This window comes from Gracilibacillus sp. HCP3S3_G5_2, assembly GCF_052063305.1.
In the GTDB taxonomy this organism is placed as follows: Bacteria; Bacillota; Bacilli; order Bacillales; family Amphibacillaceae; genus Gracilibacillus.
In genome coordinates, this window is the sequence record NZ_JBQHXU010000010.1 from 1 (window position 1) to 115343 (window position 115343).

At 37.0% G+C, this 115343-nt stretch carries 103 protein-coding genes and 1 pseudogene (1 of these 104 running past the window's edge); 24 read left to right on the top strand and 80 right to left on the bottom strand.

The window, feature by feature from the left end:
- Positions 1 to 82 (top strand): IS3 family transposase (locus tag ACTNEP_RS14910; RefSeq protein ID WP_441160601.1); only part of this gene is annotated, 82 nt, incomplete at its 5' end.
- 40 nt (positions 83 to 122) lie between these two features.
- Here ACTNEP_RS14910 and ACTNEP_RS14915 read toward each other — a convergent pair.
- From ACTNEP_RS14915 to ACTNEP_RS14925, 3 genes are read right to left on the bottom strand one after another with little or no spacing between them, the layout of a single operon-like run.
- Positions 123 to 1436: a hypothetical protein gene (locus ACTNEP_RS14915; protein WP_441162815.1), complete on the bottom strand. Its 1314-nt coding sequence runs from the start codon at positions 1434 to 1436 to the stop codon at positions 123 to 125.
- Positions 1426 to 2550 carry a DUF58 domain-containing protein gene (locus tag ACTNEP_RS14920; protein WP_441162816.1) on the bottom strand — a complete coding sequence of 375 codons (1125 nt, stop codon included), beginning with the start codon at positions 2548 to 2550 and terminating at the stop codon, positions 1426 to 1428. The genes ACTNEP_RS14915 and ACTNEP_RS14920 overlap by 11 nt, the downstream gene beginning before the upstream one ends.
- Positions 2547 to 3515, bottom strand: coding sequence for an AAA family ATPase (locus tag ACTNEP_RS14925; protein ID WP_441162817.1), 969 nt, complete (start codon positions 3513 to 3515; stop codon positions 2547 to 2549). The genes ACTNEP_RS14920 and ACTNEP_RS14925 overlap by 4 nt, the downstream gene beginning before the upstream one ends.
- A gap of 245 nt (positions 3516 to 3760) precedes the next feature.
- On the opposite strand from ACTNEP_RS14925, the gene ACTNEP_RS14930 reads away from it, so the two are divergent.
- The 6 genes from ACTNEP_RS14930 to ACTNEP_RS14955 all read left to right on the top strand — a co-directional run bounded on the left by ACTNEP_RS14930 (position 3761) and on the right by ACTNEP_RS14955 (position 8880).
- Entirely contained in the window at positions 3761 to 4822 is a 1062-nt protein-coding gene (locus ACTNEP_RS14930) for an NAD(P)/FAD-dependent oxidoreductase (protein WP_441162818.1), read from the top strand.
- A 254-nt stretch (positions 4823 to 5076) separates the two neighbouring features.
- Positions 5077 to 5688 (top strand): TasA family protein, encoded by a 612-nt coding sequence (locus ACTNEP_RS14935; RefSeq protein WP_441162819.1) that lies wholly within the window; start codon positions 5077 to 5079, stop codon positions 5686 to 5688.
- 106 nt (positions 5689 to 5794) lie between these two features.
- Positions 5795 to 6646 carry an amyloid fiber anchoring/assembly protein TapA gene (tapA, locus tag ACTNEP_RS14940; protein WP_441162820.1) on the top strand — a complete coding sequence of 284 codons (852 nt, stop codon included), beginning with the start codon at positions 5795 to 5797 and terminating at the stop codon, positions 6644 to 6646.
- Positions 6585 to 7193 carry a signal peptidase I SipW gene (gene sipW, locus ACTNEP_RS14945; RefSeq protein ID WP_441162821.1) on the top strand — a complete coding sequence of 203 codons (609 nt, stop codon included), beginning with the start codon at positions 6585 to 6587 and terminating at the stop codon, positions 7191 to 7193. The genes tapA and sipW overlap by 62 nt, the downstream gene beginning before the upstream one ends.
- 48 nt (positions 7194 to 7241) lie before the next feature.
- Positions 7242 to 7877, top strand: a complete 636-nt coding sequence (locus ACTNEP_RS14950; RefSeq protein ID WP_441162822.1) for a hypothetical protein — start codon at positions 7242 to 7244, stop codon at positions 7875 to 7877.
- A 229-nt stretch (positions 7878 to 8106) separates the two neighbouring features.
- Complete coding sequence (locus tag ACTNEP_RS14955; RefSeq protein WP_441162823.1) at positions 8107 to 8880, top strand: EAL domain-containing protein; 774 nt, start codon at positions 8107 to 8109, stop codon at positions 8878 to 8880.
- 141 nt (positions 8881 to 9021) lie between these two features.
- Here the strand turns inward: ACTNEP_RS14955 and ACTNEP_RS14960 are convergent, their stop codons facing one another.
- The 17 genes and pseudogenes from ACTNEP_RS14960 to ACTNEP_RS15040 form a co-directional block, all read right to left on the bottom strand.
- The gene (locus tag ACTNEP_RS14960; RefSeq protein WP_441162824.1) at positions 9022 to 10077 is read right to left on the bottom strand and encodes a D-alanine--D-alanine ligase family protein; all 1056 of its coding nucleotides are present in this window, start codon (positions 10075 to 10077) and stop codon (positions 9022 to 9024) included.
- A 111-nt stretch (positions 10078 to 10188) separates the two neighbouring features.
- On the bottom strand, positions 10189 to 12690 hold the full coding sequence (locus ACTNEP_RS14965) for a YheC/YheD family protein (RefSeq protein WP_441162825.1): 2502 nt from the start codon (positions 12688 to 12690) through the stop codon (positions 10189 to 10191).
- Between the two features lie 179 nt (positions 12691 to 12869).
- Entirely contained in the window at positions 12870 to 13688 is an 819-nt protein-coding gene (locus ACTNEP_RS14970) for a flagellin N-terminal helical domain-containing protein (protein ID WP_441162826.1), read from the bottom strand.
- Between the two features lie 127 nt (positions 13689 to 13815).
- Entirely contained in the window at positions 13816 to 14046 is a 231-nt protein-coding gene (gene csrA, locus ACTNEP_RS14975) for a carbon storage regulator CsrA (protein ID WP_441162827.1), read from the bottom strand.
- 1 nt (position 14047) lies between these two features.
- Positions 14048 to 14494 carry a flagellar assembly protein FliW gene (fliW, locus tag ACTNEP_RS14980; protein WP_441162828.1) on the bottom strand — a complete coding sequence of 149 codons (447 nt, stop codon included), beginning with the start codon at positions 14492 to 14494 and terminating at the stop codon, positions 14048 to 14050.
- A 12-nt stretch (positions 14495 to 14506) separates the two neighbouring features.
- Entirely contained in the window at positions 14507 to 15097 is a 591-nt protein-coding gene (locus tag ACTNEP_RS14985) for a DUF6470 family protein (RefSeq protein ID WP_441162829.1), read from the bottom strand.
- A gap of 55 nt (positions 15098 to 15152) precedes the next feature.
- Positions 15153 to 16049: a flagellar hook-associated protein FlgL gene (gene flgL / locus ACTNEP_RS14990; RefSeq protein WP_441162830.1), complete on the bottom strand. Its 897-nt coding sequence runs from the start codon at positions 16047 to 16049 to the stop codon at positions 15153 to 15155.
- A 9-nt stretch (positions 16050 to 16058) separates the two neighbouring features.
- Complete coding sequence (gene flgK, locus ACTNEP_RS14995; RefSeq protein ID WP_441162831.1) at positions 16059 to 17726, bottom strand: flagellar hook-associated protein FlgK; 1668 nt, start codon at positions 17724 to 17726, stop codon at positions 16059 to 16061.
- A 16-nt stretch (positions 17727 to 17742) separates the two neighbouring features.
- A complete protein-coding gene (locus ACTNEP_RS15000; RefSeq protein ID WP_441162832.1) occupies positions 17743 to 18240 on the bottom strand; it encodes a flagellar protein FlgN in 498 nt (165 codons plus the stop codon).
- A gap of 30 nt (positions 18241 to 18270) precedes the next feature.
- A complete protein-coding gene (gene flgM / locus ACTNEP_RS15005) occupies positions 18271 to 18525 on the bottom strand; it encodes a flagellar biosynthesis anti-sigma factor FlgM (protein ID WP_441162833.1) in 255 nt (84 codons plus the stop codon).
- 260 nt (positions 18526 to 18785) lie between these two features.
- On the bottom strand, positions 18786 to 19208 hold the full coding sequence (locus ACTNEP_RS15010; RefSeq protein ID WP_441162834.1) for a TIGR03826 family flagellar region protein: 423 nt from the start codon (positions 19206 to 19208) through the stop codon (positions 18786 to 18788).
- A 38-nt stretch (positions 19209 to 19246) separates the two neighbouring features.
- Positions 19247 to 19642 (bottom strand): ComF family protein, encoded by a 396-nt coding sequence (locus ACTNEP_RS15015; RefSeq protein ID WP_441162997.1) that lies wholly within the window; start codon positions 19640 to 19642, stop codon positions 19247 to 19249.
- Positions 19643 to 19771: 129 nt separating this feature from the next.
- Positions 19772 to 19945: pseudogene (locus tag ACTNEP_RS15020) on the bottom strand (double zinc ribbon domain-containing protein); the annotation flags it as partial.
- Complete coding sequence (locus ACTNEP_RS15025) at positions 19942 to 21282, bottom strand: DEAD/DEAH box helicase (protein ID WP_441162835.1); 1341 nt, start codon at positions 21280 to 21282, stop codon at positions 19942 to 19944. The pseudogene ACTNEP_RS15020 and the gene ACTNEP_RS15025, both read right to left, overlap by 4 nt.
- 43 nt (positions 21283 to 21325) lie before the next feature.
- On the bottom strand, positions 21326 to 22168 hold the full coding sequence (locus tag ACTNEP_RS15030) for a DegV family protein (protein ID WP_441162836.1): 843 nt from the start codon (positions 22166 to 22168) through the stop codon (positions 21326 to 21328).
- Between the two features lie 216 nt (positions 22169 to 22384).
- Positions 22385 to 23086, bottom strand: coding sequence for a response regulator (locus ACTNEP_RS15035; RefSeq protein WP_441162837.1), 702 nt, complete (start codon positions 23084 to 23086; stop codon positions 22385 to 22387).
- Between the two features lie 101 nt (positions 23087 to 23187).
- On the bottom strand, positions 23188 to 24333 hold the full coding sequence (locus ACTNEP_RS15040) for a sensor histidine kinase (protein ID WP_441162838.1): 1146 nt from the start codon (positions 24331 to 24333) through the stop codon (positions 23188 to 23190).
- A 154-nt stretch (positions 24334 to 24487) separates the two neighbouring features.
- Between ACTNEP_RS15040 and ACTNEP_RS15045 the strand changes: the two genes are divergently transcribed.
- Positions 24488 to 25129 (top strand): YigZ family protein, encoded by a 642-nt coding sequence (locus ACTNEP_RS15045; protein WP_441162839.1) that lies wholly within the window; start codon positions 24488 to 24490, stop codon positions 25127 to 25129.
- Between the two features lie 52 nt (positions 25130 to 25181).
- Here ACTNEP_RS15045 and ACTNEP_RS15050 read toward each other — a convergent pair whose 3' ends face one another.
- Positions 25182 to 25328, bottom strand: a complete 147-nt coding sequence (locus tag ACTNEP_RS15050; RefSeq protein ID WP_441162840.1) for a hypothetical protein — start codon at positions 25326 to 25328, stop codon at positions 25182 to 25184.
- 649 nt (positions 25329 to 25977) lie between these two features.
- Positions 25978 to 26304 carry a helix-turn-helix domain-containing protein gene (locus ACTNEP_RS15055; RefSeq protein ID WP_441162841.1) on the bottom strand — a complete coding sequence of 109 codons (327 nt, stop codon included), beginning with the start codon at positions 26302 to 26304 and terminating at the stop codon, positions 25978 to 25980.
- A 305-nt stretch (positions 26305 to 26609) separates the two neighbouring features.
- Between ACTNEP_RS15055 and ACTNEP_RS15060 the strand changes: the two genes are divergently transcribed.
- Entirely contained in the window at positions 26610 to 27182 is a 573-nt protein-coding gene (locus ACTNEP_RS15060; RefSeq protein WP_441162842.1) for a class D sortase, read from the top strand.
- Positions 27183 to 27241: 59 nt separating this feature from the next.
- The gene (locus ACTNEP_RS15065) at positions 27242 to 29251 is read left to right on the top strand and encodes a penicillin-binding transpeptidase domain-containing protein (RefSeq protein ID WP_441162843.1); all 2010 of its coding nucleotides are present in this window, start codon (positions 27242 to 27244) and stop codon (positions 29249 to 29251) included.
- Between the two features lie 251 nt (positions 29252 to 29502).
- On the opposite strand, the gene ACTNEP_RS15070 is transcribed toward ACTNEP_RS15065, so the two are convergent.
- Both ACTNEP_RS15070 and ACTNEP_RS15075 read right to left on the bottom strand, forming a co-directional pair.
- Positions 29503 to 30276 (bottom strand): SDR family oxidoreductase, encoded by a 774-nt coding sequence (locus tag ACTNEP_RS15070; RefSeq protein WP_441162844.1) that lies wholly within the window; start codon positions 30274 to 30276, stop codon positions 29503 to 29505.
- 100 nt (positions 30277 to 30376) lie between these two features.
- Positions 30377 to 30829, bottom strand: a complete 453-nt coding sequence (locus tag ACTNEP_RS15075) for an IDEAL domain-containing protein (RefSeq protein ID WP_441162845.1) — start codon at positions 30827 to 30829, stop codon at positions 30377 to 30379.
- A gap of 208 nt (positions 30830 to 31037) precedes the next feature.
- Here ACTNEP_RS15075 and ACTNEP_RS15080 point away from each other — a divergent pair, with 208 nt between their 5' ends.
- The 4 genes from ACTNEP_RS15080 (at position 31038) to ACTNEP_RS15095 (ending at position 34726) form a co-directional block, all read left to right on the top strand.
- Positions 31038 to 32093, top strand: coding sequence for an FUSC family protein (locus tag ACTNEP_RS15080; RefSeq protein WP_441162846.1), 1056 nt, complete (start codon positions 31038 to 31040; stop codon positions 32091 to 32093).
- Positions 32094 to 32368: 275 nt separating this feature from the next.
- Entirely contained in the window at positions 32369 to 33049 is a 681-nt protein-coding gene (gene pxpB, locus ACTNEP_RS15085) for a 5-oxoprolinase subunit PxpB (protein WP_441162847.1), read from the top strand.
- On the top strand, positions 33039 to 34010 hold the full coding sequence (locus ACTNEP_RS15090; protein ID WP_441162848.1) for a biotin-dependent carboxyltransferase family protein: 972 nt from the start codon (positions 33039 to 33041) through the stop codon (positions 34008 to 34010). The genes pxpB and ACTNEP_RS15090 overlap by 11 nt, the downstream gene beginning before the upstream one ends.
- Positions 33998 to 34726: a 5-oxoprolinase subunit PxpA gene (locus ACTNEP_RS15095; protein WP_441162849.1), complete on the top strand. Its 729-nt coding sequence runs from the start codon at positions 33998 to 34000 to the stop codon at positions 34724 to 34726. The genes ACTNEP_RS15090 and ACTNEP_RS15095 overlap by 13 nt, the downstream gene beginning before the upstream one ends.
- A gap of 52 nt (positions 34727 to 34778) precedes the next feature.
- On the opposite strand, the gene ACTNEP_RS15100 is transcribed toward ACTNEP_RS15095, so the two are convergent.
- From ACTNEP_RS15100 to ACTNEP_RS15130, 7 genes are all read right to left on the bottom strand, one after another.
- Positions 34779 to 35414, bottom strand: a complete 636-nt coding sequence (locus ACTNEP_RS15100) for a DUF624 domain-containing protein (RefSeq protein ID WP_441162850.1) — start codon at positions 35412 to 35414, stop codon at positions 34779 to 34781.
- A gap of 93 nt (positions 35415 to 35507) precedes the next feature.
- Positions 35508 to 36518 (bottom strand): LacI family DNA-binding transcriptional regulator, encoded by a 1011-nt coding sequence (locus ACTNEP_RS15105; protein ID WP_441162851.1) that lies wholly within the window; start codon positions 36516 to 36518, stop codon positions 35508 to 35510.
- Between the two features lie 68 nt (positions 36519 to 36586).
- Positions 36587 to 37435: a carbohydrate ABC transporter permease gene (locus ACTNEP_RS15110; RefSeq protein ID WP_441162852.1), complete on the bottom strand. Its 849-nt coding sequence runs from the start codon at positions 37433 to 37435 to the stop codon at positions 36587 to 36589.
- Positions 37436 to 37446: 11 nt separating this feature from the next.
- The gene (locus ACTNEP_RS15115; protein WP_441162853.1) at positions 37447 to 38364 is read right to left on the bottom strand and encodes a carbohydrate ABC transporter permease; all 918 of its coding nucleotides are present in this window, start codon (positions 38362 to 38364) and stop codon (positions 37447 to 37449) included.
- 171 nt (positions 38365 to 38535) lie between these two features.
- Positions 38536 to 39867 (bottom strand): extracellular solute-binding protein, encoded by a 1332-nt coding sequence (locus tag ACTNEP_RS15120; RefSeq protein ID WP_441162854.1) that lies wholly within the window; start codon positions 39865 to 39867, stop codon positions 38536 to 38538.
- Positions 39868 to 40299: 432 nt separating this feature from the next.
- Entirely contained in the window at positions 40300 to 40482 is a 183-nt protein-coding gene (locus ACTNEP_RS15125; RefSeq protein ID WP_441162855.1) for a cold-shock protein, read from the bottom strand.
- A 61-nt stretch (positions 40483 to 40543) separates the two neighbouring features.
- Complete coding sequence (locus ACTNEP_RS15130) at positions 40544 to 43645, bottom strand: glycoside hydrolase family 2 TIM barrel-domain containing protein (RefSeq protein ID WP_441162856.1); 3102 nt, start codon at positions 43643 to 43645, stop codon at positions 40544 to 40546.
- A 137-nt stretch (positions 43646 to 43782) separates the two neighbouring features.
- On the opposite strand from ACTNEP_RS15130, the gene ACTNEP_RS15135 reads away from it, so the two are divergent.
- Complete coding sequence (locus tag ACTNEP_RS15135; RefSeq protein WP_441162857.1) at positions 43783 to 44766, top strand: LacI family DNA-binding transcriptional regulator; 984 nt, start codon at positions 43783 to 43785, stop codon at positions 44764 to 44766.
- Positions 44767 to 44773: 7 nt separating this feature from the next.
- Here ACTNEP_RS15135 and ACTNEP_RS15140 read toward each other — a convergent pair whose 3' ends face one another.
- From ACTNEP_RS15140 to ACTNEP_RS15170, 7 genes are all read right to left on the bottom strand, one after another.
- Positions 44774 to 45550 (bottom strand): sugar phosphate isomerase/epimerase family protein, encoded by a 777-nt coding sequence (locus tag ACTNEP_RS15140; protein WP_441162858.1) that lies wholly within the window; start codon positions 45548 to 45550, stop codon positions 44774 to 44776.
- A 152-nt stretch (positions 45551 to 45702) separates the two neighbouring features.
- A complete protein-coding gene (locus ACTNEP_RS15145) occupies positions 45703 to 46320 on the bottom strand; it encodes a hypothetical protein (protein WP_441162859.1) in 618 nt (205 codons plus the stop codon).
- A 103-nt stretch (positions 46321 to 46423) separates the two neighbouring features.
- The gene (locus ACTNEP_RS15150) at positions 46424 to 47455 is read right to left on the bottom strand and encodes a dienelactone hydrolase family protein (protein WP_441162860.1); all 1032 of its coding nucleotides are present in this window, start codon (positions 47453 to 47455) and stop codon (positions 46424 to 46426) included.
- A 649-nt stretch (positions 47456 to 48104) separates the two neighbouring features.
- Entirely contained in the window at positions 48105 to 48809 is a 705-nt protein-coding gene (locus tag ACTNEP_RS15155; RefSeq protein ID WP_441162861.1) for an NAD(P)H-binding protein, read from the bottom strand.
- 860 nt (positions 48810 to 49669) lie between these two features.
- A complete protein-coding gene (locus ACTNEP_RS15160) occupies positions 49670 to 50236 on the bottom strand; it encodes an NADPH-dependent FMN reductase (protein WP_441162862.1) in 567 nt (188 codons plus the stop codon).
- Positions 50233 to 51306, bottom strand: a complete 1074-nt coding sequence (locus ACTNEP_RS15165) for an LLM class flavin-dependent oxidoreductase (protein WP_441162863.1) — start codon at positions 51304 to 51306, stop codon at positions 50233 to 50235. The genes ACTNEP_RS15160 and ACTNEP_RS15165 overlap by 4 nt, the downstream gene beginning before the upstream one ends.
- Before the next feature lie 398 nt (positions 51307 to 51704).
- Positions 51705 to 52238: a YceI family protein gene (locus ACTNEP_RS15170; protein WP_441162864.1), complete on the bottom strand. Its 534-nt coding sequence runs from the start codon at positions 52236 to 52238 to the stop codon at positions 51705 to 51707.
- A 273-nt stretch (positions 52239 to 52511) separates the two neighbouring features.
- On the opposite strand from ACTNEP_RS15170, the gene ACTNEP_RS15175 reads away from it, so the two are divergent.
- Complete coding sequence (locus ACTNEP_RS15175; RefSeq protein ID WP_441162865.1) at positions 52512 to 53093, top strand: TetR/AcrR family transcriptional regulator; 582 nt, start codon at positions 52512 to 52514, stop codon at positions 53091 to 53093.
- Positions 53094 to 54153: 1060 nt separating this feature from the next.
- Here ACTNEP_RS15175 and ACTNEP_RS15180 read toward each other — a convergent pair.
- A complete protein-coding gene (locus ACTNEP_RS15180; RefSeq protein ID WP_441162866.1) occupies positions 54154 to 54375 on the bottom strand; it encodes a hypothetical protein in 222 nt (73 codons plus the stop codon).
- Between the two features lie 196 nt (positions 54376 to 54571).
- Here ACTNEP_RS15180 and ACTNEP_RS15185 point away from each other — a divergent pair, with 196 nt between their 5' ends.
- The 3 genes from ACTNEP_RS15185 to ACTNEP_RS15195 all read left to right on the top strand — a co-directional run bounded on the left by ACTNEP_RS15185 (position 54572) and on the right by ACTNEP_RS15195 (position 57366).
- Complete coding sequence (locus ACTNEP_RS15185) at positions 54572 to 54823, top strand: YkuS family protein (protein ID WP_441162867.1); 252 nt, start codon at positions 54572 to 54574, stop codon at positions 54821 to 54823.
- 207 nt (positions 54824 to 55030) lie between these two features.
- Positions 55031 to 56425, top strand: a complete 1395-nt coding sequence (locus tag ACTNEP_RS15190) for a Na+/H+ antiporter NhaC family protein (RefSeq protein ID WP_441162868.1) — start codon at positions 55031 to 55033, stop codon at positions 56423 to 56425.
- 95 nt (positions 56426 to 56520) lie between these two features.
- Positions 56521 to 57366: a lysophospholipase gene (locus ACTNEP_RS15195; RefSeq protein WP_441162869.1), complete on the top strand. Its 846-nt coding sequence runs from the start codon at positions 56521 to 56523 to the stop codon at positions 57364 to 57366.
- A gap of 19 nt (positions 57367 to 57385) precedes the next feature.
- Here ACTNEP_RS15195 and ACTNEP_RS15200 read toward each other — a convergent pair whose 3' ends face one another.
- The 7 genes from ACTNEP_RS15200 to ACTNEP_RS15230 form a co-directional block, all read right to left on the bottom strand.
- A complete protein-coding gene (locus ACTNEP_RS15200) occupies positions 57386 to 58042 on the bottom strand; it encodes an SGNH/GDSL hydrolase family protein (protein ID WP_441162870.1) in 657 nt (218 codons plus the stop codon).
- Positions 58043 to 58093: 51 nt separating this feature from the next.
- Positions 58094 to 58615, bottom strand: coding sequence for a D-lyxose/D-mannose family sugar isomerase (locus tag ACTNEP_RS15205; protein ID WP_441162871.1), 522 nt, complete (start codon positions 58613 to 58615; stop codon positions 58094 to 58096).
- A 441-nt stretch (positions 58616 to 59056) separates the two neighbouring features.
- The gene (locus ACTNEP_RS15210; protein WP_441162872.1) at positions 59057 to 60133 is read right to left on the bottom strand and encodes a Gfo/Idh/MocA family protein; all 1077 of its coding nucleotides are present in this window, start codon (positions 60131 to 60133) and stop codon (positions 59057 to 59059) included.
- A 23-nt stretch (positions 60134 to 60156) separates the two neighbouring features.
- Complete coding sequence (locus ACTNEP_RS15215; protein WP_441162873.1) at positions 60157 to 61311, bottom strand: Gfo/Idh/MocA family protein; 1155 nt, start codon at positions 61309 to 61311, stop codon at positions 60157 to 60159.
- A 73-nt stretch (positions 61312 to 61384) separates the two neighbouring features.
- Positions 61385 to 62263, bottom strand: a complete 879-nt coding sequence (locus tag ACTNEP_RS15220) for a carbohydrate ABC transporter permease (protein WP_441162874.1) — start codon at positions 62261 to 62263, stop codon at positions 61385 to 61387.
- Positions 62264 to 62274: 11 nt separating this feature from the next.
- Complete coding sequence (locus ACTNEP_RS15225) at positions 62275 to 63189, bottom strand: ABC transporter permease (RefSeq protein ID WP_441162875.1); 915 nt, start codon at positions 63187 to 63189, stop codon at positions 62275 to 62277.
- 94 nt (positions 63190 to 63283) lie between these two features.
- Positions 63284 to 64936, bottom strand: coding sequence for an extracellular solute-binding protein (locus ACTNEP_RS15230; protein WP_441162876.1), 1653 nt, complete (start codon positions 64934 to 64936; stop codon positions 63284 to 63286).
- A 421-nt stretch (positions 64937 to 65357) separates the two neighbouring features.
- Here ACTNEP_RS15230 and ACTNEP_RS15235 point away from each other — a divergent pair, with 421 nt between their 5' ends.
- Entirely contained in the window at positions 65358 to 65990 is a 633-nt protein-coding gene (locus ACTNEP_RS15235) for a YesL family protein (RefSeq protein WP_441162998.1), read from the top strand.
- Positions 65991 to 66054: 64 nt separating this feature from the next.
- Here the strand turns inward: ACTNEP_RS15235 and ACTNEP_RS15240 are convergent, their stop codons facing one another.
- From ACTNEP_RS15240 to ACTNEP_RS15345, 22 genes are all read right to left on the bottom strand, one after another.
- Positions 66055 to 67083: a Gfo/Idh/MocA family protein gene (locus ACTNEP_RS15240; protein WP_441162877.1), complete on the bottom strand. Its 1029-nt coding sequence runs from the start codon at positions 67081 to 67083 to the stop codon at positions 66055 to 66057.
- A gap of 154 nt (positions 67084 to 67237) precedes the next feature.
- Complete coding sequence (yicI, locus tag ACTNEP_RS15245) at positions 67238 to 69502, bottom strand: alpha-xylosidase (protein WP_441162878.1); 2265 nt, start codon at positions 69500 to 69502, stop codon at positions 67238 to 67240.
- Positions 69503 to 69536: 34 nt separating this feature from the next.
- Positions 69537 to 71564: a beta-galactosidase gene (locus ACTNEP_RS15250; protein ID WP_441162879.1), complete on the bottom strand. Its 2028-nt coding sequence runs from the start codon at positions 71562 to 71564 to the stop codon at positions 69537 to 69539.
- The gene (locus ACTNEP_RS15255; RefSeq protein ID WP_441162999.1) at positions 71561 to 72451 is read right to left on the bottom strand and encodes an ROK family protein; all 891 of its coding nucleotides are present in this window, start codon (positions 72449 to 72451) and stop codon (positions 71561 to 71563) included. The genes ACTNEP_RS15250 and ACTNEP_RS15255 overlap by 4 nt, the downstream gene beginning before the upstream one ends.
- Positions 72452 to 72536: 85 nt before the next feature.
- A complete protein-coding gene (locus ACTNEP_RS15260; protein WP_441162880.1) occupies positions 72537 to 74225 on the bottom strand; it encodes an ABC transporter substrate-binding protein in 1689 nt (562 codons plus the stop codon).
- Between the two features lie 49 nt (positions 74226 to 74274).
- Positions 74275 to 75159 (bottom strand): carbohydrate ABC transporter permease, encoded by an 885-nt coding sequence (locus ACTNEP_RS15265; protein ID WP_441162881.1) that lies wholly within the window; start codon positions 75157 to 75159, stop codon positions 74275 to 74277.
- A gap of 21 nt (positions 75160 to 75180) precedes the next feature.
- Entirely contained in the window at positions 75181 to 76041 is an 861-nt protein-coding gene (locus tag ACTNEP_RS15270) for an ABC transporter permease (RefSeq protein WP_441163000.1), read from the bottom strand.
- Positions 76042 to 76544: 503 nt separating this feature from the next.
- Positions 76545 to 77912, bottom strand: coding sequence for a DUF4340 domain-containing protein (locus ACTNEP_RS15275; RefSeq protein ID WP_441162882.1), 1368 nt, complete (start codon positions 77910 to 77912; stop codon positions 76545 to 76547).
- Positions 77896 to 78588, bottom strand: coding sequence for a YesL family protein (locus ACTNEP_RS15280; RefSeq protein ID WP_441162883.1), 693 nt, complete (start codon positions 78586 to 78588; stop codon positions 77896 to 77898). Before ACTNEP_RS15280 ends, ACTNEP_RS15275 begins: the two co-directional genes overlap by 17 nt.
- A 12-nt stretch (positions 78589 to 78600) precedes the next feature.
- Complete coding sequence (locus tag ACTNEP_RS15285) at positions 78601 to 80085, bottom strand: response regulator transcription factor (RefSeq protein WP_441162884.1); 1485 nt, start codon at positions 80083 to 80085, stop codon at positions 78601 to 78603.
- Positions 80086 to 81873, bottom strand: a complete 1788-nt coding sequence (locus ACTNEP_RS15290) for a cache domain-containing sensor histidine kinase (protein ID WP_441162885.1) — start codon at positions 81871 to 81873, stop codon at positions 80086 to 80088.
- Between the two features lie 52 nt (positions 81874 to 81925).
- A complete protein-coding gene (locus ACTNEP_RS15295) occupies positions 81926 to 83407 on the bottom strand; it encodes a glycoside hydrolase family 1 protein (RefSeq protein ID WP_441162886.1) in 1482 nt (493 codons plus the stop codon).
- Positions 83408 to 83422: 15 nt separating this feature from the next.
- Positions 83423 to 85675, bottom strand: coding sequence for a glycosyl hydrolase family 95 catalytic domain-containing protein (locus tag ACTNEP_RS15300; RefSeq protein ID WP_441162887.1), 2253 nt, complete (start codon positions 85673 to 85675; stop codon positions 83423 to 83425).
- A 5-nt stretch (positions 85676 to 85680) separates the two neighbouring features.
- Positions 85681 to 88476 (bottom strand): glycoside hydrolase family 3 C-terminal domain-containing protein, encoded by a 2796-nt coding sequence (locus ACTNEP_RS15305; RefSeq protein ID WP_441162888.1) that lies wholly within the window; start codon positions 88474 to 88476, stop codon positions 85681 to 85683.
- 254 nt (positions 88477 to 88730) lie between these two features.
- Complete coding sequence (locus ACTNEP_RS15310; protein ID WP_441162889.1) at positions 88731 to 89516, bottom strand: Nif3-like dinuclear metal center hexameric protein; 786 nt, start codon at positions 89514 to 89516, stop codon at positions 88731 to 88733.
- 105 nt (positions 89517 to 89621) lie between these two features.
- A complete protein-coding gene (locus ACTNEP_RS15315; RefSeq protein WP_441162890.1) occupies positions 89622 to 90614 on the bottom strand; it encodes an endo-1,4-beta-xylanase in 993 nt (330 codons plus the stop codon).
- Between the two features lie 15 nt (positions 90615 to 90629).
- Positions 90630 to 91547 carry a carbohydrate ABC transporter permease gene (locus ACTNEP_RS15320; protein ID WP_441162891.1) on the bottom strand — a complete coding sequence of 306 codons (918 nt, stop codon included), beginning with the start codon at positions 91545 to 91547 and terminating at the stop codon, positions 90630 to 90632.
- Positions 91548 to 91558: 11 nt separating this feature from the next.
- The gene (locus ACTNEP_RS15325) at positions 91559 to 92503 is read right to left on the bottom strand and encodes an ABC transporter permease (RefSeq protein WP_441163001.1); all 945 of its coding nucleotides are present in this window, start codon (positions 92501 to 92503) and stop codon (positions 91559 to 91561) included.
- Between the two features lie 487 nt (positions 92504 to 92990).
- A complete protein-coding gene (locus ACTNEP_RS15330; RefSeq protein WP_441162892.1) occupies positions 92991 to 94712 on the bottom strand; it encodes an ABC transporter substrate-binding protein in 1722 nt (573 codons plus the stop codon).
- Between the two features lie 320 nt (positions 94713 to 95032).
- On the bottom strand, positions 95033 to 96784 hold the full coding sequence (locus ACTNEP_RS15335) for a sensor histidine kinase (protein ID WP_441162893.1): 1752 nt from the start codon (positions 96782 to 96784) through the stop codon (positions 95033 to 95035).
- Between the two features lie 10 nt (positions 96785 to 96794).
- Positions 96795 to 98333 (bottom strand): response regulator transcription factor, encoded by a 1539-nt coding sequence (locus ACTNEP_RS15340; RefSeq protein ID WP_441162894.1) that lies wholly within the window; start codon positions 98331 to 98333, stop codon positions 96795 to 96797.
- Positions 98326 to 98991 (bottom strand): YesL family protein, encoded by a 666-nt coding sequence (locus ACTNEP_RS15345; RefSeq protein WP_441162895.1) that lies wholly within the window; start codon positions 98989 to 98991, stop codon positions 98326 to 98328. Before ACTNEP_RS15345 ends, ACTNEP_RS15340 begins: the two co-directional genes overlap by 8 nt.
- Before the next feature lie 213 nt (positions 98992 to 99204).
- On the opposite strand from ACTNEP_RS15345, the gene ACTNEP_RS15350 reads away from it, so the two are divergent.
- Positions 99205 to 100344 (top strand): glycosyl hydrolase family 8, encoded by a 1140-nt coding sequence (locus tag ACTNEP_RS15350; RefSeq protein WP_441162896.1) that lies wholly within the window; start codon positions 99205 to 99207, stop codon positions 100342 to 100344.
- Positions 100345 to 100371: 27 nt separating this feature from the next.
- Positions 100372 to 100518, top strand: coding sequence for a hypothetical protein (locus ACTNEP_RS15355; RefSeq protein ID WP_441162897.1), 147 nt, complete (start codon positions 100372 to 100374; stop codon positions 100516 to 100518).
- A gap of 33 nt (positions 100519 to 100551) precedes the next feature.
- Here the strand turns inward: ACTNEP_RS15355 and xylB are convergent, their stop codons facing one another.
- Together xylB and xylA are read right to left on the bottom strand one after the other, a co-directional pair.
- The gene (xylB, locus tag ACTNEP_RS15360) at positions 100552 to 102051 is read right to left on the bottom strand and encodes a xylulokinase (protein WP_441162898.1); all 1500 of its coding nucleotides are present in this window, start codon (positions 102049 to 102051) and stop codon (positions 100552 to 100554) included.
- 180 nt (positions 102052 to 102231) lie between these two features.
- Positions 102232 to 103557: a xylose isomerase gene (gene xylA, locus ACTNEP_RS15365; RefSeq protein WP_441162899.1), complete on the bottom strand. Its 1326-nt coding sequence runs from the start codon at positions 103555 to 103557 to the stop codon at positions 102232 to 102234.
- 160 nt (positions 103558 to 103717) lie between these two features.
- Between xylA and ACTNEP_RS15370 the strand changes: the two genes are divergently transcribed.
- Together ACTNEP_RS15370 and ACTNEP_RS15375 are read left to right on the top strand one after the other, a co-directional pair.
- Positions 103718 to 104893, top strand: a complete 1176-nt coding sequence (locus ACTNEP_RS15370; protein WP_441162900.1) for an ROK family transcriptional regulator — start codon at positions 103718 to 103720, stop codon at positions 104891 to 104893.
- A 216-nt stretch (positions 104894 to 105109) separates the two neighbouring features.
- Positions 105110 to 105982 (top strand): superoxide dismutase, encoded by an 873-nt coding sequence (locus ACTNEP_RS15375; RefSeq protein ID WP_441162901.1) that lies wholly within the window; start codon positions 105110 to 105112, stop codon positions 105980 to 105982.
- Between the two features lie 48 nt (positions 105983 to 106030).
- Here ACTNEP_RS15375 and ACTNEP_RS15380 read toward each other — a convergent pair whose 3' ends face one another.
- The 10 genes from ACTNEP_RS15380 to ACTNEP_RS15425 form a co-directional block, all read right to left on the bottom strand.
- The gene (locus tag ACTNEP_RS15380) at positions 106031 to 107536 is read right to left on the bottom strand and encodes a GH39 family glycosyl hydrolase (protein ID WP_441162902.1); all 1506 of its coding nucleotides are present in this window, start codon (positions 107534 to 107536) and stop codon (positions 106031 to 106033) included.
- Entirely contained in the window at positions 107533 to 108177 is a 645-nt protein-coding gene (locus ACTNEP_RS15385; RefSeq protein ID WP_441162903.1) for a bifunctional 4-hydroxy-2-oxoglutarate aldolase/2-dehydro-3-deoxy-phosphogluconate aldolase, read from the bottom strand. Before ACTNEP_RS15385 ends, ACTNEP_RS15380 begins: the two co-directional genes overlap by 4 nt.
- A 10-nt stretch (positions 108178 to 108187) precedes the next feature.
- On the bottom strand, positions 108188 to 109144 hold the full coding sequence (locus ACTNEP_RS15390) for a sugar kinase (RefSeq protein WP_441162904.1): 957 nt from the start codon (positions 109142 to 109144) through the stop codon (positions 108188 to 108190).
- 2 nt (positions 109145 to 109146) lie between these two features.
- The gene (locus ACTNEP_RS15395) at positions 109147 to 109992 is read right to left on the bottom strand and encodes an SDR family oxidoreductase (RefSeq protein WP_441162905.1); all 846 of its coding nucleotides are present in this window, start codon (positions 109990 to 109992) and stop codon (positions 109147 to 109149) included.
- Entirely contained in the window at positions 109961 to 111067 is a 1107-nt protein-coding gene (gene uxuA, locus ACTNEP_RS15400; protein WP_441162906.1) for a mannonate dehydratase, read from the bottom strand. The genes ACTNEP_RS15395 and uxuA overlap by 32 nt, the downstream gene beginning before the upstream one ends.
- A gap of 17 nt (positions 111068 to 111084) precedes the next feature.
- Entirely contained in the window at positions 111085 to 113130 is a 2046-nt protein-coding gene (locus ACTNEP_RS15405; RefSeq protein WP_441162907.1) for an alpha-glucuronidase family glycosyl hydrolase, read from the bottom strand.
- A 19-nt stretch (positions 113131 to 113149) separates the two neighbouring features.
- Positions 113150 to 113827, bottom strand: a complete 678-nt coding sequence (locus ACTNEP_RS15410; RefSeq protein WP_441162908.1) for a GntR family transcriptional regulator — start codon at positions 113825 to 113827, stop codon at positions 113150 to 113152.
- A gap of 78 nt (positions 113828 to 113905) precedes the next feature.
- Positions 113906 to 114391 carry a hypothetical protein gene (locus tag ACTNEP_RS15415; protein ID WP_441162909.1) on the bottom strand — a complete coding sequence of 162 codons (486 nt, stop codon included), beginning with the start codon at positions 114389 to 114391 and terminating at the stop codon, positions 113906 to 113908.
- Between the two features lie 342 nt (positions 114392 to 114733).
- Positions 114734 to 115252: a DoxX family protein gene (locus ACTNEP_RS15420; protein ID WP_441162910.1), complete on the bottom strand. Its 519-nt coding sequence runs from the start codon at positions 115250 to 115252 to the stop codon at positions 114734 to 114736.
- Between the two features lie 50 nt (positions 115253 to 115302).
- Positions 115303 to 115343 carry the final stretch of a DoxX family protein gene (locus ACTNEP_RS15425; protein WP_441162911.1) on the bottom strand. Its footprint extends 475 nt past the window's final position, so the window shows 41 of its 516 coding nt (coding positions 476–516); its start codon lies off the right edge, out of view — the gene reads right to left on this strand; the stop codon is at positions 115303 to 115305.

Genomic DNA, 115343 nt, shown 5'->3' on the forward strand with positions numbered 1-115343 from the left:
CAACCATGAACGATCAAAGAAAAAATTAGCTGGATTGAGTCCAGTTGAATACCGAACTCAATCCAGCCAATCAGCTTCATAATAAAACTCTAACTTTTAGGGGTAACCACCGTTACAGGCAGTTATTTTTGTTTTAATTGATGCCATATTTCATCAAGCTTCTTCTCATTGTCAGCATGAAAGCGTTTGTTTCCATAACGAACTTCATCATACCATTTTTCCAATTGCACTAGTTGTTGATTTCTTTCCGTTTGTGCCAATACTTCATGTGCAGTTAATGATTGCCGCCATTTTTCTTGTTTTTTAACCTCCTGGGCAATTCGGCGATAAAGGAATCTTACTTTTTCTTCGGTTGTTAACCGTTCAAATCTGGGCTTTTTCCTCGTAATGTTACGAATAACTTCGCTTATCTTTTCTTGATTATCTTTCCGCCATTTTTTCCAGTTAAATAGACTTTCCTTTTCATCATGAAATTCTGTTGATGTTTGGTCCAGGTTACGTTTTCCAAACACTTGTTGAATCATTCTCCAAAAAGAAATGAATGCTTGTTTAATCAGTTGGCGGAATTTCTTAAACAATAGCGCTATAAACAAAATAATCACTATTACGACAAGAATTATTCCGAAAATATAAGTCACCGTTTCTATCAATTCTCCAAACCAGGATGTCTCCGGCTCTTCAGCCGGAGGGAACGCCTGCATTTGGTTGGGTGGTGATGGTTCTTCAACTAGTTGATTATCACGTTCAAATAGAGAAAAAAACCACAAAACAGATTGAATTACGGAACGCACTCCATGGTAGAGGACTGATTGTACCACTTGAAAATTCGTTATCGCAAACACAAAAGCCAAGATGAAGACTAGGTAAATATGATTCAATCTGGTAATCTCCGGACCGATTCTTTTCTTGTTATCTTTTGCTAGTGATTCTTTATGCAAATGCTCACGGTTGGTAGTAAATAGCATAACAATAATAAACAAAAAGCCTAAATAGCTGACCCAATTTTGGTAGCCTGATAATGACTCAAAGTTGATAAATATAAGATAGAAAATGAAATAGATAGGCATACTTACAGCCCAGAAAATCCGACTCGGTAAAATATCCTGCCATTCATTTTCGGCATGTTGAATGCCACGATAGGAAACCACCAGACTAAAAAGTAATCCGGGAATAAGTGCCCAAATAGTTGGTGCTATCGTCCAGCTAACCATGATGGCGATAACTGCTGAACTAATCAGTACTTTCCAGCGATGATCTAGCCAGCAACGGATAAAATAAGAAATTGTAAATACAACAAGTAACGATAAAAACCAAACATACAGGTCAGGTTCCCCAAAAAACAGCACACCGACCAGTAAAAAGACTGGGAAAAATCCAATGAACTCGATCACACCATGCCTGATTGAAAGGAGATGCACTTTAAAATTAGCTGACATGGACTTCTGCCTCCTCTTTCTGCTGGCCCCCAATCACAACGACCTCAACAGCATTACCGAGACTTTCCAAATGAGCAATCTGTTTTTCCATTTTTTTTGTTATTTGGATAGAAAAGATAATAATATCTGTCTTTGTTAATCCCTGGTTAATGTCCTCCTGCAAAAAGGCTCGAAAATTGCGGCTACGATCCATTTTCACTTTTGCGATCGCATCAAAAATATAGCCAATTTGCTGACCACTGTTAGATGGTTCAATACGAATAGATGGTTTAATCCTATCAGTTGAATTGGTAAATGGCTCGACATAGTAGCCATTGCAGCCAAAACCAGTAGAGATTCCCTGTTCAATTGCATAATTTGCTAATGAAGCTGCATAGGATAATCCCATTTCCACAAGATCTGGCTCTTCGATCGGCATTCGAATATCTTCATTTGTGTCAAAATTTACATAAATCATCAAATGATGATCCGCAGTGTAATCCTTTTTGTTAATTTGCAATGACTGCGTTCTTGCTGTTGCTTTCCAGTTGACCGACTGAAGTGGGTCTCCTTGCTGATACTCTCTAATTCCCGCTTGTAAAAAAGGATCCTCGACAATCCACCTTTTGACAATTATATCACCTAGCCAACTATGTGATGGTAAAGGAATATCATCTAAAGGTACTAGCTTTGGATAAACAGTAACTGCTGTACTCGCCTCAAATGAATCAAACACTTCACCAAAACCGATACTATCTCCAGTTGTAACCGAAACAGTATTAAGCGGATAGTAGCCACGTTTAGTGCCAATCAATTGATGTCGCCGTGTAATTTTTTGATATGGAAGTAAACTGAATAATGTGCGGTGAAACATTTCTCCTTCTTGCTGTTTATTATTCTTTTCCGATTGAGTAATCAGGTAAGGACTCATTTTGGATTCTAAACGGATCCAAGGAATAGGTAACAACTTTTTATTGGCAATTTCGTCGACCATCTCAATTGTTTCTCCTTCAAATACAGCATCCTGTTTAAAGGCACGCTTATAGGCAATTCCCTTCAGACCAAATTTACTAATCAGCATTCCCTGTAAACATATAATAATTAATAATACAACAATGACCCAGGCAATATTCATTCTCGAATCAGTTCCTTCTCTGATTCCGTTGGTACAGGAACTTGACGTAAAATATCCGCTAAAACAGTGTCTGTTTCTCCTTGCTTTACCCCGATTTTCTGATTAAGAACAATTCGGTGACCTAATACAGGCTTAACCATTTTCTTAATATCGTCAGGAATCACGTATGTTCTCCCTTGTAGTAATGCATACACCTGAACTGCTTTTAATAATGCTTGACTTCCACGCGGACTGACGCCAAGTGCTAGACTGTCATGCTCACGTGTTTGTTCGACTACATCGATCAGATAACCAAGCACATCCTCACTGATGTCCACTTGACTGTAAATTTGCTGCATTTCCACAATATCTTCTACAGTAATAATCGACTGCAAAGCTTCTAACGGGTTCTCCGACTTGAATCGTTGCAGAATTTCCAGCCCCTCTTTGCGACTCGGATACCCCATATTTATTTTTAATAAAAAACGGTCTAACTGTGCTTCAGGTAGTGGAAAGGTTCCTTGACTTTCGATAGGATTCTGGGTGGCTATAACTAAGAAAGGCTTTGCTAGCATATGCGTATTACCATCAATCGTTACCTGTCTTTCCTCCATACTTTCCAGCAGGCTCGATTGCGTTCGAGGTGTCGCTCGATTAATTTCATCTGCTAACAATATATTGGTGAAAATTGGACCAGGACGGAATTCGAATTCTCCTTTTTGCTGGCTGTAAAAATGAATACCAGTTATATCTGACGGTAATAAATCTGGTGTGAACTGAATTCGTTTAAAATCCCCTGCCAATGACTTTGCTAATGCCTTTGCCAATAATGTTTTCCCTGTTCCTGGTACGTCCTCCAATAAAACATGGCCGGATGATATCATTGCCACCAATAGAAAGTCAATTGTCTCTTCCTGCCCTACCACCACTTGTTTAACATTCGCTTTTATTTTGCTTGTTACCTGTTGAATATTCGTTAATTCCATCAATAAAATCCCCTTTGCAAAATGTGTGCGCTTACAATATCCTATGCTACATTTATAACACGTCTGCTACTATTAGGCAAAAAATTACCTCTCTTATTTTCAGAAAAGTCAAACATTTAAAATGTGAAGATTTTTTTACAGTTTTATATAGTTTTATTGCACTAATTTTGGTAGTCTAAAGATAGATAAGATTGGGAAAAGTCTTTAATGAACATTGATTATATGCAGACAGGGGTTTTGAAAAGATGAAAAGGGTTGTTTTAATCGGTGGAGGCTATGGGGGAATGAACGCCTTACACCAATTAATCGATAATGGTATACCTAGTGATGTACAAATTACAGTGATTGATCGCAATCCATATCACTCACTAAAAACAGAATTTTATGCCATTACAGCAGGTACGAAATCAGATAAGGAAGTACGAATCGACTTTCCGGTTCATGAACAAATCTCATACATATTTGGTGAAATTGTTGAAATTGATACTGAAAACGAACACATTCGCTTGAAGGATAATGAAGTAGCTGTCGAGTATGACTATCTGTTAATCGGATTAGGCTGTGAGGATAACTATCATGGCATTCAAGGTGCCATGGAATATACTGAAAGTGTACAGACAATCGCGAAAGCGCGTCAAGCAAGCATCCGAGTCAATAACTTACCTGCTTACAGTCAAGTATCGGTTGTAGGCGCTGGACTAAGCGGTATTGAGGTAGCTTCTGAAATTAGGGAAAGCCGACCAGATTTGAATATCCGTTTATTAGATCGAGGTTCTTCTGTTTTGTCAGCATTTGATGAAAAAATACAATCATATGTAGAAGATTGGTTTCGAAAAAATGAAGTAGATATCTTACATCACAGTAATGTTGAATTAGTTGCAGAAGGCATCTTCTACAATAACGGGGAAGGTATTGAGAGTGATGTAATCATTTGGACTGCTGGAGTGCGCCCAAATTATTTAGTACGTAGTCTCCCTTTTGAAAAGGATCGACATGAAAAGATTATTGTCAATGAATTTTATCAAGTTCCTACTAATCCTAATGTCTATATTGTTGGTGACTGTGCTTCATCTGAGCATTCACCAAGTGCCCAGCTAGCTGGGATTCAAGGTGAACAAATCGGGGATATACTAGCTTATGTTTTAAATGGATTAGAACCTCCTAAACCGAGAGAGATTAAACTGAAAGGACAACTTGGTTCATTAGGTAAATCAGACGGATTCGGAAATATGTACCGTCAGCCTGTAACAGGACTTTTACCACGTCTCGCAAAGTCGGGGGTACTTTGGTTGAATAAACGACATTAATAGTAAGGTACAACAGCAGGCATGGTATTCACGATATGCCTGCTTTATTCTATTCTTTTGTTCTTTAACAAGAACATAATAAGTGAAATATCTAGTAATTCATTGAAATATTTCGAAATTAACAGTAAATTACCTTTTTAATGATCAAAAACGCTTATTTACCCTGTTTTTCGAACTTTATAATCCGAAGTTTTAGATATACAATACGTTTTGAAGTTCTTTATAAAGAACAAAGTATAAAGGAGGAATTATTCATGTCTTTAAAAAAGAAGTTAGGTCTGGGCGTTGCGTCAGCGGTATTAGGGATTGCATTAGTAGGAGGAGGTACATACGCATATTTCAGTGATACAGAGGTTACTGAAAATACATTTACTGCTGGTACTTTGGATTTATCTGTTGATCCCACTACTATTATCGATGTAGATAATATTAAACCTGGCGATTGGATGAACCGTTCTTTTGAACTGATTAATGAGGGGTCATTGGATATCTCCAAGGTACTTCTCAAAACGGACTATACAGTAATCGATGCTAATGATGATAATACAGAAGATTTTGGTGACCACATTCGTGTTAATTTCTTCTGGAACGCAGATAAAACGACATTAGGACCTTTATCTCCTGATCAGATCGTTTTTAATACCACACTATCTGAACTAAAAGATATGTCTCCTGATACAGTAGCAAATAGAGTCTTTATCCCTTGGTTAGAGGAAAGAGGCGGATTAAGATCTGGTGATAGCGACACACTTTATGTACAGTTCGAGTTTGTAGATAATGGCGAAGATCAAAATCAATTCCAAGGTGACTCATTAGAATTAACCTGGTCATTTGAAGCTCAGCAAACAGCTGGAGAATCAAGGTAAGGAAATCATCGGGAGAGAGCTCTTCTCTCCCCTCATTTTTATCGATATTTTACTAAAGTATCGATAAAAATGAGTCTTACTATTTTCGAAATTAGGAGGAAAGCTCATGAAGTATCGCAAAATGATGTGGAAAGTCAACAAACAGCAACGCTTACAATTACTCTTAGTTATGCTCCTTTTATGTGTCGTAACCTCCTTGTTTTCCTTTCTTACAACATATACGGAAGCAAAGTTTCTATATCATAACGAAGATGCCTTTCATATTCAAATAGGGACATGGTGGGATGGTAGTGATTTATCTATTTCTGATGCGCAACAAGATATGCATGCATGTCCAACCTATCACCTAACTTTCACGGTTGAAAATAGTGGTTTTGCAATGCTAGACAGTACTAGTTATCAATTGTTTTATTCACCAGCTAGTACTCCTTCAGATGATGGTGCTGTTATAAAAGAAGCAGTCCTTTCCGCTCTCCCAGAACAAAGTCAGCACGAAATATTCTTTACAGTAGCAGAAGAAGGTAATTATCAACTAAAAGTAGACCAACGTCCCATGTATCAGGATGATGAATTAAATGAAGCTGCTACATGGAGTTCTGTTGTAGAAATAATGTGTGAAGAGGAAGAAGAAGGTGAAGTTGAAGATCAGGATAAGTCCGAAAATCAGTTGGAGAAGCCTCTCCCTAAAGAACCGCAACAGGAACAAGCACAGCCTGAAAAAGAAGCTGACCCAACAATAACGAACACTAACCATGAATCGCTTGCTGAAACAGAAGAAGAACGAGAAAAGGAAACATCCAATTCAATAAATACGAATGAGGATGAACGAGCAAAAGAAGATCAAGTAGAAGACACAGAGAATAAGAAAAATATCCAAGGAGAAGGTGATGAAAGTGATGTCAAGAGTCCAGACCAACAAAAAGAAGCCGATCAAACAAATAAGGAAGATTCTAAGTAATACAATCACTGCATTGCTATTTCTTTTACTAATAACAGTATCTTGCTTAGTGATTATTACTCGAGTTAACGGTGGTGAACCAGAGTTATTTGGGTATCAGTTAAAGGTCGTTTTATCAGGCTCAATGGAACCTACGTTCAAAACCGGCTCCATTATTGCAGTAGAAGAATTCACCGGTGATCGCCCTTTAGAAAAAGGGGAAGTTATTACGTTTATCGATGAATCAGAAAGCCTTATCACACACCGTATTGTTGATATCGTACAAAGTGGTGAACACATACTTTATGAAACAAAAGGTGATAACAACAATGCTCCTGACAACCTATTAGTCCAAAGCGAGAATGTTATAGCTATCTATAGCGGATTGACCATTCCTTATATCGGATATCTTGTTGACTTAACACAAGCTCCACTGGCCAGTGCACTATTACTTATCATTCCTGGTGTTCTACTGCTGTGTTATGGCATCATCACCATAACAAGTATTATCATCGAACTTGAACGTCAATCAAAGCAGGCTCAGAGGCAAGTTTCAGAAAACAATTAATGCTGTATGTCTACTTATATAGCTCCTTTTATAAGGTGGTGAATTCGATTGAGAAAGTTGAAAATATTGTTTACCGTTATACTAGTGTTTCCAATATTATTTTCCAGTGTAGAACTATTCGCCAGTCAAGGTAATATTATTGATCTGAAAGCTACTTTTAGCGAAAATGGTAAATTATTTGATCTGGAAAACTTAAAGCCTGGTGATTGGGCTGATCGTCACATCACTGTTAGTAATCAGACAAACAATGATATTACTTATGAGATTGACGTTAGGTACTTGGATGGTTCTGAAATGTTATATAACCAATTATCACTTGAAATCAAACAAGGCGATGTTCCATTATTTCATGATAATTTATCCGCATTTTCTTTACTGACCGATTTGTCTCTAGCAGCAGACAGTGAAGAGAGAATTGATCTTTCTGTAACTTTTCCTCCTGAATCTGGAAATGAGTTTCAAGGGTTAACCACAAGCGCAGAAATTATCATCACGGCCTATCATAATACGGAATCCGAATCATCTAGCTTACCAATCTCAACAGGTAGTCAATCTGATGGCGGAAAAACTTTGCCAGGAACAGCAACGATGATAGTTAATATTTTATTAATAGGTGGAACACTACTAATAGTAGGATTACTTACCCTACTGTATCTTAAACGAAGAAAACTGACTGAAGAATAGGCGCTAGCACCTATTCTTTTTTACATAGAGAAGACAAATAGATGCAAAAGACTAGTGGGGAATTGTTCCTGAACACCAAATAAAGGAGCCACGTAATCAGAAATCTGTCATAAGTATAGAAAATTACTAAATTATGGTGTAAAATGTTAGGTATATTGTAATAAATGGATGAAAATAAGAATATGATTAATAGTAATGATATCATTTTGTGTTCGAGGGGGATTGATGGATGTCTATTGCTAAAATTAATGACTTAATAGATAATGAAAAATTTGAGCACCATTTCCAAGCGCTCTATGATTTGCATACTTTATCTCCTATTGGATATGAAGCATTGTTGAGAACTGACTTATTTAATAATCCAGAAATTCTCTTCGAAAAAGCAAGCTATACGAATCGATTTTTTGAGTTAGAAATGCGCTCTATAAAAAAAGCGCTTAAGTACTATAATTCGATTATTCAAGATACATATAACAAAAAAAAGATATTAATCAATGTGTTTCCTTCTAACATAGCAGATCCTGAATTTTTGTATGAATTAAACAAGATCATAAAAGAAACACAACTATCACCTGATCAAATCATTATTGAAATCAATGAATCCGAAATTATTAAACACGTAGACTTTTTTAGTTTAACGGTTTGCGAATTACAATCTGAAGGCTATTTAATTGCTATCGATGATGTTGGAAAAGGAGTATCTTCCCTTCAAGCAATTGTGGAATTACAGCCAGACTTTGTAAAAATGGACCGTTATTTTGCCAAGCATCTGGCAAAGTCTAGCCGGAAACAGGAAATGGTACGTTCTCTTGTCACTTACTGTCTAAACACCGATACCAAATTTGTCTTAGAAGGTATTGAAATTATTGAGGATTTAGAAATGGCAAAAGCAATTGGGGTATCCATTGTTCAAGGATTTTTATTAGCTAGACCTGAGCCTTTAGAAGTAATAAAGAAATATGAAATAAAAAATGGGGAAGGTAATAATTTATCCGTAAAGTAAAAAGCAGAGCCATAAGGTTCTGCTTTTTACTTTATTTAATATTGGCTCTAAACTATAGGCTTTTAACTGTACTCTACCTATAACAATTTTTATCGTACTATCTAAAAAGTTGTTCCCTTCATTTGATCTATAATTTTTTTATTACAATGTGCTTTGCAACTCGTTCTCCATTTGATGCTTTTCCAAGGATAATTCAATTAATTTATCTATCAACTCACCGTAAGGTATCCCACTGACTTCCCATAATTTAGGATATAAACTAAAATTAGTAAAGGCCGGAAATGTATTAATTTCATTAACGATAAGTTCTCCGCTGTCTACAAGAAAAAAATCAACCCGAGCTAAACCTTCACATTCCAAAATTTTATACACCTCTATAGATTTTTCTTGTATATATAAAACTTGATCATCAAGTAATTGTGCTGGTGTTTCTAATATAATTCCTTGATCATGCGTGTATTTTTTTTCATAAGAATACACTTGTCCATTTGTAACAACTTCACCTGGTAATGATGCAATCGGATTGTCATTTCCTAGTATTGCACACTCTACTTCTCTTCCCTTAATAAATTCCTCGATCAGTACTTTATTATCATACAAAAAAGAACTCTGTAACCCCTTAGTATACTCCGTTTCATTATAAACGATACTAACTCCTACTGATGAGCCCTGACTAGCAGGCTTGATAATAAAAGGAACTCCCATCTTCTCTACAATTTCATTAAAAGTAGGGTATTTTTCGTCAGATTTTTTGACAGTGATCCATTTAGCCACTTTAACATTTGAAAAGGATAGAATCTTTTTGGTCATTTCTTTATCCATACAAATAGCAGAACTTAGTACATTAGAACCGACGAAGGGGATATCAAGTACTCTCATCATTCCCTGTATACTACCGTCTTCTCCAAAAGAACCAAGTAATATTGGAAAAACAACATCTAATTCTGTTACTTTTTCTATACTTCTATCATTTAAACTTTTATTCTTCTGATAAACATTCATTGAAGAATGATATTCATTAGTCAACTCTTCAATTGAGTTTAGTAGACACCAAGTACCTTGTTTGTTAATCCCTATCAGGGTCACCTCATATTTAAAAGTATCAATGGCATTCAATATGTTCTTAGCAGACTGTATAGATACTTCGTGTTCAGTAGATTTCCCTCCAAAAAGCAATCCTAACTTAATTTTGCCCATGTATTTTACTCCTCTAATTGACGTTTTAGTAGACAGTTTTTTAGCATATAAGCGATTATGCTTTTTCGATTTATAATAGAAAATATGCTTCATTCCATGTCCTTTGATTTTTTAATCATCGGTATGATGTTGTGCAAGCCCTATTGCATAAGGAATGGCGTATTGTGCAACCTCAAATTCGTAATTTACAATTCCTGGTTTGTTAACATTTACTTCTATTAAAAATAAGCTATTGTCTTTATCAATTGCTATATCTAATCCAATTTCACTAAAATTCTCGTTACTGCTTTCTTCAAAATTTTTAACCGTATTCCAAGATAGTGATTTTATGTTTTCGATCAATTGCCGACTTATTGCTTTAGAGTAATTCCTTTCAAGAAATCCTGAAATATCACCAATATAGCCACCAGCACGAGTGATAGATATTGTTGCATAGTTAACACCTATTCGTGGATAAATTTTAACAAATGACCATTCACCTTCACCATTTTTCATCATGTGAACTCTAATATCAAAAGGATTCCCATCCAATGTTCTTGTATTAATATACTTTTGCACGATAAAGGTTTGTTTTTTGATTAATTTATGCAAATAATCGGCTAAAGAAAACTCGTTAATAGCTTCTTCTCTATCCTTTTCAGCTAAAAAATAACTACCATCTTTAGATTTTTCAATAAAATGCACACCTTTTGCAAAGGAACCTATTGAGGGTTTAAGTATAATTTTTTGATATTTTTCAATATATTGGAATACTTCTTTTGCTCGGTTTACTCTTTTATAAGGGATAATATATTCTGCTAAGCTTTGAATGGCAGATAACTTATCGTAAACTTCTAGTTTGCTAATCGAATTCCCAAAAAATTCATTAGTAAAGGGAATCTCTTCAAGCTCCTCATAAATTCTATTATATCCTTTTAAACCTCTTGCTCTCAGGCGATCATATATAACATCTGGATACTCAACAACTTTTGGCACCCATTCGTTATTTTCATAAAAATAACCTCTAATAAGCCTTTCGTCATAATCAATGTCCCTTGCTGTAAAATAATAAAAATAATGGCCTTCATATTTGGCTACATAGGCACATGCTTCTGTTAATTTATTTATCTCCTTAGGACTAACTAACATACCGATTTTAACAAGACCTCCCTCAAGTTCTGCAAACGGCAAGCTAGTTGTTAATGCATTAAATCCACCTTTACCTGTGGTTTTTCTTTCAAATTGATTAGATAAAAATAGACCATTTTCTGCTATATATATTGCATAACCAATAGTGTTTTTCGCTCTTTCTCTCTCATGATAAGTAGATTGCGGACCAGCATTAGCTTCATACATCCAATACTCTCCCTTATCATCAATTGCTAAATCTAGTCCCAATTCTTCTAAAGCAGAACCATACAGTTTATCCAAATGTTTCGTTATATCTAGTGAAAGCTCCTGTAATTCCTGTTCTATTTTAACTCCTTTACTGCCAAATTCGTCTTGTAGAAATTTACCTATCTCTTCTGTTCTTCCCCCTCGACTAATATTACTAAGGATACTCTTTTTATTACCAATTCGCGGATACATCTTTGTTATTTGCCATTGTCCATATCGATTTTTCTGTACATGTGCTCTAATATCGTAAGGTTCTCCATGAATGGTACTTGTTTTTAAGAAATGCTGGACCATATATAAATTATCTTTTTCAAAAATATGATTTTGAAGCCACACACTAAAATCTTGTATACTAAATGACCTTTTCTTTTTATGATCTAATACAACGTAATTATTTTCTTTTTTCTCTACAAAATAAATGTTTTTACCTTGTCTACCTCGAATTGGTTTGAGGACAGCTTTATGATGTTCCTGCAAAAACTGATGCACTACTTCTTCTTTATCAGCAATTCTAAAAGGGATTATCAGATCATGGAATTTTCTGGATTCTATTAATTTTTTCGGCAAAGTCAGTTTTCCATCTAAACCAAATCCAGTAAAAGGAATTTGCCTACGTAATTTTCTTTCGGTATAGGATTGTTGACTTTTTACCTTTGGTAGATTATTTATTACATCTGGAAAAGGATTTATTTCCTTGATCCACTCACCATTTTTATATACATCAGCAAGAATTTCATTCTTTTCGAAATCCACATCCTTAGATGAGAAAAATATTACTTTCGTCCCTTGTTTTTCTCCTTCTTCCAATAAAGCAAGAATCCTATCATCAGGATATACTTCTCTTGGATTCTTGTGGCATAAATAAACACCTATTAATATTCGTTCGCTATCTTCAGCTGTATTAATAGAAGCATTTAAAAGATCATTCCATCTTTTTAATTGAGGCTTTAATGTGAATTGAACTATTTCGGATACCTTGACAAATTTCATTTGTTCTAGTTCTTTAACAACGAGAAATAAACTGTTTTCTATTTTGTCTCTTTCTTCTTTACCAATTTCTTCTTGAGATAGTGCACGATTAATCGAACTAAATCCATCCACTATGGAACTCATGGTAAATATAGCATCATTCATTTCTTTCTTTTTTATTACGGTGGTTAAGTGTTCTACAGCTTCTAACAAAGTAGAGGAAATATGTTGAATTTGTTTAAGTTGCTGATCATTTAAATTACTCAATTGCTGCACTCCTTAGAATTATACTATGTCTTTCCATACTTAAAAGTTCTATCATTATTATCGGCATAAATATAGGATTATTTAAATACAAAAAAGTGAGCAATCCATTACCTCTTTAATCCAAATTAAAAGAGACTTTAGTGTGTTACCACTAAAGTCTCGATATAGTAAAATAATTATTAGCCTAACAACTGTAATACAGATTGTGGCATTTGGTTTGCTTGAGCTAACATAGACTGAGAAGCTTGAGAAAGAATGTTTGCACGAGTCATCTCCATCATTTCTTTCGCCATATCTACGTCACGGATACGAGATTCCGCAGCAGATAAGTTTTCAGAAGAGTTATCTAGGTTAGAGATAGTGTGCTCTAAACGATTTTGTACTGCACCAAGTTTTGATCTTTCAGCAGATACTTTTTCAATTGCATCATTGATAGTAGTAATCGCAGCATCAGCTGATTCTTGATTACTAATATCAATATCACTTACTTCTAATCCTGTTGTAGTCATATCAGCAAATGTAACTTCGATATTTTGACCTTCGTTAGCACCAATATGGAATGTAACACCACTTTCAGCTAAATCACCATTGAAAAGTGTTTGCGTGTTAAATTCAGTATTGTTTGCAATACGATCAATTTCTTCAATAAGCTGAGCTACTTCTTTTTGTAATTCATTACGATCAACTTCAACGTTCGTATCATTGGCAGATTGAACTGCTAATTCACGCATACGTTGTAAAATTGAGTGTGTTTCTTGAAGTGCACCCTCACCAGTTTGGATCATTGAAATACCATCTGCAGCATTTCGGCTTGCTTGGTCTAAACCACGGATTTGTGCGCGCATTTTTTCAGAGATCGCAAGACCTGCTGCATCATCACCAGCACGGTTAATACGAAGACCTGAAGATAATTTCTCCATTGAAGATTGCATTGCATTTTGGTTGATTCCTAATTGACGGTGCGTATTTAACGCTGGAATGTTATTGTTGATAATCATAGTAATATTTCCTCCTTGAGAATTGTAATTTTCCACATCCTTGTGGGTTGTATACTAATTAGTGAAAGCGGCCGCCAATCACTATAATTAGTTCCTAATACTACTATCGGTCAATATTACTAGATGTTTAGTACTTTTTATTATTTTTTTTTATTAAATCAAATAAATTTGGTGAAAGATTGGCTGCTTGATTGTTCTCCTGCTGAATCGCTTGATAAATTTCCTTTCTATGTACGTCTATTTCTTTTGGCGCATTAATTCCTAATTTAATTTGATCACCATCAACCGCTATCACTTTTACTTCAATATCATCACCAATTTGAATAGCTTCATTAATTTTTCGTGTCAACACTAACATATTACTCCACCTCTTCCTTTAGGGTTGGAGTAAAGATAGTTTCCTTTGTTGAGTATTGCTGATTTTTTGTAATATACTGTTTAGCAAGTTTTTTATTTTGATTAATCACTAACGGTGCGTGTAAATTTGCAGTACTAGTTGTTAATGGATCTTTTACTGTCACAATAGCTAAAACAAGCACATCTTTTTCCTCTTTTATCTCTAGTTGCTCCAGTGTAGTATCATCTAAATTGAATTGATAGTTCTTTACAAATAAAAATGGATCAACCACAACAAATGCTGGATTTACACTATTAGTTGATTGCAGAATTTGAAACAAGCCACTTTCTTCAAAACTTAATAATACAAATTTTTTTTCTTCTAAAAACCCTGGGATACCATAAGGAAAATGAATAATTTCTTCCTCTTTCACTTCTATTTCACCAAAATATTTCGTCTCGATTTGCATGTTTTCACCCTTCTATACTTCGATTTCGAAGTTATTTCCTACAAATTTAATATTTTCAAAGTCAATATCTATCCAATTTTCTTGCTCCAAATAGACCTCGATTCCACCTCGTTGGTAATGAAATTGATTGCTGGTCGGTTCTACATGAATAATTGGCTTATTGGCACGTGCTTCAATAATGACTTCTGCAGGCTGATAATTGAATTTCACCGCATCTCCTGAAGGAATCCAGCCAATATTAAATTGATACTTTGGCCATTGTCCGTTTTGCTTTGCAATTTGAGCAAGAGGATTTCCTCCATTTTCAATCTTCATTAGCATGTCACCTTGTTGGCTTCTTTTTTTCGAACCTTCTATTGCTTTTTGCATTGCTTCATTAGCCATTTTTTTTACGGACTCTTCTGTTGGTATGATCCCGACATCTGCTAGAGCCTTTGACTGATCGATTGTCAATTTTCCTGGTTTCGTTTTGATGTTCAAATCTGCAGGTGGTTGACTAATTGTTTGCTTAGCTGGCCCTTGTTCGATATCTAGTTGTGCATCTATTGTTCGAATACCAATCATCGCATTTTGCTGTTGTATTCTGATTTGAGGTAATTGCACGATGTTTCCTCCTTTTAGAAAAAAGCCTCACCTTTTTCAAGGTAAGGCTTGTCTATTAACGTAAGAAATCTAATAATGTCGGCTGAATGATTCGTGCGCCACCACTTAAAGCGGCACGGTGCACTGCTTCTTGTGATATTAAATTCATGATTACCTGTTCCATGTCAGCATCTTCGTTTTTCGACATCATATCTTTCGCTGTTACGAGTTGTTCTTTTACACGATTCTCCACTAAGTCTACTCGGTTTTGACGTGCTCCTAAATCAGCACGTGCATTGACATTATTGTTAATGTGCGTATCCAGTCTACCGATAAACTCTCCAATTGCTTCGTCATCAGTTCCATCACGTAAAGCTTCAGCGAACTCCGTAAGGTCGGTAAATAGCTCTTCAGTAAAGATACTGTCTGGTTGCACATTCACCCTGATTTTTGTTCCACTTGACACTTCAATTCGAACATCATCATTATTGATTGGATTGACAAACGTTCCATCCTCATTCAATTGATATGGTGGCTCTCCACCATTTCCTGTGGTTGCAGCTCCACTAAAAATGTATTTATCGTTTACTTTTGTATTGGCTAATTCGAGAAGATGCTCTTTAATTTGTTCAACTTCTGATGCAATATTTCCACGCTGGCCTTCCTCATATGTACCATTGGCTCCTTGAACTGCTAACTCACGAAGCCGTTCTAACCCTTGTTGTACTTTTGCGAGTGCAGAGTCAGAGTTATCCATCCAGTTATGGACCTCCCCAATATTACGCTCGAATTGCTCTATTTGGTTTACCTGTGTTCGATAATCCATTCCCTTCATTGCAACAACGGGATCATCTGACGGTCGATTGATCTTCTTACCAGTTGATAATTGATCCATATATTTACCTAAGGTTTGATAACTGCTGCTTATATTACGCAGCATATTGTTGGTTAACATACTTTGAGTAACACGCATTTAGCTTACTTACCTCCCTACTAAGCCCATACTATTAATAATTCGATCAAGCATTTCGTCTACTACTGTCATATTTCTTGCTGCTGCATTATAGGCATGTTGAAATTGAATTAAGTTAGTCATTTCCTCGTCTAATGATACAGAACTGATGGCTTGCCTTGACTCCTCAACCTGCTGAAGAAGAATTCTTGAGTTATTACGCATACGACCTGATTCCTCTGCGACAACCCCCATTTCTCCAATGATGGATTCAAAGTAACTTTTAATCGACGCTTTATTATCTAATTGCTCGGGATCGTCTTCATCATATGATAAAAATTGTTCGACACGCTTCGTATATACATTGGCGAGTTCTATTGCATTCTCACCATCCCCTGGTTGACCTGAAAGACTTGCTGCTATTAAATCAATATTATTAAGAATATCTTGCGAAACAGCAATGGTATCGGCTGTTGTACCTGTGAAGAAGTCGCCACCTTGAATTGGATTACCGTTCTCATCAGTGGCAAGTGTGTAACCATTGTTGTGTACAGCATTAAATTCTGTCACTAAATGTTCGACCATTTTATCTAATTCAGCCAGCATTTTATTCACTTGACCAGCTGGTGTGCCTTCCTCATTACCTGTTCCATCATACGCAAAGTCATTTAAGTAACCTGCACCGTCAATTAAAGCATTCAATTTACCTTGAACCTTAAAATTATGTCCATAAATATATGTTTCATTTTCATAGTTAGCAGACAGAGCTGCTATTTGTTGTTCTACTGTTAAATCAGGATCTGGTTGAGCAAAAAAGATTGCTTTTAAATTATTATCATTATCAAAGTCGGCAAAAATATGGTTAACCGCCTCATCACTACCTAGTTCTACATCGGTGCTACCATTAACTAATATAACGGCGTCATCGCTTCCGCTTTCTATATCATCACTATCCGCAATTAGTGAGATTGTGACAATTCCTTGTGCTATGGGACTTGGTTGACCCGAGCTATCACGATATTCAACTTTAATATCTACATATTCTGATAGCTGATCAATTAGGCGATCTCGCTCATCATAAAGGTCATTCGGCACATATCCATGTGGCTCTATTTTACTAATCTGGCCATTTAGCTGATTAATTTGATCAATTAATGAGTTAATTTTTGAGTTATCGACACCTATTTCACTTTTAAAATTTGCCCGTACATCCTGTAAGCTTTTATGGACATACTGAAATGCATCTGCTAAAGCATTACCGCGTTCTTTCACAACGGATCGAGCACCTGAATCGGTTGGGTTTGTTGATAAATCCTGTAACGAATTCCAGAATAAATCAAGTGTTTGCGATAACCCCTGATCGGTTGGCTCGTTTAGAATTGCCTCTAATTTGGACATCAAATCTGCTTTAGCATCATAAAAACCAACTTTGGCATTTTCCTGACGATACTGCTTATCAATGAAACTATCACGAATTCGTTCGATCGATCCTGCTTCCACACCAGTTCCAATCTGACCTGGAATTTCCGGTCTATTTCGGGATGCTGGTGGATATGGTGATGTTTGTGTCATGTTCACTCGCTGTCTAGTATATCCTTCTGTATTTGCATTGGCGATGTTATGGCCTGTTGTGTATAATGCTGCCTGTTGCGTATGTAATGCTCTTTTTGCTACCTCTAGCCCATTAAAAGTTGACATTATTTGTTCCTCCTACTTACGCTTTTGAATCGAATACTGATCGTTTAGGTGCTGACGGCTTTGATTGATGCTGGGTGTTTCCATAATTCATGTTTTTTATCGATGGCTGCATCATATCGATGGACAGTTGCACAAATTGCAAAGACTGTTGTGTTAATTGCTTATTTAAGTCTTCTTGTCGACGCAATTCCATTAGCAGTTCTGCTAATCGTAATGTTACTTCTTCCAATTGTTGCTGATCCGCTCCGGTTGTATATTCTTCAATGATTGTGGACACCGTGACAGTTTCTGGATCGAGATTCTTATCTGTTGCCCAATTTGCTACTGCATCTATTCGCTTTTTCTCGATCTGATTGATTGCCTGTACATGCTTTTGTTCTTTAATCAGTAAGCTTTGCAGTGCATTGGTATTACCTTCTTTTAGAATTTCCGTTTTCTGTTTTGAAACATGCAGGAAACTGTCGTGTAACTCAATCAATTTATTTAGATGTTGGATAATATGCTGAACGGACATAATTGTTCTACTCCTTTTTCTAGCAATTTATTAGGTTTTCCAGAAGTTTAACAGCTTCTTCGCAGTTTCTTTGTGATTGATTTTATACTCACCATTATCTACCTGTTGTTTAATTTCGTTCACATACGTCTGGCGAGAGTCCTTTTGTTGCATCTTGAGTGCTTTGTCCGAAATTTCTAGGTGATCTGGTTTTAGAGATCGTGAATTGGACGTTGTTTTTTTCTGTAATTGCTGCTGCTTTTGATATGGGTTTAAATTAGAATGATTGGGTCCATGTATTTTCATGACCTTTCACCTCTTTCTCATTCGTACATAGGTATTTATAATTTATATCGGCTGATAGTCGGGAATGTTTAATATTCTTTTAGTATATCGATTTCTCTTAATATTTGGAAGAGGAATGGTATTGCTAAAGTTAAGGTTGTTATCATTCTCATAAAGAGGAGAAGAAAGCTTGTAAACAAAGGTAATTAGCTTGTCTAGGAAGCTCATGATCTATGTTGGTCTACTCATTTACTGAACAAACCTCCTATTAAAAAGGAGGCTTAGTAGTCATTATCTCTTGTATAGTACGTTTTATCTCTTTCTTTCTTCTCTTGTTCATTTCTTCGTTTAATTTGTTCGATTTTCTGCTCGTAACGAAGGTCTGAGTTTAATTCATTATTACAACTCTCACAAATTTTACCTCTGGCAATTGGCCTTCTACATCGTTCACATGGATAGCTTAAGTTAGGGAACTGAGTAGTTCGTAGACGGTTCTCTTTAACAAAGTGTAGTATCGTTTCTTCTTTTACACCAGTTGCTTCAACAATTTCCGGAATAGTTGCTTGTCTATTCTCCCGTTTTTTCAAAAAGTTGTATACAATTTCAAATTGTTTCTCTTCTTCTTTCACACAGTCTGAGCATACCGCCCTTGATATTTTGACAAAGACTTTATCACATCTCGCACAATTTGCTAATTCCGCCATTTAACATCCCCTCTTTCAATTCGATTTCTATATATGCACTACCTAATAAGTGTAAAACTGTATATTTTTTGACAACCTGCTTCTTTAAGTAATGTTGCAGCATGATGAATCGTCATTCCTGTTGTATATATATCATCGACAAGTAAAACATCAGATTCAAGTGTTTTTGTTAAGAAAAATGGATTTTTTGTCATAAGTCGTTGTTTTCTTGATTTCTTGGATTGTTTTTCCGTAAATCTTTCTTTTCTTGAAAGTGTGTGTACTATTGGGAGCTTATATTGCTTAGCAATAAGTTCTGCAATAGCAGTTGCTTGATTGAATGCACGTGCATGGAGTCCTTCCGTTGTTAGGGGAATTGGTACGACAGTAAGAGAACGGGATGGATAAAAGTCTCTGATGGCTTGTTGCATATAAGGAGCAAATATCTCTTTCAACTGATAATCCCCCCGATATTTCCACTGAGTTATAATCTCCTGCATAAAAGGTGTGTAGGAAAAAAGGGAGCGATTATACTGGAAGACATCACGATATTTGGGGTTAGATTTCCATTTCTTACAATCATCACATACTGCTTGCGAATCCATTTGTTTGCCACAATGCTTGCAAATAGTTCCACTTATCCTCTCTATTTGCGATTGGCAGTTTTCACATAGTCTAGTCTCTTTACTAGGAAGGAAAAGTGTGCTCCAAGTAACCTGCTGACTAATCCATTCTTGACATTTTAAGCAATTGGTCATAGTTCTTTTCCTTTCTTATTCATCATTTTTATTTGAGCAATTGCATCCTCCATCGCATTGGTTTTCCCTTGATGGATAAATAGGACATCACCGGTTGGGTCATCAGTGCTTCTTCCTGCTCGTCCTGCAATTTGTACACAGGCAGCTTCATCGAAAACAGGATGTCCAGCGTCCAGAATCACTACATCAACGGATGGAAAGGTTACACCTCGTTCGAGAATGGTAGTCGTTACAAGTGTGTCGATCTGTTTTTGCCGGAATGCTTCTACTTTTTCTTTTCTAGCTGGATCTTCAGCATGAACTGCTATCGCTTGATATTGCTTGGCAACTTTCTCCAATAATGAAATAGTAGGAACGAATAATAATAATTGACGACGTGTACTAGCTCTTGTTGCAATAAATTGGTGTAGAGCATTTATTTTCTTTCCTTGCTGTAGTTTTTTTCTTAGACCTATTTCGGCCTTTAATTGAGGGATTGGTAAGGGATGACCGTGAAAACGAACCGGAACAAATTGAACAGGCAGCTTTTTCGAACGGATTTGTTGTTTATGCTTCTTTCTCGGAGTAGCAGTTAGATAGATGGATGTTGCGGAAGCTTTGCTAGCTCTGTCAGTTAAATAAGGTAATGTTTTGTCATGATGAAAAGGAAATGCATCAATTTCATCAATAATCATGACATCGAAAGCATTTCGGAAACGAATTAATTGATGGGTGGTACTGATGATTAATTGACCTCTATCCGTCCGATCCGGGGAATCAGCATATAACGCTTCGATTTCTGTTTCAGGGAAAGCTTGTTTCAGGCGAGGATACAATTCTCTTACGACATCGGCTCTTGGAGTTGCAATACAAATTCTTTTGCTTTCCTTAATAGCTTTCGTTACAGCAGGAAATAGCATCTCGGTTTTCCCGGAACCACATACCGCCCATATCATTAATTCTTTCTGCTGGCTGCTAAGCACTTGTTCAATTGCTTTTGCCGCCTTTTTTTGTGGATGTGTTAAGGTACCAGTCCAATGACACGGCTGGGTCTGTACTGGCCAAGATGGTGGAGATCCTTTCCAAATTATTAGCTTTTCACATTGAAGAACCCTGCCCGTCTGTATACAGTTGCGACAATAATGGTGGGTGAGCTTACACCTTGCACATGGAAGAGAAGCAAAAAGTTGTTGATTTGCATTACCACACCGGTTACATCGGATACGACCATATTTAGTTGTTATACTTGGAAGTAATTGTATTTGTTCAGCGCGGATAAGATAATCAATGGTTTGCTCGGAAAGAGGAAGCTCTGAGAACACTAAGATTTTTCCTGCGAGGAGTTGGGAAAAATTCATAAATGACCTCCTATAATGGATGGTGAGGAAACCCCTCACCATCTTATTTTTTATACCATCCCACACCTAGTGAACCTTCTCCAAGGTGGGTACCGATAACAGGCCCAAAGTAGCTTATCGATATTTCTACATTATTGAATTGCGTTTCTAACTGTTTTTTTATTTCTTCTGCCTCTGTCTCACGGTTGGAATGAATAACAGTTGCACGAATAGGGACACCTGTTGATGCATCTTCTTCAAACAATTCAAAGATTCGTTTTAATGCTTTCTTTTTCGTACGGATTTTTTCAAAAGGGACTATTTTTGTATGTTCAAAGTGAAGAATTGGTTTAACTTGAAGCATACTTCCAATCAAAGCCTGAGCACCATTCAATCTGCCACCTCGATGAAGATGACTTAAATCATCTACCATGAAATAAGCACGAAGTGATTCTTTAATTTCTTCCAGCCGTGCTATGATCATTTCGGCATCTTGTCCTTGTTCTGCCATTTCGGCTGCTTCAAGAGCATAGAATCCTTGTGCCATACAACTGATTTCTGAGTCGAACGGAAACACTTCAATACCTTCTACCATAGATTTCGCTGTGACAACTGATTGAAAAGTCCCACTGATACCACTTGATAAAGTAATAAAAATTGCTTGATCATAATCTTTTGCAAGATCATTTAGTTTTTCCGTTATAAGTCCAATTGATGGTTGGGAAGTCTTAGGTAATTGATCGACCTCTTTCACTTTCTGATAAAATTCTTCTGTTGTAATATCAATCTCTTCTCGAAAGGAGTCGTTTCCGAACACAACACTAAGAGGGACCATATGTATGTTTTTTTCTTTCCTATCCGAATCGGATATATATGCCGTACTATCGGTAATGACAGCGACTTTCATATGTTTATCGAACCTTTCATCTATTATTTTGATTACTATCTTTCATTTTACCTAATATTCTCTCTGTTGCATAGCCTTAAATTTAGAAAGGTAATAGGAAAAGATGGAAGTGGTAAATTATTAATTTTTACTATACATTTCCATACAAAAACACCCCGAAAGTGAGATTTTTCACACTAACTTTCGGGGTGCACTTCCTATATGAGGAGCTATTATTTACAAGATTTCTACCCAGCCTTTTTTGATTGCAATTACGACTGCTTGGGTACGGTCTTTTACTTTCATTTTTTGCAGAATACTGCTTACATGGTTCTTTACAGTTTTTTCACTTATATAAAGAGATTCAGAGATCCCTTTGTTACTTTTACCTTCTGCAAGTAACTGTAACACCTGACATTCCCGTCTTGTTAATAAATGAAGTGGTTTGCGATGTTCTACTTCCTTTAATCTAGAAAGCGAAGTATCTGAATCGTATAATGCATCTTCTTCAGTCACCAATCGGCGATATTCCTTGACCAAATTGTGTGTAACCTTTGGATGCAGATATGAGCCACCTTCTGACACAACCGAAATTGCTTCAATCAATGCGTCAGAGTCCATTTCCTTTAATAAGTAACCTTGTGCTCCTGATTTGAGAGCATGGGTCACATAGTTTTCATCATCATGAATGGATAAAATAATAACTTTTACTCCAGGGTAACGCTCCAGTAGCTCAGCAGTTGCTTCTACACCGTTTACACCTGGCATATTAATATCCATAAGTACAACATCCGGCTTAAACTTCTTTACAAGCTCCGTTGCCATAGAGCCGTCGTCACCTTCTGCCAGTACATTAAAGCCACTCTCTAATTCTAAAATTCTTTTTACGCCTTCTCGGAACAATTTGTGATCATCAATTAAAACAATATTGGTTGTCATGATTACTTCCTCCTCAACTTCCTCATCTAAACTTTATTATTTATATTGCGTATCATTGCTGAAAAACTTTTTTTCATCTCTACTATTATACCCGATTCTAATTAATTTGCAGTACTATTATTTTTTTCGATAGGAATCACAATGCTAATTTTCGTACCAGTTCCAATTTTACTATTAATTTTTATGTCCCCTCCGAGAATTTCCACTCTCTCGTGCATGCCTATTATACCAAACGATTTTTCTTTTTTCTCTGATTGCTCAAACCCCTTACCATTATCTGTAATAGTTGCAATGGCTTCTTTTTTAGTAATTTCTAGCTGAACAATTATCTGTTCAGCTTCAGCGTGTTTGATGGCATTTTGAATGGCTTCTTGTATTAATCGGAATAAAGCTACCTCATAATGACTATGTAATCGTTCATTTGAAGAATGGTACTTGAACCGGATGTTAGGGTGCTGATCTTCTAAAGTACTTATATATTTTTTAATCGTTGGTATTAACCCTAAATCATCCAATGCCATTGGGCGCAAATCATAAATAATGCGTCTTACTTCATATAATGACTCACGAATCATGGCTCTTACATTGCGCATTTCCATTACTGCACTTTCTACGTTTCCTTTTTTAAAGGTGCGATCAACTATTTCAGAACGAAGCATAATATTTGCCAACATTTGGGCTGGACCATCATGCATTTCCCTTGAAAGTCGACGCCGTTCTTCTTCCTGAGCTTCAATAATTTTCAAACCAAATTCCTGTTTTAGATGTGCGTCATGAATCAAGTCAGAAACCTCTTTAAAATCTTCACTTAGGTAGTTTAAGACAATCGAAATCTTTCCGACTAATCCTTCTGCACGTTCCACCATTTGCTCAATTGCTATTAAGCGTAATTCAATTTCATCGCGTCTTTCCCTGAGAACCTTTTCTTTATCACGAGTTACTAGTAAATCTGTTTGTAGCTGATGGGCTTGATCGTAGACTTGTCTAATATCCTCTTCTGAATATTTTCTGAAATTTTTACTGACTTCCGATAGTTTCCTTCTTGCTGTCCGTGCTTTTTTTTCTAACAAATCACCTTCAGCAATAATCATGGTTACTTCTTCTTTTAAGACCGCTAGCTCATTACTCAGTGTTTCATATTCTTTACGAGATTCCTCAGCAATTTCAAATACTTCATCTTTGCTATGTTTTACTGTATCTATCATCTCGTCTATTATATAATCTAATGTACGATCTGTATTTTTCATTACCAAACCTCACCACCTAGCTTCGTTTATACCATACGAAATATATAGTTCTTTTTTAGGGGGTTGTCATCATATTCTTTATTCCCTATTACAATTATTTTACACAATTTTTTTCGTAAAGCACAAATTTATGTGTATTTAGGAGGATTTATATATGCTTAACCATTATTTCACGGTAAAGCCAGAGGGATCTGATGAACAAATTATCCAGAAATCACGATTCATTGGTTATGTGAGACGAGTAACAAGCGAAAAAGAAGCACAACAATTTATTCAAGAAATTAAGAACAAGCATGCAGATGCTACCCATAACTGTTCAGCCTATATGATTGGCGAGCATGATCAGATTCAAAAAGCTAATGATGACGGGGAACCAAGTGGTACTGCAGGGGTTCCTATATTGGAAGTATTAAAAAAACGCCAATTAAAAGATACAGCAGTAGTGGTAACAAGATATTTTGGTGGTATCAAATTAGGTGCAGGTGGTTTGATTCGCGCTTATTCAAGTACCACATCTTTAGCAATTAATTCGACAGGTGTTGTCGAACGAAAGCGAATGAAGAAATTTCTTGTAACAATCAACTATACTCTTTTAGGGAAAGTGGAGAATGAATTACGCCAATCTCCATATTTATTAGAAGAAATGGAGTATGTAGAAAATGTCACCTTTCATGTCCGTACTCCTGTCGGTGTAGAAAGGACTTTTATAGATTGGATAACTAATTTGACAAGTGGAAGTGCAGAGATTAAGGAAGGGGAAGATTCTTATATAGAATTGGATGTTGCGACTGAGTAACTATTTCCCTGGAAATAAATCGAGTGTGAAAAATAATTTTCACACTCTTTTTTTATTCGTTTCGTGACGATAATAGATTTGCCTGCTTGAGTTCTTTTGTAAGTTTTTTAATAAATTCCTGAGAGTTATCGATTTGTTGACTTTCCGTCTGATCTAGCATTTTCTGTAATATCGATCGATATACTTCTTGCTCCGTCAACCGACTCAACCCCTTTACCCATCCTAATGATACAATATGCTACTACCCTTATTTTCGTAACTTGTTACTAGCGCAAGATAAACACTATCAAGATCCTATTTCATCTAGCACGACATATCCCTGCATACTTACTCATGCCGTCCTTCACCACCATAGCGTACAATAAAGCTGCAAAAAAAGCAAAAAAAATAATAGAGTTTCCTTTTATACCTACGTTTCCTTTTGGGTACTTGGGTACTAGATAAAATAAAATATTGCTATATGGATACCTTTTCGCAGCAAAACAGATTCTTTGAACTCAAAAATTTCTATAAACCAGTAAAAAGAAGAAGTCCACTCACCAATTTGGCGACTGCTCTGATTATCCAAATGATAGAACAGAGATGTCACATAAATAATTTCTACACACTTCACTGAAAATCCTTTATTTTTTCACGTAAAAAATAGTATGTTAACAGAAGACGTTGCTTCTACACTTTTTCTACTGTCTATATTTAATTCTATCAAATATATTCTATTGCTTCGGATCTTATTTATTACTTCCTACTTCATTTATAAGCTGAATAGAAGTATTCAGATTAAATCACACGTAAACTACCAAGAAAACAAAAATGGTCAGCTACTTCTACTAGTGGCTGACCAGCTTACGTTAGTGATTTTGTTTCCATTTGTTGAATTCCAAAAATTCTTTAAACTCTTGTTTAGAGACTCCTGAGTGCATTGCTTCTTCTGCAAGCTTTAACCATTCTTCATCTAATTTTTCCCTTATTTTCTCATCAGACTCAGAAATTAATAATTCGTTAACTGTTACACCTAGGACCTTACCGACTTTTTCCATAAACTGAATGGATGGATTGGATTGAATCCCACGCTCAATAGAGCTTAAGTATGATTTTGCAATCCCCGCCTGCTCTGCAACCTCAGATAATGACATTCTTTTTTGTTTCCTTAATTCTTGAATTTTTTGTCCTATCAAAACAGCTCACCCACTTTCTTGCTAACATTGATCATTATATCATAAATTATTCTTTCGTTCTATATAAAGGTACGCCTTTTTGTCGAAATATGCAAGTGATTATGACTATTTTTGAATATTTTAGCTAAACTCAAGACTAAAGTCCTGTAAATGCATTCGTTAAAACGTCATTTTTTGTTTATATATGTTTGAGACTAGTTATTTTGTCGAACAATCGTGACTTTTTCCTGTAATAAAGATCGTGCATTTTACCACTATTAATAGTATAATATGGTTAATACATAGACTTAAGAGGTGTAAAATTTATGAAGAAGTTAGCTCTACTCTTTATTCTGACTGGGGTCGTACTTCTTGGTATAGGCGGCTATCAATTTTTCAAAATTCAAGCTGCTGAAAACCAGGCAATGACTGAGGCAAACGAATTATTGAAGCAGTCATCAACGGATAACAAAAAACAAGCACCTGAAGACTTTGAACCAGATATGGGAGAGACAGTCGGAATTCTGGAAATCCCAACACTCGATGCAACATTACCTATTGTGGAAGGTACTGATCCAGACGATTTAGAAAAAGGGGTCGGACATTACCGCGGTTCTGCTTATCCAAAGCAAAATGATCAAATCGTTTTATCGGGACACCGTGATACCGTATTCCGTAAATTAGGGGAAGTAGAAATCGGGGATACATTCATCATCCGCTTACCACACGGAGATTTTGAATATGAAATGGTAGATTCTAAAATTGTCGATGCAGATGATACGACGATCATTAAATCGACAGCGCCTGATGAAGAATTGGTCATCACCACTTGTTACCCTTTTTCTTATGTAGGAAACGCACCTGATAGATATATTATTTATGCTAAACCAATTTATTAAGCGTATTGTCTATCTGCAATACGCTTTTTCACTTGTTATAAAAAGGGGAGTGTTATTTCATGAAACGGTTATTGATTGTTTTCATGAGCTTAGTGGCCTTTCTGGCTGCTTGTCAAGAGAAAGAACATGTAAAGCCGGATGAACGTTTGCAGGAGTATGTGGACTATTGGATGGCAGAGGATTTCGAAAGTATGTATCAAATGGTTTTGGAAGAAGTAGATAAAGAAGAGTTTGATCGATATCCTAAAATATATGAAGACTTAAAAGTAACAGATCTGGCGATTGAATTCGAAGCAACTGAAGAGGGTGAAGAGGTCGACTTAGAAGAAATAGAGTCGATAACATTCCCTCTCAGTGTAAGTATGGAAACAATGGCTGGACCTGTTTCTTTTGAGACCGAAATTGAAATGGTAAAAGCAATAGAAATGATTGATGATGAAGAAGAAATTGATTGGCTCGTTAACTGGCATCCTGGCTTCATTTTTCCTGAGTTAAAAGAAGGTGGAACCATTGGCGTTAATCGAATTCAACCTGATCGTGGAGAGATTTATGATCGAAATCGTGAAGGATTGGCAGTCAATGAAAGCGTCTATGAATTAGGTATCGTAATGGATTGGTTTGTGAATGAAGAGCAGGAAAAAGAAGAAATAGCGGAAGCATTAGATATTACGGTTGAAGATATTGATAACGCATTGAGCGCAGGATGGGTCACACCAGATGTATTTGTTCCATTAAAAGTCGTTCCTAGCATACAAGGTGAATTAGAAGAGAAATTACAATCGATTGAGTCATTTACGAAACAAACTACTATAGGACGACTCTACCCTTTAGGTGAAGCAGCTGCTCATTTAGTTGGATATATTGCACCAATAACAGCTGAAAAATTAGAAGAAGTTGATTCGGACCTTTATTCTGAGAGTGATCTAATTGGCTATCGTGGGCTAGAGGAACTCTTTGAAGAGGAACTTCGAGGCGAAGAAGGAGTTGTGATCTATGTAGACAAAGAAGATCAAGACCCCATTGTAATAGCTGAAAAAGAAGTGAAAGATGGTGAGACAATCACTCTTACCATCGATGCCCATGTCCAAGAAAGTATTTTTGATTCTATGGAAGAAGATGCAGGAACAGCTGCAGCAATTGATCCTGCTACTGGTGAAACATTGGCTCTCGTTAGTAGTCCAGCTTTTGATCCACACGCTTTTCTATACGGCCTTAGTAATGATCAATGGAATGAATGGCAGGAAGATCCTAAGAATCCACTATTAAATCGATTTACCGCAACATTTGCACCTGGTTCTTCCTTTAAACCCATTACCAGTGCGATCGGCTTAGAAAATGGCTCTATTGATCCTAACGAAGGATTTACCATCGAAGGACTAACATGGCAAAAAGATGGCTGGGGGAATTACTCCGTTCGACGTGTGTCTGAGTCTAACGGTCCAGTTGATTTAAAGGATGCACTTGTGCGTTCTGATAACATTTATTTTGCCATGCAAGCATTAGAAATGGGAGAAGATGCATTTATTTCCGGATTAGAAGCATTCGGAATCGGAGAGGACTTCCCATTTACTTATCCAATTCAATCTGGCTCGATTTCTTCAGATGGTCAATTAAGTGAAGAGGTATTGCTAGCCGATACAAGTTATGGTCAAGGACAGATTGAAATGAGTGCACTACAATTAGCAACAAGCTATACTGTTCTCCTTAATGATGGGAATATTGTACAGCCAATCTTGCTAATGAATGAAGAAACAGAACAGACATGGAAAGAAGGACTGTTATCGAGCAATAATGCCGACATTATTCGTGATGCATTACGGGCAGTAGTAACAGACGGAACCGGAAGCCCTGCAAATGTGGATGGATTAGGTATCTCCGGAAAAACTGGAACCGCTGAACTGAAGCAGTCGCTAGATGAAGAAGGTGCTGCCGAAAATGGCTGGTTTGTAGGCTATCCAGAAGACGGTAGTGTTATAATCTCGATGATGGTAGAAAATATTGAAGACAAAAGTAATGGCAGTGGTTATGTCGCAGAAAAAGTTGGAAATGCTTTTTCTGAAATTAAATAATAATCTTGAATAGCTAGTCCTCTAATCTTTGGGCTAGTTTTTTTGTGCTATTAATCTAGCAATTATCAACCAACAAATAGCAGCTTTATTAGCTGCTATTTTATTTCTCCTCCCCTTCCCGTTTATAAGAAAAACCGGGCATACCCCACCCGGTCCTGATCTGATTCTATCTAACTTACCTAGACTTTTACGACAAATCTTTTTTCTTCCTACCTTGATTTGTTGATTATATCCTTATTCTTCCTTTTCCGTTATAATGCTTTCATTGCTCCACCATCAACGATTAATGTTTGTCCGGTAATATATGTATTTGCAGCAGAGCCTAAAAAAAGAATCGCTTTTGCAAATTCTTCTGGTTGTCCAATTCTTCCAATTGGAATGCTCTCACCTGCTTTTTGAATACGGGCTTCTACCGTTTCATCTGAAGGTTGCTGTTGGTAAATATCCTTGATTCGATCCGTTTCCATTGTTCCAGGACCTACCGAATTTATTAAAATCTGATCAGAGGCTAATTCCTGAGATAAACTCTTTGATAAACCGACAATTGCTGGACGGAATGTATTGGATAATAGTAGTCCATCTAATGCTTGTTTCATCGAACTTGAGGTAATATTAACAATCCGACCAAATTGCTGCTTTCTCATACCAGGTGTTACAGCTCTGACTGTCCGAATTATATTCAATAGCAACAATTCAAATGCATGTTGCCAATCATCATCCGCAAAGTCATTGAACTTGCCCGCAGGTGGACCTCCGGTGTTATTGATTAAAATATCAACATGTCCAATAGTTTCAACCATCTTTTCAATATCATGTCTTTTTGTTAAATCGCAGACAACTGCTTCAACATTCGTATTATTTGTCTGTTCGATCAAATCAGCTACCGTTTCATCTAATTGCACTCTATTTCTACTTGCAATATAGACATGTGCTCCCTCTTCAGCATACGCTTTGGCACATGCCTTCCCCAATCCTTTGCTCGCTGCTGTTACCAGAACTTTCTTGCCTTTAACTCCTAGATCCATAACACACCTCCTATCTCCTATTTTAAAAGGTATGCGATTACAATAGCAAGCATTGAGGCTATCTCACAGAATAATAAAAGCAGCTGCAATAAAGCAACTGCTACATTTCATTTAATTTTGTCGTATATAACTGGAACCTTTCCTCGTTATTTTCGTCCAATGCACGATCAATAAGTCTTAATAAATTCCTCCGCTCTAATTCCATGATGACATGATCAATATTTGCCATTTTCTCATCGGTTTTCGACATTACCATGTAAGGACTTAGTATAGAAGATAAATGTTCTTGAAAATCTTTCACCTTCATTAGGTCTGATAAGTTGATACGATTATACTTTTTTCCTTTTTGAAAAACAAAAACATCCTCTTTATTTTCAATTTGTTGTGTTTGACGATTGATTCGGATTTCACGAGCTTCGAGTGGGACAAAATGATACACCTGATCATCCATTAACAATGAAAAGTATTGATAAGCGAGCACCACTCGTATATATTTGCCTTCTTCCTTTACGTAATACGGCTTCAACATTTTTACGGAAAGCAAGTTCAACACCTCCTCAAAATTTCACAACGCACTAATCAGACTTGTAGATACCTCTTATTTTACATTATATGCAATAAATAAGAAAGCGTTTGCAGTTATTTAACTAAAAGAAATTTTTGGATAGTTATAGTTATTTTACCGTACAGTATGAACATGGAATACTACTGCTTTCTACGTTATACTATCCTATAGAACACTGTAAGGAGAATTTATTGTTATGAAATGGTCGAAAATAGTCTACCGATTTTTTGGTAGAAGAGTCATTAAAACAGCATTGGCTGTCTTTTTAACCTCACTCTTATGTGAATGGATCGGGTGGCCACCAGTATTTGCTGTTATCACAGCTATCGTTACCATTGAACCTACCGTTGCAGATTCCATTAAAAAAGGGATGGTTCGTTTTCCAGCATCTGTTATTGGTTCTGCTTATGCCGTTTTATTCATCTACCTTTTTGGGAATTCACCGATTACCTACACGCTTGCAGCTTTATTTACCATTATTACTTGTTATCGTTTAAGATTACATGCAGGATTACTTGTAGCCACCTTAACATCTGTGGCGATGATTGAAGTGATTCATATTAGCTTATTCGCCTCTTTTTTTGTACGACTCGGAACAACAACGATCGGACTTCTAGTGTCGACATTAGTCAACATGTTTGTGTTACCACCTAATTATACGAAAAAGATTAGGGCTAACATCCATGATTTATTGAAGCAGACTGGTGAAGAATTAGAGATTATATTGAAGCAATTAATGGAAAAAGGTCAAATTGCAAGTAAGAAGAAAGAGATAGACCAACGATTTCTCACTTTAAAAAACACACTAGATGATACTGATAAGTTATTACACTTTCAAGCTGACGAATCGAAATATCATCGGCTAGACGAGCAAACCAAAAATGTATTTGACTATGAGCAAAAGAGTCTGACTAGTTTACGTTTAATTCATTATCATATTGGTAATTTGATCAACACCCCTACCAATAATGTTAGTTGGTCACAACAGGAATGTGAAGACATTATAAAAATGGTGGAGACATTGGTTGATTTTATGAAATACCCAGATCATTATAAGGCAAGTGCCTATCGACAGCAAGTAAAGCAGTTAATGAATCAGTTCTGGGAAAGTAAACAACCTAGAGAAGATAAGTATGATACCCTTTTTACACCGGAAGTCATTATTTTGTATGAGTTATTGTCCATTTACAATATTGTAGAAAAAATAATAGTTAATGAAAATGAAATGATGATGGATAAAGCCCCGAAGTAACCGGAGCTTTATCGGTCCATTTCTTTACCACAAGTTTGCCAGCCCTTCAGCATTAGTAGAAACATTCGTCAGGTTGTCGACACCAACCATTACTTCTCCGAAATAAATATGATTTCTAAACCAGAACTATTAATCTCTCTTCTAATCAGAATAAATGAATAATATTTACGAGAGTTAACGCTAAAAGAATTATTCTCAGTAGTTATTATTTTCTTAAACGAATGAACTTCGTTAAAATAATGAATACACAATGAAAAGAAAGAAGGTTGCTAAAGATGCGTCTTCAATCTATTGCTGAAAATGCGTTAATAATGACATTTCCCTATACTTCGGATTTATCCTCTTATTTAATTACATTGAAGAAACAATTAGATAATCAACCGCTCTTTATAGAAACAGTTATTGGTTACCAGACCATAACCATTTATTTTGATCCCTTGCAGATTACCCACCAAGAAGCAAGAAAGCTAGTAACAACTATTACGGAACATAAGTACTCCGATCAAATAGTAAGCAAACTACACCATATCCCTGTTTGTTATGATGAAACGTTTGCCTTTGATATAAAAAGTGTAACAAAAATCCATCAACTACCCTTAAAAAAGTTGATCGAATTACACACTTCCCCTACTTATTATGTTTCTTTTTTAGGTTTCTCACCGGGTTTCCCCTTCCTATCAGGAATGGATCCGAACCTAGCAACACCAAGGAAAGAAACACCAAGACTGAACGTACCTAAAGGATCAGTCGGAATAGCTGGTAGCCAAACGGGGATTTATCCCAGCACTTCGCCAGGCGGTTGGCAGATTATCGGGCGGACACCAGTTGATCTTTTGCCTTTAGCTGATGGCAAACCAACATTATTTGCACCAGGTGATAAGATTAAATTTTATCCCATCAATCAAACAGAATTTGAACAGCTTCACAAAGAGGAGCGTAGAGAAAATGACAATTGAAATAATTGAAGAAGGGTTACATACCACCATCCAAGACAGAGGACGATTAGGTTATCAATCCTATGGATTTCCGGTCAGTGGACCGATGGATGAGTTTGCTGCTCAAATGGCAAATATTCTGCTCAATAATGATCGGAATGAAGCAGTAATAGAAATGGGTTTTATAGGTCCCACTCTCCAATTTCATCAGGATGCAATTATTGCCATTACTGGAGGAAACATGTCCGCCAATTTAAATGATACCCCCATTCCACTTGCCCAACCTATTCAAGTAAAAAAGGGCGATATATTACAGTTTCGTACTGTAAAAACAGGTGGATTTGGCTATATAGCAATAAAAGGAGGATTTAACCTACCAGAAATATTGGGAAGTCGCAGTACAATCGTTAGAGCAGATGTAACAGGATTATTAGGAAGAAAGCTTTCGATTGGTGACACCATCCCTTTTTCTCATTCTTATCATATGAAAAAGCAGTTTAGCTGGGGCATTACTTCCGACCTTTTTGCCTATATTGAACAGGCTCCTAAAACAATACGATATATAGAAGGAGCCCAATATAATTGGTTTGAAGCGGACACTTTCGAACAGGAAGAATGGACGGCTTCCACCCAGTCAAACCGAATGGGCTATCGTCTAGAAGGAACACCGGTTAAGAGAAGGAACGATAAACAACTTTTAACAGAAGCAACTTTATTTGGTTCGATTCAAGTACCACCAAACGGGCTTCCCATTATTTTAATGGCGGATGGTCAACCGACAGGAGGCTATCCCAAAATTGGGCAGGTTGCTCGCGTAGATTTACGAAAAGTTAGTCAATTAAGACCTGGTCAGTCTTTTCGATTCCATAAGATAACTGTTGACGAAGCGATCACCCTTTTAGCAAGTAGAGAGCAATTAATACGTACTATTCAACGCTTTTGTCAGGAAAAATGGGGAGGGATAAAGCTGTGGCAAGAATAACATTGAATTGTGATTTAGGTGAAAGCTTTGGAAAATATCAAATTGGTAATGATGAGGCAATCATTCCATTAGTTGATGCGGTTAATATTGCATGTGGTTTTCATGCAGGTGACCCCCATACGATGAATAAAACGGTACAGTTAGCTAAACAATATCAGGTTAATATTGGGGCACATCCTGGATTTCAAGATTTACAAGGTTTCGGCAGAAGAAAAATTGATATACTTCCAGAACAAGCCTATGACTTGGTTGTTTATCAGTTAGGCGCATTACAGGGATTTGTGACCGTACATAACATGCAGTTAGCTCATGTTAAACCACATGGAGCTTTGTACAATATAGCATGTAAAAACCGTGTGCTTGCGGATGCCATCGCACAAGCAGTATATGATGTAGATCCGAACTTGGTTTTAGTAGGACTTGCTAAGAGTGAGTTGATTAACGCTGGAGAAGAGTTTGGATTACAAATAGCCAATGAAGTGTTTGCGGACAGAACCTACCAGCCAGATGGCAGCTTAACACCCCGAAATGAACCAAATGCAGTTATTCACGATACTGCTAAAGTTATTAAACAAGTGGAAGAAATGGTCACAGAAGGCAAAGTTACTGCTGTTAATGGTGATAAAATCAATATTAAAGCAGATACCATTTGTGTGCATGGAGATACACCAGAAGCATTGAGCTTAGTTCAAGCCATTCGGAAAGTAATTATATAAATAAACTGTACATTTGTACAAAATAAATACTGCTTCTCATGAAGAGAAGCAGTTACCGATAACGATATTTCAATAAACACTGATCTAAAAAATCTTTCGGTAATTTTTTGACCGCTCGTTGCCATAGATTAATGTGTATAAAGGCAAATATGCTCACAACTGTAATGATTGACATTGGATAGTACAGCACTACCACTACAAATACCGCGCCAATTACTCCTATTAACATAATATCAGGTAGGATGGTAACCGAAGCAATCCAGGCATTTTTCCATAACTTTAATCCTTTTAAATGAGTAGTGGCCGTTAATGGCAATATTGCTATGAATGTAAAAATGAAGATACTTACAGCAAACAACCATATCACTTGCATGAATAAGTGCAGAAATCCGGTTAATGTTGGAAGGATGCTCGCATTCAAAGCTAAAATAATGGCGATGACACCGACATTGATGCCAAGAAATAACGTATTCTTAAAATTCATTTTAAACGCATGGAAAAATGTCTTCCATATCCCTATGATATCTACACCATGCTTCGACCATTCTAAAACAACTGTATACATAGCAACAGTTGCGGGAATTACCGTAATAATCCCTAATGAGAAGAAAAACCATAATAACTGCAATGTTAAAAACGAAGCAAATACATGCAAAATGCGAAACAGCATTGCCTCTGTCTGGTTCATCCCATCACCCATTTCTCCTATATTATTTTAGAAAGATTTGTTAACATTATTGCCGATTTCTAAAATAATAAACGTAACTGAAGAAATAAAGGATTAAATTTCACCAGAATCTCTAATAATTAATTCAGGATCAACATACACAGCTTTTTGCACCTTTCTGTCATTAATTAAATCGTGCAGTATATTAGCTGATAACCTACCAATTTTCACCTGATCCTGTTTAACTGTTGCCAAGGCAGGGTCACTATATCTACATGCTTCGATATCATCACAACCAATTATTTTAATATCTTCTGGTACAGATAACCCCCACTCTTTAATCGCTTTCAACGCGCCTAATGCCATCATATCAGAAACAGCATAGACAGCTTCTGGTATACTTCCCTCCTTTAAAATTTCTTTCATTTTTTCATAGCCACTTTCTTCAAAAAAGTTCCCATATTTTATCCATTCATCTCGAAGGTCCATTCCGAAATCTTTCATTGATTGAACATAAGCATTTTTCCTAACATTAGAGATAGTCGAATCTTCTTGTCCTCCGATAAACGCCAATTTACGAATACCATTTAAATAAAAATATTCGACTACCTGCCTAGATATTTTATTATTATCCGTCATCACATAACTCGAACGCTCGCCGGATAATTCTAAATCGACAGCAACTGTTGGAATGTCACTCTGATCTAATTGATAGACCGCTTCCTCGATATACTCTCCTGCAATGATTAAACAGCCATCAAGCTGATAGTGCTTCGCCCGGGCTACATAATCCTCTTTTCCAAAATTAAAAGACTGGTTGGAAAAAACGAGAATATCATAACCGAGTTGTCCTATTACATTTTTAAAAACATTGATTACTTGGTTGAAAAAAGGATGGTTAAATTCTACATTTACCTCACCTGCATAAATGAGCCCAATCATGTTAGATTTTTTCGTTGCCAAAGCTTTTGCTGAAAAACTTGGTTGATAGCCTGTATCTTCAATCACTTTCTTGACTTTTTTAATTGTTTTGGGGCTAATGCTCCCCGTTTGGTTAATTACCTTTGATACAGTACCTGGTGAAACCCCTGCCATTTTTGCAATATCTCTTATCGTCAACTTCATGATTTAATCCCTCTGCCTCTTTATCTAGTTGAAATGCACGAGTATACGAAACATTCCATACTCTATTTTTAGCTTTTTACTGCCCCTTCTGTCAAGCTAGAAATAAATAGTCGGTTTAATAATAAGAAAATAATGATTAGTGGAACAGTAGCCCAGAATGTTCCAGACATAATCATTCCATTATCCCGAACATAATTATCAATCAGACCACGCAAGGCAACCTGGATCGTATAGGAAGATTCTTCCCGTAACACTACTAATGGCCAGAGGAAATCATTCCAAATATACATAAACCGAATAATTGCCAGAGTTGCAAAAGCTGGAATAATTACCGGTACTGCAATATTCCAATATACTCGAAAATTGGAGCACCCATCTATTTTTGCTGCGTCAACCAATTCATCTGGTACATTACTACTGATATACTGACGCATCCAAAATATCCCGAATGCATCAATCAATCCCGGAAAAATAATCGCTTTTAAGTCATTTAACCAATCCAATTTTGTAATGATAAAGTATTGAGGGATTAAGCCTAATTGTGGAGGAATCATCATCGTCACTAAGATCGCGATAAATAAAAAGTTCCGTCCTTTAAACCGTAATTTCGCAAACGCATATCCAGCTAAAGAACATAAAAACAATACCCCGATTGTCGTAATGGTTGAAACGAGAAAAGAATTCCACATTGCTCCAAAAAATTCAATCGTGTTAATAACGTTCTTAAAATTCGTTACCAATTCAGCACCAGGTATAAAAGCTGGTGGAACATTGTTGATCACACTATTATGATTTGTCGCCATCACAAACATCCAGTAAAAAGGAAAGATGGAAAGGACAGCGGCGGCAGCTAAGATTACATAAATAAACCCTTTCGCCGTCGTATTTTTTGCTTTCATCGAAGCTTGTGTACTCATATTCATTCCTCCTAACGTCCAATCCTATTTGCAACAAAGACATTAATACTTGAAATGATGATAATAATCACGAATAAAATAATAGCGGTTGCGGAAGCAGGTCCGAACGCAAGGTTCGCAAATGCTTCACGATATAAATAAAGCACGACCGTAATACCTTCTTCGCGATATGTACGTCCAATATAAATTAATGGCTCCGTAAATAATTGCAATGCGCCAATCGTTGAGGTGAAGACAGTTAAAATAATGATTGGCCGCAACATCGGAATCGTTATATATTGAATCTTCTGTCTTACCGTAGCACCATCTATAACAGAGGCTTCATATAATTCATTCGGGATGCCCTGAAGACCAGCTAAATAAATAATGGTGTTGTACCCAACCCATCTCCAAAAAAACATCGTTGCTATTGCCACCTTGACACCCCACTCTGAGGTGCCCCAAGTAATGGGATCTACGCCAAACCAACTTAAAATTACATTCATCAATCCGAATTCCTGACTATTAAACATGACGCCAAACACAATGGCAACAGCAACAGTTGATGTTACATAAGGCATAAATATCGAAATACGAAAAAAACTTTTCATTCTAATGAGCGCTGAATTCAATGCATATGCCAATATAATGCCTATGATTAATTGTGGTAACGTTCCTAAAATCCACATAATTAATGTATTACTTAGTGATTTCCAAAAGATCGGATCAGTCAGTATCCACTTGAAGTTTTGCAACCCGACATACTCCATTTCACCAAGTCCATTCCATTTCTGAAAACCTAGATAAAAACTGAAAAGAATCGGAAATAATCCAAAAACAGCGAATAAAAGAAAGAATGGTGAAACATACAGATAGCCTGAAAATGCTTCTTTTCTCTCTTCATTCCAAAATTTACGATTTTTACGAGATTGGGAATTAACATGTTCCACTTGTGTACAACTCCTCTCTATTTTCCGTTATGCAATGAGGCTGAGACAAAAGTATTTTTTATCCAGCAAACCCTAACCATAAATGGGACGAATACCCACTTCGTAAATATACTCTGCTTTCCGTGGGCTTGCCCTCAGCCTCATGCAAATTTGAGGGAACAAGCTATATTATTATTGTCGTTCTAATTGTGATTCAATTCGACTGATTGCAGCATCCCATTCCTCTTGTGGATCTGCTCCTTCCACCGCTACATTAGTCAGAGCTGTCACAATCTCGTCATTTGCAATCGAGTAATTTACTCCCATGTACACAGGCTGAACAGATTCGGCTGCTTCAGCAAATATTCGAGCAGTTTCTGCTCCACTGAAATAGTCATCTGTAGTTGCCAAAAATTCTTCATCTTCATATACTTCAGGTGCAGATGGGAATAGCCCATTGTTATGAAACGATTTTAATTGAATTTCAGGTGATACTAGCCATTCAATAAAGTCATATGCTTCCTCCGGATATTCTGACTCTGCTGGTATCGCTAAGAACGAACCACCCCAGTTTCCTGCACCTTCCGGTATCGTGGTTAAAGACCAGTTACCACCAGAATCAGGCGCATTTCCTTTAACATTGGCAATCATCCAAGCAGGAGCGCCGATTAGAGTAGCATAGCTACCGTCCTCCATTGCACTGCCCCACTCTGGCGACCATAATGAATTTTGTCCTACGAATCCTTCCTCAATCATTTTAGTTGTAAAGTCGTATGCATCTTTTACAGTGTCCTCCATAATTAATTCGTCATTTTCATTAAAATATTGCAGATCCTGTTGATCACGGATCGCATTAAACATCAGTTCTGGACTATCTGTGATTGGTTTACCAGTTTCTTCGTAAATTTTCTGAGCTGCTTCATAATAAGCATCCCAGGTATCTATTTCAGCAGCCAATTCTTCCGGATCTGTCGGAAATCCAGCCTCTTCCATTACATCAGTGCGATAGAACATTGTAGTTGGACCAATATCTGTTGGTAATCCTAATTGAAAGGAACCATCGACACTTTCTGCTTGGAGCCATTTCCAATCCAAGTATTTATCTTTAATGTCTGCTGCACCATAGTCATACAAATTATAAAATTGATCACTAGCCTCCATAAATTTCGCTACATTACTTATTTCAATCATCGAAATATCAGGCGCACCACTGCCAGCAGAAATCGAAGTAAATAAGTTATTATGCACATCTTCCATTTCACCTTCATTAATATTGATTGAAATATTAGGATTTTCAGCCATATATTCATCTGCTAAGACATCGTAACCAGCACTACCAAATACCCAAAAGTTCAATTCAACCGTTTCACCACTTGCTGCTCCATCTCCATTATCATTTGTTTCTGTTGTTTCACTGTTATCGTTAATACCTGAAGCATTATTCCCGCTACTGTCATCATCACTACATGCCACTAACATCATGAACAAGCCTACGGTTAACAAACTAATTAACCACTTTTTCATTTTTCTAACCCCCATTGATTTTAAATTTAATCATACTTCCTAACCTTTCTTTAACAAGTAAAAATCGTACGGTAAAACTTCTTGTATAAAATGCCAAATGCTTGATGTAAGATGACTGACTCAGCAGATCTAAAGGAAACCGGTTTCGTTATTCAGTTAAAAATTAAAGCATTTACATTCTCTGCAGTAAAATGTAATCGCTTTCTACAATGATTATATTTTGTGAAAACAAAAAAATCAATACTTTTTTATGAAAGATTAATTAATAAATTATCTTTATAAAGAAATCGCTTTCTTTTTGGATAGAATGCTAGCTAATATTAGCGAAAAAATAAGCAACATAGTAAGATTTTCTATAATTATAGAAAATCAAGTATAACCTATCGTAAAAAAAAGAAGCCACTCCTCAATTTGGGAGTAGCTTCTCGTCTATTATTTCATTTCCGGAATTACTCTTACTTCCTTCTTCATTTCTGATTTACAGATGGGACATGTAGGTTCTTTTTCAAATGAATAATTCTCACGCATCCAGCCTTGACAATCATCACTTACACAGGACCAAACGTTTGTCTCGACATTTTCTACAGGCTCTTTCTGATTATTAAAATAAGCCATACGGCACTCCCTTTCATGGGTGATACCTCTATTATACGCTTATTTGTCCATAAATACAAAGTTATCTGGAAAAACCTTTTAATGTGAATCGATAACGGTAAGACCGATTCGCATGTAATCGATATTCCGGATGAACCTGTTGTCCCCAGCTATCATCGCCTCCCACACCCATTTGCCAACCATTAATTCGAACAGAAACTTTATCTGACTTAGGCAGTTTGTAATGATGACTGGCTTCCTCTAATTCAAATGGTGTATAAGCGAGCGCGTTCACTTCTACTGTTGGATCTCCTGTTATTTTCAAACCATTGCCTTCTCGATCGGAAAGCTCAAACCAACGGACACCACATTTATTTCCACTTTCCTGTGGTTTTAAGTACGGTTGCAATTGATCTTTTACTTTTCCCTTGTGAATTGCTATTTTACCGCTTTTTTGGCGATCCCAGTAGGTTTCATGAGGCCCTTTGCCATACCAAGTGATATTTTCAAACTTATCTGCAAGCTCAAAGCGCATACCTATCTCTGGTATATCCGCTGTTCCTTCGCCCGGCAATAATAGCTGCTCTATTTCAATTGTTCCAGTCGCATCAATACTGTAGGTTAATCTCACCCTTGAATGGGTGGAAGTAGGGAGTTGATAGTGTGCTTCAACCTCTACTTTTGTTTCTCCAATATTGACCGCAAAATGACTTAATTGTCTTTCAAGACTTGCTTCGCGCCATTCTCCGCTCGTTTGATCAACCTTTGCGCCCCGATCATTATCTGTCATTGCTCGCCAATAATTCGGTACAAATGGTTGCTTGATGATCTCTTGATCACCAACTTGATACGAGGATAATAATCCAGATTCCTTATCAAACGTAACGACAAATTGCTCACCGGTAATGCGATAAAGGTTAGCATCTTCTTCCAAATTCACGTTGCCGCTGACAGCCTCTTTATTTGAAGAAGCAGGAACAATAAATTGCTCAAATGCCACCTCGTGATCCGTTCTCGCCCAGAATGGTGGTCGATCATAAATAACTTGTAGTGTAACAACCTGCTCTTTTATTTGTTGAAATTGGGAAAATTGATAAGATAATTGTACAACCTGCTCACTGCCAGCTTCAGCATCTAATGGATGAACCCCAGACTCTAATACTTCCCCATTCTCTTCAACTGTCCAAACTAGTTTAAAATCTTTTAAACTTTGAAAAAGGTGTTTATTCATCACTTTAAATTCGCCTGTCTTCAAATTAACGATTTCGAAGTCAATATTTCGGTAGCAAGCCTTTGTTTCTATCAATTTAGGCGAAATAGTGCCATCAGCAAATATTAGCCCATCTCCAGCAAAATTACCATCATGTGGCGATTCACCAAAGTCCCCACCATAAGCAAGAAATTCTGTTCCATCTTTTGTTTGATGTCTTAATGCTTGGTCCTTCCAGTCCCAAATAAATCCACCTTGCAAGGAAGGATACTTATCAAACAACTCCGTATATTTGTGCAGATTACCTGTTGAATTCCCCATGGAATGACTATATTCACACAAAATATAAGGCTTCTTTTCACCTGGCTGATTAGCATAAAACTCTAACTCTTGTGGACTGCGGTACATCGTTGTCTCGATATCAGATGCACCATCAGATTGCCGATAATGAAATACCCCTTCATAATGAACAAGGCGAGTAGGATCTGTCTTTTTAAAATAGTCATACATCTTCAAGAAATTATCACCACCAAATGATTCATTACCGAGTGACCAAATGATGATGGATGGATGGTTTTTATCACGTTCATACATAGATTGACAACGATCTAGTACATTTGCTGTCCACTCTGGTTTACTTCCAGGTAGAGCGTCTTCCAATGTTTTCTGACCGTAACGCCAAGTACCATGCGTTTCCAAGTTGGTTTCGTCAATCACATACAGTCCGTATCGATCACATAAATCATACCATTTGGGATGATTGGGATAATGGGATGTGCGAACCGCATTAATATTATATTGCTTCATCAGAACGATATCATCTATCATATCTTGTTCTGTTACAGCGCGTCCCCGATCTGCTGTAAATTCATGACGATTTACCCCTTTAAAAATAATCCGCTTTCCATTGATATGCATAATATTGTCGATCAATTCAAATTGACGGAAGCCTACTTTTCTCGCAAAAACTTCATGAACCTCCCCATTGTCACCAGTTAGTGTGAAAACAAGTGTGTACAAATATGGGTCCTCTGCACTCCATTTTTTAGGATTTTGTATCGTCGTTGTCGTTATTACTTCTGATTTTTCTTTAGCTGCAATATCAAGTTCGATTGACTGCTTGGTAACAACTTCGTGCTCATCTGTTAATAATTCTACTTCTAAGCGACTAGCAGCGAATGATTTTTGAAAATAGTTGATTAGCTTTGCTTGTACTTCCAGCTCAGCATTTTCATAGCTGTGATCAAAGGATGTACGAATTCGATGATCATATAAGTGGAGATCAGGTAGAGCATATAAGTAAACATCACGGAAAATTCCACTCATACGCCAGAAATCCTGATCCTCTAACCAACTAGCATCTGCCCAACGATATACCTCTACCGCTAGTTTATTTTCTCCACTTTGCAAATATGGAGTCAGGTTAAATTCCGCTGGTGTAAATGTATCCTCACTATATCCCACTAGCTCTCCATTTAACCAGACGTAAAAAGCTGCCTCTACTCCAGCAAAATGTATCACTACAGGAAGATTAGTCCAATCTTCAGGCACCTCAAAGGTTGTCACGTATTGACCAACTGGATTATAATTGGTAGGTGCAAATGGTGCTTCAATGTCATCATGTTCAATCCACGGATATCTTGTATTGACATATTGAGGGTAATCATAGCCTTCTAATTGCCAATGAGCAGGCACCTGTATCTTATCCCAGTTGGAAACATCATAATCTGTTTGGTAAAAATCTTTCACTCTTTTATCTGGATTTTCCGAAAAATGAAAAGACCATTTACCATTTAGATTTTGATAATAGGGTGACTTCTGTTCTTGTTGTGACAAAGCCTGTTCTCGACTTAGATAAGGAATCGCTAAGGCATGCTGTGGCATACGGTTTAATTGAAATATCTCTGGATTATTATTCCACTCTGGATAACCATTCTTCGGTGGTGTGTAATGCAATTTCGATTTGTTTAACATCTAAAAGCCTCCCTGTTTTTTGTAATCGGATACATTAAGTTATCATATATATTGAGTTTTCTTACGTAGTATAATAAAATAATTAGTAAAACTAGTCAAGTTAAATTTTACTTATTTTACTAAAGGTAGTGAATAGTATGGCAACTATTAAAGAAATTGCAGAAAAAGCTGGTGTTTCCATCGCCACAGTTTCTCGTGTATTAAATTACGATCCAAAATTATCAGTAAGTGATGAAACTAAAAAGAGAATCTTTGAAATTGCAGAATCACTCTCCTACCAAAAAAAAGCACCACGAAAAAAATTAACGAGAAGAATAGCTTTTGTACATTGGGTAACAGAAGCTGAAGAACTTACCGATTTATATTACATGGGGATCAGACATGGAATTGAAGAACAAGCCAATCAACATCATCTCCACTTATTAAAGTATACGGTACATGAATTGGATGATATTCCGAAAGATATAGACGGGATTCTTGCAGTAGGTCGTTTTAGCAAAAAACAAATTGAACAATTCAAACAGCTAACACAGCATATTGTCTTGGTCGACTCGGATTTTGAACATAGCGGTTGTGATGCAGTACTGACAGACTTTAAAACCGTCATTAAGCAGGCTGTCGATCATTTATTAGCGAAAGAAGTAATAAAAATTGGCTTTATTGGTGGTAAAGAAACATTACAAGGAACAATCAGCCCTACCACTGATATTCGTGAGCTTTACTTTAGAGATTATATGAAACAAAAAGGATTATTAGAGGAACAGTTGATCTTATTAGATCATTTTAATGTCGACAGTGGTTATCGTTTAATGAAGCAGTTTTTACCACAAACACCGACTGGTAAGACAGGATTTATCACTGCAAATGATCCTCTGGCTATTGGTGCACTGAAAGCTGTGAATGATGCTAAAATGGACATCCCTGATCAAGTTAGTTTAATCGGTATCAATGATATCAGCGTTTCGAAATATGTCTATCCAGCACTAACAACTGTTCGAATTGAGAAAGAACTAATGGGAAAAACAGCAATAGATTTAATGATGGAACGGTTGCGGGATGATCGACAAATTTGCAAAAAAGTTTACATTGATACTACTTTAATTGAAAGAGAAACAACCTGATAGTCAATCAGGTTGTTTTATTTGTAATGGTTGCTTTTAAAGTATGCAGTGTTTGGGCATCTTTTCGAAATTGTCTCTCGTCATCACCTTTAACAAATTCCATTAATACATATCGGTCACGACCATCTTGCTGGATTGCCGTTAAATATTGCTGCCATTCTCCCTCACCACTCATCAACTCTAAACGATCCTCAAATGAATGCCAATGAAAAATATGAACATTGGTAAGCCAATCCTTCACTAAATCAATACTCGCTAAACGTTCTTCAACTGATACACCATTAGACGGCTGCCAGTATAAGAAAAGATTATCGTGATCTATCTCTTCCATCAGCTGTCTTGCACTTTCTTTCGTATCTGTTAGCGTGTTATCATGATACTCTAAATGGACCGTAATCCCTTCTTCAGCGGCTAAACCTGCAATTCTCTGGGCATCCTCAACTACTTTCTTACGATAGTGCTTATCCGCTTCTTTACTTCCTTGAACACCAGCCCAGACCCGAATCGCGGGTGCTCGTAATTTCTTTGCCGTTTCAAGAACAGTCGTGAAGTCATATTCATTTCCAGCATGATCGGCTAAGCGATAATAGGACCCGTAGGAACTTACGTTTAATCCTCGTGATCTTGTAACTTCCCCTACTTTTTCAGCATGCTCGTAATCTCCTGGTGGTACATGGATATCTCCACCCCATTCAATCCCATCTAATGATTCCTCCATCGCTAAATCGACAATTTGTTCCGGTGTTTTATCACGAAATGTTACCGAGCATAAACCTATCTTCATGGTTAATCTCCTTTCTTTAGGGCATTTTTAGCAACTGTTCTTTCGAAACAGACACTAGAGCGGTTCATCGTTGAAACATTTAGATAATTCTTTCGATTTTATGCACAATTTAAAATGAGAAATCGACAAGGGTTTGCTTGCCGATTTCTAGGTTAGGATTGCAATAATGTTTCTAAAAATATCTTTGTTTTATCATGATTCTCAGAATTAATCGGAATAATTATCACTCTGTCCTGAAAGAGGTCAATATCATTGAACACATCCAATTGATTGGTATCAATTCCGTAGACAGATTCCGTTCCAAATTCATATAATTCTACACCATTTTCCTCCAACAATGACAATTCAACTACTTCATTTATTTCTAATATTCCTTCCTGTTCCACCATTTGTGCGGCTATTGTTTCATTAGTTACAATAATATCCACCATGTTAGCTCCAATACTTGCCCAAAACTTTTGCACATCTGCATATGACAAATCTGCAATAGAACCACCGCCAGAAGTAATATTATTGATTGCTACTAGAAAATCATCAAAATACTTCTCATTCACCTCATTGGTGAATTGTTCGGTAATATCAAAAGGTATTTCACTAACAACCATAACCTCATAAGTATCCTCTTTCTCCCCAAAAACTGTCGATAAAATAGAGACAAGAAAAGCTACCCCTAGTACAATTCCAATGATGTGGACTTTGTAATATTCCCAAATATAATCTATCGCTTCTTTAAAAGACATCGTTTTCAATGTTTCCCATAATTTTTTCATCGTGCAACTTCTCCCCCTGCTAGCAATCTATCTTTAACTATGAGTATATCATATTCATGAGAAACTGAAATCGCATTCTTGTATTTTACACAAAGTTTCCATTTTAGTCCCGATCACTTTCCGAAGGTTGTAATTGATGTTTCAGCCAATCATATGATTTACGTCCACTAATTTCGTGCACACCAGGAAAAATATCATATCCAAATTTTTCAGGGCGATTATGATAATACTTTTCTATTTCAGCGATTGCCTCTTTTACATACTTATTGGGGAAAATAGGGTCCTTTTCACCTGATTCAATAAATAAGCATCTTGGTGAGATCAAAGATATCCATTCTGGCAATTCCGCATAATTTAAAATGCCTGGTATATAATTGTCGATACAGTGATGCATAGCCATTATGCTTCCTTTAAACGTGTTCGGGAATCCTGTCAGAACCGTTGCACGAACTCGGAGATCCAGTGCTGCGGTATACGTAGTAATAACTGCTCCTCCGGAAAAACCCATCATACCAATCCGCTCACTATCTACTTCTGTACAAGTCTCCATATAATCTAATAAACGACGTGCTTCCCAAATTCGTAAACCAGCTAATGTTTTTCCTTCCATTAAAAGGTTGGTTGCCATTGACTCACAGGAATTAATTTTGCCTGCTTCCTTATCTCGTGTAAGTCGACGATCCCCGAATCCGATTACTTCCGGGGCAAAAACTTTAAACCCACGTTTCACCAGCTCCACTGCGAATTGTTTATGAATACCCAGCTCGCCTTGCTCTTCTTCACCAATTTTTGTCAGTCCTACTGCTTCTTTCACTCCATAGCCGTGACCGTGAAGCGCTAATACAGTTGAATAGACTTGTGATTCCTTTTTAGGTGTCAGTATATAGACAGGGATAGAGATTAAATCGGTGACTGGTAAAGAAATCAGTTCTCTTGTATAATCATCAAAATTTGTTGTTTCGATTAGTTCTGGTTTCATCTCCAGTCTCGTTTCATCTAAATAAGAAAAATCACCTAGTAATTCTAACAAACTACTTTTTAATGTTAGTTTGCGTTCAACCGGTCCTACTGCCTTAACGGTATCTTCTAAGGCATTATCATAAAACTGGTTAAACAATCGATCTAGTTGATTCATATGTCCAACTCCTTTTCAATAACTTAACAGAAAATGAAAACGTTTTATATAATGATTCTATTATATACGATTTTTATTCTTTTAAAAAACAAAAAAATGGAAAAGGAGCTCAAAAAATGAAATCTGTAATTTATTTCATCAAAATAGCCTATAAAGTATGACTATGCTGAGTGAGAGCATACAGAGTTTAGCACCGTGATAAAATATTGGGATTACCGTGTGGAAAACTCGAATAATTATATGAATGTTCATACAACATAAATCGGATAATTGTGTGGAATTTTCATAATTTATTTCAGATGTATCAATGAAACAGATACATTTAGAATGAAAGTAATATTTTTTAAAATACCTTTTACTACGAATAGTCATTGTTTTATTGACAGCAAAGTTCTCTTATGCAGTCTTAGGGGTGATGCCCCTAACAAGCGAATTTGATGGACATCCAATTTCAGTGACGAGACATTCGTCTTGTGTTGCCTTAGGGGCACCTGTCGGGAAAAAAAGACTATCAGAAACAACAAATCATGACGCCTCTTACTTGGCGTCATGATTTGTTAGTTACACAAAATAATAAACCTTAAATTTCAATTTAACCTTTTCGTAGATAGTAAGCGTGTTCCTCATCGATGCGTGTACGTAGCACGGTCTAACGCCGACGAACGTTAGCTTTAACGGCGTCTCGGATCGGCATGGATCCAGTATTGAGTTCGAGAATCTGCTGGCCGATGCGGGATTCGTGAAGCAACTCGGCGAGAGTTTCAGCGACATCAGCGCGAGATATTTGTCCGTGGAACTCGGCTGGTCCTAGTGAAACGGTGCCAATTCCGGAATCGTCGACAAGCAATGACGGGCGAAGAATCAGCCAATCTAGATCGCTACGACTAAGCGCGATGTCTGCTTTCTTCTTCGCAGCAAAGTAATACTCGACCTCATTGCTGAGGTTCCGCTCCCGCCAAGACTCTGGGAGTACCGAAACAAGCGCAAAACGGTCGACTCCTGCTCGGCGAGTCGCCTCGATCGCTTTTGCGACGCCGTCGTCATCGATCGCCTTTGTGTCCTCCATGTTGCCTCCATTAGACCCTGCACTGAACACGATGGCGTCAGCGTTGCCGAAGGCCATCGCCAGGGCTTCCACGGTCATCCTGGTAAGATCCCCGACTACCGAATCGATACCTCGCGTTGCGAGGTCTGCCCGCTGTTCATCGCGGCGCACGAGCCCGTGAACGGTATCTCCCTTGGAGAGAAGCTTCTGCGCAAGCAGCCCCCCGATCTTGCCCGTGATCCCAATGATAAACACATCCATACTTTTATTTCCGCTTACTGTATCTTTTAGCAATTGGCTTCTTGCCATAGTTTTTCAGCCCCTCACATTGTAATGTCATGAAATGAAAATTCTCACTATAGATTGTATTGATTTCCTAGAACGTTCTTGAGTTCACAACGTTCCACAAAATCGGATGTTTCCGGCTGACTCCATCTTTCACCTCTTTTGAAATACGGTACCCTTACCGTTGCTGCTGCCTGCACTACCCTTATTCAAACAGCGATTTGCACATGTAAAAAACTATAGAAAATTATACCCATATGAATTTACGTATTTCGAAATCTACAATCCTCTGACTTGATATAACAGCTGCCTAATCTCCTCCTCATGCCTGTCGCTCCCCAACGGATAACGACTAAAATTGAGAAAACGTAAATGTTGATGTTTCAGAGGCATACGTTTTCTTTTAGACTCAAAGTTAGAAAGAAACAACGCCTCCACCATGCAGTTAGTCTGATTTCCATTAATGGATTGAGCCATCCGTTTTTCTCGATATTTTTACAAATCGTCGTTTACATCTTGACCAACTGGTAGATGTCATCGATCTCATACCTGTTCCCAACTGCTGTATACACAACCTTCCAGACACATCTTATCTGGATGAAGTACCAGTCGCTTTACTTCCGAATAGCGACCAGATAGGAGAGTAGGAAAAAGGAAACCACATTCCTTTCCTTTTGCTCGGCTTGGAAATGTATCCCGCCAAGCGGAATGAATCTAATTTCCGTGTTGAGGGCAATAGGACATCTTTTTCAGGGTTAAAACGAAAGCAAGCTCCTTGATCGTAAATTGGTCACAATGTAGTTAGACTGTAAAACTAAAAAAGTCAGTTACGAAAGGAGCCTATATTCTATGGCCTAAATAAGGAATTTATTTGATTATTTCTGCTAAAAACTGTATTCCGCCTCTTTCTCTCCACGAATTTGCGTATATGTTTCTGTTAATACAACCGTGTCCTCAATCAACCGATCTATTCTGAATAACACATCATCATTCGTAAGTTCTTTTCTATAAAAATCCTTTTCTTCGATAAATACATAGGTCTGTACAACTTGTGCCTTCATATAAAATAAGATTGGCTTTAATTGCTGTTCTGCAATTAAGTAATGCTTTGGTGAACCTGCCGTTACAAGAATACTGACCACTTTATCACGAAAAGCATTAATAGGAAGTAGATCAAATAAGTTCTTTAACGTAGCAGGTATGGAAGCCTGAAAAATAGGCGTTCCAATAATGATTGCATCTGCTTCCATTACTGTTCGCGCAACATATCCAGTATCACCTTCATATTCCCTATAGTCACGTCCGTCACTAAATTGAACATCGTATTCTGCTAAATCAATCAATGTAATCTCAGTATTGGGGTAGTTTTCCATGAAAGCTTTTATGGTGTAATTCATAGCAGTTCTTGTTTTCGTACCGACATTTGAACCAGATAATCCGACAATCTTCACTTTAACTCCTCCTTGCTTTTTGCTGTATATTTCTTGATGGCTGGCATGATTTCTGTGCCGATGCACTCAATATTTTTCATGGCTTTATCAAACGGTATGCCACCAAAGTCGATTTGTGCGATATAACGCTGATGACCAAATTGTTCATGCTGGTAGAGGATTTTTTCGATGATTCCCTGAGGGCTTCCGACATTTAAAACATTATGCGGATTTGGCCCCTGGGCATAAAATTGCTTTGGAAAACCCTGCCCGTTCGTATGCTTTAATCCTTCATCTAGGTGAGGATAAAAATCTTTAAATGCCTGTTGTGATGTTTCTGCTGCATAGAAAAGGCCTGACAATGCAACGGGTAGTTCCGAGGGATCAAAACCATTATTTCGTGCAGATTCCCTATAGGCATCAATAGATTTCTTTACATTTGAAGCAGGGCCAGCCAGGTGGCCAATAAACATCGGTACACCGGCGAGACCCGCCTTAATTGCACTAGCTGGTGTTCCGCCAACCGCACGCCAAATGGGCATCCAATCGTTTTTGGGACGCGGAAGAACTTCTGCATTTTTTAATGGAGCACGGAATTGTCCATTCCAATTCACCTTTTTTTCTTCATTAATCTTTAATAACAGATCAAACTTTTCTTCGTATAATTCCTCATAATTACGAAGATCATAGCCTAATAAATCAAAGAGTCCTACTCTTGAGGCACGCCCTGCTACAATTTCCGCACGCCCCTTTGAAATCAAATCAATCGTAGCGAAGTTCTCATATACGCGCACTGGATCTGATGTACTGATAATCGTAGAAGAACTCCCGAGTTTTATTTTGTCTGTCGCCTGAGCTATAGCTGCAAGAAGAACAGCATGTGCCTGCGTGGCAAAGTTCGCCTGATGACTTTCACCTATACTAAAAAAATCAATACCTGCTTGCTCGGCAAACTTCGCATATTCAATAAATTCGTGCATGCGTTGTTCTGCTGAAATTCTTTTCCCTGTTGAAGGATTAGGTAAGTGATCACCTAATGAAAACACACCAAACTCCATACCTTTACTTTCATCAATACGATATTTTTCCATTCCTTCTTCCTCTCCTTCCATAATTTTGTATTAATAATCCTTGTGAGTTTACATGAAAACGAACCACGAAAAAGTTTACTCTAGAGCATCAATTTCCTTATCAACTGACATAAAATAAAACTCCCATCAGTAGAATTTTCTCTGATGGTTACTTGCACCAATCGAGATGTTAGCGTCAGTTATCCCCCGCCTAAACTTCTTCGTTCCGCTAAAATTTTCAGGCGGGAGTCTCATCGAATGGTTGCACCTTGATAAAAAAATTGTTTATTCTTACGTGGCTTCAACAGGGACATTCACTTTTTAAAATCTCCAAGGAAGCTCATGGTATGGTCATGTAGGCATACCCTATTTGTGTTCAAAAAATTGATGCCGTTTATTTCACCGATCTTCTTAACGGTTTATATGGCTTTTTTCGCTTCAATTTCAATCGAAATTTTAATTTCGTCTCCCACAACAACGCCGCCCGTCTCCAATACGGTATTATATGTCAACCCGTAATCCCTACGGTTGATTTTCCCTTTTCCGCTGAATCCTGCCACTTCATTACCCCAGGGGTCTATCCCTTGTCCTTCAGACGTAACAGAAAATGTTTCGGAGTTGATTGTTCCACAAAGCGTCAGATCGCCGGTCACGTCATATTCTCCGTCACCTGTTTTTTCAATATTTGTTGCTTTGAACGTCATTTTAGGATACTGTTCCACATTAAAGAAATCAGCTGAACGCAGATGATTATCCCGTCCTTCATTTCGAGTATCCACACTTGCCATATCGACAACAAACTCAATATTTGCAGTTGTTAAATCATCGGGATCCGTTTCAATCTTAGCTTCAAAGTCATGAAACGTGCCTTTTGTTTTCGAAACCATCATATGTTTCACTGAGAAGTCAAGACTGCTGTGTGCAGCATCGACCGTCCATTTGGTTTTAGTCATGATTAATCTCCCTTCCATAATTATCCCCATGTGCTGGATTCACCTCGAAATTGCCGAGGATGTTTGTATTATTACTTTTCAAATGCAGGATCAATATGTCCCGTTCCAATACCTCCAATCATTTATTTTTTAAACACCTTTTGTTTTTCCAACACATGATGTATTATTTATTATAGGTACCGTGTGAAGATGGAACAACCAGTATTTTCGGCTTTTTATCGTATAAACAACAATTCCATTAAAATGTCTAAAAAATTGAAGGGAGACACTTACATGACTCAAGTGAAAACAGACCCGCGTATACTACGTACACGTAAGTTAATAATGGATGCTTTTATTGAACTCTCAAGGAAAAAAGAATTTAAAGATATGACGATCAAAGATATTACGTCTGAAGCAACGGTTAACAGAGCGACATTTTATTATCATTTTATGGATAAATATGACTTAATGGAAAAAGTGTTAAAAGAAGATTTGATGCTCAATGTAAACAATGAAATCGCTGACCATGATGAACTTAATCAGGAAACAATTGTCAGTATTTTCCTATCCGTAACAAACTTCCAAAAATCCTTGTTAACAAAATGCAGGAGAAGTTTCGAGGCTTTTAAAACAACTATTGAAGCAATTATTATAGAAGAACTTAAAGATATTTTTTATCAGATGTTATTGAAGCAATCACCTTCAACCAGTGATCATTCCCTAAGAATTGCGGCTGTTATGTTAAGTTGGGGCATTTACGGGGCTTCCATGGATTGGCAAGACAATTGCACGATGCCACCGGAAGAATATATTAAATGGGCCCTACCTTATGTTACCCATGGAATGGACACTCTTGTTTTAAGGGAATTGTAGATCCTAATCGGTAAGGGTGGACACCAATGAAAAAAGTGAGGACATCTTATGGAACATAATGTATCCGATAACAATGGGTGCGGGAAGAAATTAGACAGGCGCAGCAGACCACATCCGATAAGTTTCGATTTTTACATTGCACATTCCAATATACTCTGACAGGCCAGATGCTTAGAAAGGTGAGGTTGTTTCCCTGGGGAAGAGATTTTCATTTACATTTATTGAGTTAAAATGACCAATTATAGCATTGCCTCGGTCAAACATTGCGCCTTAACTAGCTACCGTTAGGAAGACAGTGTGAAGACTAAAAGACAATGGACTCGTTATGTAAGGAAAATGGCCGTGTAAACCATGGTGCTTTGTTAACTAAAGCGGGTTGCACGTAGCACCCTGTATGCTTATTTAAAATTAGATTTTTAAGAAGCGTGCATCAGATCGAAACATGGAACGAGCAATGTTTGGCTTGGTTAGCGAGGAAAGGAAATTACCAAGTACACCAAACCATTAAAAAGAGACTTTTCGTAAGTGTTCACCCTAGAAAAGGTCACACTTACGAAAAGTCTATAACCTACTCTCATTCAAGAGTAACACGCAACAAGTATACCTAGAACGGTGCATAAGAACTATATAATTAACTATCAATCTAATCGGTATTCCATTCCATTAGGAACGTATCAACCTCAAAATATCGTATACGTTAGAATCGTGAAAGGTAAGCTTATCATTGAAAAATCATCATATGGAGAAAGAATATCGAACCGCTAATCAGCTGCATATTTAAACCCTAACTTTTGGGGGTAATCACCTTTTATATAAACTCTTTTATATAGGATTCATGCTTATATTTAGGAAGATGATCGTAATTTTGAACCTTTCTATTTATCACTCTCTACCATTTCCATAATCATATACAGAAAGCTCATCATTTTATCTCTTCTTTCTCCTTCTGTTAGTTCCTCAGAAAAATCTTGCTCTTTCCTATTTTTTAAAGGTCATCTGTTTTTTCGAGGTGACAGTTGCATGAGGTAAACCCTCATCGTAAAGCAAAGCACTGCTATTTTTACGAATTATTTCTTACTTGTTCAATCTCTTTATTGGCAACGTATTCGTTAGCTTCTTCCAATTCTTTGTGCGCATCTACAGAATCACCTGCATAACGCTCCATTGTATCTTGTAAATGTGCTGGATTTGCGTCTTTTCTAATGCCAAATTCGCCATCCTGGTTTGCGGGATTAGGCATTGGAAAATTCTTTTTGTTCTTTTTTCGTTGCTCTTCCATCATCATCACCTCTCCTTTATTATTTGCAACTCCAACTCTTTCATACAAGGAGGTATTTTTCTATCAACATTGGGACTTACAGACGTTTACCGCCGTGATAAAGAAATAGAACAGTAATTAAGGTGGAAAATATAATTGTGTATGAAGTCAAAAATAAAGAACATATTAAAAGATGACGATAATTCAAGGAGGTAAAAAAATGGCTCGAATCGGAGTAGAAGAATCCTTAACAGCAGTTCAACAACAATTACAGGAAAATGGGCATGAAGTCATTACATTACGACAAGAACAAGATGCCAATGGTTGTGATTGTTGTGTAATTTCAGGACAAGATCAAAATATGATGGGTATGCAAGATACTTCCATTCAAGGTTCAGTAATCAGTGCCCAAGGACTTAATGCGGACGACGTTTGCCAGCAGGTAGAGCAAAAATTACAGCAGCAACAATAGATTCGAACAAATCAAGATATATATTATATATAAAAATGAAAACCAGCCTTCATAACAAATGGCTGGTTTGCTATTCGCATAAACTCTGTTTTCTTAATCTGCTTTGTCCTTATCCTTTAATCAAAGTATGGATGTTATCAACGTATAGTTTCTTCAATTTAATACAAGCTAATAGCATCCATTTAGAACTAAAAAGGAGCTGCTTAAATGGAAGGTAGTTGGGTTGCTATTATCCCGTTTATCGTTGTGATCATCACAGCGATCAAAACGAAACAAGTATTTCCTGGACTAATACTAGGACTGATTATTGGCGCGTATTTAGTTGAGCCAACCTTATTAGGTGGAATTGAGCTTACAACGCAATATATCATTAACAGTCTCACAGATATCAATAATTTAAAAATTATTATTTTCTTATATATGTTTTCTGGACTTGTTGGGATTATGAAAGCATCAGGCGGAATTAAAGGTTTTGTGGAATTGACTTCTAAAAAAATCAATTCTAAGAAAGAAGCAATATTGCTGACATGGGCTTCAACTCTTGGTACATTTAGTGCTCCCAGCTTTCGAATTGTAACAGTGGCACCAATTATGAAGGCATTATTACAAAAAATTAACATGACTCGTAAAGAGCTTGCCTTTATGATTGAAACGAGTACACAACCTGTCATTGTCTTAATTCCGATTGCTACTGCTTTTGTCGGTTATATGGTTTCCGTAATCGAAATGGGCTTACAAAATCAAGGAATTGAGGCAGACCCTTATTCCATGTTTATCCGCAGTATCCCTTTTAACTTCTTTGCGATATCAATGATTGTAATCGGTACGTTATTCGTAATATTTCGCCATCCGAAAGAAATTGATCAAGAAGAACGAAATCCCGAGCGAATTAAAGGAAATGACAATACTTCCGTATCTCAAGATCTTCCAGCAAAGCCATGGAACTTAATCATCCCTGTTTCATTAGTAATCATACTAACTTTATTCCTCACGTGGTGGGATGGTAATCAACAAGGATACGGGTTTTTCGAGGCCTTTATTGAAGCCGATGTATTACAGGCTATGGTAGTTGCTTTGTTTATCACTTTATTAGTGACGATTGCTATGCAAATCATTCAAAAAAATTCGTTAAAAAAGATGATTCATGAGTTTATTGAAGCAGGAAATAATTTAATGTCTGTAATCCTTTTGTTAGCGGTAGTATGGGGATTATCTTCTGTTACTGAAGACCTTGGCTTTTCCACATTTGTTACGAATAATGTTGATTGGATACCAGCTATGTTTATTCCTCCTGTGATGTTTTTAATTGGAGCATTTGTATCGTATTTTATTGGTTCTTCCTGGGGAACATGGGGTATATTAATGCCCCTAGGGATTTCTTTGGCACAGGCAGCAGATGCTTCCTTACCTTTAGTAATAGGAGCAGTATTTGCCAGTGGCTCATTTGGTTCTATCGCTTCTCCGTTAAGCGACAACAATAATACTATTGCTGGTTTGTTAAATATTAATGCAATGGAATATGCAAGATATAAATTAGTTCCTGCCCTAATCGCTGTAGCAATTTCTGCTGTTTTATATGGTGTGATGACCTATATCTTATAAAGTAAGACTTCCAACAATAATGGACTAATCCTCAACTAATCGGTAGTAAACTTTCAGCAAGTTAGCTCGTGATAAAGCTAAAGTGGAGGTATATCATGCATTCGAGTAATTTTTTCAAAGCAAAAGATGGCATAAAGCTTTTTTACCAAATATGGACACCATCCGAACCGAAAGCAGTTATTATCATTATTCATGGTGCAGGAGAACATTCTGGTAGATATCGACCTGTATGTGAGCAGTGCATGAAGCAAAATATTGCCGTAGTTGCTCCTGATTTAAGAGGATTTGGGCAATCAGAAGGATTAAGAGGGCACATTAATACATTCCAAGAATATGTAGATGATTTACATGTTCTAATTGAATGGGTGTCTGTCAGGTTCGCTTTTTTACCGATCTTCTTATTTGGTCACAGCTTAGGTGGTTTAATAGTGATCCGCTACAGCCAAATTTACGGTTATGAGACCAAAGGGGTAATTTTATCAGCTCCAGCGCTAGGACTACGTCTAAACATTCCTTCAATCGGTAAAAGAGTGTTAGAAATCTCTGCAAGGTTTTTACCAACGTTATCGATTAATTCGAGAAAATGGCAGCCAATTGTCAGACGAGTAAGACAACTGGCTCCATACTTACCAAAAGAGAAAACACTTCATTATGATCCTCATATGACTACAGAAATTACACCTAAATGGTTAACCGAATTGTTACAAAATGGAATAAATGCGTTGACTGAGGCAGCGTCATTTCGTTATCCTGTGCTTTGTGTATATGACGAAAAAGATCCGGTAATACAACCTGTTATTATTGAGGACTTTCTCGAAAAATTAGATGTACTCGATAAAAAATGGTTATCCTTTAATGACGGGTTTCATCACATTTTACATGCCGACTATCACCAAACAACGATATCGGATATCTTACATTGGATCAATCATCGTCTATAAAAGATAGATAAACGATTCTTTATAGTTTTCTCCAGTCAAAACCAACTGCATTTAAGAAAGCTTTCGCCAACACAGTATGTCCTGTGTGATTTGGGTGAACACGATCCCACGCGATAGCAGCTGGATAGATGTGCTTTAAAACATGGTTAAATGCTGCTTGCGTATCAACAAATAATGTTTGATGTTCGCTTGCAATTTGCTTAACAACATTACCGTATTCATCCATCAGATTGCGCATTGGGTCATGTGGGTTAGGTTCTATATAGAAAGGTGTCATCAGCACTAATTGCTTTACGCTTGATTGCGTTTGATCCACTAGCTCACGATAAGTTTTTTCATATTGCCCGATATAAACATGGCGGTCTGGAATGAAAGGGGAATCGAACTGGCGCCATACATCGTTAATACCAATCATTATCACTAACCAGTCCGGCTCTTGATCTAGTACATCCTCTTGCCAACGAGCTTTTAAATCGGTTACATTATTTCCAGATATACCTTTGTTCACTACACGTATTGCTAACTCAGGATACGTTGATTGTAAAAAAGCATCAATCATCGCTACATATCCGGTTCCTAATCCTTGGAATAACCCTTCTCCTTCTGGTTTTGCTCGGTCACAATCTGTTACTGAATCACCGATAAATAATAATTTTTGTCTTTTTTCTAATTTCATTTCTTTGTCCTCCTGAGATTATTTAAGCAAGATATTATCATTGCGATTAATTTATGGTATACGTTTTATCTGTGGATTGGTAAAGATATCATGTTCATCTCGACTGGTTGTAGAAAATTCCGACACGATTGTCGGCTGATCTGCTGCTTGAAACCAATGTAAAGTATTCGGTGGAATCGTGTATTGTTCTCCTGGATGTAATTCAATTTCATGAAAGACAGTATAATAGGCTTCACTTTCTTTAGGGATCTCTGCTTTGATTAGCTCTGTCGGCTCTCCCTCTACATATAAATACACCTTTCCTGCTCGACAACGGAATGTTTCTTGCTTCCCTTCTGTCTCACCGATCGTTGGATGCTTATGCTCAGGACAGGTTTGGTTTGGAAACAGGACGAGTTCTTTAGCACAATAGTAGGCATTATTTTCATATGTAACCAACTGCAGCCCCTCTTCTTCTAATCGTCCCAAACCAAAATCAGCTACTTCTACACGTTGCTTTTCATCTTCTGTTAAAACTATGCCAGCATTCGATAAGATTTCAATTGTTTTCTTCTGTGCTATCTTTCGATTCATTCTCATCACCACCTAGTAATTGTTATTATGTTTTACATTATTGAATGTGTAATAGGGAACTAGCACTTTCTTCGTCAATACATTCCAATCATCTCAACTATTAATGGATACATCTTACACCCTTTTTGGAATCCCTTTCATAAATCCCATTAACAAAAAGACTGTTTTATACAGATTTAAAGCAACTTTAACGTCGATTATTCCAATTCATTGAAGTAAATTGTGGAAGCTAAAATAAACAAATTGTAAAATCTAATTTAAAACTCTACTAGTTTAAAATCTTGCCATCTCCCCCTCCTTTCCAGTATAAATCTTTTGGTCGTAATAATCTATTAATTATGGTAACCATCTTATCTATTAGTAAAGCTCCTACCATTTACATAAAAAACTAAGGCACCTCCAAGTCTATTGGGAATGCCTTAGTTCTTCCACTATAAAGGACTATTCAATTTTTATCGCTTTTTCTTGTGCTTCAATACATAATTCCGCTACTCTAAATGCATGCTCCTGTGTCATAGCATTTTCCGTATTGTTTATACAATCTAGAATAAAAGCACCAAAGAAAGGAAACCCTACTTTTCCAGATAACTCAAAATGTTTTTCCTCTTTATCGTTAACTAAGTAAAGATGATCTGAACTTTTATGATTGGCAATATCAATATACTTTCGAATTTCGATATAACCTTCCGTTCCTAAAATTATCGCTCTTCCATCTCCCCATGTACCAAGTCCATCAGGGGTGAACCAATCTACCCTAAAATAGAAAGTTGCACCATTATCTGCTACCAGTGTGGCATCGCCAAAATCCTCAAAGGCTGGATGATCTTTGTAATGATAATTGGCAACCTTACTGTGTAAGACTTTGGCATCCTTCGCACCTGCATAATAGAGAAACTGTTCAATTTGATGGCTACCAATATCGCAGAGAATACCGCCATAATATGCCGGGTCAAAAAACCAAGCAGGACGATTAGCTGCATTTGCTCGATGTGGACCTGTTCCAATTACTTGAATGACTCGACCGATTTCTCCCTGATCAATTAATTGCCCTGCATAGATAGCACTTTCTACATGTAACCTCTCGCTATAATAAATCCCCCACTTTAATCCTGTCTTTTTCACCAATTGCCGTGCTTTTTTCACTTGCTCCTGGTTAATAAAAGCAGGCTTATCGGCAAAAAAATGTTTACCATGATGTAGTGCTTTTTCGCCTACTGCATAACGATCTACCGGAATACTGGCACATGCAATTAAGTGGATGGAGTTATCATTATAAATAATATCTTCATTATCTACACGCCTCACTTGAGGGAATGTCTTACAAAAAGCCTCCACCTTCTTAGGATCTGGATCATACACATATACTAAATCTGCCCCTGCTTCGATTAGTCCATTACACATTCCATAAATATGTCCATGATCTAATCCAATCGCAGCAATCCTGAATTCACCAGAATCTACTACTTTAGCCGACTTTCCTTTTGGCGCATAATTCATACCATCCTTTTTATTAACCATGATATCCTCCTTAACATTTGACTCTATTCATATTTTCCGCCAGTAGTAATTTCTGTATCGGAGAAATTCTCTATCGATTCACCTTTTTCATAAAAGTGCTTGACATTTTTTAATATTCCTTCTCTCGTATAAAAAGGACTATCTTGTGTCAATGGTAATTTTACCGTACGCTGGTAATTAGCAGATTCATAGATTGCTGTAATTAGTTCTAATGTTTGTCGTCCTTGTACACCATCAACTAATACAGGTTTGTTTTCCATAATAGCATCGAGTACATTCTCAATTTGTCCTGGATGACCTTCGTGTTCTAAATCAGGCTGGCTGTCAAATGCCTCTGCAAGTAGTTGTTCTAGTTCTGGATTATCGTTTGGGAAGCCATTTTCTTTTGATACCGACGCTTTGACTTTCCAAGGTACCGACACACGGGCCTTCTTACCTTGAAAGATAAGCTGCTGCTCTTCTCCATGATGTACAACAGAGCTGGTGATTTGGGCGAGACTTCCATCTTGATAACGGCCGATCGCAATGGAAATGTCCTCTACTTCGGCATTATCATGAGCTGCATTACTAGTTACTGCAGTAATTTCGGATGGTATACCACGCATCCATTGGAAAATATCAATATGGTGTACCGCATGATTTAACGTACATCCACCACCTTCTTTTTCCCATGTACCTCTCCACCATAAGTCATAGTAACTGTGTCCTCTCCACCAGAAGGAATCAACCTGTGTATGGAGGATAGGTCCAATTAATTCTGTTTCTAACACATGCTTCAATTTCATCATTGGGGTAGTAAAGCGATTTTGAGCAACAACCGATAGAATTTTGTTGTTCCGATTACCTGCATCTACCATTGCATCGCATTCTTCTAACGATGAAGCCATCGGTTTTTCGACTAGCACATGCTTTCCTGCATCTAGACTATTAATTGCTATTTCTGCATGTGTATATGGTGGGGTACATATGGACACTAAATCCACTTCTTCCTTTTCTAATAAATCTTGATAATTTTCATATACATTTGCATCTAGGTGAAAATCCTGTTTTAGTTTCTCGGCTTTTTCTGGATAAATATCACATAATGCAACAATTTTACACTTACTTGGGAACTGTAAATACCCTTTGACATGTGAGGGGCAAATTGCTCCTGTCCCTATGACGGCTACTTTTAACATACTAACACTTCCTTTCTTTTTTACATGGGAGTTGTATAGTAGAGTACTATTCAACGTTGCGATCAATTATTTATTATTCTTTCTCTGCACCTAATACAATACCTTTCACAAAATATTTCTGAATAAACGGATAAACTACTAACATGGGCAAAGCGGATATAAAAATTTGTGCAGACTCGACTGTCCGTTGAGACATGTTCTGCAGTTCTTGTGCATCTTGCACCATACTTAAATCTTTTCTAACAACAATCGATTGTAAGAAAGTCTGCAGTGGGTAGTTTCTTTCATTCGTCATATAAATCAAACCGTCAAACCATTGGTTCCAGTGAAAAACCATCGTAAATAGGGATACTGTCGCAATCGCCGGAATCGAGATAGGTAAATATATCTTTAGAAAAATGGTAAAGTGTCCAGCCCCATCAATAAATGCAGATTCCTCTAATGACTTAGGTACCGATGTACGGAAGAAATTCAATAGAAGAATTAAATTAAAGGCATTGATCGCTGTCGGTAATACCAATGACCAAATCGTATCACCTAAACCAAGGCCAGTTACGATAATATAGGTTGGTACGATCCCCCCATTGAATAACATGGTAAATACGAAAAACCACATATACCATTTACGACCTTTAAATTCTTCATCATATTTCGATAAACCATATGCGGCACATAATAGTAAACTCATGGAGATAATGGTACCTAATACAGTCCTCTGTATAGCAATTAATAAAGATCTAATAAAGTTATCGTTTCCAATTGTCTTATCATAAGCATCCAAGGTAAAGTCAACTGGCCATAAAGATACTAAATTAGCAGAAGCTGCTGCACTACCACTCAATGAAACGGCAAAAATATGAATGAGTGGCAAAATACAAATAAATGCAAGGAACGCTAGAAACGTATAGTTAAAGAAGGTGAAAATTTTATAGCCTTTTGTTTTATATATCATGTTATTCCCTCCTAGAAAATTCTCCAGTTTGCATATTTATAAGCAAGTCGATAACCTAATACAATTAGGAAGAAACTAATTACAGATTTAAATAAACCAACCGCTGTACCAAAGCTGAAATCACCATCAACTAAAGCTCGACGATAAACATACGTATCTATTATATCTCCCGTCTGATACACTAGCGGATTATACAGGTTAAAAATTTGATCAAAACCAGCGTTCAAAATATTTCCAAGAGATAACGTTCCAACAACGATAATAATTGGCATCATTGCTGGCAATGTGATATATAATGTTTGTTTCCATCTATTTGCCCCATCGATATATGCCGCTTCATACAAGTTTGGGTTTACGGCAGTGATAGCAGCAAGAAAAACGATGGTATTAAAACCAGTTTCTTTCCATAGATCTGTTACGACAACGGTCGGCACAAACCATGAATTGCTACCAAGGAAGAAAATCGGTTCCACACCAAAAACACCTAAAAACTGATTCATTAAGCCACCTTCTGGCGACAGTAAATCTAGTAAAATACCACCTAAAATTACCCATGAAAGGAAATACGGTAAATAAATAACGGTTTGTACGGTTCGTTTGAAAACAGTATGGTAAACCTCGTTTAATAATAGAGCAATAGCGATCGGTACAATTAATCCAAAAAAAAGCTTTAACACGGAAATAATTAAGGTGTTCAATATTACCCGTCGTGCATGTTCGGTTTGAAAGATAGTATGAAAATGCTCAAAACCAATCCACTCAGACTGAAAAAAGCCTAACCAAGGTTTATAATCCTGAAAAGCCATGATCAAACCACCCATAGGGGCATATTGGAAAAAGAGTGCTACGATAACAGCTGGTAGTATCAATATATGTAAAGGCCAATTACGCCTCATGTTCCACTTTTGCTTTTTCTTAACCTCCATCTCATCTCCTCCTTTAACTGCAATGAAGGAAGGTGTGAATTAAATAATGAACCACTATTTAATTCACACCTGATGCTTCATCATTTATCTACTATTATTCTGCACTTTGAACTTGTTCGTACCATTCATTTACTTCCTCTGTAATTTGATCTCCCCCACGTTCCTTCCATTCTTCAACAAAGCTATCGAATCTATCTAATTCAACGTTGCCCATCACAATATCAGCAAATATTTCTAACTCTAATTGTTCCAAGTTAGACCATTGTGATTTCATTGTTTCGGTAGGAGCACCAGTAAATTTGTTTTCAATGCGAATATCATTGGAACGGTTAATGATTGCTGCTGCTTCAATATATTCAGGATCTCTTTGAGCTAGGTCTGTTTCATATGCACCAGATGGCTCTTTATCAGGATTTTCATGGAATTCCTGTAACAATCCATACATTTTATATGGGAATGTTGGAACGTTGGTTGTTAAGAAGTAACGACCTGGGTCCACTTTTTCTTCACCGGTTTCTTCTTCAATAACGTTTGGATCATAGACAGGTTCTCCATCAACCATAATGTAGTCGTACCCTTCAAATAATCCATCTTCAAAGTAATCAGAATCATTTAAAATATATCCATAAGCTTCATCCCAATACTCAAAGAATTCTTCCCAAGCATCAAATTCTGCACTAAACAAGAAAGATCCTGTTAATAACGATTCACCTTTTCTTCCCATTTTACCGTCTGGACCACTAGGGATTTGATATGGCTTGATTACTGCATCTGGATCATTTGTTTTCACCTCACCAAATGGCCAATCCCATACCCAAGGCGGACCGAATGCAAAACCTGCTTTACCTGACACAAAAATCTCCTGTGCCTGATCTTCTGGAGCAATGGCAAGTTCTTGAGAAATATATCCTTTCTCCATCCACTCCTTCATCTTAGTTAGACCATCTTTCATGTTATCTTGAATAGAACCATAAACTAGATTTCCCTCTTCATCTTCAGACCACAAGCCAGGTACATAATCACCGTACATTCCAAACACTGGACTAGTATCTCCTATATTCGTTCTTCCAAAACCATTTTCACCTGCAGATAATAACAATCCATATGTGTCATCTTGCCCATTACCATCGGGATCCTCATTTACAAATGCATCCATTACTGCTTCAAATTCCTCTAAAGTTTCAGGTGCATCTAATCCAAGATTATCTAACCAATCCTGTCGAACCCATAATAAAGATTCAGTACCGTTACCCCCAGAAAATCGTGGTAATCCATAACGTTCACCATCAATGGTAGCTTGGTTAAATGCATCAGAAAATTCGTCAAAAATTGCTTTTAATCGATCTGGTGCATGCTCTTCGATTGCTTCGCTAATCGGTTGAACTTTTCCAGACTCTATCAAATCAGCAATCAATTGTGTATCCGTTACTTGAAATACATCTGGTAAAGGCTCATTGGAGGACATCATAAGTCGAATTTGTTGATTATACTGTTCATCATTTGGACGTGTCCATAAGTATTCAAAGTTAATCCCTAATTCCTCTTCAGCCCATCTAGTTACAACGTTATCGTTTACATCTTCTCCATCTTTGTAGACGGTTCCATCATCTTGCGTCCGCACAGTTGTGATAGTAGTTAAACCATCTTCCCCTTCCGAATCATTACTACTATCACTACTTTCTATACAACCTGACAATAAAAAAATGAAAATTACAGCAACAAAAAAAGCAAAATATGTTCTTCGCATTTCATAACCCTCCCGAATATTAAATTTTTTTGGAATGGATTGTTCCTAATTAACCCTGCCTATAAATTAATATAACGCTTACATAGTTAGAAAAAATCTTAATTTGAACTTTATCCCCCCCTTTCAATAGCTAACTCTTCAGTAGCAAATACTCATAAACAAAAGTAACGAAAGCGCTAACATTATACCCATAAGGAATCGTTTTATAGCATCTATAAAACGATTCAAAATACTAGTATGGTAGATAAAGGAATAGAATCAATTGCCCCTTCATGTATAATTTGTTATGATAAAAGAGACAATCTGATACAACTAGTATACTAGTGAACTTTAATTTCTTCAATTATAACGTTTTTTTTCTAAATGTACAATATTTTTTCCCAGATAGTTATAAAATTGTTATGAGGGTGAGTTGAATCAAATGAATCAAAGTGGACTAATCACCAAACTGTATGCAATCATGGAATGGATTACAAGAATTGCGTATGTTAATATTCTTTGGATATTATTTAGTATACTAGGTCTTTTAATATTCGGACTTGCGCCGGCAACGGCATCAATGTTTACCATAACAAGACAATGGCTGAAAGGTAATAGCGACGTTCCTGTATTTAAAACGTTTTGGCGATCATATCGCGCACATTTTATTCAGGCAAATCTGTTATTATGGCCGCTTGCTATTTTCGCCTATATTATATATATTAATTACCAATATTTATATATAGTTCCTAGTTCGATCTATTACTTTATGCAATTTATTTTTGCCACATTGGTTCTTATTTTACTCGTTTTATTATTTTATATCTTTCCTGTATTCGTTCATTTCGAGTATAAAACGTTTCATTATTATAAGATTGCCTTATTAATTGGTGTTTCTAATCCATTTCTAACAGTTACCATGTTTATTACCACTTTGCTTATTGGATTATTAACAGAGCGTATACCGGGGATTTTGCCATTTTTTCCAATGTGTCTATCAAGTATCATAACCATGCATCTTGCCTTAGTAGCATTCAAAAAATTACATAAGAGAAGTGCGAATTACCAACATTAAAAAAATAACGAACATAAAGGCTACTTTACTCGTCTTTATGTTCGTTACTTTAATCGAAACGTTGCTATAAATAAACTTTCTCTCCTTTTTTCGCGCTTTCTATAGCTGCAAATACCATTTTCATACTTTGAATGTTATCATGACAATCTGTTTCAGCAAGACGATTTTCTTCTAAAGCCAAGAACATCTCATCTAAACAACCAGCATGCTGTTCGTTACCAGTCCATATGTTTGCTATAGAACTTTTTTCTGTTTCATTGAAAAAAGGTAGCTCATCTGATCTCTTAATGGTTTCGGAGAGAAGTTGATCAAATCCATCCCAAGTTGCCGTTCCTTTTGTTCCGATAATACGCCAATCACCATTCCATGACGTTCGTAATCCTTCTGCTGACCATGAACCACGAAATGTAAATACTGAGCCATCCTCCATTTCAAAAATACACACAGCAGAGGAATTGCCATTATACCATGATCCGGCAGGGTTGTACTCATGACAATATACACTTACAGCATTACTATTTGCTATATATCTCGCTTGATCAAATGTATGTATTGCCATATCAACAATTAGAGGATGTTCCATTTGCTCGCGGAATCCGCCGAAATGTGGTCCTAAGTAAAAATCCACATTTAATGTGTGCAGTTTTCCTAATCCATTATTTTCTATATAATAGCGGAGAGAGCGTATTTCTTTCAGAAACCGGCGATTTTGCATGACACTATACGTTCTACCTGTTTGTTCTGCAATCTGGAGAACCCCAAGTGCATCTTCTAAGGATTCCGCCATTGGTTTCTCGCCGAATACATGACAGCCAGCTTCAAGTGCTGTTGTTACAATTTGTTTATGAGCAGCCGGAATCGTCACGTCAAATACTAGATTTGCCCCTGTTTCGTTAATCGCCGTCACTAAATCAGTGAAAATGGGTACTTGTAACTTACGTTGGTCTGCCTTTTTCTGAGCTACTTCCTTATGGAGATCGACTAACCCTACAATTTCGGCATTGTTACGTTGCTCCACATAATCCAACCAGACATTTGCCATGTCTCCACAACCTACGACGAGAATTTGATGTACTGTCATCAGTTTTGTCATTACACAACCTCCCTATCCCTTCATACACCATTTCATTATTAATAATCACTTTCCTATTATATCTACAGGATAAAACCCACTTAAAACTGGATTTTTTAAATTTCATCATATCCCTATTAAAACCACTAACCACCATTATTAGCAAGTTAACAACTTAAAGATTGATTGTCACTTTATTCGCGTTTGGTTTTAGGCTTATCTTTTTGCTACCGTTAACTTCAATTTGACAGTGTTTATTTACACCATCCAATGTCACATTCAACTCATTATCTAGATGAACTAATTTTATCGATCCAAGTTCATTTCCCTTTGCATCAACTAGTTTACGTTTAATCTGAACACCATTATCTACTTGATATATTTTAAAAGTAATGCCATCCATATAATCATAGACTGGGCTTTCTTCACTCGTACCTACTGGTAATATTGTGTTCGGTCGTACAAAAAGTGGCAAACTAAAATAGTCATATTGTTCTTTGATCCAAGTACCTCCTTCCACTACCTCCCCCGTTAAAAAGTGTGTCCATTTACCTTTCGGTAAGTAGAAAGAGCCAATCCCTTCTTCGTTAAAAATCGGAGCTACTAGAATAGAATCACCTAACATATATTGGCGATCTAATGTCTCACATAAGGGATCATCAGGAAATTCTAGCAACATCGAGCGCATCACCGGGACACCAGTTTCACTATTTTCCACTGCTTGTCCGTAGAGATATGGCATTAAGCTATTCTTTAGCTTTGTAAAATGACGCGCAACATCAACCGCTTCTTCATCAAAATTCCACGGCACACGATAAGAGGAGCTACCGTGAAAACGGCTGTGACTTGAAAGTAAACCGAACGCCGTCCAACGCTTGAATACATCTGGAGTTGCTGTATTTTCAAACCCACCAATATCGTGGCTCCAATAGCCAAATCCTGAAGTTGTTAACGACAAGCCGCCTCGTAAACTTTCTGCCATTGCATCATAAGTGGAATCACAATCTCCACCCCAGTGTACTGGAAATTGTTGTCCTCCAGTAGTCGCTGAACGTGCAAAAACAACTGCCTCTTCTTCACCTTTTTCTTCTTTCAGTAAATCAAACACTACTTGATTGTATAGATATGCATAGTAGTTGTGCATTCTCTGCGGATCTGATCCATCATGATAGATGACATCGGTCGGTATACGCTCACCAAAATCTGTTTTAAATGAATCAACGCCCATATCCAATAGTGCTTTTAGTTTTTCCTGGTACCAGCGGCATGCATCAGGATTGGTAAAATCGACAATCCCCATCCCAGCTTGCCATAAATCCCATTGCCATACATCACCATTTGGCTTTTTCAGTAAATAGCCGTTTTCCATTCCTTCATCAAATAAAACCGACTTCTGTGCAATATATGGGTTAATCCAGACACAGATTTTTAACCCTTTATCCTTCAATCTCTTTAACATGCCTTCAGGATCAGGAAAATTTCGTCGATCCCATATAAAGTTACTCCATTCAAATTCTTTCATCCAGAAACAGTCAAAATGAAAAACACTTAGTGGAATGCCTCGTTCCGCCATCCCATCAACAAAGTGATTCACAGTTTCCTCGTTATAATCTGTCGTAAAGGAAGTAGATAACCAGAGACCGAATGACCATGCTGGAGGCAAAGCAGGCTTGCCTGTCAATGTGGTATAACGACTAACTACTTCTTTTGGAGAAGGACCATTAATAAAATAGTAATCTAAATATTCCCCTTCTACGCTGAATTGCGAGCGGGAAACGGTTTCAGATCCTAATTCAAAGCTTACTTCATCAGGGTGATTAACAAAAACACCGTAGCCTTTGCTGCTTAAATAAAATGGAATGTTTTTATAGGATTGCTCTGAACTGGTTCCACCATCTTTGTTCCATATGTCAATAGATTGTCCATTTTTTACAAACGGCGTAAAACGTTCACCTAAACCATAGAGATGTTCTCCTACTCCAAGGCGTAATTGACCACGCATATAGGTTTTATCCGTTGGGCCATTAATCCATGCAAGCCCTTTGCTATCAGAATCTGTTAATCTACCATTATCATTTTCAAATGCTAAGGCAAAATTGTGTTTTGAAATCATTAGTTTAAGCGTGCCACTTGTAAATGCTAAATAATCTTCTTCCTCTTCTAATTGAATGGTGTTCACCTGATTAATTACATCAAAACTTGGATATTTTACTTTACCACCTTTGAAGTGCCATGTTTCGATACGAATTACATCATCAAGAGGCGCTGAAATTTTTATCGTTAATAACGGTCCATCTAACGTGTCTCCACGATGATTTAAATATTTACACGGTGCATATAATGTTACCGAACCATCTGTCTCTTCCACCTCATGAATTAATTTTGGAAAATGTATTTCATATCCTTCTCTGACTAACCAATTACCATCTGTAAACTTCATTCGTCACCCTCCTCAACTTGTCAATTACTCTTGTTTAATTTGTTAAAATGAGCGTATCTTTTGCTTTTATTTCTGTTTTTCCTCGATATGTTTCACCTGTTATCGTGTTTGTCCATGTGCTCTCACCTGTATCAAAGCTTGCAGCTTCATCATTGTGATTCATCACAAATACTATTTTTACTCCGTTTTTCTCACGGGCAATCACTTCTACTCCTGTTGCAGACTCCATTTCGCCTTCTATTCCTTTGTCTGCACTAATTGTATCGATAAAGTCTTGAACAAATGCTTGATCTGGACTGGATGCAACGTAGTATGCCTGACCGTTACCATAATGATTTTTCGTTAAAACAGGCATGCCTTGATAGAAGTCTGAACCATATGTTGCCAGAACCTCTGCCCCTTCTGAATGAATCAGATCAAATAAAAGATTACATGTATACTTCCCAGAAAGGGAACCGACTTTCTCCTTCATTACTATTTTATTTGTACGGGATGGTTCTAATGCATCAATCTCTTCTGCCCATATCCCAACTAAATCTCGTAGTTCACCTGGATATCCTCCTAGTGTGACAAGATCATTTTCATCGACAATTCCACTGAAAAAGGTTGTCACAAAAGTACCTCCATCTTGAACAAATTGTTTTAACCGATCGGCATGTCCTTCCTTGACCATATATAAAACGGGAGCGATCACAAGATCATATTTGCTTAGATCTTCTTCCACACCTACCATGTCAACCGGAATATTTCGTTGATAGAAAGCATCATAGTATTTATGCACTTCTTTTACATAATCTAAAGCAATCGAAGGTCCGCTCGATAATCCAATAGCCCAACGATTTTCCCAGTCAAAGATAATTGCTACTCGGGCGTTCACTCGACTATCAACTATTTTGTCCTCTAACCGGATCAGCTCTTTCCCTAATTGTGCAGACTCACGGAATACACGTGCGTGTTCATGTCCGACATGCTCAATTACTGCACCATGATACTTTTCTGTAGCACCTCGTGAACGTCTCAATTGAAAAAACATTACCGTATCTGCTCCATGAGCCACCGCTTGATAACTCCATAAGCGCATAACCCCTGGACGTTTTAATGCGTTGTATGGCTGCCAATTTTGCTGGCTTGGTGTTTGTTCCATCAGCATAAACGGCTGACCACTCCGAAGCCCTCTCATTAAATCATGTGTCATCGCAGTCATACTTACAGGTGTATCAATTGAAGGATAATTATCCCAGGAAACCACATCCATCTCTTTTCCCCATTTGAAATAATCAAGCTCTGGATATAGTCCCATTAAATTGGTGGTGACCGGAAGATCAGGCGTATGCTTCTTTAATGCATTTCGTTCCAATTTAAAGACATCTAGTAGACTATCAGACTGGAAGCGACGATAGTCTAGTGAAATACCTTGAAAATTAGTATTTTGGCCACCTTGCCATTCCTCACTTAAGCCATTTGGTGCAACGATCTCATCCCATTCATAAAAGGTATGACCCCAAAATCGTGTGTTCCAAGCCCTATTCACTTCTTCTAGTGTTCGATATTTATCTTTCAACCAAACGCGGAAAGCTTTTTGACAGTTTTCACAGTAGCAATACCCACCATATTCGTTAGAAACATGCCACACTAACACTGCTGGGTGGTCCTTATAGCGTTCTGCCAGTTTATCTGCGATTTGTTCTGCATATTTCCGGTATGTTGGACTGTTTGGGCAGGAGTTATGTCTACCACCAAACTGCCTTTTTCTCCCCTCGAAATCAACTCGACGTACATCTGGATAACGTTTTGCCATCCATGCTGGGTGTGCAGCTGTACTTGTAGCAAGACATATATATACACCATTTTGGTATAAACGATTGATTGTTTCATCTAGCCAAGTGAAGTCATATGTATGTTCATCAGGCTGATTTAGTGCCCAAGAAAATACATTAACGGTAGCTACATCAATACCTGCGAGCTTAAACATTCTGATGTCCTCTGCCACTGTTTCCTCATCCCATTGTTCTGGATTATAATCTCCGCCATACCATATTTTTGATAACCTTTCATGAATCATAGCTTTTCCTCCCCTAAGCATTTATATAGTGCACCTAGCATCCCTGCATTATTATGGTGTTTGCACGGTGCAACTTCCACCTCTATGTCTGGCCATGAGGGAATGGTCGAAAGAGTTGCACGTAACCTTTCATAGAGATCCTCTCTTACACTGATAGCCCCACCAATTAAGATTTTTTCTGGGTTTAATGTTGCGGCTAAATTAAAAATCCCAAAACTGACATATTGAAACCACTGATCGAGAATGTTTTGTATTGCTTTATCTTGTTCGGCTGCTTGAAATACTTCATTACCCTCGATTATTTCTCGATCACTTAATCCTTTTAATTGTTTATATTGATGGATAAAAGCACTCGTTGATGCTATTTCATGCATATTTTGATAGCCGTTTTTCATGCCGTTGACGATCATTAAGCCAAATTCTCCTGCTTTAAACGTATGTCCATGGACAAGCTCACCATTCACAACCAATCCCCCACCAATACCAGTTCCAATCGTCATACAAATAAAATTCTCACAATCCACTGCATTACCAGATAGCCTTTCTGCTAGTGTAGCACAATTGGCATCGTTTTCAATTATAATAGGGATATCTATTTGTGCTGTTAATAAATCTACTATATTTTTACCATGTAATATATCAAGTGCACCTGCGAATGCAGCATATCCCGTGATTGGATCAATAAATCCTGGAAAGCTGATACCAATTTTTTTAATAGAATGAGTAGTCATCACTTCAGTTACTCTATTCGATAAATCGTTAATAAATTCCTCTACTCTAGTTCTTCTAGTAGGGAACTTACCCTGAAAAAGAAAGTTTCCATTCTGATCTAGGACACCATATTTTACATTTGTTCCACCTATATCGAAACAAAGATACAAGTCCATATCCAAAGCTATCACTTCCTGCAACAATTATGTATAGAGGAAGCCTGAGACCACATAAGTGGAATCAGGCCCATCAGCTACTATTTTATTTCGTTCCCCAAAGTTCCATAACATCTAATGTTTTTTGGGTCATCAATTCATTTGCTTTCTCAATATCCATTGCTTCCAGCTCTTCGATCATAGAATCCCATGTTTCATCAAAGTCTGCTGGACTGCCTAAAACAGCTTGTGTTATACGTTGTTCTGTTAAATCATCTGCTTTCTGCTGAATAATCTCTAAATCACTTCCAGACTCAATGGTATAGTTAAACGCTTGACCATGCTTGGAAATTCCTAATTCCTCAGTAGATGGGAACCAATCAATCCAATTATTCATTCCATATTCCTCAAGAACTTCTACTTCAGCACTATTAAAATTATCAATAATATCTTGCTCAGTATTTGGTGTAATTGGTTGACCAGAAGAGTCTACTGCTCCGTTACCCCATTGTGGGAATGGATGGACATAGTAACCTACACCAGTTTCCTTTCCATAGTTACTATCTGTGTTCATACGTTCTCGATCATCTTCTTGCAACACGCGCTTTCCATCTACAATATCGTAGTTTTCACCTTCAATACCCCAATTGACTAAGATTTGAGCCTCTTCAGAAGCTATCCAATCTAAAAATTCAAATGCTTCCTCTTGATATTCACTAGTAGAAGAAATAGCGATTCCCCATCCACCACTAAATCCATAGTCTTTTATACTTTTAGAAGTATATTCCTCACTTATTGTAACTGGTAGTGGTGCATATGTTCTCCACTCTTTTCCATCTGATACTAAAGCAGCATCTGCGTCCCCAATATTCCAGTTCTGATCGGCTATACCTAATACTCGGCCAGATGATAATTTGGAAATATAGGTATCATAAGTATGAGTAAAAGATTCGGGATCTAATAACCCTTTATCATTTAAACCATTTAACCATTTGAAATATTCTTTAAGTTCTGGTAGTAAAAACTTATATGTTGCTTCCCCTGTATCTTCATCAATTGCCCATTGACCATCTCCTGCAAGCCCAGCTGCAAAACCAGCAGGATCACCAACTGTAATGAGCCAACGCCAATCACTGCCTAACAAAGATAACGGAATGGTTGATTGTCCGTCAATTTCTGGATACATTTCATAATACTCCGTAATTGCTGCTTCGAAATCATCCAATGTACGAATTTCTGGGTAACCAAGTTCACGCAACACATCTAATTGTATTTGGAATGTTCCACTAGTTTCCCAATATGCATTTTCAACTCCATAAGTACCAACCGTATAAATGCTAGGATCCTCTATAGAATTTCGTAATCGGTCGAGTTGATCACCATACATTGCTTTTAAGTTGTCACCTTTTTCCTCGATTAAATCATCTAGTTTTATGACACCACCAGCTTCAATCAGCTTTCCAATATCACCTTTTGCAAAAATCAAATCTGGATAATCGCCACTGGCAATCATTAATGGTATCGCTTCATCATTGCCACCAACAGGGTAGTCTATTTCTAGCTTGATACCGGTTTCTTCCGTGATCTTTTGAGCCACGGGATCATCAAAAGACTTCTCTTCCCCATCAGCATTAAAGAATGTCAATGTAATTGGTTCCTCACTTTGATTGTTCTCACTTGCCCCTTCATCGCTGCTGCTTGTATCTGTATCTGAATCATTACTACAAGCCGCTAACAAAAGTACAGCAAACATGAATAATAAGGATAATAGTAAAACGGATAGCTTTCTCTTCATGTTTTCCCCTCCATTTTTAATAAATTTGTATATTAATTTTCATTAATACCTAGCTTTTAACTGCCCCTAACGTCAACCCCGTCACAAAATACTTTTGCAGGAAAGGATATACCATTAAGATAGGTACAGTCGCGATAATGGTAATTGCCATTTTAATTGATTGTGGGTTGGTCTGCCCTGCAATCACTTCCGCATTTTGTGAAGTAATGTCGCCACTGGAAATGTTGGCATTATCTAATATTTTCATCAATTCAAACTGCAATGTCGTTAAAGCTTCATTACTTCTTGCATATAAATACGTATCAAACCAACTGTTCCACTGCATTACCGCCAGAAATAAAGCAATTGTTGCGATAACTGGTAGACATAACGGAATAATAATTCGACTAAAGATGACAAAATCATTGGCACCATCCATCTTAGCTGATTCTTCTAATGCAGCAGGCAAATTATCCATAAAAGATCGGATGATAATGACATTAAATGCTGAAATCAACATTGGCCAGATATAAACACCAAACTCGTTTATCAAGCCTAACTGGCGAATTAGCATATATTCAGGAATTAATCCACCGCTGATAAACATCGTCAAAACAAGTAAAAATCCGACCAAACCATTAAAAACAAAATCTCTTCTGCTTAACACATAAGCAAGCATCGTACTTGCGATAATCCCTGCAATTGTTCCAACTACTGTTCGTAGGATTGACATAAAGAATGCTTGAAGCAGTCTGTCATTACTTCCGAAAATCTCCTGATAATTAGCAAATGTAAACTCTCGTGGCCAAATATGGATGCCACCTCTAGCTGTATCTACTGCATTATTTAAAGATATCGCTAATATGTTAAGGAATGGGTATAATGTGATGACTACAATGAATAGCATAAAAAGGGTTAGTACTATATCAAATGTTGTCCATTTTCTTTTTTTCATTTGGTGAAACACTCCTTTCTACTAGAATACACGTCCTTCACCAATGCGCTTAGCAAAGCCATTACAAATTAAGATGAGAATAACACTGATAACTGATTTAAAAATTCCAATTGCGGTACCAAATGAATAACGGAACATACCGATCCCGTAATCTAACGCATATAAGTCAATAACTAGTGCCTTTTCGGCGACTATATTGTTACCTAACAGCATTTGCTTTTCAAAGCCAATATTAATTAAGTTACCAATATTTAAGATCAGTAATACGATAATAACTGGACGAATACTAGGTAGTGTAATATGCCACATCTGACGCCATCTGCTTGCACCGTCAACCTTTGCTGCTTCATATAGCTGAGGATCGACACCTGCCATTGCCGCTAAATAGATGATTGCGTTCCAGCCTGTCTCTTTCCAGACATCTGCAGCAGTTACAATTCCCCAGAACATATCAGGTTGTGCCATAAAGTTAAGCGGTCTATCCAAAATACCCGATCCAACTAATAGATTGTTAACAATCCCGTCTGGTGATAGCATTGTGATTACAATATTTGCTACAATTACCCAAGAGACAAAGTGAGGTAAATAGGAAATCGTCTGGGTCCACTTCTTCAATGTTAAAAACCTAACCTCATTGAGCAGCAGGGCAAAGGCAATGGCTGATAGCGTACCAAATACAAGCCCTAAAATCCCCATTCCCAATGTATTTTCTAATGCCCGATAAAACATGGGTTCATTGAAAAGATCTTTAAAATGTTTTAACCCGACCCATTCTTGTTCAAAAATACCAAATTGTGGCTTATAGTCTTGAAAAGCCATTACCCAGCCCGCTACTGGAATATATTTAAAAACAATTAACCAAATAACAAAAGGAAAAGACATGAAAAATAACGCCTTTTGTTTACTCAACCTTTTAAAGAAACCTTTCTTGTCTGGTTCTGGTGCTCGTTTTTTCCCTTTATGTGAAGGAAACCCGGGTTTCAATGGTGTTTGCAACGGTGAGTGTGACTCAGGTAGATTCGGTTGTGCTTCTGCGGTATGGTTGATTCGATTCATTTTCCTCTCTCCTAACCTGCCAGCCCTATTTGAAAGCGTTTTTGTATTACGTCCATTATATTAGAAACCGCTTTCTTTAAAAACATAAGAAATGAGACATAAAAACCAGTAAAAAGGAGAGGTGGGGTACCAATTTAAAGTATGTCAAAAAAGAAAGAACCCGCTTCTACCTCGAAACAGGTTCCTCATTTAAGCTTCCATAAATATCAGGAAACCATTGATCCAATCTTGATCAATGACCAAGCCGTACTGATTATGCGAATTGTTTCAAAACTAAGTACTACTACAAGTCTCTTAATTTTATTACAAAATCTTTTCAAGGATCATCACTACCTATCAGATTGACTATCGGTATGCTCTATCGCCCAATTTATCGCTTGGTGCAGTTTGTCTTTTTGAATCGTGAAGTCGGATTGATCGCTATTGTTTTTAGTAATGGCATAATGCGTTTCTGAAATAGCCTTGAACTCGATTATATTGTCAATTACTTCACTATTTTCATCCGTAATCAAATAGCTTATCACGATTTCCGCTTCTTCCTCCATCGTTTCACCTTCATAGACCCCATCAAAGGTCAATCCTGCCATTAACTTATAATCATCTCGGAAGGCTTCAACGTTTAATTCTTTCCCCTCATGAAAGACAGTTGTTTCTATTTCTTCGTCCGCATTCATTTCATGCTCCATCGTAAAGGTGACCTGATCTTCAGGAGTCTTGAGCGATAATTCCTTGATTGCATCTAGTGAAAGAATATGAACAAAATGATCAATCATATCATATGCCTGGTAACTGTAGGGATCTAGTAATTCTGTTGGTATCTTATACACTTCTTTTTTTCCTTCAACTTGGACATAATACTGATTATCTTCTGCAGGATCACCAACGATAAGCTTTTCTTCCTGTTCCCCATTTGAAAATTTAATGGAAAAATCAGAATTAACTAAGCCGTATTTTCCCTCTTCATTGATTGTTTCCATTTGTTCAATTTGGTCTATACCCACTACCATTTCCTCTGCGTAAGAAAAAGCAACACTATAAACTTGTTGAAACGGTTCATGCATATACCAGCCACTTAGATGTGCTAATGATTCCATTTCAGAGAAGGGAGATTCATTACTCAACTGAATAAGTTCTGTCCCATTGTCTATCTCTATTTCTGTCACATCTTGAGAAGATATCGTTAAAATCTTATTATGCAATAAGGCAACAACTTGTAGTGGAATCATTTCAACCGATGAACGATTAACTAAATAAATCGTTTCCTTTTCTTTATGTTCAACATAGTATCGGTCTCCTTGGCCATGCATTTGACCTATAGCAATGCTTTGTGTCTCACCACCTTGATCTGAAAATGAAACAATCACTTTTGGAAAATCTAACTGCACCTCTTTTCTTTCCACATCGACTGGTTCCCCTGTCATTTCTTCCATTGCTAATAGAAAGTGATCGATTTTATCCGGATCTTCCTCTCTCTCCGCATTCTCCACTTGCCAGCCTTGGTCGTCTTTTGATATTGCGATCTTTTCACCTGCCAGCACATTAATAGCTGTTATTTGTTCAAAGCTATCAATCAATAGTTCCGACTTATCATCGATAACATTTGTGTCTTGATTAGCATTTGCCGTAACATATAACAAGATGGACAGTGCTACAATACTTATCGTTACGTATATGAATGTTCTAATTTTCTTCTTCATTATTCATCCCTCTATTTTGTGCCAATTCTTGTTCCATTATTTCAAATGACTTTCTCATATTAAACATAAGAAAAAAAGCTGCTGTGCTCATACAAAACCAAACGGTAATGCCTGGAGCAAAATAATAAATAATTGCCAGTGAGACTAGTGTCGAAATATGAAATAACGTCGTCTTAAAGAAACGGAATATCGCATATATCGATACAATAAATAAATTCTTTAATTTAACCTCAAACCTTGTAATGACAGGAAATGCATATAACATGACAAATAACATAAAAATGAACAAGATGAGGAAAACGGGAGATAACATTGGTATATATTGATTGGCATAATAAATATCCACGATTAAAATCGTCATGATCGTCCATTGTATGCACCAATACTTCGTGGAAATCTTTAAGTTATCCTTATAGTAAGACCAAAAGTCCTTCGTCGGACTTAGATCACGTTCACGAATCATTTTGCCCATTGAAGCGTATAAAGCAGCCAAAGAAGGACCTGCCGGCAGTAAGGCAATATAAAATAAGATGATATTTTGTACTGACATTTCAACAAACACAAAAGCAAATAAAAATAATATATTTGCCAACATAAAATGAATATTGGTGATGAGAAAATAATAAAAATATTGAATTGCTATATATAATGGCCTTTCTGTAACGGTTTGTGCCATTGTCATTCCCCTTTAGACGTGTTGTTTCCGATGTCTTTTTTGATACTCTTTCGGACTAACACCCATATATTTTTTAAACTTCTTATAGAAATAATCATTGTTGGAATAACCTACTTTTTCAGATACTTCATATACTTTCCAATCTTCTTCCATTAAAAAAAATTTTGCTTTTTCCATTCTGACATTGTCCAGATAATGGTGAAAGTAATCTCCTGTTTGTTTCTTAAATTTCTTCCCTAAATAAGAACGGTTGTAATTAAACAAATCAGCAATTGTTGTTAAATTTAAATCTTTATAATAAAACTTTTCGACATAATCGGTTATCTTCTCAATCGTATTTTCTGCATTACAGGCAAACCCATTAATTTCGGAGGCAGTTTTGCTTAGCTGCTCTTTTAACATAGATAACAGCTCCTGCAATGATTGTGATGCACAGATAATGCGTGTCATTTCTTCATTTGATGGAATAGGAATGTTTGTGTTCGTTGTAGATAATATCGTATAGATATCCTTTGTCATTTCAATTAATTCTGTAACTATTCGCTCCCGCTGAAATTGCTTCGTCTGATAATACTTTTCTATTGCCTCAAAATAATAATCAAGCTGATGATCATCCTCAAATTCAATCGTACGACAGACTTGCTTTACCCAATCCTCTGCTAACCTTTGCTTCCCTGAGTAAAGATTGTTGTTCGTTAAGATCGTTGTACTTCCATAAATGAAATGTAAATGCTGTAATTGTTTGAGCTCATTGGCCTTTTTTGGCAACTTTTCGACTGTTGTTCCCTCTTCTATAAGCTGAAATTGAAGGCGTTTACCAGACATTGATCTGCTAACTGATTGAAACAATCGCTTAATGGTAGCCATATCGATATCCTTAAATAGAATATACAGCACTCCATCCATCCAAAGTAATTTATAAACTTGTTCTGTAGTTAACTTTGTTTCCACCCATTGTTTTTCCGGTCGATCAATAAAGGTGACACTTGCTAAATGAAAGATTGAATTCGGATATTGTGCCAACAAGTGCTCTGCCTTCTTTCCTCCTTGTAAAAACTCCTTCCAAGTCTCATTCTCTGTCATTGTCTCCAACTGATGAATCTGTGAATGAAGCAGACTTTCATTTTGACACTTTTTCCGAAGTTCTTGTATTAAGGGGATTAATTCCTCCTCATCAATCGGCTTTAACAAATAGGATTCCATACCAAGCCTGATAGACTGCTGTGCATAGGAGAAATTGGAATAACCTGATAATACAACAAACTTACAAGGATATCCTTCTTTTCTCGCTTGTTTTACCATATCTATCCCACTTAATCCCGGCATGCGGATATCGACAAATACAACATCTGGTCTTAATCTTCTTATTTTCTCTAAGCCAACTTTACCGTTTTCAGCTGTCCCTACCACTTGATAACCATAATTCTGCCACTCAATAATGGAAGAAAGCCCTTCTCTTATCAACGGTTCATCATCTACAAACATCACTTTTAACATTCATCCAACCCCCTTCTCATACTGTTCATTTTTTATTTTTGGAATTTTCAGAGACATCGTTGTCCCAAGCCCCTCAATACTATCCAACTCAAGGCCGTATTTATCTCCGTAATAAAGCCTTAAACGTTGATGGACATTGTGTAAGCCAATACGCTGACCATCAGAATGGTAATCTTCATCATCGAGTCTTTCTCTAATTTCATTGATATTATTTTTTGCAATACCTACTCCATTATCTTTTACTTCGACTTGAATATACTGATCTTCCTCTTCCATTGTTATTTTAATAAATCCTTTATCCTCCTTTGGTTCTAAACCATGGATGATGGCATTTTCTACAATCGGTTGAATTAATAATGGGAAAATATAATAATCCTTCACCGATTCTTCCACTTGTAACTGGTAACTAAATTTCTCCCCAAATCGTAACTGTTGAATTTCAAGATAATGGTTCATTAATTCTATTTCCTCCGTGATCGGTACAGGTCGGTCTGTTCTTTCCAAAGCTGATCGCATCATTTTACTTAGCATTTTAACAATTTTGGAAACTTCAGGGTCGTTATTTAAAATCGCCTTCATTCTGATCATCTCTAAAGTATTGTAAAGAAAGTGCGGATTAATTTGACTTGCTAGCATTTTAAAATCCATCTCTTTTTGTTTGCGCTTCCAAGTTTCTTCTCTAATTTTATGAATGTAGACTTCATCTATGATTTTTTGAACACTTCTGGAAGTAGTTGCTAAATCCTGGTAAACTTCACTAATTTCATCGTGGCCTTTTATTTCCTTTTTTACCTGAAAATTACCTTTTGCTACTTGATACATTGTCTCTCTTAATTGCTGAATTCGTTTGTGAAAGCTTCTAATAAAGATACCAATCAAACAAATGGATACAGTTAAAGCACCGATAATTACTACAAAACCTTTTGTATAGATGGCATTTGGTTCCATCATCACTTCTTCAATCGGAATAACGGTAGATACTTGAAATCTATTATCCAACGATTTATCAGGTTGAAAGTCATGAACATTTATTTTGACATGCTCTTCATTAAACTCTGTATCCATCACATAATTTCCAGATTCCTGTAACGCCTGATTGAAAAGGATTGATTGTTCTCCAATATATTCACGTTCTGTACTATATACAATTGTTTCATGGTCTAATGTAATAAAAGCATCATATGGCTCTCCTTCTACTATCGATCTCAGCGTATCTTTCGAGACATAAATGGCTAAAACTCCTAATAAATCATTACTTTGCCCATAGACCGCCCTCGTTAATGCTAATAATTCCTGACCAGTCCAATAATCCTCCATATAAACCCATGATAAACGTCCTTTTTTCGCAACTGCTTCCTGATACCATTTTTCTTGTTTCACGATGGAATCTGCATAAATAAAATGTGAATCCGTTATCATATCCTTGTTCATAAAAAATTGAATCGTTTCTATCTCATCATAATATTTTAGGAAATCATCAAACACTGGGTAGCGGTTATACGCATTGTACATCTCTAATGTCGACTGATAGTCATTTTCTAGTAATTCTTTCATATTTTGATTGATATAAACCATATCTGCAATACTTATCACACGATTAAAAATAGTTTGCAATCTTAATTCTAGTTTATCTACATTCGATTCTGCTTCACTTAATGAATGATTTAACACAATATCTCGAGTACTATTATTCAAATATGCACCAACTAAAAGAACAGGTATAGCTGTGACAATCAGGTAAATGCCTAACAATTTATGCTTTACTTTTAAATAGTCAAATAAAGCCATGAATTTGCTCCTTAGAAACATTTCTAACCCTCCTGTCACAACTACTTTATTACTAATTATTATCTAGGCTTTCTCCATTTGTTTCAATCACCTTTTTATACCAATAGTAGCTTTTCTTCGGAATTCTTTCCAATTCTTTTTCATCTTGTTCATCACGGTCAATGTACACAAAGCCGTAACGCTTCTGATAACCATTTAACCAGCTTAATAAGTCAGTAAACGACCAAGCACAATAACCGATTAATTCAACACCGTCTGTGATTGCTTTTTGCATTTCTAGGATATGCTCTTTTAAGTACTGAATACGGTAATCATCATCCACTGATTTATCTGCTTTTAGTTCGTCATAAGCACCAAGGCCATTTTCAGTAACCATCATTGGCAGATCATAACGATTCTGTAATCTTCTTAACGCAATTCGAATACCAATCGGATCAATTTCCCAACCCCATTTCGTTTTCTTAAGATGAGGGTTGGATACATTCGTAAACATTCTTGTTTCCGGGCTTTGCGCTTGTTCTTCTTTCGGCTTCATTAAGTATGGATCTGTTGCCTGGAAATCTTTCTCCAAATCTTGTTCCGTCTCTTTCAATGGATACTCGATTTCATTTGCTCTTACTGTTCCACCATGATAATAGTTAACTCCTAAATAGTCCGGTTTTGCTGATTGTAATAACTCTGCATCACCTTTTTCGATGGTTGGAGCTATCCCTAATCGTTCCAACTGCTTGAAGGTCACTTTTGGATACTTGCCATGGACATAGACATCTAACCACCAATGGTTTTGAAATTCCTCTCCATTAAGGGCTGCTAATACATTATCAGGCGAACAATCAAAGCTGTACATCGGTCCATAACCGAAACTTGGTCCAATCATTCCTTTTGGTACTAGCTCATGAAAACTATTAATCGCTTTAGCATTGGCAAGATTAATAATATGATTTGCTTCAAACATTCGTTTAACATCGGAAACATTTGGTGGATGTGCTTGCCAGCGATAACCAAGAGCAGTAAAAACATTTTGCTCGTTAAAGCTTACCCAGTACTTTACTTTATCTTTAAACCTGCTAAACAGGAGGCGCGCATAATGATCAAAGTCATCAATCGCCTGTCTTGATTCCCAGCCATTATATTTATCCTGTAATGTTTGTGGAATATCCCAATGATAAAGAGTTAAAACCGGTTCGATATCATGCTTGCGTAATTCATCTATTAAACTCTCATAAAATTGCAGACCTTTTTCATTAACTTCACCGTTCCCATCAGGTAATACCCTGCTCCAGGCAACAGAAAAACGATATGCTTTCAGACCCATTTCAGCCATGAGTGCAACATCTTCCTTGTAACGGTGATAGTGATCAACTGCTACATTACCGTTAGTACCTTGAAACGTTTTTCCAGGAATTTTTGTAAAGGTATCCCATATCGAAGGTCCTTTACCGTCAGCATCCCAGCCACCTTCTATCTGATAAGCAGCAGATGCCGCTCCCCATAAAAATTGTTTTGGGAAAGCGTCTAAGTGATCATGATACATGTTGATTCGCTCCTTTTACCAAGTCATTCTCCATGAAGCTTGTTTATTTTGATAAAGCATCATTGTTTGATTATTTTCTTTACTATTTGGAAACAGTGGAAAATACAACTTTATCTCCTGATCGATGTTGCTTACTATTTGTAGCTCGAGGTATTTTGCAATTGTATCCCAAGTCAAATGGTTCACTGTCATTTGATTTTGGAGACGAACACCTTTGATTTCCCCTTTGGGAATTGAAGATGGAAGAGCTCCTAACAGTGTCAAGCGACCATTACTAAAGTCGACTAACATCTCATGCACTACTTGTGGCAGGGCTCCATTGCCATCAACATTAAAAATCTCCTGCTCGTTATAATGGGACATCATTAACGAGGAGTAAAAGCAATTATGATCAATTAGTAGACGGAAAATATCTTCAATTAATTCCGGCATATGGAATTGCGTAGCACAAAGGGCAGCATGCATTCTGCCATGTGTGGAAGAGGTGTCTCCATTTTCATTTAATAACCATGCTTCTAATCGTTTATCAAATGCCGTCCTTGCTGCCTGCCACATCACTGGATCTGTTTCATTATTAAACTCTCTACTTTGAAAAACAGGATAAAGATGAGAAAAATGACGATGATTATAATTTTCTTCCTTATCTGGTGTTATCCATTCTTTTAGCGCACCCTCATCATTGATTTGGTAAGAAGGCATTTTACTCCGCATCACTTTGCATTTGTTTATCCTTTCCTCCGGATAATCTAAGATTTGATAAGCCTCACTTAAGTTGGTTAATACTTCTTTTGCTACTGCGATATCTTGTGTGGCATTATCGGCTGCTCCGTTTTCTGCTGAATAAGAAGGGGTAAATCGATAAGTCCCGTCCGGATCTTCGATTAGGAAATCCTCGTAGAATAAAACAATTTCCTCTAGAAACGGTACAGCTTCATTTTGTAAAAATAGTTTATCACCGGTAAAACGGTAATATTGATAATACCAATGTGCCAGCCAACCGGCACCACATGTCCATAGATGTAATGGCCATTCGTCATTCCAATGCACATGCTTACCATTGTTACTAGAATGAATAGCAGCCATCACACCTCTTGCACCGTAATACTTTCGGGCATTTTCCCGAAATCCTGGCATTAACTCTTTGATTAAGCGAAAATAACCTTCCAATCCTTCCACAAGATTACTAGAAAGCGCAGCAGCAATGGATAACTCGACATTGGTATCAAACGTAAAATCACCGCTCCATGCAGGTTCAAAAGTTCCTGTCCAGATTCCTTGTAAATTCGGTGTTAGCTCACCAGCACTGCAAATATACATATAACGACCGGCATCATACATTTTTTCCAGTAAAACAGGTGTGATTTGTCCTTGCTGCTTCGCTTTTTCCACTAATGACCAAATCGGTTGCTGCCGCTCCTGATCTGTCGCTAGTACTAGCTTAACTCTTTCAAACATTTCCTGATGAACTGCCACATGCTTTTGAAAAAGAGTCTCATAGTCTTCTGCAGCATTAAATGGCTTTTTAATAATTTTACGTTGTGTTTTTTCCTTGTAAGGTATAATTTCCATTCGAATCAGAATCGGTTCTTTACTTTTTACTTGAAAACCATTTGAACTGGTAAGAGGCTTCACTTCCTCAGCATCTACATGTATCAACACATCGTATCCAGCCTCACTATAGCAATAATCAAAATGAGTATGAAGGGTTGCCTCCTCAATCATACTTGTTTGGCTCATTTTAGGATGTTGATAATCTGCTAGTTTCAATGTGTAACAACCTGGGCTTAGATAATGAATGATTTGATTACAATCCTGTGATACAAATGATTTTCTCACACATGTTTGTTGATTAATTTTATAAGAGACGACGAGCTCCCCTGTCTCATAGTTAATACTCCGTTTATACTCCTTATAATCGTTATGGTTGGTTTCTATATTCAAATGGAATCCCGGATGTGACGGGTCACTCATTGTTAATCCCTGGTATCCAAGCTCTTTTGCCTTTTGATAATAAAAGGAAATCGCTTGTTCATATCCATGCTTGCGGATAATTGATCGCATTTCTTCCAGATACGAGGACATATCAGGTAAATCATAACTGTTACCTTGTGGTAGATAAAGACGACAATGGTTGCCAATGATCGTATCATGAGCAGGATCACCGAATACCATTACGCCATGACTGCCATTGCCACTTACCAATGCATCCTCCCACTGTTTAGCAGGTTGGTCTGTCCAGATTCCTCGTGTAGGTATTAGATGCTGCAAAATACTCATCCTTCCACTAATTGTATTGATTGAATCGATAGCTGATTGATTGCCAGAATGATATCAATTGAATCCTTTCCCTGTGAAGGTAGATCAATTATTTTATCTGTCCATTGATTAACATCGATATTTAATAGAGCAACAGGCTGACTTTCCCGATCATTTATATAGAGATTTAATTGACCATCCTCACCTTTCACTCTTACCTTTAATTTAGCATTTGGCAGTTGCTCTACATTACGGAACAAAATCCATCCTGGTCGTTCAGCTGTTACACACGGTCTTTCCATTTCTCCTTTAGTTAAGGTGATCTTTGCGTAATCATCATAGTTCTCTGCTGGTGTTGGTTGTTGAAGAGAACGTCCAGTGATCACTTCCCCTTTGATTTTTACCGGAGCAAATGTATAAAGAAATCGATCACTAGATTGTCCGATATGGAAACGAACCTTCCCTTGCTCCAGGACAAATTGGTTTGTTCGGACATCAAATACTTTCAATTGATCAGTATCAATTGATACGGTTACTCGTTTTTCCTCTTCTGGTAATAGAAGAACCTTTTCAAATGCAACCAATTGCTTCGTTGCTCTCGGATAATATCCTCCCGTTACACTTGCGTATATTTGGACAACTTCTGCTCTGTTACAATCATTTTCATTTTTCAAAGTAAATGACAATAATACTTGATCATTTTCCTTGATCACATTTTTATTTATACTCAGATCTTGATAGCTAACATTCCCGTAGCTTAGGCCATGTCCAAATGGATACAACACATTACGATCGACATATTGATAGGTTCGCTTCCCTTTTCGAATATCATAATCTGTTATATCAGGTAATTGATTAGCATCCTGGTACCATGTCATGCTTAGTTTGCCAGAAGGATTATTATCTCCGAATATGGTAGCAGCCAGACTGTGACCAAGCTCTTGTGAACCATGTGAGCTATAAATAATTGCTGGGACATGATCTTGTTCCCAGTTTATAGCAAAGGGGTAGCTTCCAATCACAATTAGCACCGTATTCGGGTTGGCCTGATAGACTTCTTTAATTAAGCGCTGTTGATAGTCCGCCAGTTTAATATCTTGGCGATCTTCCGTTTCTTTGCCATTAATCATCGGATGATTCCCTACACACACTATCGCGACATCGCTTTCCTTGGCACGAGCTGCTGCTGTTTGTATTCCATTATCAATGATTTTTTTCTCAAAAAGCGTAGTATCTTTTTCGTTCACCATTACTTTGCCTGCTTTTATTGTTAACGGATAGCCATTCCAACTACTAAGTGTATATAAACCTTGATCATTAATTGCTACGTTAATTTTTTCGCGATTAAACCAGTCAAAAACCTCTTCTTTTGTAGCTGAAAAAGTACTGTTTTTGTCAGCTTGTGTTAAATAACGATTCGTCTTCACACTTCTAAAAACATGCCAGTTATTTCCCCAATCTTCATCAACTAGAACAGCAGACCATTCATCATCTTTCATAACACCCCATTGATTTTCTTTATTTACTCCTACATAATTAGAAGAATGCTCTGGTTTCCAAATCATTCGGTCAAATCCATCATGATAGGAGATTTCCACATCGCTGAGATAGTCTTCGATTCCGGCTAGTGGGGATATTTTATAAGGCGGATATCCTGTATACCAATCTCGAAACACATCATTAGCAGTTGGACCAATAATCGCTAGCTTTTTTAACTTATCCTTTTGTAAAGGTAACAACTGTTCTTCATTTTTTAATAAGACGATTGATTCATCCGTTACTTTCCGGGCGAGTTTACTATGTTTCTCACTACACATAACATGTAAGGGTAAATGATGATAAGGATTTTTACTTGTGTCCAGGTCAAAGTGTCCTAAACGAAAACGCACCCTTAGCATACGGCGAATCGCACGGTCAATATCTTCTGGTTGGATTAATTGTTTGTCTAATGCTTTCCTTGCAGCCTCTTCCACCACTTCCTTACGATCTACGAAACAATCAATCCCTTTTTTTAAAGCGTCTGCTAATGCTTCTTCGAAGGTAGTATAATATTGATATGCTTCTACATTTAAAGTCAATGCTCCACCATCGCTGACAATAAAACCATCCATATTCCATTCATTCCGAACAATTTCTTCGATTTCATGTATTTGCATACATGGAATACCATTGACACCATTATAGGCAGTCATCATCGATAAGGCATTAGCTTCTTTAAAAGCCGGTTCAAACGCTTTCAAATAATATTCTTTGCGATTGCGTAAATCAATACTGTTGGATGTATCTTCACGTCCTCTTTCATTATTATTACCGTAAAAATGCTTCGGTGCTGCAACAAGCTTTACATAAAAAGGATCGTCACCTTGCATTCCTTTAATTAATTCTTTCGACAATTGCCCCGTTAAGTAAGGATCTTCTCCATATGCCTCTTCTGTCCGTCCCCATCGAGGATCACGTTCCATATCAATGGTTGGTGCCCATAAAGTCAGACCCGTTTTCTCGTTTTGCTGCTGATAAAATATTCTCGCTTCATCTCCTATTACACTACCTACTTGATGTAATAGTGCTTTATTCCAAGTACTGGATAATCCGATTGGCTGAGGAAATACGGTCGCTTTACCACCATTACGATCGACTACTCCGTGAGCTGCCTCTCCTCCTACAGCATATTCCTTAATTCCCAGTCTTGGTATCGCGCTTTGTTTTGTACTTAGCAGTGATATCTTTTCCTCTAACGATAACGCTTCCATTAATGTTGATAAACGTTCTTCTAAAGGTAAAGAGGGTGATTGAATCTTTTCTACAATACTCAAAAACTCACACCTTTCACAGACTCCAAAGGAAATCGGTTTCCTTTTCGTTGAATTTATTTGCCTAACATTTACACTTAATCAAGTTCATTATAAATAAATTAATTTTAAAAAGCAATGAAAAATAGCATCCCAAAATGGAATGCTATTACGTTAAAACATAGCTATATTGCATGTACATATCAGCATGGCTTCTCCTCGGTAAAAACTCCTATCAATCTTAATAAATGTAATTTCGGCTTCTATTCTCCTCTTTTTTAGATCAACTGAAATCGACTTTTCGTTGGTATAAAGGTAACTGGAACAGAGGGAAAACGATGTTGTAGCTGTTTAGCCAATCGTTCCATACCAGGATCTTCACTTTCTGCATGACCTAGTTGAATTAACCCTTTAGAGTTACCTTGCCTTGTTACATCCCAGACAAATTCAGGCGTTTCCCATTCCGGGCCTTCTCCGTAAATGACAAGGTCTACCTTTTCAAATAAAGGAATCGTTGTCATGCCATTTCCTCGGTATCCTGACAGTACAGCAATATGTTCACATGTCGTATTCATATTACCGACAAAACGTAAATGTTCTATTGATAATTTTTCCTTTAAATGAGAAGCAACCTTTTCAAGCGTTGCATTCGGTAAATGTACTATAGTGCAGTTTGAATTAGTTTCCATTATATAATGCTGCCAATTAAGGGCTTCTATCAAACCTAGTGTAATACCATCAGGCTGACTGCGATGAACTGCATCATGGTTACGATAGATGGCCAGATTAGTTTGCTTTATAATTGATTTCTTTTGTTTTATCAGTGTTGTCTCTGCTTCTAATGCTTGATTGGGCTGGTGCTGGTAAAAAAGACCTTCATGGGTAATTAGTAAATTTGCGTTAATATCGGCTGTTCGTTGGATAACATCCATACTTGGCATAAAACTGACAGCTATCCCTTTTACTATATCTTCTCTATTTCCGTATTTTAACCCGTCAACCGTTGATGGATCATAGGTAATTCCATCCTCCATCTGATCGATTACATGTTGAATAGTAATCATTTAAGACACTCCCTTTAGGAAAACATTATAGCGATGACCCTTTTCCTTCCTGAAACGTGATTAACCCGTTCCAATATTGCTGGAACGGGCTTTGTAAGACTCCGCTTACCTAGTGATAATTTTCTTTAACACGTCTTTTGGCTGTTGGTCCTGATCAAACAGGAATGGCCAGTTTTTTCGGCCTTTTACCGGGAAATCATGTAGCCATGTGTAATCATCAGCTACTCCCCAAAATGTGATTGCATGGATATGCTCTTTATATTCTTTGAAGACCTCGAAAAATTGCGCATACCGTTCCGCTTGTAATTCATTCATAGCTTCTGTCGGTTCGGACAAATCTGTTCGCTTATCATCAAATGCAAACATCGAAACATCCATTTCGGTAATTTGTACCTCCACACCCAATGAAGCATATTTTTCAATTGCTTGACGGATGTTATCCAAGGATGGATCATAAATATTCCAATGAGCTTGCATTCCTACTCCATGAATTGGTACTCCTTTTTCCTTCAACTGTTTTACTAATTGATAGATTTTATCGCGTTTTGTGGGGTTTGATTCATTATAGTCATTATACAGTAAAGTTGCATCCGGATCTGCTAGGTGTGCAAATTCAAAGGCTTTTTCTATAAATGATTCACCCAGAACTCGATACCATTTAGAGTCACGGTAAAATTGGTTCTCTTCATCGGCAATTACTTCATTTACAACATCCCAGCTGTAAATCTTCCCTTTATATCTACCTACAACTGTATCAATATGGTCTTTCATTCTGTTTAACAAAGTATCTTGATCTACTAGCCTGTCATTGTGTTCAAAAAGCCAATCACTTGTTTGATTATGCCATACTAATGTGTGACCTCTCATTGCTTTCTTATGTTTCTCCGCAAATGCGACCATTTTGTCACTAATTTCAAACGTATATTCATTTTCATTCGGATGTAGACTCTCAAACTTCATTTCATTTTCGGCTGTTAAACTGTTAAAATGCTGTTTAATCAAATCCTCTGACGAATACATGGTATGTTGATTAATCGCTGCTCCTATTTTAAAATCCTTCTCAAAATACTGATAAAGACTTGATACATTTTCTGACATGTGAAAAACTCCTTTTTATTTTACTGCTCCAAGTGTCATCCCTTTAACAAAATATCGTTGCAAAAATGGATAAACCATAATAATCGGCAAGCTTGCGACAATCGTCATGGTCGCCTGAATCGATTTTGGTGTTACCATGTTGGCACTGCCATCAGCTGAATTAGCAAAGGCGGATGCCATATCACCACTTGATGTTGTACTCGAATTGGATAGTATTTTCATCAGCTCATATTGTAAGGTAGTAAGGTGTGCTTGACTTGAATTATATAAGAACACATCAAACCATTGATTCCATTGAAAAACAGCTACAAATAAAGCAACAGTTGCTAAAACAGGTAAAGATAGCGGTAATACAATTTGGAAGAATATCCGAAAATCACCGGCTCCGTCAATTCTTGCAGATTCAAAGATACTGTTCGGCAAGCCTTCGATAAAGGAGCGCATGATAATCAGGTTAAATGCACTGATTAATGTTGGTAGAATGTATACCCAGAAAGACCCAATTAACTGTAAATCTCTCATTAATAAGAATGTTGGGATTAATCCTCCATTAAAATACATCGTCATAATAAAAATAATCGTAACAGATCTTTTAAAAACAAAGTTAGGCTGAGCAATCGCATAAGCTACCATTGCAGTACAAAACAATCCAACACCAGCCCCGACAAGTGTTCTTAATACAGAAATCAGGATAGCTTGATAAATAGCTGCTTTCTCGAATACGTGCTCATAGTTGTGCCATGTAAATTCTCTCGGCCATAAATAAATGCCACCACGAACAGAATCTGTTGCATCATTTAAAGAAATCGCAATTTGATTTAAAAACGGATATAGCATAAACACACAAAGAATGAGCATAAAAATAATATTACATGTATCAAAAATGATATCTTCTTTCGTTCGCATAAAGCTTGCTTTTTTTCTTTTAAACATAAATGGCCCCCCTAATAAAGTCCACCTTGACCCATTTTCTTCGATAATGAATTGGCTGCAATTAAGAATACAAAACTAATAACCGTTTTGAACATACCAGCAGCTGTGGCTAAAGAAAAGTTAAACATCGAAATACCATATTTAATAACAAATACATCAATATTTTCAGAGTATTCGACGTTTTGACCATTTCCTAGCAAATATTGAGGTTCAAAGCCTGCTTCTAAAATGTAACCAATATTCATAATAAGAAGAACAATAATAACAGACTTCATACCAGGAATGGTAATATGCAAGATTCTTTGAATTCTGGATGCACCATCAATTTTAGCTGCTTCATATTGCTCTTGATCAATCATAGAAATCGCTGCTAAATAAATAATCGCGTTCCAACCAACATTTTTCCATGTTTCTGTTGCACCCAAAATCCCCCAAAAATACTCTCCTACACCTAACCAAAGAATTTCTTTATCAATTAAGCCAAGTGTCATCAGTACCTCATTAAGGATACCTTCAATTGATAATACAGAAGAAACTAATGCTGCAGCTACAACCCAAGATAAAAAGTGTGGTAGATAACTGATTGTTTGAACTACTCGTTTAAATTTGATATTGGATAATTCATTAATCAATACAGCTAGTGTGATTGCAGTAACAAACCCTAATACTAGGTTAATAAGACTTTGTGCTAGCGTATTCCGAAGTACACCAAGAAAGCGATCATCTGTAAATAAGAATAAAAAATGCTTCAAACCGACCCATTCTTGTTCAGAGAAACTCAACGCTGGCTTATAATCTTGAAAAGCCATGGTCCAGCCCCATATAGGTAAATATTTAAAAACAATTACCCAAATAACAAAAGGTACGGTCATCCATAGCAGTGCCTGTTGTTGTTTACATTTTTTCAAAAAAGCTTTAATGCCTTTTTCTTTTTGTGGCTGTGCTAAAGTCTGCATTGTATTTGATTCTGATTGCAATGGTAATTCCCCCTTTTCTATTACAATAAAAAATTTTCTCTATGTTTTCGGACCATTAGGCAAACAAGCCATTCGCCTAATGAACATCGATAATTATTTGGATGCTTCATTCTTGAATTGAATGGTCCGAAAACAACAAAGATTACCATTTTTAAAGTAAGGCAGGGACAAAAAGTAAAACCAGAACATTTCCTATCACCACTCGTCAAATTACTTCGTTTTCCACAGGGCATGTGTTGGTCAAAGGACCGTCATTAACCGACCGCACAAGCCTGGGTAACTTTGACTACAATTAGTGTATCTGTGTTTTTAATGTTCGATTTTCCTTTGCCTATTGGCTTTGTCCCAACCTCTTCCTTTAAAATGTATATCCTTATCAGTCCTTAACAGGTATCGATGACACACCGATACCCGTTAATATGACCAAAGGAACAGATTGTACGAAATGAGTGGGCGATTGCTAAAATTACTCCGCAGTTGCTGCAGATTGTTCAGCTAATTCCACTTTTCTCTTAACTGACTCTGTGATAACTTCTTCATATTCTTCATATGGAAGGCCTTCGAATTCATCTAGATAACTTTCCCATTGGCTATCAAATTCACTTGGATCAGCAAAAATAATTTCAGGGAATTTCCGTTTCATTAAGTCGTCTAATTGCTGTTCATATAATTGAGCTGGGGATCCTGTTTCGATTGGTGTATCCCAAGCTGGATACCATGGTCTTTCATCTGGCTCAGAGAATAGCTCTGTAAATGTTTCAATACCATAGGCATCTAAAAATTCTTTATCTCCATCGTCATACATCATAGTTGCTACTTCTGGTTGCTTAGGAGGTTCTACAGCATTACCATCTTCATATAATCCATTCATACGAGGCCATCCCCACTCGAAGTAAGTAAATCCGAAATCATCACGGAATTCTGTACTTCTTGTAAGTTCAATTTGCTCTTCTGTACGATAATAGCGACCATCATCATCTATCTCATATGTTTCGCCTTCAATACCCCACGTAATTAGTTTTTGGGTATCTTCTTTCGCCATGTGATCTAAAAATTTAATGATACGAATTTGATCTTCTTCCGACGTACCTACTGTAATTCCCATACCAGGTGAAGCTGTGAAACCTACTGGATCTAAATATTGATCTTTAATTCCTTCTTCAAACACAATCGGAAATGCCATATAGTCGTTATACGGGTCATCATCTTCCTGAAGTGTGTTCATTGCATCACCAACTTGCCAACGATAGTCAAAGAAACCTACTACACGACCAGTTGTTAACTTAGCTAAATATTCATCATAGTTTTGTGTAAATGATTCTTGATCAAATAAACCTTTGTCACTCAGTTCGTTTAACTTTCTCAACCAACGTTCTGTTTCTGGCTTATTAGGGTAAACAGTTGCTTCATGCGTCTCCATGTCTACCATAATACCGCCATCATTTGGATAACCTGCTAAATGATTTGGTTGATTAGAAAGTGCAAAGAAACGCCAGTCATCTGTTAGTGCCGTAAAACCAATTGTATTTGCTCCATCAATTTGCGGATTTGCTTCTGTATATTCTTCAATAATTGCAAAATATTCATCTAGTGTTTTTGGATGTGGGTAATCTAACTCTTTTAATACCTCACGCTTTATCCACCATGCACCTTGCTCTACGTTTGCCGGCTTTGCAAAACCATGGGATGCCCCTGAAGGAATAATATAAATATTTCCGTCATCACGTTTCATAAAATCTAAATAAGGTCCATACATTTTCATAATATTAGGTGCATGTTCCTCCAGCAGATCATTTAGAGGAATAAATCCTCCCGCATCTATTACAGCATCTGTAGATTGTTCTGCATTTAATAACTCTGGATATTCTCCACTAGCAATCATCGTCCCAATTTTCTGATTAACGTCACCAACAATGTGCTCAATGTCAAAATTAACTCCAGTTTCTTCTTCAAACATCTTCCCTATAGTTGTCTCAGAGGTATTGATATCTTCTCCAGGACCTGATGCATCAAAGAAATCATACGTGTAAATCTCGCCATCACTTTCTTCGTTATCTGCTTCTTCTGTACTATCATTACCACTGTCCGTTGTACCTGCTTCCTCACTATCATTACTACAAGCTCCTAAAACTAATAGTAATAGTGCAGCTAGTAAACTTAATAGCCATACCTTCTTCTTCCATGTCATAAACTAATTCCCCTTTCCTTTTACGTATTTTTCTTTTGCTGTTTTAAATTGTAAGCACTTTCATTGTAACTTGTTATGATCGCAATTGTTACCCATCAAAGTTTAGTTGAAACTTTGAAAAATATATGTAGTACATTCAACCTATACTTTTTTAGGGTCTATATCTTATAGTAGCAACTCAACTCTCTAAATAATTCCATTGACCGCCCGCATCTCCGCGTATATTTTTTCTCACACGTCATGAACATCTTAATGAATCAACAGATACCCTCGCAGGAAATTATATCTATAAAATGCGAAATGCAGCCCAAAAAGTTGGACTACATTTCTGTTTGCACTTTAACAGGTATTTTAAGGTAGATCGTTGTTCCATGGTCCTGTTCTGTTTTTATTTTTAATTGAAATTGATCTTGATAGTACATTTTCAAGCGCTGATAAACATTCCTGATTCCTATACTATCACCCGTAATTTCATCCTCTTCAAATGAATCCATTATCTCATTATATATACGCTTTTCGATTCCTTTTCCATTATCCTCAATCATACAAATAAGATGATTATTATCCATTTCGATTTTTAAATGAATTTTTCCGTTTGTTTTTAATGGCTCTATCCCATGGATACTTGCATTTTCGACGAAAGGGATAATCGTCATATTAGGAATCAAAATATGTTCTGCCGAATCTGCAAGTTGGATGCTATATTGCATTTTATCATCAAATCGATATTTTTGTATTTCCAGGAAGGCTTGGATTAATTGCACTTCCTCTTTCACTGTTATAAAATCCTTCTCCCAGGTAATCGAGTTTCTTAATAGCTGTGCCATATTCCGAATTATTTCCGCTGTTTCCTCTTCTTTTTTCAAGACGCTTCTCATTCTGATCGTTTCCAGTACATTAAATAAAAAGTGAGGATTGATTTGACTTTGTAATGCTTTTAATTGTGTTTCTTTTTTTTGTATTTCCAAATCTTTCTTCTGAATACGTGCAATGTACACATCATTAATCAAATCTTTAATTTTTTTAGACATGCGATTAAACTCCGTTGTTAAAACACCAATTTCATCCTTATAGGTTTTTCCAGGTATTAACTCAAAGTTTTGATCTTTAACCTTTCTCATCTTTTTTACGATAGTATTTAATCGAAAATGAATATTACCAACAAGATAAATAATAAATAAAGTAGGGATGACAAAATTCCATAAGGCTAAATACAAGATGGATGGAATCGATTTTTTTACTTCCGCTAACAATTGATCCTCTGCCATTACACCAACCACTTTCCAATCTGACATATATTGCAACTGGTAGAATTCTTCTAATACTGTAGAGTTTTCAGGTATCTGGATAGTATCAAAGGAAATATAGTCAGACTGCCACTGTATGGATTCATTAGTGGAATACTCAATAATGTTCTTCTCATTTAATAAGTAAATGTCTCCTTCAAACGTTTCGTTAGCAAAAAGCTGATGAATAAACCGATCGTTCAAATTAATCATGATAACCTTTTCATTTGATGAGATAGTAGTAGATCCCAAGGCTCTGACCACAACAAATTGATCTAAATCACCGTTTTCTGCTTTGGCTCTCGTAACAATTGGATATTTATCTCTAGTCTGAAGTGTCGATTGGTACCAATGTGATGCTTTTACTTCTTCGTCAATTGCAAATATTCCACCAGCAGTTATCACAGTAGGATTATCCGTAAATAGATGAACAGAGCGGATCGAAGAGTAAACTGGTGTATATTTATTGATATCGCGAAAATGGTTATTATAATCCAATATAAAATCAACAGGTGACTCATATGCAGTGTCTAATAGTTGATAAACAAATGCATCTGAATAAAGAACAGATGCTACTCCTACAGCATCCTCGACCCCTTGCTTAAAACTATTTGCTACTTGTCTTAATGCAAGTTGGTTATCATGTATTTTTTGGGAGCGGACATTTTCTGAAGTCACATTATAAAAAATAACATTCGTTAATACGATAGGTAAAAATACACAAAACATATAAATTAGTAATAATTTATTTCTGATTTTAATATCATTCAGGTGAATTCTTTTCATAGAAATCCTTCTAACTAATTCGATCCATTAATTTTTTCCGGTATTGCGATGGTGTGGTACCGACAATTTTTTCAAATTGCGTGACAAAATAATCCGGATTATTAAATCCGACATTTTCCGCCACTTCATATACCTTTAAATCAGTAGTCCGAAGCAGTTTTTTAGCTGCATCCATTCTGACTGTTAAAATATAATCTTTAAAATACACACCGTACGTTTTTTTAAAGAGCTGCCCCATATAAACAGGATTCATATAAAATTTGTTCGCAATCGATTTAAGGGTAATCGATTGATCATAATGTGAATGAATATACTTCTTTATGCGATAAATAGTACCTTTAACATTGTTTTGATTCAATTCCGACAGAATATTGGCTGCATCTTTTATAAAGTTGCCCCACATGGTTTGTAACTGTTGAAGATTTAAAGAATATTGATCCCACTCTAGCATATCTTTGAGATTAGTGATTTCCTGTTCATCCCCATCAAATTCAATAATAGCCTTTAAAATCCTATGATTAAGACGATTTACCATCGTTCGCAATGCATCTTTAGCAAAATGCATTTCTCGGCATGTCTGGATCATTTTGTTTAATTGCATAGTAATTTTTTCATGGTTGTTCTCTTCTATAAATTCCATCATCATATCATAATAGCTTTGGTCCAGATCAATAAAAAGTACATCTTTCTCTTCAATCATCGAAGCGGTAATAATAGGACCATCAAATAAATATTTGAATTGGACACACTTTTTGGCCGATTTATACGAAGCAATTAAATGTTCAATTTTTGTTACTGTTTGGCCACAGTAGAAATGTGCATTCAGTCCTGTACTCTGATACCAATCATCGAGAAATTGATTTATATCTCGATTATTTGCGGTAAGGAATTTGTCATTGATCACTAATCCAAAACAATTAACGGTATCTTCAAAGCACATATAGTGATGTTGTGCTTTCATATCGAGTAAGCTATTTTCCAATGTTTCAAAGCATTGCTGATAATCTACATTCAGTCCGTTTATTTCAGCCTTAATAAAGGTAAATTCATCTCCCTTATAAAAGGGATGGTTAGATACATTGGAAAAATCATATTCCTTATCACATAAGAGGATTTTTTTTAGTTGAGTAATATTTTCCAACTTATCCTCCATTTGTTTCGTCTCATATTCAGATTCAATCGCTTTCGATACTTTTTGCAACGTCTGATGGATCTCTTCTTGATCTACAGGCTTTAGAATAAAATCTTTCACTCCATATCTAAGCGCTCGTTGCGCATATTTAAAATCGTTATAACCACTTATCACAATAAAATAAGGAGAATGAGAGATGTGTTCTTTACATTGTTTAATTAAATCCAATCCATCGAGAACCGGCATCCGTATATCCGTAAGTACAAGATCTGGCTGAAGTTCTCTAATATCGGACAATGCGTCTTCTCCATTATCCGCTTCGCCACAAACTGTAAAGTCATATGATTCCCAATCTATTAATGTTTTGATTCCCTTACGAATATAGACATCATCATCTACTAAGTAGACTTTATGCATGGTTCTTCTCCCCTTTCACATATTCTTTCTCCAATAGACTTTGTTGTCTAATTTCAAAGCTTTCAAAGGCAAAAAGGGCTAATCGTGTAATGAGATAAAAAGTGAAACTGATTCCTACAACTGGGAGTAGACCTGGTATAAATCTCCAAAGATATTGTAGTAAAAACAAAGTGACGAGCATTGCTATTGATATAAATGGACTAAATATTCCTAATACAATTGCATGTTTAAAGGTTTGCCTGATGTTTAAATCAAAATGTGCAGAGGTTGGAAATATATACAATAACGTAATAGCAAAGATAATTCCGATAACGATAAATAGGACTATAAAGAAGGATTGAAAGCTAGAAGTGTGTTGGATTATCCACTGAAAATCAATCAATAAAATATACCCAACTACTGTCAACACGTAACCGATAACATTTGCTTTCACAAAATTGTTCTTATACGCCTTGAAAAATGTTTTATTAAAAGAAATATCATCCTCCTGAACACACCACTCCCTAATTGTAATTACTAAAGCCATTGTTGCTGGGAAAATACCAAGAACAACTAAGCCTGCAATTGACATTACGATCCACAATAAATTTAAATACATGATCCACATAATCCATTCCAAAATACGATAGAGACCATTGGAATTGACTGTTTTCACCATAACATATACCTCCTTCCGTTTTGTAAACGCTTTAATATTCAAAGAAAAAAATATACTTTGTTTATTCGATAGACATACTTATTATAGTACAATATTATACAAAAGAAAAGTGGCTTTTCCATATAAGGTCATTATTTTATCCACTAAACAACTCTGTACTATCCATTATATTAGGCTAGCGCAATACAGAGAACAACAGAAGGAGGATTTTTTATGGTTTACAAAGCGACAATCAAAAGAAACAGCTATCGTAATTTACTGAAAGAATACGGTTATGACGAGAAAGAAATCGATCAAAGGGTGCAGAATACGTGGATGCAATTATTCGACACCTCTCATCCAGAAACTCAAATCTATTTCCCAGTAGGTGATGACTTAGGTTATATGCTTGATACTGGAAATGACGACGTACGAACAGAAGGTATGTCCTATGGAATGATGATGGCGGTGCAAATGGATGACAAAGATATTTTCGATAGGTTATGGAAGTGGTCCATGACTTATATGTATATGGAAGAAGGAGAAAATACAGGCTACTTTGCCTGGTCATGTGCACCAGACGGTTCAAAGAATGCTGATGGCCCTGCACCAGATGGTGAGGAATATTTTGCATTAGCACTGTTTTTTGCTTCACATCGTTGGGGGGATGGATCTGGACTCTATGATTATAGCAAACACGCAAAGGATTTATTACATCGTTGTATTCATAAAGGAGAAAATAACGATGGTTATCCAATGTGGAATCCAGAAAATAAACTAATAAAGTTTGTACCTAGTGTAGAATTTTCTGATCCCTCCTATCACTTACCACATTTTTATGAATTGTTTGCATTATGGAGTTATGAGGAAGATCGTGCTTTTTGGAAGGAAGCTGCTATTGCCAGCAGACAATATATTGCGAAGTCTGCACATCCTTTAACTGGATTAGCACCAGAATATGCTTTTTATGATGGTTCACCTAATCATATTAGAGGGTTTGGCCATTTCTTCAGTGATTCATATCGTGTTGCCTGTAATATTGGATTAGATTATGAATGGTTTCAAGATAATGCTTGTCCAGTCGTTGTCACGGAAAAGATTCAAGCCTTTTTTGCTAATAAAAATCCTGAGGATTACAGAAGGTATAAGATTGACGGAGAACCTTTTGATGAAAAAGCACTTCATCCAGTAGGACTAATCGCTGCCAATGCCATGGCCTCATTAGCCACAAGTGGCGAAAATGCGAGAAAAGCAGTCGATTTATTTTGGCATACACCTGTCAGGATTGGTAAGAGAAGGTACTATGATAACTGCCTTTACTTTTTCAGTCTTTTAGCCTTAAGTGGGAGGTTTAAAATTTGGGCTCCGGAATAAATAGATTGAGATGTTGCCAGTAAAGGTATGATAGTTGCCAGTAGACTTGATGAACTTGCCAGTAAAGGTGCGATAGTTGCCAGTAAACTTGATGAACTTGCCAGTAAAGGTGCGATAGTTGCCAGTAACCAGCTGAACTTGCCAGTAAAGCTACATGTATTAACGATCCTTTAAAAAGCCAAGGATATTCATCCTTGGCTTGGTACATTATTGTCTAAAGTCCATTAAGTCTTGATTTAATTGCTTTGTTTGTTGGTATACATCTTGATATAGCTTAAATAACTGTTTATACTTTTCTACATTTTCTGGATTAGGTTGGTAGGTTTCGGCATCCTCTAAGATAGCATCTGCACATTCTTTTAATGAAGCATACCATCCTGAACCATAAGCAGCAAGCATTGCCGCTCCCATCCCCGGACCTTGTTCACTTTTTAATTTGATGATTTTTGCATCAAATATATCTGCCTGGATCTGGAGCCAATCCGGATTTTTCGCACCACCACCGATAGAATAAATCGTATCAATTTGCTTACCATTTTCTCGGAAGATCGCAATCGATTCATTCAGTGAAAAGGTAATCCCTTCTAATACAGCACGAGCGAAATCCTTTAAGGTATGAGAGCTGTCCATGCCGATAAAACTTCCACGAATTTGCGAATCTGCATATGGTGTACGCTCACCAACTAAATATGGTGTAAATAGTAAACCATTAGCACCAGCAGGTACATCTCCCACACCGTCTAACAGTTCATCAAAGCTCTGTTCCGCTGCAAACGTTCTCTTAAACCAGTTTAAGCTATGTCCAGCAGCTAATGTAACCCCCATTGTATAGTAAGCATCCTGTTCACCATGGTTGAAATAGTGGACTTTTCCTTGATAATCTTTATCACCCGAAGGTTCATAGGAAAGCACAACACCTGATGTCCCAATACTGGCGAACGTCCTCCCTTCAGATAAAATACCTGAACCGATCGCACCACAAGCATTATCAGCTCCACCGGCAAAAACATCTGTTTCCTCTGATAATCCTGTCTCCGCTGCAATAGCTGTTGTAATTTTTCCGACATTTTCATGTGAATCAATTAATGGCGGGCAAATTGAAACATCTAAGTCAAGTAAGTCACAGATTTCTTTACTCCACTCTTTTTTCGCAACATCTAATAAACTAGTCCCAGCCGCATCTGAGTAATCCATATGGACTTGCTCTGTTAAGCGATAGCGCACATAATCCTTCGGTAAAACGAATGTCTTCACTTTTGCAAAAGTTTCCGGCTCATGTTCCTTCACCCATAATATTTTGGGTAAAGTGAAGCCTTCCAATGCCAAGTTTTTTGTTATGTCAATAAATTTCTCTTTACCAACTTTTTGATATATTCTCTCGCATTGGGGTGTTGTACGGGTATCATTCCATAGAATCGCATTGCGTAGCACTTGATTATTTTCATCAAGCAAAACTAAACCATGCATTTGACCTGAAAAGCTTAAGCCCTCAATGTCGGACACGTCTCCATCAAATTGTTGAACAAGTTCTTTGAGACCAGCGACGGTTTGTGCTACCCAGTCTTCCGGCTTTTGCTCGGAATAACCAGTTTTCTCTTGTATTAATGGATAGTCCTTAGAAACTTCCTGAACTACTTGCCCCGCTTTATTCACTAATAGCAGCTTTACTGCACTTGTGCCGAGATCGACACCAATTACATAACTCACAGCCACACCTCTCCTCTCACTTTTGGTTATATTCGCAACTAATATAACTTCAAAAATCGAAGTAAAGACTTAGCTATGCATAAGCTCAGCTAAGTCTTCTTCTTTCCGTCTTTTTTCTTCATTAAGAAGATATAAAAGACGCTGTCCAGTCCCACATCCTAACTGGCACTTCTGCTTTTCTTATCGATCGGTATATGCGTTTAATAGATATTGGTTGATGGTTGCTTTGATAACCTCTAGGCGACCAGATTTGTTTTTAATTTCTTTAAGGTTTAATGCGTGTTCTTCAAGTGATTTGAAGTCTGCCTTTCCTTCTACAATATCTTTACCTATGCCTTCTTTAAAGCTTGCATAACGGTCATCGATGATTTTTTCGAATACTTGATCTTCTACTAATTTGCTAGCTACTTTATAACCAACTGCAAAGTGATCCATACCAGCAATATGTGCATGGAACAGGTCATCTTGTTCGAAGGAACCACGACGTACTTTTGCGTCAAAGTTTAGACCACCGGATCCAAGTCCGCCATTTTTAATAATTTCATACATTGCTAGTGTTGTAGAATAAATATCTGCAGGAAACTCATCTGTATCCCATCCTAATAACGGGTCACCTTGGTTTGCATCTACTGAGCCTAGTAATCCATTAACACGTGCATAACGAAGCTCATGTTCGAATGTATGACCAGCAAGTGTTGCGTGGTTTGCCTCGATATTTAATTTAAAGTGATCCTCGAGTCCATATTTTAATAGGAATGCATGGGCAGATTGAGAATCAAAATCATACTGGTGTGTTGTTGGCTCTTTTGGTTTTGGTTCGATTAAGAATTGTGCATCAAAACCGATTTCTTTCGCATAATCTACCGCCATGTGGAAGAATCGACCAAGATTATCTTGCTCAAGGCCAAGGTCTGTGTTAAGTAATGTTTCGTAACCTTCGCGACCACCCCAGAATACATAATTTTCTCCACCAAGCTCTTTACCAATTTCTAATTGTTTCTTTACTTTTGCTGCTGCATATGCAAATACATCCGCATTATTAGAAGATGCTGCCCCATGCACAAAACGTGGATTCGTAAAGTTGTTAGCTGTATTCCAAAGCAGCTTTACGTCACTATCTTTCATATGATCTTTAATCAGGGCAACAATAGTATCTAAGTTTTGATACGTTTCGCGTAATGTATCACCTTCTGGTGCAATATCAACATCATGGAAACAGAAATATTTCACCCCTAGTTTTTCGAAAAACTCAAATGCCGCTTCTACTCTTGCTTTCGCACGGTCCATGCCATCGTACTTATCCCAGCTACGAAGTGCTGTACCTGTACCAAATGGATCGGATAAATCCTCTGTAAAAGTGTGCCAGTATGCTACACCAAAACGAAGAAACTCTTCCATAGATTTTCCGTTGATTTCTTCTTGTGGATTGTAAAATTTAAATGCAAGTGGATTAGTTGACTTCGGTCCTTCATACTGAATTTTGTTAACGTTTTCAAACCATGTCATTTATTCATACCTCCAAGTTATATCCATTCAGGATTTGATTTCGTGATTATTATAGCAACTACACTAAAGTTTGTCTAGTGAATAAACAAAGATTGTAGAATTATTTTTCCTATTGTGATAAAATGATTGTAATTTATTGCGTAGAAATGAGTGAGGCGAATTGAGTCAAACGTGGAATCAGCATGTTGTAAAGAAAGAGAACAAAGCATTAGTGCTTGATACAATTCAAGACAGGGCACCTATCTCAAGAGCAGCCATTGCCAATATAACTGGTTTAAATAAAGGGACTGTTTCATCACTTGTTAGTGAATTAATAGAGGAAAAGTTAATTCATGAATCTGGCACTGGTAAATCAAGCGGAGGCAGACGACCAGTGATGTTGCTATTAAACGAAACTGCCGGATTTACCATCTCGGTTGATCTTGGTGTTACAAGTATTCTAGGAGTATTAACAGACCTTCGAGGTACTATCATTTCTGAAAAAAAGATTCACTTTAAAAATCCTGCTTTAGATGAAGTGTTAACCTTATTATATCAATTAATGGATCAACTAAAGAAGGATGCTCCTGACTCTGCATACGGAATTGTCGGAATTGGTGTCGGGGTACCAGGAGTTGTTTCAAGGGAAGGCGAAATCTTATTAGCGCCAAACTTAGGATGGAAAAAAGTTCCTCTTCAACAAATTCTTTTTGACCACTATAAGATTCCAGTAATAGTAGAAAATGAAGCAAATGCAGGGGCTTATGGCGAGAAGGTGTACGGTGTCGGGCAACTGTCCAATGAGATAGTTTATACAAGTGTTAGTACCGGTATTGGTGTCGGCTTGATTCTTGATGGTAAATTATATAAGGGATTAAGGGGATTTTCAGGTGAACTCGGTCATATGACAATCGAACAGGACGGTCCAGCATGTCGATGTGGAAATAAAGGATGCTGGGAGCTTTATGCTTCCGAAAATACCTTGCTAAAACAAGCGGACATTGCCGGAATTGCCAATGCTACGGTCGAAAAAATAGTCGAAATGGCTGATCAAGGTGATACGAATGCGATCCAGTTATTAGAGGAGCTTGGCGATTATTTAGGTGTAGGAATTACCAATATTATCAATATATTTAATCCTGAGCAAGTCATCGTCGGTAATACTTTACGTCAAGCAGAAAAATACATTATACCAGCTATAGAAAAAAGAATTGAAAAAAATGCGATTGGCTTTAACAAGAATGATGTTCAATTAAATATAGCCAAATTAAAAAAATATTCTACTGTAATGGGGATGGCAGCCTTTAATATTGAAAGCTTCTTCAAAGAGACTGACAACGAACCTATAATGAATTAATTTTCTTCCGTTATTATGAGCTGGAATACTTTTTTATTGAAATCCCCCGACCTCTTTGCTCGGTGTTCGGAAGGATTTCCACTTATTCCAGCTGTGATAGTAACATTGCTTCCATCACAAACTTCCTCTTGACACATTTCGTTATTACTACCTAAATTATGTATTTATTTAGTCACCCAGTTTAGGCTTTTTACATATGCTACATGGGGTGATGACATGAATAAAGATTACAAAGAATATTTGGAAAACTTGTTAAATTGGGGAGAAAAATTGAAACAAACAATTCAAGAAAGTGAGCTTGCAGACGAAGAAAAAATACATGCATTAACGCAAGTTGAAGAGTGGCAGAATAAAATTTATGAATTATTAGACGAAGAAAAAAAAGAAGCAAATCCTGAGAGAATGGCCGATTTAAGAGCAGAAGGAGAAAACCTAATACAAGAAATACAAAGTTCATCTAATAGAAATAGTGTGCCATATGGCAAACATAAACTACCTCCCTTGCCTTATGCGTATAATGCGTTGGAGCCTTACATTAGTGAGGAAATTATGCGATTACACCATACAAAGCATCACCAGTCATATGTTGATGGCTTAAATAAAGCGGAAGAAGCATTATATACAGGAAAAAAAGGAAAGGAACCAATTAAGCATTGGTTAAGAGAGCAGGCATTTCATGGATCAGGACATTATTTGCATACGATCTTCTGGTTTAACATGACACCTAACAGTACAAAGAAGCCTTCTGGCGAGATACTTCAGCAAATGGAAAAAGATTTCGGTTCATGGAACAACTTTAAGCGGTTGTTCACTAGTGTTGCCGAATCCGTTGAAGGTAATGGCTGGGCTGTCTTATTGTGGTCTCCGAGAAGTGGTAGATTAGCCATTCAGTCATTTGAAAAGCATCAGTTATTTCAGCTACCAGATACCATTCCGTTGTTAGTATTAGATGTTTGGGAACATGCTTACTACCTACAGCACAAAAATGATAAAGCTTCCTATATAAAGGATTGGTGGAATGTCGTGAATTGGGGTAATGTAAATGAGAGATTTAACAAAGCAAAAAACCTAAAATGGCAATTATTCTAACAAAAAGTCGACGTGATAGTCTTATCCACGTCGACTTTTTGTTCCCATTTAATAGGAATCAATCAAGCTATCATCTAAGCCTGGATATGTTTCTGTTTCATCATGGATGGCTTCTATTTCAATTAGCCTCACTTCATTTTTCGTTAATGTCAAATCTAATGTTAAGTCTTCTCCCGTTAGCTTACGTTGTGCTGACTCGAATAAAGGGATCGCGCTTTGCTGCAATGTTTCTACTTGTGCTTTGGAAGGAAAACGAGGGCGCCCCATTTGCTGCCATACCTTCCATGGATTTGCATACTTCTCACTGATCGATTGACTCGACACAAAATACTCCCCTGCATCAAGCGGTAATTGAACAGTAAATGCTCGGTTACATTCTTCCCCTTTTTCCATTACTAGATTCCATGCAATCAATATGATACTACCATCTTCTTTTTCTGTTACTATCACTTTGTCGTCACGATATAATAGTTTGCTACCTAAACGATTAAAAAAGGCAAATAAATGATAGGTTGGTTTTCTCACATGACCTAATCCCATCAATCCAAAACCACCATGAAATTGTGCTTTAGGAACATCCAATTCCTCAAATATATCACTGAATGTCCAGTATGAAAATGAATCAACATAATTGCCACCTTCACTTAAGATTTTGGCGAGGTAATCAGCATTTAACGTTGTGTCATGAACCGGATTTATCGGACTGTAAGATGTATTATATTCCGTTATATGAAATGGAAGGTCTGGAAAATCAGAGTCTTTAATCAGTTGTCTGACATTTTTAAATTCCTGTAACATCTTATCTGGTTCTGCAAGCTCCTGATAATAATAATCTGCCGTTACTTTATGTGGTGAACGAGATGTATATGCATGACGTGAAACAAAATCAACCGGAACATTCTCCTTTTTACAAAACGCTAGAAAATCGGTAATCCATTCATCAGAACCGCCACAAATAGCAGGTCCTCCCACCTGAATAGCAGAATGGACAGATTTTATAGCATTTGCTGTTACTTGATATAGTCTAAAGTACGCGTCTTTATCCGCATCCTTCCAAAAGTTTACTAGGTTCGGTTCATTCCAGATTTCGAATGGCCATGTTAACACTTCTTCTATACCATAACGGTCAATAAAGTGCTTGGTCACTGCTTTAATTAAGTCTTCCCATTTTTGATAATCATTTGGTGGTGTGACATTTCCTTCCCAGGCGAAAATGGTTTGATCGTCTGAAGCTAATAACTTTGGCATAAATCCAATTTCAACAAAGGGTTTTAGTCCGAGCTCCAGAAATGAATCGAAAATCCGATCGATATAGGTAAAGTTATAAAACGGGACGACGTCACCATCTACTTCCATCTCTCGATAAATCCCGATATCATCATGTAATAGACCATGCCCTCTTATATACGAAAAGCCAATTTCTTCTTGTACCGTTTTTAAATGATCCAAATATTCCTGTTGTAATGCCAAACCTAAGCGTCCGGTACCGATACACTTTTTCCAATTATCAGGAAAAATGGTGGCACTATCTCTTTTTACTTGAATCGTGGTCATCCTCTCTTCCTCCCTTTTTCGACAGCTTGGATAAATTCTTTTGCTTTATTGGTTAAATTGGCTAAGTAGTCAGCTGTCAGCTGATCTGTTGCTTTAACTAATGTACTTCCTGCCCCTACCGCAACTGCCCCTGCCTCGATATACTCTGTTGTATTAGTAACATCTACACCACCTGTAGGCATTAACGGGATATGGGGAAGCGGACCTTTCACATCCTTGAAAAAACCCGGACCAATTACACTGGCAGGAAAGACTTTGATCATATCTGCTCCTTTTTCATATGCTGTCAAAATTTCAGTCGGGGTAAAAGCTCCTGCAACAGATACTGCACCATACCGCTTCGTCATTTCGATCGTTTCTGCTCTTACGGTAGGAGAGAAAATAAATGATGCTCCAGCCATTAAGGCTGCACGCGCTGTCTCTGCATCAAGCACAGTCCCTGCACCAACCAACACCTCATCACCTAACTCATCTTTTACTTTTTCAATAAGTGTTAATACTTTTGGGGTTTCAACTGTTATTTCAAGCGATGTGACTCCACCTTCACGTAATGCTTTTGCAATTGGAATAATGGTATCTGGTGTGGTTTTACGTATGACAGCCACGATACCACTATCTAACATTCTTTGTAATACCTTCATTCTATTCAACCTACCTTTTTACATCGACATTATTTTGCCCGAACATAAACTGTTGCAATTCTTCTTTGGTTGGTAATCCTTCATAATCCCCTTTTACTTGAGTTTGCATGGCTCCAACTGCATTGGCACGTTTAACCGCATCAAATAACGAAAGCTGATCGAGCATACCTGATAAAAATCCTGCAGCAAAACCGTCTCCTGCTCCGACAGGATCAACTACCTGTTTAACCTGGAAGCCTTCCACATATCCACTTTCATTTTTCGTTTTCAGAAATGCCCCTTTGTCGCCAAGTTTAATAATTACCGTCTCGCACCCATGAGCCAAAAACCGCTCGGCTACTTGATTTGGCTCTCTTTGATCAAATAAAAAGTGAGCTTCTTCGATACCTGGTAAGACAATATCTGATAACATGACCATTTCTGTTAAAACACTTCTTGCTTTCTCCTCTGTCCACAGCTTGCGGCGCAAATTAGGATCAAACACTACCTTCACCTTATATCTTCGGGCCAGCTTCATTATTTTTATAACTGTATGATAGGCAGTATCACTTAAAGCTGGAGTTATCCCCGTTACATGGAGAAACTTAGCATTTTTTAGATAATCTTCATTAATATCCTCTGTTTGTAAGGTACTGGCGGCCGACCCTCTACGATAATAACTGACACGGATATCGTCAGCATGACGAATTTCCTTAAAATATAGACCTGTTGGAAAGTCTTGTTCCCTTCTCACTTGGCTTACGTCAATACCTTCTCCGCGAACTGTATTTAAAATATATGTACCAAATTCGTCTGCACCAAGCTTACTGATCCAACCAACCTTATGACCAAGACGAGCAAGACCAATCGCTACATTTGTTTCAGCTCCACCTACATTTTTAGAAAAAGTGTCCGAAAAACGCATCATCGGGCTGGATACCGGTGTAAAAACAACCATCGATTCGCCAATCGTTATAACATCCTGCATCTTTACACCCCGCTATATGCCATAAATCCGCCATCAACTGGAATACAAGTACCTGTTACAAAACCACTTGCTTCTTCATCAACCAGCCATAGTAATGTACCTAATAAGTCCTCTGGTGCACCTAAACGTCGCATAGGTGTGTGATCGATGATCTTCTGCATACGAGGTGTCGGAGAACCATCTTCATTTGTTAACAGTGGTCTGTTTTGATCCGTTAAGAAGAAACCAGGAGCAATTGCATTCACACGTACATTCGCTTCCGCCATATGCACAGCTAACCATTGTGTAAAGTTGTTGATCGCTGCTTTAGCTGCACTATATGCTGGCACCTTTGTCATTGGGCTTGGTGCACTCATGGAAGAAATATTAATCACGGTTGTTTTACGTTCAATCATTCTTGCTGAGAATATTTGAGTAGGAATTAACGATCCGATAAAATTCAAATTAAACACGGAAGAAAAGCCTTCGGTTGTCATATCAAAGAAGGTGCGGATGGAAGGGTCTAACAGTTCATCTTTTTTAAAGGTTTCACTTGCTGTGGTACCATCTGGATGATTACCTCCGGCACCATTAATCAGTATGTCACAAGCTCCATATTCTTGGAATACTTTTTCCTCCGCTTTGATCACCGCTTCTCGATCCAGCACATCACATCCAATTGCTATTGCCTCTCCACCTTGTTCTTTAATATCAAGGACAACTTTTTCTGCCTTCTGGATGGTGCGATTTAATACCGCTACCTTCATTCCTTGGCGTGCTAATTCCTTTGCCATTGCCCCACATAATACACCGCCTCCTCCAGTTACAACTGCCACTTTATTTTTTAAGTTCGAATTGATTGGTAACATCTGCTTCATCCTTTCGTTTACTTAATTGATAAGCATCCCATAATCCCCAAAGATACATAATGCCGAGTGCACGGTCATATAATCCATAACCAGGTCTACACTGTTCGCCCCAAATATGTCGTCCATGATCTGGTCTTACATATCCACTGAATTCAATTTCATGGTAGGCTTTAACTATTTCATCAATGCTGATTGAGCCGTCTTTCGTTCGATGAGATGTTTCAATAAAATCACCATTTTCAAATAGTTTCACATTACGAATATGGGCAAAATGAATACGATCTTGAAACTCATGAATCATCGCAACAATATCATTATCTTTCCGTACTCCTAATGCACCTGAACACAAAGTAATACCATTATATTTACTTGGCACTAGATTCAAAATGTCACGGAGACGAGACTGTGTTGTCACAATTCGTGGTAACCCAAATATTTCCCAAGGCGGATCATCTGGATGTATTGCCAATTTAATGCCATGTTCTTCACAAACAGGTATTACTTTGTGTAAAAAATATCGTAAATGTTCGATTAAATCTTCTTCTGTCACTTCCTGGTATGCTTCAAATAAATCTTTTAATGTCTCTAAACGTTCCGGTTCCCATCCAGGCATTGTATAATCAGGATTTGCAGCAATTTTATCGACTAATTCTAACGGCTCCATATTAGCAACTTTTGCTTTTTCATAAAAAAGCGCTGTCGAGTGATCAGGTAAAGAACCGAATAAATCGGTTCTAACCCAATCAAAAACTGGCATAAAATTATAACAAATTACCTTTACATCTATTGAAGCCAGATTTTTAATCGTTTCAATATAATTAGTAATATATTGATCTCGGTCAGCTCGACCTAGTTTAATAGATTCATGGATATTGACGCTCTCCACAACATCTACGTGCAATCCATATCGCTCAACTTGTTCCTTCACTTCCTGGATACGAGCTTTTGGCCAGATTTCACCAGCTGGAATATCATGTAATGCCCATACAACGCCTTCTACACCTGGAATTTGTTTAATTTGAGATAAGGTTACACTATCATTTCCCTTACCAAACCACCGAAACACCATTCGCATGTAGTCACATCCCTTCCTTAGTAGATGATTCGTCCGTGTTGGTCTGGAATACCAGATTTACGGTAAAAATACGTATTGATTTGATCGCGCCATTCTCTGGCGTTTTCTAGTTGCCTTATTAAACGGTCTTGCACATTGTTAAATCTCTCTTTGTCAATATCATTACTTAGAGCATTCCATTGCTCTATTAAGCCTTCTACCTGTTCATATCCTTTAAAATGAGTATCATAGATATGTTGAATAACTGTATTACCATTTTTTAACGTATACTTGTATGGTACATGATGAAAAAATAAAAGCAGTTCATCTGGAACTAGATCTAAATTGTTATAAACTGATTGATGTGGTTCTTCATATTGCTCGGTGTAACCTGTCCCTGTTTCTTTTGTACGATCAACACCTATTCCATCACGATCAGCGAAATGATAGGTCCCCCATTTAGAATATTCGTAACCATCAATATTTGGCCCATAATGCACACCAGGGGTTACCATCCAACCTACCCCAAGTGGTGCAGTATAATTTTCATAGATTTCCCATGAGTTTAATAACATACCTTCTATGGTTTGTAGGACTTTTTCTTGCGTACCAAAAGTTTGTTTGATCCATTCCTTTGCAACTTCTTCTGATGTTAACGCTGGATTCCAGGTTAAACGTCCATACCCGTAAAGATTTGCTTGTGCTAATGTATTTCCGGTCCAATTCTCATCATTACCGATATTTGAAACTGCTGCTACACCACTGTATTTGTAGTGGTGAATATTTCCAGCTACAATTTCTTCAATGGTGGTCCCTTCTCCTTTAATGTGCGTATCAAAGGCAAGCACTTCCTTCCATTGCGGTAATAGGTAACATAAATCGATTTGTTGACCTGTATATTCTTGCGCTATTTGAAATTCAATCATTTGATTAGTCTTTGGCATCGCACCAATTAATGGGGATACAGGCTCTCGTACTTGAAAGTCCATCGGTCCGTTTTTAATTTGCAAAATAACATTTTCATGAAAACGCCCATCTAATGGTTTAAAGTGATCATAAGCTGCTCTTGCACGGTCTGTCGTTCTGTCACGCCAATCTTGCAAGTGATTGTACACAAAGCAGCGCCAGATTACTTTACCATCAAAAGGTTGTAATGCTTTAGCTAACATATTAGATCCATCCGCATGGTCTCGGTTATAGGTGAAAGGACCTGGTCTGTTTTCTGAATCAGCCTTAACTACAAACCCTCCAAAATCAGGTATGTAATCATAGATTTCTTTCGCTTTTTCTTTCCACCACTTTTGGACATTTTCATCAAGAGGATCAGCAGTATCTAGATCTCCTATCGTCACCGGACTGGCAAAATTGATACTGAGGAAAAGTGTGACACCATATGCACGAAAAATACTTGCTATTTCTTCGATTTCAGTAAGGTATTTTTTGGTAATAAAATAGGTTTCTTCTTCCCATACATTCACATTGTTGATCGAAATGGCATTGATGCCAATAGAAGATAAAAATCTGGCATAATCTTTGATTCTCGTTTTATCTTCCACAAATCGATTTTGTTGATAGAAAATCGATTGTCCAGAATAACCTCTCTCAATACTACCGTCAAAGTTATCCCATTGATTGATCATACGAAATTGGTTTTTAGGTTGCTCATATACAGATAACGCTGTAATGTCTTCATTAAGCTGCATCAGTCTCAGCAAGTGATGTACACCATATAATACTGCTACATCAGAATTTCCAGCGATGATTAATTGCTTTTCGTTCGCCATAATAAGGAAGGCCTCATCGTTCATTTCTGCTAATTTGGTTAGATCATTGTTGCTTATAAATTGTTCTAAATTCTTTTTGTTACCGATTACAATTTTGCTATTCATTGGCTCATTCGAAATATACAAATCCCTTTCGAGCATTTGTGGCACTGCTAACTGTAATTCATCCTTAGTAGCTTGTATTTGTAGCCCATCGCCTAGTACACTGATTTGAGCAAAAAAATATCGATATTGCTCTAGCATTTTAACGTCTGTTACTGGCTGATATTGTAGCCACATATTATATTGTTTACTTTTCATCGTTCCACTCCTTTTCTTTTTAAACAAAAAATTCTGGATTTTTTTCTTTCAATTGATCTTTTTCAACTTCTACAAGTTGTAAATGTTCCATTACTGCTTTTTCAGCTACTTCCATATCACGAGCTGATAATGCCTCAAAAATCTTTCGATGCTGTGCAACAATGATCTTCCAATTATGATTAACTGAAAGACGCAATAATCGTAAACGGTCAAATTGGATATTCATTCGCTTTACCATATTCCAAGTTCTATGTTTACCACAGCCTTTATACATTAACTGATGAAATTCATCATCTAGTTCAAACAAGCGTTGATAAGATCCTTTTTCCAAGCAAAATTCCTGCAATGTCAGGTTTGATTCAATTTGTAGTAAATCCTCTCTGTCAATTTTTTCGACCGCTTCTTTTACAATTGCCTTCTCAATATTTTCTCTAACGAAGCGCCCTTCTTCCACTAACGCTAAATTAATTTTCGTAACAATCGTGCCAATCTGGGGATAAACACCTAATAATTCCTCCTGATTTAATTGAAGAAATGCTTCCCTTACCGGAGTTCTACTCACATTAAGCTTATCTGAAATTTCTTTTTCAGACATTTTCGTTCCAGGGGCGATTTCTCCATTCATAATTTGTGATTTGATCGTATTATAAACATAATCACGAGACGATCCTCTAGTTCTTTGACTTTGTGTGACCATTTCTACACCTTCTTTATACTAGTATGGTAGTTAATATTATACGCTTATAATTCCTAAAATTCAACATAGAAAAATAGATCAATCATTGTATTCCCATAAAATTCTCCATTCATTGTCCTCCTCTGCTAAAATAACAGGTTGGTTTATTTCTAAAAAACCGTATTTACTGTCATATATATAGGTTGCGATAAGACGATATACTGTCTGAGTGTTTGTCAGTTCTGCGTCAATTTGATAATTTTTTATTTTGGTAGGATCACTCAACCTAAAGTCAAACGTATTAACACCGAAGTGCTCAAAAAAAACATGCGCACGGTCCTGAATATAATCATTTTTATCAAATTTTTGTTTCATTGATGAATGAAACATCTCCCAGGAATTAGAGAAATCACCATTCTGTTCATATTCATAAAACCTAAAAGCTACTCTTTCCACTTGTCTTTCGGTTGAAAAAAAATACCAAATCATAGAAGACAATGCTATTACTAGAACTAAAACAAAGATTAAACCAGCTGACAATACTAATTTTTGATTTTTATATAAATTATATCGGCGAAATTTCATATAAATCACCCATTTTTTAAGAATTATATGGAAAAGCTCCTTAATTAAGCATATTCATTACAGCTAAATTTAGTATTAACATTATCTAAACAAAAATAGTTCTAAAGACCTATTGTAATCGCTTTCCATATTTAATATAATGAAATCGGTTACAATAATAGTTGTTGTGTACATATACTGTTTACATCCATTTGGTGTAAATACATGTACAGTATTTTGATTCAAAATAGATTGTCCCCCTTTGCACCCTATAAAAATAGGGTGCCTTTTTTTAATCTTAAGTAACCGTACATGTCTACAATATAAAAAAGCACACTCCTTATTATTGAGTGTGCTTCTTGATTAGTGCGCTTCTACTTGTTTAATGAAGCTTTCTTCGTTTCTACGGATTAATTTTTCTTTAATAAATGGAATCACATATCTATCTAATCCAAATCTTCCCGCATTATATCCTGCTACTAGTAAAAATAACGTGAGTAAGATCATTTGGCCATTTGTACTGATCGTCCCGCTGAATAGAAAGGCAAAATTCATGATGATCCCCATTAATGCGGCAAAATTAGTAAATACACCTAGGATCAGTGCAATACCAACTAGCAGTTCTCCCCACATGACAAGGATGGTAAATACATCTGCTCCAGGAATTGCAACAGTTTCTAAAAATGTGGCCCACCAACCTTGAACTGTTGGATTCTCTCCACTTGCACTAGCTACAGCACCATGTAAGAAGCCACTAGCATCAAATTCTCCGCCGATAATTTTACCCCAACCAGATGTCATCCAATGATATCCTAAGTAGACTCTGATAAAAGCTAATATTCCTGCCATTACTTTATTATTTCTTAAAAAATTCACAAACATTATCATACACTCCTTTATTATTGTTCAATATTTCACATTTATACTTGTAATTAATTAGTCTCTGCTATCACTTGCCTCATTTGATTTTTTC

Excerpts from the sequence above, each read along its gene's own strand:
- ACTNEP_RS14915 (WP_441162815.1), bottom strand. The coding sequence starts at position 1,436 with ATGTCAGCTAATTTTAAAGTGCATCTCCTTTCAATCAGGCATGGTGTG.
- ACTNEP_RS14920 (WP_441162816.1), bottom strand. The coding sequence starts at position 2,550 with ATGAATATTGCCTGGGTCATTGTTGTATTATTAATTATTATATGTTTA.
- ACTNEP_RS14925 (WP_441162817.1), bottom strand. The coding sequence starts at position 3,515 with ATGGAATTAACGAATATTCAACAGGTAACAAGCAAAATAAAAGCGAAT.
- ACTNEP_RS14930 (WP_441162818.1), top strand. The coding sequence starts at position 3,761 with ATGAAAAGGGTTGTTTTAATCGGTGGAGGCTATGGGGGAATGAACGCC.
- ACTNEP_RS14935 (WP_441162819.1), top strand. The coding sequence starts at position 5,077 with ATGTCTTTAAAAAAGAAGTTAGGTCTGGGCGTTGCGTCAGCGGTATTA.
- tapA (WP_441162820.1), top strand. The coding sequence starts at position 5,795 with ATGAAGTATCGCAAAATGATGTGGAAAGTCAACAAACAGCAACGCTTA.
- sipW (WP_441162821.1), top strand. The coding sequence starts at position 6,585 with ATGTCAAGAGTCCAGACCAACAAAAAGAAGCCGATCAAACAAATAAGG.
- ACTNEP_RS14955 (WP_441162823.1), top strand. The coding sequence starts at position 8,107 with ATGTCTATTGCTAAAATTAATGACTTAATAGATAATGAAAAATTTGAG.
- ACTNEP_RS14960 (WP_441162824.1), bottom strand. The coding sequence starts at position 10,077 with ATGGGCAAAATTAAGTTAGGATTGCTTTTTGGAGGGAAATCTACTGAA.
- ACTNEP_RS14970 (WP_441162826.1), bottom strand. The coding sequence starts at position 13,688 with ATGATTATCAACAATAACATTCCAGCGTTAAATACGCACCGTCAATTA.
- csrA (WP_441162827.1), bottom strand. The coding sequence starts at position 14,046 with ATGTTAGTGTTGACACGAAAAATTAATGAAGCTATTCAAATTGGTGAT.
- fliW (WP_441162828.1), bottom strand. The coding sequence starts at position 14,494 with ATGCAAATCGAGACGAAATATTTTGGTGAAATAGAAGTGAAAGAGGAA.
- flgL (WP_441162830.1), bottom strand. The coding sequence starts at position 16,049 with ATGCGTGTTACTCAAAGTATGTTAACCAACAATATGCTGCGTAATATA.
- flgK (WP_441162831.1), bottom strand. The coding sequence starts at position 17,726 with ATGTCAACTTTTAATGGGCTAGAGGTAGCAAAAAGAGCATTACATACG.
- ACTNEP_RS15000 (WP_441162832.1), bottom strand. The coding sequence starts at position 18,240 with ATGTCCGTTCAGCATATTATCCAACATCTAAATAAATTGATTGAGTTA.
- flgM (WP_441162833.1), bottom strand. The coding sequence starts at position 18,525 with ATGAAAATACATGGACCCAATCATTCTAATTTAAACCCATATCAAAAG.
- ACTNEP_RS15010 (WP_441162834.1), bottom strand. The coding sequence starts at position 19,208 with ATGGCGGAATTAGCAAATTGTGCGAGATGTGATAAAGTCTTTGTCAAA.
- ACTNEP_RS15025 (WP_441162835.1), bottom strand. The coding sequence starts at position 21,282 with ATGAATTTTTCCCAACTCCTCGCAGGAAAAATCTTAGTGTTCTCAGAG.
- ACTNEP_RS15030 (WP_441162836.1), bottom strand. The coding sequence starts at position 22,168 with ATGAAAGTCGCTGTCATTACCGATAGTACGGCATATATATCCGATTCG.
- ACTNEP_RS15035 (WP_441162837.1), bottom strand. The coding sequence starts at position 23,086 with ATGACAACCAATATTGTTTTAATTGATGATCACAAATTGTTCCGAGAA.
- ACTNEP_RS15040 (WP_441162838.1), bottom strand. The coding sequence starts at position 24,333 with ATGAAAAATACAGATCGTACATTAGATTATATAATAGACGAGATGATA.
- ACTNEP_RS15045 (WP_441162839.1), top strand. The coding sequence starts at position 24,488 with ATGCTTAACCATTATTTCACGGTAAAGCCAGAGGGATCTGATGAACAA.
- ACTNEP_RS15060 (WP_441162842.1), top strand. The coding sequence starts at position 26,610 with ATGAAGAAGTTAGCTCTACTCTTTATTCTGACTGGGGTCGTACTTCTT.
- ACTNEP_RS15065 (WP_441162843.1), top strand. The coding sequence starts at position 27,242 with ATGAAACGGTTATTGATTGTTTTCATGAGCTTAGTGGCCTTTCTGGCT.
- ACTNEP_RS15070 (WP_441162844.1), bottom strand. The coding sequence starts at position 30,276 with ATGGATCTAGGAGTTAAAGGCAAGAAAGTTCTGGTAACAGCAGCGAGC.
- ACTNEP_RS15080 (WP_441162846.1), top strand. The coding sequence starts at position 31,038 with ATGAAATGGTCGAAAATAGTCTACCGATTTTTTGGTAGAAGAGTCATT.
- pxpB (WP_441162847.1), top strand. The coding sequence starts at position 32,369 with ATGCGTCTTCAATCTATTGCTGAAAATGCGTTAATAATGACATTTCCC.
- ACTNEP_RS15090 (WP_441162848.1), top strand. The coding sequence starts at position 33,039 with ATGACAATTGAAATAATTGAAGAAGGGTTACATACCACCATCCAAGAC.
- ACTNEP_RS15100 (WP_441162850.1), bottom strand. The coding sequence starts at position 35,414 with ATGAACCAGACAGAGGCAATGCTGTTTCGCATTTTGCATGTATTTGCT.
- ACTNEP_RS15105 (WP_441162851.1), bottom strand. The coding sequence starts at position 36,518 with ATGAAGTTGACGATAAGAGATATTGCAAAAATGGCAGGGGTTTCACCA.
- ACTNEP_RS15110 (WP_441162852.1), bottom strand. The coding sequence starts at position 37,435 with ATGAGTACACAAGCTTCGATGAAAGCAAAAAATACGACGGCGAAAGGG.
- ACTNEP_RS15120 (WP_441162854.1), bottom strand. The coding sequence starts at position 39,867 with ATGAAAAAGTGGTTAATTAGTTTGTTAACCGTAGGCTTGTTCATGATG.
- ACTNEP_RS15125 (WP_441162855.1), bottom strand. The coding sequence starts at position 40,482 with ATGGCTTATTTTAATAATCAGAAAGAGCCTGTAGAAAATGTCGAGACA.
- ACTNEP_RS15130 (WP_441162856.1), bottom strand. The coding sequence starts at position 43,645 with ATGTTAAACAAATCGAAATTGCATTACACACCACCGAAGAATGGTTAT.
- ACTNEP_RS15135 (WP_441162857.1), top strand. The coding sequence starts at position 43,783 with ATGGCAACTATTAAAGAAATTGCAGAAAAAGCTGGTGTTTCCATCGCC.
- ACTNEP_RS15140 (WP_441162858.1), bottom strand. The coding sequence starts at position 45,550 with ATGAAGATAGGTTTATGCTCGGTAACATTTCGTGATAAAACACCGGAA.
- ACTNEP_RS15145 (WP_441162859.1), bottom strand. The coding sequence starts at position 46,320 with ATGAAAAAATTATGGGAAACATTGAAAACGATGTCTTTTAAAGAAGCG.
- ACTNEP_RS15150 (WP_441162860.1), bottom strand. The coding sequence starts at position 47,455 with ATGAATCAACTAGATCGATTGTTTAACCAGTTTTATGATAATGCCTTA.
- ACTNEP_RS15155 (WP_441162861.1), bottom strand. The coding sequence starts at position 48,809 with ATGGCAAGAAGCCAATTGCTAAAAGATACAGTAAGCGGAAATAAAAGT.
- ACTNEP_RS15165 (WP_441162863.1), bottom strand. The coding sequence starts at position 51,306 with ATGGAAAAATATCGTATTGATGAAAGTAAAGGTATGGAGTTTGGTGTG.
- ACTNEP_RS15170 (WP_441162864.1), bottom strand. The coding sequence starts at position 52,238 with ATGACTAAAACCAAATGGACGGTCGATGCTGCACACAGCAGTCTTGAC.
- ACTNEP_RS15175 (WP_441162865.1), top strand. The coding sequence starts at position 52,512 with ATGACTCAAGTGAAAACAGACCCGCGTATACTACGTACACGTAAGTTA.
- ACTNEP_RS15180 (WP_441162866.1), bottom strand. The coding sequence starts at position 54,375 with ATGATGGAAGAGCAACGAAAAAAGAACAAAAAGAATTTTCCAATGCCT.
- ACTNEP_RS15185 (WP_441162867.1), top strand. The coding sequence starts at position 54,572 with ATGGCTCGAATCGGAGTAGAAGAATCCTTAACAGCAGTTCAACAACAA.
- ACTNEP_RS15190 (WP_441162868.1), top strand. The coding sequence starts at position 55,031 with ATGGAAGGTAGTTGGGTTGCTATTATCCCGTTTATCGTTGTGATCATC.
- ACTNEP_RS15195 (WP_441162869.1), top strand. The coding sequence starts at position 56,521 with ATGCATTCGAGTAATTTTTTCAAAGCAAAAGATGGCATAAAGCTTTTT.
- ACTNEP_RS15200 (WP_441162870.1), bottom strand. The coding sequence starts at position 58,042 with ATGAAATTAGAAAAAAGACAAAAATTATTATTTATCGGTGATTCAGTA.
- ACTNEP_RS15205 (WP_441162871.1), bottom strand. The coding sequence starts at position 58,615 with ATGAATCGAAAGATAGCACAGAAGAAAACAATTGAAATCTTATCGAAT.
- ACTNEP_RS15210 (WP_441162872.1), bottom strand. The coding sequence starts at position 60,133 with ATGGTTAATAAAAAGGATGGTATGAATTATGCGCCAAAAGGAAAGTCG.
- ACTNEP_RS15215 (WP_441162873.1), bottom strand. The coding sequence starts at position 61,311 with ATGTTAAAAGTAGCCGTCATAGGGACAGGAGCAATTTGCCCCTCACAT.
- ACTNEP_RS15220 (WP_441162874.1), bottom strand. The coding sequence starts at position 62,263 with ATGATATATAAAACAAAAGGCTATAAAATTTTCACCTTCTTTAACTAT.
- ACTNEP_RS15225 (WP_441162875.1), bottom strand. The coding sequence starts at position 63,189 with ATGGAGGTTAAGAAAAAGCAAAAGTGGAACATGAGGCGTAATTGGCCT.
- ACTNEP_RS15230 (WP_441162876.1), bottom strand. The coding sequence starts at position 64,936 with ATGCGAAGAACATATTTTGCTTTTTTTGTTGCTGTAATTTTCATTTTT.
- ACTNEP_RS15235 (WP_441162998.1), top strand. The coding sequence starts at position 65,358 with ATGAATCAAAGTGGACTAATCACCAAACTGTATGCAATCATGGAATGG.
- ACTNEP_RS15240 (WP_441162877.1), bottom strand. The coding sequence starts at position 67,083 with ATGACAAAACTGATGACAGTACATCAAATTCTCGTCGTAGGTTGTGGA.
- yicI (WP_441162878.1), bottom strand. The coding sequence starts at position 69,502 with ATGAAGTTTACAGATGGTAATTGGTTAGTCAGAGAAGGATATGAAATA.
- ACTNEP_RS15250 (WP_441162879.1), bottom strand. The coding sequence starts at position 71,564 with ATGATTCATGAAAGGTTATCAAAAATATGGTATGGCGGAGATTATAAT.
- ACTNEP_RS15255 (WP_441162999.1), bottom strand. The coding sequence starts at position 72,451 with ATGGACTTGTATCTTTGTTTCGATATAGGTGGAACAAATGTAAAATAT.
- ACTNEP_RS15260 (WP_441162880.1), bottom strand. The coding sequence starts at position 74,225 with ATGAAGAGAAAGCTATCCGTTTTACTATTATCCTTATTATTCATGTTT.
- ACTNEP_RS15265 (WP_441162881.1), bottom strand. The coding sequence starts at position 75,159 with ATGAAAAAAAGAAAATGGACAACATTTGATATAGTACTAACCCTTTTT.
- ACTNEP_RS15270 (WP_441163000.1), bottom strand. The coding sequence starts at position 76,041 with ATGTCTTTTCCTTTTGTTATTTGGTTAATTGTTTTTAAATATATTCCA.
- ACTNEP_RS15275 (WP_441162882.1), bottom strand. The coding sequence starts at position 77,912 with ATGAAGAAGAAAATTAGAACATTCATATACGTAACGATAAGTATTGTA.
- ACTNEP_RS15280 (WP_441162883.1), bottom strand. The coding sequence starts at position 78,588 with ATGGCACAAACCGTTACAGAAAGGCCATTATATATAGCAATTCAATAT.
- ACTNEP_RS15285 (WP_441162884.1), bottom strand. The coding sequence starts at position 80,085 with ATGTTAAAAGTGATGTTTGTAGATGATGAACCGTTGATAAGAGAAGGG.
- ACTNEP_RS15290 (WP_441162885.1), bottom strand. The coding sequence starts at position 81,873 with ATGGCTTTATTTGACTATTTAAAAGTAAAGCATAAATTGTTAGGCATT.
- ACTNEP_RS15295 (WP_441162886.1), bottom strand. The coding sequence starts at position 83,407 with ATGTATCATGATCACTTAGACGCTTTCCCAAAACAATTTTTATGGGGA.
- ACTNEP_RS15310 (WP_441162889.1), bottom strand. The coding sequence starts at position 89,516 with ATGATTACTATTCAACATGTAATCGATCAGATGGAGGATGGAATTACC.
- ACTNEP_RS15315 (WP_441162890.1), bottom strand. The coding sequence starts at position 90,614 with ATGTCAGAAAATGTATCAAGTCTTTATCAGTATTTTGAGAAGGATTTT.
- ACTNEP_RS15320 (WP_441162891.1), bottom strand. The coding sequence starts at position 91,547 with ATGTTTAAAAGAAAAAAAGCAAGCTTTATGCGAACGAAAGAAGATATC.
- ACTNEP_RS15325 (WP_441163001.1), bottom strand. The coding sequence starts at position 92,503 with ATGCAGACTTTAGCACAGCCACAAAAAGAAAAAGGCATTAAAGCTTTT.
- ACTNEP_RS15330 (WP_441162892.1), bottom strand. The coding sequence starts at position 94,712 with ATGACATGGAAGAAGAAGGTATGGCTATTAAGTTTACTAGCTGCACTA.
- ACTNEP_RS15335 (WP_441162893.1), bottom strand. The coding sequence starts at position 96,784 with ATGAAAAGAATTCACCTGAATGATATTAAAATCAGAAATAAATTATTA.
- ACTNEP_RS15340 (WP_441162894.1), bottom strand. The coding sequence starts at position 98,333 with ATGCATAAAGTCTACTTAGTAGATGATGATGTCTATATTCGTAAGGGA.
- ACTNEP_RS15345 (WP_441162895.1), bottom strand. The coding sequence starts at position 98,991 with ATGGTGAAAACAGTCAATTCCAATGGTCTCTATCGTATTTTGGAATGG.
- ACTNEP_RS15350 (WP_441162896.1), top strand. The coding sequence starts at position 99,205 with ATGGTTTACAAAGCGACAATCAAAAGAAACAGCTATCGTAATTTACTG.
- ACTNEP_RS15355 (WP_441162897.1), top strand. The coding sequence starts at position 100,372 with ATGATAGTTGCCAGTAGACTTGATGAACTTGCCAGTAAAGGTGCGATA.
- xylA (WP_441162899.1), bottom strand. The coding sequence starts at position 103,557 with ATGACATGGTTTGAAAACGTTAACAAAATTCAGTATGAAGGACCGAAG.
- ACTNEP_RS15375 (WP_441162901.1), top strand. The coding sequence starts at position 105,110 with ATGAATAAAGATTACAAAGAATATTTGGAAAACTTGTTAAATTGGGGA.
- ACTNEP_RS15380 (WP_441162902.1), bottom strand. The coding sequence starts at position 107,536 with ATGACCACGATTCAAGTAAAAAGAGATAGTGCCACCATTTTTCCTGAT.
- ACTNEP_RS15385 (WP_441162903.1), bottom strand. The coding sequence starts at position 108,177 with ATGAAGGTATTACAAAGAATGTTAGATAGTGGTATCGTGGCTGTCATA.
- ACTNEP_RS15390 (WP_441162904.1), bottom strand. The coding sequence starts at position 109,144 with ATGCAGGATGTTATAACGATTGGCGAATCGATGGTTGTTTTTACACCG.
- ACTNEP_RS15395 (WP_441162905.1), bottom strand. The coding sequence starts at position 109,992 with ATGTTACCAATCAATTCGAACTTAAAAAATAAAGTGGCAGTTGTAACT.
- uxuA (WP_441162906.1), bottom strand. The coding sequence starts at position 111,067 with ATGCGAATGGTGTTTCGGTGGTTTGGTAAGGGAAATGATAGTGTAACC.
- ACTNEP_RS15405 (WP_441162907.1), bottom strand. The coding sequence starts at position 113,130 with ATGAAAAGTAAACAATATAATATGTGGCTACAATATCAGCCAGTAACA.
- ACTNEP_RS15410 (WP_441162908.1), bottom strand. The coding sequence starts at position 113,827 with ATGGTCACACAAAGTCAAAGAACTAGAGGATCGTCTCGTGATTATGTT.
- ACTNEP_RS15415 (WP_441162909.1), bottom strand. The coding sequence starts at position 114,391 with ATGAAATTTCGCCGATATAATTTATATAAAAATCAAAAATTAGTATTG.
- ACTNEP_RS15420 (WP_441162910.1), bottom strand. The coding sequence starts at position 115,252 with ATGTTTGTGAATTTTTTAAGAAATAATAAAGTAATGGCAGGAATATTA.